Annotated in this window: 80 protein-coding genes and 3 tRNA genes (1 of these 83 running past the window's edge); 45 read left to right on the forward strand and 38 right to left on the reverse strand. The window is 70.6% G+C overall.

The window, feature by feature from the left end; genetic code table 11:
• A protein-coding gene (ileS, locus tag ACFE76_RS09055; protein WP_375431420.1) for an isoleucine--tRNA ligase crosses the window boundary here: on the forward strand, positions 1–2,153 show its 3' portion. It extends 1,084 nt beyond the left edge of the window; 2,153 of the gene's 3,237 nt are visible here — the last part of the coding sequence; the start codon falls outside the window, past its left edge; the stop codon is at positions 2,151–2,153.
• 22 nt (positions 2,154–2,175) lie between these two features.
• Here ileS and ACFE76_RS09060 read toward each other — a convergent pair whose 3' ends face one another.
• Entirely contained in the window at positions 2,176–4,656 is a 2,481-nt protein-coding gene (locus tag ACFE76_RS09060) for a response regulator (RefSeq protein WP_375431421.1), read from the reverse strand.
• A gap of 153 nt (positions 4,657–4,809) precedes the next feature.
• Complete coding sequence (locus ACFE76_RS09065) at positions 4,810–5,433, reverse strand: 5-formyltetrahydrofolate cyclo-ligase (protein WP_375431422.1); 624 nt, start codon at positions 5,431–5,433, stop codon at positions 4,810–4,812.
• Between the two features lie 131 nt (positions 5,434–5,564).
• Between ACFE76_RS09065 and ACFE76_RS09070 the strand changes: the two genes are divergently transcribed.
• The gene (locus ACFE76_RS09070) at positions 5,565–7,226 is read left to right on the forward strand and encodes a glycoside hydrolase family 13 protein (protein ID WP_375431423.1); all 1,662 of its coding nucleotides are present in this window, start codon (positions 5,565–5,567) and stop codon (positions 7,224–7,226) included.
• Here the strand turns inward: ACFE76_RS09070 and ACFE76_RS09075 are convergent.
• Positions 7,219–8,091 (reverse strand): Fpg/Nei family DNA glycosylase, encoded by an 873-nt coding sequence (locus tag ACFE76_RS09075; protein WP_375431424.1) that lies wholly within the window; start codon positions 8,089–8,091, stop codon positions 7,219–7,221. The two genes, ACFE76_RS09070 and ACFE76_RS09075, sit on opposite strands and share 8 nt — an antisense overlap.
• 188 nt (positions 8,092–8,279) lie before the next feature.
• Between ACFE76_RS09075 and glp the strand changes: the two genes are divergently transcribed.
• The 7 genes from glp to ACFE76_RS09110 all read left to right on the forward strand — a co-directional run bounded on the left by glp (position 8,280) and on the right by ACFE76_RS09110 (position 12,950).
• Positions 8,280–9,602: a gephyrin-like molybdotransferase Glp gene (gene glp, locus ACFE76_RS09080; protein WP_375431425.1), complete on the forward strand. Its 1,323-nt coding sequence runs from the start codon at positions 8,280–8,282 to the stop codon at positions 9,600–9,602.
• Positions 9,602–10,093 carry a cyclic pyranopterin monophosphate synthase MoaC gene (gene moaC / locus ACFE76_RS09085; protein ID WP_375431426.1) on the forward strand — a complete coding sequence of 164 codons (492 nt, stop codon included), beginning with the start codon at positions 9,602–9,604 and terminating at the stop codon, positions 10,091–10,093. The genes glp and moaC overlap by 1 nt, the downstream gene beginning before the upstream one ends.
• Positions 10,090–10,572 (forward strand): molybdenum cofactor biosynthesis protein B, encoded by a 483-nt coding sequence (locus tag ACFE76_RS09090; protein WP_375431427.1) that lies wholly within the window; start codon positions 10,090–10,092, stop codon positions 10,570–10,572. The genes moaC and ACFE76_RS09090 overlap by 4 nt, the downstream gene beginning before the upstream one ends.
• A gap of 166 nt (positions 10,573–10,738) precedes the next feature.
• Complete coding sequence (locus ACFE76_RS09095) at positions 10,739–11,305, forward strand: GNAT family N-acetyltransferase (RefSeq protein WP_375431497.1); 567 nt, start codon at positions 10,739–10,741, stop codon at positions 11,303–11,305.
• Between the two features lie 92 nt (positions 11,306–11,397).
• Complete coding sequence (locus ACFE76_RS09100; RefSeq protein ID WP_375431428.1) at positions 11,398–12,165, forward strand: hypothetical protein; 768 nt, start codon at positions 11,398–11,400, stop codon at positions 12,163–12,165.
• Positions 12,166–12,238: 73 nt separating this feature from the next.
• Positions 12,239–12,311, forward strand: a tRNA-Ala gene (locus ACFE76_RS09105).
• 246 nt (positions 12,312–12,557) lie between these two features.
• Positions 12,558–12,950 (forward strand): rhodanese-like domain-containing protein, encoded by a 393-nt coding sequence (locus ACFE76_RS09110; RefSeq protein WP_375431429.1) that lies wholly within the window; start codon positions 12,558–12,560, stop codon positions 12,948–12,950.
• Between the two features lie 18 nt (positions 12,951–12,968).
• Here the strand turns inward: ACFE76_RS09110 and ACFE76_RS09115 are convergent, their stop codons facing one another.
• Positions 12,969–13,685: a response regulator gene (locus ACFE76_RS09115; RefSeq protein ID WP_375431430.1), complete on the reverse strand. Its 717-nt coding sequence runs from the start codon at positions 13,683–13,685 to the stop codon at positions 12,969–12,971.
• 186 nt (positions 13,686–13,871) lie between these two features.
• Between ACFE76_RS09115 and ACFE76_RS09120 the strand changes: the two genes are divergently transcribed.
• Complete coding sequence (locus ACFE76_RS09120; protein ID WP_375431431.1) at positions 13,872–16,643, forward strand: response regulator; 2,772 nt, start codon at positions 13,872–13,874, stop codon at positions 16,641–16,643.
• Positions 16,644–16,667: 24 nt separating this feature from the next.
• On the opposite strand, the gene ACFE76_RS09125 is transcribed toward ACFE76_RS09120, so the two are convergent.
• A complete protein-coding gene (locus ACFE76_RS09125; protein WP_375431432.1) occupies positions 16,668–17,780 on the reverse strand; it encodes a ScyD/ScyE family protein in 1,113 nt (370 codons plus the stop codon).
• Positions 17,781–17,960: 180 nt separating this feature from the next.
• Between ACFE76_RS09125 and ACFE76_RS09130 the strand changes: the two genes are divergently transcribed.
• The gene (locus tag ACFE76_RS09130) at positions 17,961–18,320 is read left to right on the forward strand and encodes a hypothetical protein (protein ID WP_375431433.1); all 360 of its coding nucleotides are present in this window, start codon (positions 17,961–17,963) and stop codon (positions 18,318–18,320) included.
• A gap of 163 nt (positions 18,321–18,483) precedes the next feature.
• Here ACFE76_RS09130 and ACFE76_RS09135 read toward each other — a convergent pair whose 3' ends face one another.
• Positions 18,484–19,002, reverse strand: coding sequence for an ArsR/SmtB family transcription factor (locus ACFE76_RS09135; RefSeq protein WP_375431434.1), 519 nt, complete (start codon positions 19,000–19,002; stop codon positions 18,484–18,486).
• Between the two features lie 71 nt (positions 19,003–19,073).
• Between ACFE76_RS09135 and ACFE76_RS09140 the strand changes: the two genes are divergently transcribed.
• Entirely contained in the window at positions 19,074–19,286 is a 213-nt protein-coding gene (locus tag ACFE76_RS09140; protein ID WP_375431435.1) for a hypothetical protein, read from the forward strand.
• A gap of 39 nt (positions 19,287–19,325) precedes the next feature.
• Here the strand turns inward: ACFE76_RS09140 and ACFE76_RS09145 are convergent, their stop codons facing one another.
• From ACFE76_RS09145 to ACFE76_RS09165, 5 genes are all read right to left on the reverse strand, one after another.
• Complete coding sequence (locus ACFE76_RS09145) at positions 19,326–21,011, reverse strand: ABC transporter family substrate-binding protein (protein ID WP_375431436.1); 1,686 nt, start codon at positions 21,009–21,011, stop codon at positions 19,326–19,328.
• Between the two features lie 125 nt (positions 21,012–21,136).
• The gene (locus ACFE76_RS09150; RefSeq protein ID WP_375431437.1) at positions 21,137–23,299 is read right to left on the reverse strand and encodes a dipeptide ABC transporter ATP-binding protein; all 2,163 of its coding nucleotides are present in this window, start codon (positions 23,297–23,299) and stop codon (positions 21,137–21,139) included.
• Entirely contained in the window at positions 23,296–24,237 is a 942-nt protein-coding gene (locus tag ACFE76_RS09155) for an ABC transporter permease (protein WP_375431438.1), read from the reverse strand. The genes ACFE76_RS09150 and ACFE76_RS09155 overlap by 4 nt, the downstream gene beginning before the upstream one ends.
• Before the next feature lie 16 nt (positions 24,238–24,253).
• On the reverse strand, positions 24,254–25,237 hold the full coding sequence (locus ACFE76_RS09160; protein WP_375431439.1) for an ABC transporter permease: 984 nt from the start codon (positions 25,235–25,237) through the stop codon (positions 24,254–24,256).
• A 128-nt stretch (positions 25,238–25,365) separates the two neighbouring features.
• Entirely contained in the window at positions 25,366–26,901 is a 1,536-nt protein-coding gene (locus ACFE76_RS09165; RefSeq protein WP_375431498.1) for a dolichyl-phosphate-mannose--protein mannosyltransferase, read from the reverse strand.
• 164 nt (positions 26,902–27,065) lie between these two features.
• Here ACFE76_RS09165 and rsmI point away from each other — a divergent pair, with 164 nt between their 5' ends.
• The 3 genes from rsmI to ACFE76_RS09180 are packed head-to-tail and all read left to right on the forward strand — an operon-like array spanning position 27,066 to position 29,496.
• On the forward strand, positions 27,066–27,977 hold the full coding sequence (gene rsmI / locus ACFE76_RS09170) for a 16S rRNA (cytidine(1402)-2'-O)-methyltransferase (protein WP_375431440.1): 912 nt from the start codon (positions 27,066–27,068) through the stop codon (positions 27,975–27,977).
• Positions 27,978–28,006: 29 nt separating this feature from the next.
• Positions 28,007–28,831, forward strand: coding sequence for a TatD family hydrolase (locus tag ACFE76_RS09175; protein ID WP_375431441.1), 825 nt, complete (start codon positions 28,007–28,009; stop codon positions 28,829–28,831).
• On the forward strand, positions 28,831–29,496 hold the full coding sequence (locus ACFE76_RS09180; protein WP_375431442.1) for a nitroreductase family protein: 666 nt from the start codon (positions 28,831–28,833) through the stop codon (positions 29,494–29,496). The genes ACFE76_RS09175 and ACFE76_RS09180 overlap by 1 nt, the downstream gene beginning before the upstream one ends.
• Here ACFE76_RS09180 and ACFE76_RS09185 read toward each other — a convergent pair.
• From ACFE76_RS09185 to ACFE76_RS09210, 6 genes are all read right to left on the reverse strand, one after another.
• Entirely contained in the window at positions 29,461–30,501 is a 1,041-nt protein-coding gene (locus ACFE76_RS09185; protein WP_375431443.1) for an L-idonate 5-dehydrogenase, read from the reverse strand. The genes ACFE76_RS09180 and ACFE76_RS09185 overlap by 36 nt on opposite strands.
• A 44-nt stretch (positions 30,502–30,545) precedes the next feature.
• Positions 30,546–31,301 (reverse strand): fumarylacetoacetate hydrolase family protein, encoded by a 756-nt coding sequence (locus ACFE76_RS09190; protein WP_375431444.1) that lies wholly within the window; start codon positions 31,299–31,301, stop codon positions 30,546–30,548.
• 2 nt (positions 31,302–31,303) lie between these two features.
• Positions 31,304–32,068: an SDR family oxidoreductase gene (locus ACFE76_RS09195; protein WP_375431445.1), complete on the reverse strand. Its 765-nt coding sequence runs from the start codon at positions 32,066–32,068 to the stop codon at positions 31,304–31,306.
• Positions 32,065–33,438, reverse strand: coding sequence for an MFS transporter (locus ACFE76_RS09200; RefSeq protein ID WP_375431446.1), 1,374 nt, complete (start codon positions 33,436–33,438; stop codon positions 32,065–32,067). The genes ACFE76_RS09195 and ACFE76_RS09200 overlap by 4 nt, the downstream gene beginning before the upstream one ends.
• Positions 33,439–33,572: 134 nt before the next feature.
• Positions 33,573–34,325 carry an IclR family transcriptional regulator gene (locus tag ACFE76_RS09205; RefSeq protein ID WP_375431447.1) on the reverse strand — a complete coding sequence of 251 codons (753 nt, stop codon included), beginning with the start codon at positions 34,323–34,325 and terminating at the stop codon, positions 33,573–33,575.
• A gap of 46 nt (positions 34,326–34,371) precedes the next feature.
• A complete protein-coding gene (locus tag ACFE76_RS09210) occupies positions 34,372–35,430 on the reverse strand; it encodes a D-2-hydroxyacid dehydrogenase (protein WP_375431448.1) in 1,059 nt (352 codons plus the stop codon).
• A 131-nt stretch (positions 35,431–35,561) separates the two neighbouring features.
• Here ACFE76_RS09210 and ACFE76_RS09215 point away from each other — a divergent pair, with 131 nt between their 5' ends.
• From ACFE76_RS09215 to ACFE76_RS09230, 4 genes are all read left to right on the forward strand, one after another.
• A complete protein-coding gene (locus ACFE76_RS09215) occupies positions 35,562–36,458 on the forward strand; it encodes an NAD(P)-dependent oxidoreductase (RefSeq protein WP_375431449.1) in 897 nt (298 codons plus the stop codon).
• A gap of 136 nt (positions 36,459–36,594) precedes the next feature.
• Positions 36,595–37,701: a ubiquitin-like domain-containing protein gene (locus tag ACFE76_RS09220; protein ID WP_375431450.1), complete on the forward strand. Its 1,107-nt coding sequence runs from the start codon at positions 36,595–36,597 to the stop codon at positions 37,699–37,701.
• Between the two features lie 12 nt (positions 37,702–37,713).
• The gene (gene rsmA / locus ACFE76_RS09225) at positions 37,714–38,592 is read left to right on the forward strand and encodes a 16S rRNA (adenine(1518)-N(6)/adenine(1519)-N(6))-dimethyltransferase RsmA (RefSeq protein ID WP_375431451.1); all 879 of its coding nucleotides are present in this window, start codon (positions 37,714–37,716) and stop codon (positions 38,590–38,592) included.
• 23 nt (positions 38,593–38,615) lie between these two features.
• Positions 38,616–39,545, forward strand: coding sequence for a 4-(cytidine 5'-diphospho)-2-C-methyl-D-erythritol kinase (locus tag ACFE76_RS09230; RefSeq protein WP_375431452.1), 930 nt, complete (start codon positions 38,616–38,618; stop codon positions 39,543–39,545).
• 30 nt (positions 39,546–39,575) lie between these two features.
• Here ACFE76_RS09230 and ACFE76_RS09235 read toward each other — a convergent pair whose 3' ends face one another.
• The 3 genes from ACFE76_RS09235 to ACFE76_RS09245 form a co-directional block, all read right to left on the reverse strand.
• On the reverse strand, positions 39,576–40,100 hold the full coding sequence (locus ACFE76_RS09235; RefSeq protein WP_375431453.1) for a MarR family winged helix-turn-helix transcriptional regulator: 525 nt from the start codon (positions 40,098–40,100) through the stop codon (positions 39,576–39,578).
• 10 nt (positions 40,101–40,110) lie between these two features.
• Positions 40,111–41,364, reverse strand: coding sequence for an MFS transporter (locus ACFE76_RS09240; protein ID WP_375431454.1), 1,254 nt, complete (start codon positions 41,362–41,364; stop codon positions 40,111–40,113).
• A 96-nt stretch (positions 41,365–41,460) separates the two neighbouring features.
• Complete coding sequence (locus tag ACFE76_RS09245) at positions 41,461–42,129, reverse strand: TetR/AcrR family transcriptional regulator (RefSeq protein WP_375431455.1); 669 nt, start codon at positions 42,127–42,129, stop codon at positions 41,461–41,463.
• A gap of 93 nt (positions 42,130–42,222) precedes the next feature.
• Between ACFE76_RS09245 and ACFE76_RS09250 the strand changes: the two genes are divergently transcribed.
• From ACFE76_RS09250 to ACFE76_RS09310, 13 genes are all read left to right on the forward strand, one after another.
• Positions 42,223–42,301: transfer RNA gene (locus ACFE76_RS09250), tRNA-Gln, on the forward strand.
• A 29-nt stretch (positions 42,302–42,330) separates the two neighbouring features.
• Complete coding sequence (glmU, locus tag ACFE76_RS09255; protein WP_375431456.1) at positions 42,331–43,809, forward strand: bifunctional UDP-N-acetylglucosamine diphosphorylase/glucosamine-1-phosphate N-acetyltransferase GlmU; 1,479 nt, start codon at positions 42,331–42,333, stop codon at positions 43,807–43,809.
• Positions 43,810–43,841: 32 nt separating this feature from the next.
• Entirely contained in the window at positions 43,842–44,783 is a 942-nt protein-coding gene (locus ACFE76_RS09260; protein WP_375431457.1) for a ribose-phosphate diphosphokinase, read from the forward strand.
• A gap of 86 nt (positions 44,784–44,869) precedes the next feature.
• A complete protein-coding gene (locus ACFE76_RS09265; protein ID WP_375431458.1) occupies positions 44,870–45,499 on the forward strand; it encodes a hypothetical protein in 630 nt (209 codons plus the stop codon).
• Positions 45,474–46,319 carry a hypothetical protein gene (locus tag ACFE76_RS09270; protein ID WP_375431459.1) on the forward strand — a complete coding sequence of 282 codons (846 nt, stop codon included), beginning with the start codon at positions 45,474–45,476 and terminating at the stop codon, positions 46,317–46,319. The genes ACFE76_RS09265 and ACFE76_RS09270 overlap by 26 nt, the downstream gene beginning before the upstream one ends.
• A gap of 193 nt (positions 46,320–46,512) precedes the next feature.
• A complete protein-coding gene (locus tag ACFE76_RS09275) occupies positions 46,513–47,178 on the forward strand; it encodes a 50S ribosomal protein L25/general stress protein Ctc (protein ID WP_375431460.1) in 666 nt (221 codons plus the stop codon).
• 22 nt (positions 47,179–47,200) lie between these two features.
• Positions 47,201–47,788, forward strand: a complete 588-nt coding sequence (gene pth / locus ACFE76_RS09280; RefSeq protein WP_375431461.1) for an aminoacyl-tRNA hydrolase — start codon at positions 47,201–47,203, stop codon at positions 47,786–47,788.
• Positions 47,789–48,021: 233 nt separating this feature from the next.
• Positions 48,022–51,624, forward strand: coding sequence for a transcription-repair coupling factor (gene mfd, locus ACFE76_RS09285; protein ID WP_375431462.1), 3,603 nt, complete (start codon positions 48,022–48,024; stop codon positions 51,622–51,624).
• 62 nt (positions 51,625–51,686) lie between these two features.
• Positions 51,687–52,253 carry a hypothetical protein gene (locus ACFE76_RS09290; RefSeq protein WP_375431463.1) on the forward strand — a complete coding sequence of 189 codons (567 nt, stop codon included), beginning with the start codon at positions 51,687–51,689 and terminating at the stop codon, positions 52,251–52,253.
• A gap of 80 nt (positions 52,254–52,333) precedes the next feature.
• On the forward strand, positions 52,334–52,984 hold the full coding sequence (locus tag ACFE76_RS09295) for a MazG family protein (RefSeq protein WP_375431499.1): 651 nt from the start codon (positions 52,334–52,336) through the stop codon (positions 52,982–52,984).
• Positions 52,985–52,993: 9 nt separating this feature from the next.
• A complete protein-coding gene (locus ACFE76_RS09300; RefSeq protein ID WP_375431464.1) occupies positions 52,994–53,374 on the forward strand; it encodes a hypothetical protein in 381 nt (126 codons plus the stop codon).
• Between the two features lie 144 nt (positions 53,375–53,518).
• Positions 53,519–54,796 (forward strand): phosphopyruvate hydratase, encoded by a 1,278-nt coding sequence (gene eno / locus ACFE76_RS09305; RefSeq protein WP_375431465.1) that lies wholly within the window; start codon positions 53,519–53,521, stop codon positions 54,794–54,796.
• A gap of 133 nt (positions 54,797–54,929) precedes the next feature.
• Positions 54,930–55,427 carry a septum formation initiator family protein gene (locus ACFE76_RS09310; RefSeq protein WP_375431466.1) on the forward strand — a complete coding sequence of 166 codons (498 nt, stop codon included), beginning with the start codon at positions 54,930–54,932 and terminating at the stop codon, positions 55,425–55,427.
• A 120-nt stretch (positions 55,428–55,547) separates the two neighbouring features.
• Here the strand turns inward: ACFE76_RS09310 and ACFE76_RS09315 are convergent, their stop codons facing one another.
• Positions 55,548–56,465, reverse strand: a complete 918-nt coding sequence (locus tag ACFE76_RS09315) for a 1-phosphofructokinase family hexose kinase (RefSeq protein ID WP_375431467.1) — start codon at positions 56,463–56,465, stop codon at positions 55,548–55,550.
• A 51-nt stretch (positions 56,466–56,516) separates the two neighbouring features.
• On the opposite strand from ACFE76_RS09315, the gene ACFE76_RS09320 reads away from it, so the two are divergent.
• The 6 genes from ACFE76_RS09320 (at position 56,517) to ACFE76_RS09345 (ending at position 62,143) form a co-directional block, all read left to right on the forward strand.
• Positions 56,517–57,038 (forward strand): DUF501 domain-containing protein, encoded by a 522-nt coding sequence (locus tag ACFE76_RS09320; RefSeq protein WP_375431468.1) that lies wholly within the window; start codon positions 56,517–56,519, stop codon positions 57,036–57,038.
• Complete coding sequence (locus ACFE76_RS09325; protein ID WP_375431469.1) at positions 57,035–57,964, forward strand: exopolyphosphatase; 930 nt, start codon at positions 57,035–57,037, stop codon at positions 57,962–57,964. The genes ACFE76_RS09320 and ACFE76_RS09325 overlap by 4 nt, the downstream gene beginning before the upstream one ends.
• 4 nt (positions 57,965–57,968) lie before the next feature.
• Positions 57,969–59,666: a metallophosphoesterase gene (locus tag ACFE76_RS09330; protein WP_375431470.1), complete on the forward strand. Its 1,698-nt coding sequence runs from the start codon at positions 57,969–57,971 to the stop codon at positions 59,664–59,666.
• 23 nt (positions 59,667–59,689) lie between these two features.
• Positions 59,690–59,762 (forward strand) — tRNA-Leu (locus tag ACFE76_RS09335).
• Positions 59,763–59,832: 70 nt separating this feature from the next.
• Positions 59,833–60,693 (forward strand): Bax inhibitor-1/YccA family protein, encoded by an 861-nt coding sequence (locus tag ACFE76_RS09340; protein ID WP_375431471.1) that lies wholly within the window; start codon positions 59,833–59,835, stop codon positions 60,691–60,693.
• Positions 60,694–60,772: 79 nt separating this feature from the next.
• Positions 60,773–62,143, forward strand: coding sequence for a cystathionine beta-synthase (locus ACFE76_RS09345; RefSeq protein WP_375431472.1), 1,371 nt, complete (start codon positions 60,773–60,775; stop codon positions 62,141–62,143).
• On the opposite strand, the gene ACFE76_RS09350 is transcribed toward ACFE76_RS09345, so the two are convergent.
• Entirely contained in the window at positions 62,136–62,804 is a 669-nt protein-coding gene (locus ACFE76_RS09350) for an NUDIX hydrolase (protein WP_375431473.1), read from the reverse strand. The genes ACFE76_RS09345 and ACFE76_RS09350 overlap by 8 nt on opposite strands.
• 192 nt (positions 62,805–62,996) lie before the next feature.
• On the opposite strand from ACFE76_RS09350, the gene ACFE76_RS09355 reads away from it, so the two are divergent.
• The gene (locus ACFE76_RS09355) at positions 62,997–63,356 is read left to right on the forward strand and encodes a hypothetical protein (RefSeq protein ID WP_375431474.1); all 360 of its coding nucleotides are present in this window, start codon (positions 62,997–62,999) and stop codon (positions 63,354–63,356) included.
• A complete protein-coding gene (locus ACFE76_RS09360) occupies positions 63,353–63,784 on the forward strand; it encodes a hypothetical protein (protein WP_375431475.1) in 432 nt (143 codons plus the stop codon). Before ACFE76_RS09355 ends, ACFE76_RS09360 begins: the two co-directional genes overlap by 4 nt.
• Positions 63,785–63,799: 15 nt before the next feature.
• Here the strand turns inward: ACFE76_RS09360 and ACFE76_RS09365 are convergent, their stop codons facing one another.
• Genes ACFE76_RS09365 through ACFE76_RS09380 form a run of 4 tightly spaced genes read right to left on the reverse strand, consistent with a single transcriptional unit; the run spans position 63,800 to position 66,268 of the window.
• The gene (locus ACFE76_RS09365) at positions 63,800–64,189 is read right to left on the reverse strand and encodes a PIN domain nuclease (protein ID WP_375431476.1); all 390 of its coding nucleotides are present in this window, start codon (positions 64,187–64,189) and stop codon (positions 63,800–63,802) included.
• Positions 64,186–64,383: a type II toxin-antitoxin system VapB family antitoxin gene (locus ACFE76_RS09370; protein ID WP_375431477.1), complete on the reverse strand. Its 198-nt coding sequence runs from the start codon at positions 64,381–64,383 to the stop codon at positions 64,186–64,188. Before ACFE76_RS09370 ends, ACFE76_RS09365 begins: the two co-directional genes overlap by 4 nt.
• 58 nt (positions 64,384–64,441) lie before the next feature.
• Positions 64,442–65,980 (reverse strand): LLM class flavin-dependent oxidoreductase, encoded by a 1,539-nt coding sequence (locus ACFE76_RS09375; protein WP_375431478.1) that lies wholly within the window; start codon positions 65,978–65,980, stop codon positions 64,442–64,444.
• Between the two features lie 3 nt (positions 65,981–65,983).
• Positions 65,984–66,268 carry a GNAT family N-acetyltransferase gene (locus ACFE76_RS09380; RefSeq protein WP_375431479.1) on the reverse strand — a complete coding sequence of 95 codons (285 nt, stop codon included), beginning with the start codon at positions 66,266–66,268 and terminating at the stop codon, positions 65,984–65,986.
• On the opposite strand from ACFE76_RS09380, the gene ACFE76_RS09385 reads away from it, so the two are divergent.
• Positions 66,267–66,566, forward strand: a complete 300-nt coding sequence (locus ACFE76_RS09385; protein ID WP_375431480.1) for a neutral zinc metallopeptidase — start codon at positions 66,267–66,269, stop codon at positions 66,564–66,566. The two genes, ACFE76_RS09380 and ACFE76_RS09385, sit on opposite strands and share 2 nt — an antisense overlap.
• A gap of 3 nt (positions 66,567–66,569) precedes the next feature.
• On the opposite strand, the gene msrA is transcribed toward ACFE76_RS09385, so the two are convergent.
• Positions 66,570–67,202 (reverse strand): peptide-methionine (S)-S-oxide reductase MsrA, encoded by a 633-nt coding sequence (msrA, locus tag ACFE76_RS09390; protein ID WP_375431481.1) that lies wholly within the window; start codon positions 67,200–67,202, stop codon positions 66,570–66,572.
• 99 nt (positions 67,203–67,301) lie between these two features.
• Between msrA and ACFE76_RS09395 the strand changes: the two genes are divergently transcribed.
• Positions 67,302–68,447 (forward strand): cystathionine gamma-synthase, encoded by a 1,146-nt coding sequence (locus ACFE76_RS09395; RefSeq protein WP_375431482.1) that lies wholly within the window; start codon positions 67,302–67,304, stop codon positions 68,445–68,447.
• 16 nt (positions 68,448–68,463) lie between these two features.
• Here ACFE76_RS09395 and ACFE76_RS09400 read toward each other — a convergent pair whose 3' ends face one another.
• Both ACFE76_RS09400 and ACFE76_RS09405 read right to left on the reverse strand, forming a co-directional pair.
• On the reverse strand, positions 68,464–69,150 hold the full coding sequence (locus ACFE76_RS09400) for a uracil-DNA glycosylase (protein WP_375431483.1): 687 nt from the start codon (positions 69,148–69,150) through the stop codon (positions 68,464–68,466).
• On the reverse strand, positions 69,134–70,360 hold the full coding sequence (locus ACFE76_RS09405) for an MFS transporter (RefSeq protein WP_375431484.1): 1,227 nt from the start codon (positions 70,358–70,360) through the stop codon (positions 69,134–69,136). Before ACFE76_RS09405 ends, ACFE76_RS09400 begins: the two co-directional genes overlap by 17 nt.
• 67 nt (positions 70,361–70,427) lie before the next feature.
• Here ACFE76_RS09405 and ACFE76_RS09410 point away from each other — a divergent pair, with 67 nt between their 5' ends.
• Entirely contained in the window at positions 70,428–71,774 is a 1,347-nt protein-coding gene (locus ACFE76_RS09410; RefSeq protein ID WP_375431485.1) for an AI-2E family transporter, read from the forward strand.
• A 180-nt stretch (positions 71,775–71,954) separates the two neighbouring features.
• Here the strand turns inward: ACFE76_RS09410 and ACFE76_RS09415 are convergent, their stop codons facing one another.
• From ACFE76_RS09415 to ACFE76_RS09425, 3 genes are all read right to left on the reverse strand, one after another.
• The gene (locus ACFE76_RS09415; RefSeq protein WP_375431486.1) at positions 71,955–73,211 is read right to left on the reverse strand and encodes an Ig-like domain-containing protein; all 1,257 of its coding nucleotides are present in this window, start codon (positions 73,209–73,211) and stop codon (positions 71,955–71,957) included.
• A 140-nt stretch (positions 73,212–73,351) separates the two neighbouring features.
• Positions 73,352–75,100 carry an MDR family MFS transporter gene (locus tag ACFE76_RS09420; RefSeq protein WP_375431487.1) on the reverse strand — a complete coding sequence of 583 codons (1,749 nt, stop codon included), beginning with the start codon at positions 75,098–75,100 and terminating at the stop codon, positions 73,352–73,354.
• Complete coding sequence (locus tag ACFE76_RS09425; RefSeq protein ID WP_375431488.1) at positions 75,097–75,597, reverse strand: MarR family winged helix-turn-helix transcriptional regulator; 501 nt, start codon at positions 75,595–75,597, stop codon at positions 75,097–75,099. Before ACFE76_RS09425 ends, ACFE76_RS09420 begins: the two co-directional genes overlap by 4 nt.
• 134 nt (positions 75,598–75,731) lie before the next feature.
• Between ACFE76_RS09425 and ACFE76_RS09430 the strand changes: the two genes are divergently transcribed.
• Both ACFE76_RS09430 and ACFE76_RS09435 read left to right on the forward strand, forming a co-directional pair.
• Positions 75,732–76,529 carry an HpcH/HpaI aldolase/citrate lyase family protein gene (locus ACFE76_RS09430; RefSeq protein WP_375431489.1) on the forward strand — a complete coding sequence of 266 codons (798 nt, stop codon included), beginning with the start codon at positions 75,732–75,734 and terminating at the stop codon, positions 76,527–76,529.
• Positions 76,530–76,620: 91 nt separating this feature from the next.
• A complete protein-coding gene (locus tag ACFE76_RS09435) occupies positions 76,621–77,781 on the forward strand; it encodes an RtcB family protein (protein WP_375431490.1) in 1,161 nt (386 codons plus the stop codon).
• Between the two features lie 12 nt (positions 77,782–77,793).
• On the opposite strand, the gene ACFE76_RS09440 is transcribed toward ACFE76_RS09435, so the two are convergent.
• From ACFE76_RS09440 to ACFE76_RS09465, 6 genes are all read right to left on the reverse strand, one after another.
• Positions 77,794–78,369 (reverse strand): hypothetical protein, encoded by a 576-nt coding sequence (locus ACFE76_RS09440; RefSeq protein WP_375431491.1) that lies wholly within the window; start codon positions 78,367–78,369, stop codon positions 77,794–77,796.
• Positions 78,366–78,728 carry a hypothetical protein gene (locus ACFE76_RS09445; RefSeq protein ID WP_375431492.1) on the reverse strand — a complete coding sequence of 121 codons (363 nt, stop codon included), beginning with the start codon at positions 78,726–78,728 and terminating at the stop codon, positions 78,366–78,368. The genes ACFE76_RS09440 and ACFE76_RS09445 overlap by 4 nt, the downstream gene beginning before the upstream one ends.
• Positions 78,729–79,252: 524 nt before the next feature.
• A complete protein-coding gene (locus tag ACFE76_RS09450) occupies positions 79,253–79,750 on the reverse strand; it encodes a hypothetical protein (RefSeq protein WP_375431493.1) in 498 nt (165 codons plus the stop codon).
• Positions 79,751–79,758: 8 nt separating this feature from the next.
• The gene (locus ACFE76_RS09455; RefSeq protein ID WP_375431494.1) at positions 79,759–79,971 is read right to left on the reverse strand and encodes a hypothetical protein; all 213 of its coding nucleotides are present in this window, start codon (positions 79,969–79,971) and stop codon (positions 79,759–79,761) included.
• Positions 79,968–80,366 (reverse strand): hypothetical protein, encoded by a 399-nt coding sequence (locus ACFE76_RS09460; protein WP_375431495.1) that lies wholly within the window; start codon positions 80,364–80,366, stop codon positions 79,968–79,970. Before ACFE76_RS09460 ends, ACFE76_RS09455 begins: the two co-directional genes overlap by 4 nt.
• The gene (locus ACFE76_RS09465) at positions 80,312–80,800 is read right to left on the reverse strand and encodes a polymorphic toxin-type HINT domain-containing protein (protein WP_375431496.1); all 489 of its coding nucleotides are present in this window, start codon (positions 80,798–80,800) and stop codon (positions 80,312–80,314) included. Before ACFE76_RS09465 ends, ACFE76_RS09460 begins: the two co-directional genes overlap by 55 nt.
• Positions 80,801–81,901 lie beyond the last annotated feature (1,101 nt).

Raw genomic sequence — 81,901 nt, forward strand, 5'->3', positions numbered from 1 at the left:
TCCCGGTCGTGCCGGTCGACGCCGCGGGCAAGTTCACCACCGAGGTGCCCGACTACGCCGGGATGCAGGTCTTCGACGCCAACCCGCACATCATCGACGACCTGCGGACGGTCACGGGCGGCGGCAGCGCCGGGGCGGTCACACCGGGCACCGTGCTGCTGCGCCGCGAGACCTACGACCACCCGTACCCGCACTGCTGGCGCTGCAAGAACCCGCTGATCTACAAGGCGGTGTCCAGCTGGTTCGTCGCCGTGACCGCGATCAAGGACCGGATGGCGGAGCTCAACCGGGACATCACCTGGGTGCCCGAGCACGTGAAGGACGGCCAGTTCGGCCACTGGCTGGCCGGCGCCCGCGACTGGTCGATCAGCCGCAACCGCTTCTGGGGCAGCCCGATCCCGGTCTGGAAGTCCGACGACCCTCGCTACCCGCGCGTCGACGTCTACGGCTCGCTGGCCGAGCTGGAAACCGACTTCGGGGTGTCCGTCACAGACCTGCACCGCCCGTACGTGGACGAGCTGACCCGGCCCAACCCGGACGACCCGACGGGTGCGTCGACGATGCGGCGGATCGAGGACGTGCTCGACGTCTGGTTCGACTCGGGGTCGATGCCGTACGCGCAGGTGCACTACCCGTTCGAGAACACCGACTGGTTCGAGCACCACTTCCCGGGCGACTTCATCGTGGAGTACATCGGGCAGACCCGCGGCTGGTTCTACCTGATGCACGTGCTGGCCACCGCGCTGTTCGACCGACCGGCCTTCTCCAGCGCCATCAGCCACGGGATCGTGCTGGGCAGCGACGGACGCAAGATGAGCAAGTCGCTGCGCAACTATCCCGACGTCCGCGAGGTCTTCGACCGCGACGGGGCCGACGCGATGCGCTGGTTCTTGATGTCCAGCCCCATCCTGCGCGGCGGCAACCTGGTCGTCACCGAGCAGGGCATCCGCGAGGGCGTCCGGCAGGTGCTGATCCCGCTGTGGAACGCCTGGTACTTCTTCTCCCTCTACGCCAACGTGGCGGCCGAAGGCGCCGGTTACGAGGCTCAGACCCGCTACGACTCGCCCGACGTGCTCGACCGCTACGTGCTGGCCAAGCTGCGCCAGCTGGTGGAGAGGTTGACCGCCGAGCTCGATGCCCTCGACGTGGCGGCCGCCTGCGACGCGACCCGCGGCTTCCTCGAGGTGCTGTCGAACTGGTACATCCGGCGCTCCCGGGAGCGGTTCTGGGACGGGGAGTCGGCCGAGTCGCACGCGGCGTTCGACACCCTGGGCACGGTCTTGGAGGTGCTGTCGCGGGCGATCGCGCCGCTGCTGCCGCTGACCACCGAGGAGATCTGGCGCGGACTGACCGGTGGTCGGTCGGTACACCTGACCGACTGGCCGGACGCCGAGCTGCTGCCGGCCGACGACGCGCTGGTCGCGGCGATGGACCGGGTCCGCGAGGTCTGCTCGAGCGCGTCCGGGCTGCGCAAGGCCGAGGGGCTGCGGGTCCGGCTGCCGCTGGCCTCGCTCACGGTCGTTGCCGACGACGCGGCGACGCTGGAGCCGTTCCGCGCCCTGGTCGCCGACGAGCTGAACGTCCGGACGGTCGAGCTGACCGACGTGGCCAGCGGCTCCGCGGCCTTCGGCGTCCGCCAGACGCTGACCGTTCAGGCCCGGGCGGCTGGGCCGCGGCTGGGCAAGGCAGTCCAGACCGCGATCAAGGGCAGCAAGAGCGGCGACTGGTCGGTCGCTGAGGACGGCACGCTGACCGCCGGCGGCATCGCGCTGGTCGAGGGGGAGTACACCCTGACCACCGTGGTGGCCGAGGCCGACCCGGCCGACGCGCGCGCCGTGGCCATGCTGCCCGGCGGCGGGTTCGTCATCCTCGACACCGCGGTCACCCCCGAGCTGGCAGCCGAGGGGCTGGCCCGTGACGTCGTCCGGGCCGTCCAGCAGGCTCGGCGGTCCGCCGGGCTGGAGGTCAGCGACCGGATCCGGCTGACTCTGGGTGGCGGAGCGGAGCTCGTCGCGGCGGTGCAGGCGCACGCCGAGCTGATCTGCACCGAGACTCTGGCGGCGTCACTCGACGTGTCGGAGCAGCGGCTCGGGCCGGAGGCCGTCGAGATCGGGGATCGTCAGCGGGTGGAGGTGGCGCTCGCCCGGGCGTGACCTGAACGTCGCCCCGACCGGTTCAACGGGTCAGCGTCAGGCTGGACGGTTCGGGCTGGCGGGCGCTGATGCTCTCGACGCACTGCCGCAGGTCGGCCTGGCGGACGGGCTTGGGGAGGTGCCCGTCCATCCCGGCCTCCTGGCAGACCTCCTGGTCGTGCACCGAGGCGCTGGCCGTCATGGCGATGATCGGCGGTTGGGGCGCGGCCGTGCCCCGGGCCCGGATCCGGCGGGTCGCCTCCAGACCGTCCATCGTCGGCATCTGCACGTCCATCAGCACCAGGTCGTAGCGGGTCGACGCCACGGCAGTGAGCGCCTCCTCACCGTTCGCCACGGTGTCCACCTCGTGTCCCAGCTGGCCGAGCATGATCTGGGCCACCCGTTGGTTGACGGGGTTGTCCTCGGCGAGCAGCACCCGCAGCTGTCGCGAGGGCGGCTGCGGGACGAGCGGTGTGGTGGTCGCGGCGTCGCGCGCCGTACCAGGTTCTGGGTCCGCCAGGACCGAGCAGAGCGCGGCGGCCAGCGTCGACCGCTTGACCGGTCGGGGCAGGGTCACGCTCTCCGGCGGCCGCTCGGAGGTCCCCGTCCCGCTCAGCGGACTCATCAGCACGGCTGGCACGGGGTGGCCAACGGCCCGCCGCAGCTCGGCCACAAAGGGTGTGGCGCTGGACTCGGCGACCGCAAGATCCAGCACGAGGGCGTCGACGTGCCCGCCGCGGGCGGCCAGGGACAGGGCGGCCGCAGTCGTGGCGACTGCCGTGCTGGTGGCTCCCAGCGCCTTCAGCTGGCCGGTGAGCACCCGTCGGCTCGTCGGGTGGGCGTCCACCACGAGCACCCGGCAGCGAGCCAGCCGGGACGAGGACGCGGGGTCGGCCGACACGACGGGCAGGTCGACGGCGAACACGAAAGTGGATCCGGCGCCGGGCCTGCTCTCCACGGTGAGCTCGCCGCCCATCGCCGTGACGAGGCCGCGGCTGATCGCCAGCCCCAGCCCGCTGCCGCCGTACTCACGAGTAGTGGAGTCGTCGCCCTGGCTGAAGGACTGGAAGAGCCGGTCCAACCGCTCGACAGGGATGCCGATACCGGTGTCGCTCACGCTGACGGTGAAGCGGTACCGACCCTCGCCGGTGGGCGCTGCGGACACCGTGACGACCACCTCGCCCTCGGCGGTGAACTTGACGGCGTTGGCCAGCAGGTTGAGCACCACCTGACGGATCCGGGTCTGGTCGCCCAAGGCCATCGTCGGGCAGCCGGGGTCGATCTCGCAGTACAACCCGAGGTTCTTCGCCTCGGCGGCCGCGGCGACGAGGTCCAAGCAGTCCTCCACGGTGGCGTCCAGGGGGAACGGCCGGTGTTCCAGCCGCAGCTGGCCAGCCTCGATCTTGGAGAAGTCGAGGACGTCGTTGATGATCAGCATCAGGGTCCGGCCGCTGCTGTTCACCGTCTCCACGAAGTCGCGCTGCTGGTCGTCCAGCTGGGTGCCCTGCAACAGGTCGGTCATCCCGATCACGGCGTTCATCGGCGTCCGGATCTCGTGGCTCATGGTGGCCAGGAACGCCGACTTGGCCTTGTTGGCGGCGATGGCCTCGTCCCGGGAGGCATCAGCCGCGCGGGCGACAGCCCGCTGCTGCTCGAGGATCCGGCTCCGTTGCGCGTTCACCCGCTCCAGCAGGACGATGACGACCAGCCCCGCCAGAGTGAGAGCGAGGAGCCCGATCCGCGGGACCCAGACGTCGGAACGGCTGATCGAGGCGTAGAGGGTCGAGGTCGGGACGGCGAAGACGATGCTCCAGGGAGTGTCGGCCACCGGGGTCGTGACGACCTGCCACGGGTCGCCGGCCACGGTGGCGGTGCTGGGACCCAGGTGGAGGATGGCCTGCGCCATCGACGGGTCGATGTCGCTGAGCTGGTCGGCCGGGACGGCAGCCCGCCCACCGGAGGACACGATCGCCCCGGCGTCGTCGATGAGGTAGATGGCTTCGGGCCTGGACTGCTCGCCCTCGTTGCGCAGGTAGGACTGCAAGGGGGTCTTGCTCACCTCGTACGCGGGACTGAAGACGCGCCGCCCGGTAGGGGTGTTGTACGGCGCAGCGAAGCCCACGACCGGCACGTGCAGCGAGGGGGATATGACGACCTCGGACACCGCCGCCGTGCCCGCCAAGGCGCTCCGCAGGTGCGGGTACTGGTCAGCGAGTACCGCTCCGATCTTGTTGGCCCGGTAGGGGTGGATTGCCACCACTCGTCCGGACGAGTCGATGACGGCAGCGGTCGGGATCCCGTTCGCCCGCATCAGCAGCGAGAAGTTCGCCGGGGTGATCCGGCCCTGCAGCACGGCCTCGGCCAGCACGGTGTTGTGGCTGGTGAGGTCGTCGGCGTAGGAGGTGAGGAACTGGGCGCTGGTCTCCGCGCGAGCGCTGAAGAGTCGGTCGAGAGCGGTGCGCTGCTCGACCTCCGTCGAGTGCACGAGCGCCGCGGCGCCGACCATCAGCGCCAACCAGCTCACGATCAGGGCGGTGCGGCGGATCAGGTCCCGTCTACGGGAGGTGTGCAATGTCGGCCCTTGGTGCGGAACTTCTCCCGAGTGCCCCCTCATGATGCACGAAAATCTACCGTCGGTGAATTGGCCTGCCCCCTGGAAGCGGAACGGACCGGTCGATCACACGCGAACCGGGGCCGGTGAGAAGCAAGGAAGCAGGGCGGCCGGGGTCAGGACGGCGTCGACGGGGCGGTCCCAGGCGTGCGTCGGGATGGCGTCCAGCACCTCGTCGCGGTTCAGCAGCACCCAGACCGGAGCGCCGCGGCGCGCGTGGCCGAGCGCCCGGTCGTACCAGCCGCCACCGCGGCCGAGCCGGTCGCCGGCGCGGTTGGCCGCGAGCCCGGGGCAGAGGATCAGGTCTGCCTCGGCCAGCCCACCGCCGGGCAGCCGCTCCGTGCTCGGCTCGAGGATCCCGTGCCGGCCCTGCTGCAGCGCGTCCGGACCGGCGTACGGGGCCCAGGCCGGAGCGGTGCCGCGGCTGAGCACCGGCAGCAGCACGCGGACGTCGTGCGCGGCCAGCCAGCCCACCAACGGCAGGGTGCCCGGCTCGACCCCGGCGGAGAGGTAGGCGGCGACGGTGCCCGGCAGCTGGTCGCCGAGCGACTCGTCCACGACCCGGAGCCGCTCGAGGTCGTCGACCTCCCGCTGCTCGGGGCTCCGGCTCTCCCGGCGCAGCTGCACGGCACGCCGCAGCATCGCCTTCGCGCCGGCGATGGCCTCGTCGTCCGCGGCTGAGGTGGGCATCTGGCCATGGTAGGAGGACGGCCCCTCATTTCTTGCCTCTACCTGGCGCGACCGTCCGCTTGCCGAGGCGGGCAGGCGAGCGAGGTCGCCTGAGTAGTGGCAAGGAATGAGGGACGCCCTAGCATGACGCCGTGCCTGACGCCCCGAAGCAGCCCGATCCCGACTGGTGGCGGCAGGCGGTGGTCTACCAGATCTACCCGCGCAGCTTTGCCGACACTGACGGTGACGGGGTGGGCGACATCCCCGGCGCCGTCGCGAAGATCCCCTATCTCGCCGACCTCGGCGTCGACGCGGTGTGGCTGAGCCCCTTCTATCCCTCACCGATGGCCGACGGCGGCTACGACGTCAGCGACTACCGCGACGTCCATCCCCAGCTGGGGACGCTCGCCGACTTCGACGCCCTGGTCGCGGCCGCGCACGCGCGGGGAATGAGGGTGATCGTCGACATCGTCCCCAACCACACCTCCGACGTCCACCCCTGGTTCGTCGAGGCGCTCGCCGCGCCGCCCGGCTCGCCGGCCCGGGAGCGCTACATCTTCCGCGACGGCCGCGGCGAGGACGGGTCCGAGCCCCCGTCGGACTGGATCTCCCACTTCGGCGGGCCGGCGTGGACGCGGGTCCCTGGGCCGGACGGACAGGAGGGCCAGTGGTACTGCCACCTCTTCGCCCCACAGCAGCCCGACCTGGACTGGCGGCACCCCGAGGTCCGGGCCGACTTCATCCAGACCCTGCGTTTCTGGGCCGACCGCGGCGTGGACGGTTACCGGGTCGACGTCGCCCACGCCCTGGCCAAGGACCTGTCCGAGCCGCTGCGCAGCAAGCCCGACCTCGAGGACGACCTGCCGCTCGACGGCTCCGACCCCCTCTACGACCGCAACGAGGTGCACGCGATCTACGAGGAGTGGCGCCAGGTCTTCGACACCTACGACCCGCCGCGCAGCGCCGTCGCCGAAGCCGTCTCCCACCCCGCCCGCCGGGCCCTGTACGCGCGGCCGACCGAGCTTGGCCAGGCGTTCAACTTCTCGCTGATGAAGGCGGCCTTCGGCAAGGAGTCGTTCGGCGAGGTGATCACCTTCTGTCTGCACGAGGCGGCCAAGACGGGCTCGTCGTCGACCTGGGTGCTGTCCAACCACGACGAGGTCCGGCACACCACCCGCTACGGGCTCCCGGCCGGCCTTCGCTATGAGGCCTGGCTGATGAGCGACGGCGCCGACCCCGAGCCAGACGTGGCGCGCGGCCTGCGCCGGGCTCGCGCGGCCACGACCCTGATGCTCGCCTTGCCCGGCTCGTCCTACCTCTACCAGGGCGAGGAGCTCGGGCTGCCCGAGGTCGCCGACCTGCCGCACGACGCTCTGCAGGACCCGACCTGGACCGACAGCGGGCACACGATCAAGGGCCGCGACGGCTGCCGGGTGCCGCTGCCGTGGGCGCCCACCCCGCCGGCGTACGGGTTCGGGCCCGGCCGTCCGTGGCTGCCGCAACCCGCCACGTTCGCGGCGTTGTCGGCGGCCGTCCAGGCTGCTGAGCCCGACTCGACCCTCGAGCTCTACCGCCGCGCGCTGCAGCTGCGCCGCCGACTGCAGGGCGCCGAGCAGCTCGACTGGGTCGACGCCGGCCCTGACGTGCTGCACTTCGTCCGTCCCGGCGGTTGGCACTGCGTCACCAACTTCGGCGAGACCGCCGTCCCGTTGCCCGAAGGTCAGGTCGTGCTGAGCAGCAGCGGTACGACGCTGGCCGACGAGCTGCCGGGGGAGACGACGGTCTGGCTGACCGAGGCCACGACCCTCAGCTGAGCTCACCCGGGATCATCATTCCGGCCGGCGCGGGCTGGCAGCGCGGGCACCAGAACAGGTTCCGGCCCACCAGCACCTCGTGCCGGACGGGGGTGTCGCAGCGGCGGCACGGCTCACCCGTCCGCCGGTAGACGTAGTACGCGTCGACGCGCCGGGCGGGACCGGACACCCGGTCGCGGTCGGCGGGGTCGGTGGTGATGATCTTTCCGGCGCGGACTCCGGCCCGCATCAGCCGGACGAGGTCGTCCCACATGTCCAGCCATACCGCCGGGTCGAGGTCACGACCGGGCAGGTAGGGGTTGACGCCGTGCCGGAAGAGGATCTCGGCCCGGTAGACGTTGCCGACGCCGGCGAGCACGGTCTGGTTCATCAGCAGCGCGCCGAGCGCGACGCGGCTGCGGGACAGCTTGGCCAGGGCAAGACCGGGGTCGGCCTTCGGGCGCAGCGGGTCCGGCCCCAGAGCGGCGGTGACCAGGTCCTTCTCGGCACGGGTGATCACGTCGCAGGTGATCGGGCCGCGCAGGTCGAGCCAGTTCTGCTCGCTCGCCAGCCGCATCCGCAGCGCGCCGCGTGGCTCCGGCGCCGGCAGCAACCCGTCCGCGAACTTGCCGTAGAGGCCCAGGTGGACGTGCAGCCAGAGGCCGCTTTCTCGGGGGGCCCCGGGGGGGTTGTCCCCCCCGCTGACGGAGCCGTAGCGGTGGAAGAGGTGCTTGCCCCACGCGTCGGTGGCCTCCAGCACGTGCCCGTCGATCAGCGCCGCCCCGGCGGCGAACCGCCCCTGCGGACTGCTGACCCGGACCGGCTGGCCGCCGAACAGCTTCGCGTGTCGTCGAGCCAAGCGGTGGATCGTATGACCTTCAGGCACCCACCTACCCTAGATGGCGCTCGCGCTCGGTCGCGTCCCTGAAGCTGCCCTCTTCCTCCTCGCCCGGGACGGGAAAGCGTGTCCGCCCCGGCCTCGTCGTGCAGACGGCATCGGGACGCGCCCTTCCGACGCTCGCGCCACGACTTCGGTGGCTCTCGTCTGGGCTCGCACGACCTAGGGTGGCGGACATGCCTTTGTTCGGCCGCAAGAAGTCCGAGGACCCGAGCGCGCTCAGGTGGAGCCGTGAGCCGCTGCCCCCGACACCCGAGCCGGGCCCGGACGGGTTGCGGTCGATGGAGGACCACCGCGACTACCTGCTGAGCTGCCTGACCGAGCTGCCGCCGTTCAGTCAGCACCTTCTCGACGCGCTCGACCTCAGCATCTGCGAGGACGTCTACTCCGCCATCGACATGCCGCGCTTCGACAACTCGGCGATGGACGGGTACGCCGTCCGTGCGGTCGACGTGGCAGCCGCGTCGGCGGAGCACCCGGTCAGCCTGCCCGTGGTCGGGGAGGTCGCCGCCGGCCAGGACGCGCTGGACCGGCTCTCGCCGGGAACCGCGATCAAGATCATGACCGGCGCGCCGCTGCCGCCCGCGGCCGACGCGATCGTGCCGTACGAGAACACTGACCGGGGCGCGAGCGACGTCCGGGTCTTCGCTCCCAGCGTGGTCAGCCAGCACGTCCGCTACGTCGGTGAGGACATCCGGGCCGGCAGCCAGCTCTTCGCCGCCGGCGCTCAGCTCGGCCCCCGCGACGTCGGGCTGCTGGCCGCGATCGGCCGGGACACGGTGCTGGTCCGGCCCCGGCCGCGGGTCGCGGTCGTCTCGACCGGGTCCGAGCTGGTCGAGCCCGGCCAGGAGCTCGGCCACGCCCACCAGATCTACGACTCCAACTCCACGATGCTCGCCGCCGCAGCCAAGGCGGCCGGCGCGCAGGTCTACCGGGTCGGACTGGTCAGCGACGACCCGGAGTCGGTCCTGCAGGTGATCTCCGACCAGCTGGTGCGGGCGGACCTGATCCTCAGCACCGGTGGGGTCAGCCAGGGCGACTACGACGTGGTCAAGGCGGTGCTGCCGCAGCTCGGCGAGACCGACTTCACAGCTGTGGCGATGCAGCCCGGCAAGCCGCAGGGCTTCGGCCTGATCGGCGACGACCGGGTCCCGATGATCATGCTGCCGGGCAACCCGGTCAGCGCCTTCGTCTCCTTCGAGGCGTTCGTCCGGCCCGCCATCCGCAAGCTGATGGGCGTCACGCCGTACACCCGCCCGGTCGTCCGCTGCCGCGCCACCCACGACTTCGGGTCGGCCCCGGGGAAACGTCAGCTCGCCCGCGGCATCGTCAGCCTGGACGCCGACGGTGGACGGCTCGTCGAGCTGGCCGGAGGGCACGGCTCGCACCTGCTCGGCGACCTGGCCAGAGCCAACGCGATCATCGTGCTGGGCGAGGACGTGACCCAGGTGGCCACGGGCGACGACGTCGACGTCTGGCTGCTGGACGAGGTCTCCTGATGAGCGGCGATGCGCCGTTCCCGCACCTGACCTCGTCCGGAGAGGCGCGGATGGTCGACGTGTCGGCCAAGGAGGTCACCGCCCGCAGCGCGACCGCGGCGGGGCGGGTGCTGCTCAGCGCAGAGTGCGTCGCAGCGCTGCGGGACGGCACGGTCCCCAAGGGCGACGCGCTCGCCGTAGCGCGGATCGCCGGCATCCAGGGCGCCAAGCGGACGCCGGAGCTGATCCCGCTCTGCCACCCGCTCTCGATCAGCGGGGTGGACGTCACGGCCGAGGTGACCGACGTGGGCGTCGAGCTGACCGCCACGGTCCGGACCACTGACCGTACGGGCGTGGAGATGGAAGCCCTGACCGCGGTCAGCACCGCGGCGCTCACCGTCGTCGACATGGTCAAGGCCATCGACCGGGCCGCGGTGATCACCGACGTCCGGGTGCTGGCCAAGTCCGGCGGGCGCCGCGGTGACTGGCGGCGCGAGGAGAGCAGCTCATGACCGACTCTGCTCTGGTCATCACCGTCTCGACCCGCGCGGCTGCCGGCGTCTACGCCGACAGGTCGGGCCCGATCATCGTCGAGGAGCTGGCCCGGCTCGGCTTCGAGGTCGGCGAGCCGCTGGTCGTACCCGACGGAGATGCCGTCGGCGACGCGCTGCGGACGGCCGTCGCCACCGGTCATGCCGTGGTCGTCACCACCGGCGGCACTGGCCTCAACCCGCACGACCACACCCCCGAACAGACCCGGCGCGTGCTCGAGCGCGAGATCCCGCCGCTGGCGGCTGCGGTCGCGCGCTACGGTGTCGACCATGGTGTGCCGACGGCGGTGCTCAGCCGCGGGCTGGCCGGAGTGGCCGGTACGACGTTGATCATCAACCTGCCCGGCTCGACCGGTGGGGCGCGTGACGGCATGGCCGTCCTCGCTCCCGTGCTGCGGCACGCGGTCAGCCAGGTCCGGGGCGGCGACCACCAGCCGTGAGGGTGCCCGCAGATGGGCTCGGCAAGGAGCGGCCGTGACCCAGGGTCCGAGACCTGACGTGGACGGTCGCCTCGACGAGCCCGGTCCCGGTGGCAGCGGCCTGCAGCTGTTCGGGTCGCACCACTGGCCGGTCAGCCTGCGGTCCGGCCCGGTGCTGCTGGGGCCGATGCGGCAGCGCGACCGGACGTCATGGGAACGGGTCCGGCTCGCCAACAGCGGCTGGCTGCGGCCGTGGGAGGCCACCCTGCCGCCTGGGTCTCAGACCGGACCGACCACGTACGCGGGTCTGGTGCGTTCGCTGACCAGGCAGGCGCGGGACGGCCGGATGCTGCCGTGGCTGATCTTCTACGACCCGGTCGTCGGCCGTGGCCGCCCCGACTTCGCCGGCCAGCTGACGGTGAGCGGGATCGTGGGCGGGTCCGCGTCCTGGGGACAGATCGGCTACTGGGTGGACGAACGGCTCGCCGGCCGCGGCATCATCCCGACGGCCGTGGCGCTGGCGGTCGACTACTGCTTCGAGGTCATGCACCTGCACCGGATCGAGATCGCCATCCGGCCCGAGAACGGGGCCAGCCTGCGGGTCGTCGCCAAGCTGGGTTTCCGGCCGGAGGGTCTCCGGCCGCGCTACCTGCACATCGACGGTGAGTGGCGCGACCACCTGGTCTTCGCCCTCAACGCCGAGGAGGTGCCGGGCGGTCTGCTGCGGCGCTGGGAGAGCGTACGGCGGCGTTGACGGTAGCCCCCCGGCCACGTCGGACCCGTTGGTCGCCGACACACCCGCGCCAATGAGCAGTCCGGCCGGGACGCGCGTCTACGGTTCGGAGTGTGGGGACGACAGGGGTCATATTCGCGGCGATCGCCATCGCCTGGCTTGCCTATCTCGTGCCCCATTTCGTGCGCCGACCCGAGAACGATCTGGTCGAAGAGCCGGTGGGCCCGGCCGAGCAGTTCGCGGACTCGATGCGGATCGTCCGGCGGGGGACCGCACCCCTGCTCAACCAGGACCTGGCCGAGATCGCCGCCTACGAGGTCTCCACCCCGATGACCCGACGCGCGGCGATCGCCGACCTTCGCCGGCTGGAGCGGGTCGCGGCCGGCCGCCGTCGCCGCGTCCTGCTCGTCCTGGTGGGCGTGCTGACTGTCACCGTCGCCCCCGCCGCGACCGGCCTTGCCCCGTGGTGGCTGCTGGCCGCACCGGGCGGGCTGCTGGTCGCCTTCGTCACGCTGGCACGGTTCAGCGTCCGGGCGATGCGCCGCGACCTCGACGCGCGCTTCCGCGAGATCCGCCAGGGCGGCGACGAGTCGACCGTGCTGCTCAGCCGCCGCGAAGCCGCCCCCACAGCCACGACGACCACTTCGGCCGCCCCGCAGCCCAAGACCAGCGTCCTCTGGGACCCGGTCCCGATCACGATGCCGACCTACGTCTCGAAGCCGCTCGCCCCCCGGACCGTCCGCACCATCGACCTGTCCGGCCCGGGCATCACCGCCTCCGCCCCGACCGGCCCGGTGACCGCCGACGCGCCCGCCCGCGCCGGCGCGACGGCCCTGCAGCAGGACGCGGACGACGAGGGCCAGCAGGCCGCTTCGGCCTGACGGCACCCGCCTCGGGTTGAGGCTCAGCCCGGCTCAGGTGGTAGTGTCCTCGGGGTCGGTGAGAGCCGACGGAGGGGCTTTGGCGCAGTTGGTAGCGCGTCTCGTTCGCAATGAGAAGGTCAGGGGTTCGAATCCCCTAAGCTCCACACATCATGTCTGGTCATGGAGACTCAACGCCGGATCTGCTCTCCACCTCCGCGGCCGCGTCGACCTAGGCGCTGATCCGCTCGTCACGCGCCTTGATGAAGGCGATGGACCGACTCATGCACGAGCGGTACTCAGCTTTCCTTCACTGGTCATGCGTTCCCTGTGAAGTCGTCGAAGGCGGTCAAAGAGATGAACGGTGCCGAATTCTTGGTCGACGAGATCGTGAAGCAAGTTATGGTTGCGCCATGACTGAGCCGTCGCTGCCTGTCACCGACTCAGCGATCGACGTCCTGCTGGCGGAGGCGCGTAGCGGCCTCGACCGGGTCGAACCGCAGGACCTCGCAGCGGCGTTTTCTGCCGGCGCGCTGGTGGTCGACACCCGTCCGGTCGAGCAGCGAGACCGTGACGGCGCCCTGCCGGGTGCGCTGGTCATCGACCGAAATGTGCTGGAGTGGCGGCTCGACCCGACCAGCGCGTACCACGCCCCCGAGATGACCGACGCCCGACGCCGCGTGGTGGTCGTCTGCAACGAGGGATTCAGCTCCAGCCTTGCGGCCGCCACGCTCCGCCGGCTCGGGCTGGACGCCACCGACCTCGTCGGCGGGTTCCAGGCCTGGCGGCTCCTGGCTCAGGGCTGAGGGGCCAGAGAGAGCGGGTCAGCTCGAGCGCTGGCGCACGCGTCCCGCGGCCTGCAGCCGGCGGGCAAGCCCGAGCTTGGCAAAGATCACCGAGACGCTGGTGCGAATGGCCGTCTCGGGCAGCGACAGCTGGGCGGCGACGATGTCGTTCGTGGCCCCCTCGGCGACGAGGTCCAGGATCTGCTGCTCACGGTCGGTCAGTCCGAGAAGGTTGGCGCCGGAGCCGTACGGGCGGCCGAGCCGGTTGGCGCCACCGATGCGGTCGAGCAGCCCCCGCGCCGCGTCCGCGTCGACCACGGAGTGGCCCGCCGCGGCCCGCCGGATGCTCTCGACGATGCCCGCCCCGTGGATCTGCTTGGTGAGGTGACCGAGCGCGCCCGCCAGCAAGGTGGCGAGCTGGGCCTCCTCGTCGTCGTGGAAGGTCAGCAAGAGGCACTTGATCTCGGGGTGCCGGGACCGCACCTCCCGACAGATGTCGATGCCGTTGCCGTCGGGCAGGACGATGTCAAAGACGGCGACGTCGGGACGGGTCCGTTCGATCTCGGGGATCGCGTCCTGCGCCGCGGCGGCCTCCCCGACGACCGTCAGGTCGTCCGTCGCGGCCAACAGATCGCGCAGACCGCGACGGATCATGTCGTAGTCGTCCAGGACGAAGACGCGAACAGGGGCGGAGCTGCTCGCGGCAGGGGCGTCAGTCAGTGAGATCAGTCCTTCGGTGCGTTCCCGTGCCGGCACTTCTCCCCAAGCGAGTACTCAGTGTGCCACAAGCCGTTCGACATTCGGGCTGAGGACCGACCGTTCCGTGTACGATCCACACGTACTCGGGGCCCGACGTACACCCAAGGCGCAGATCATGTCTCTCGTCCTCAGCCCCGCCGTCCCAGGTACCGCTCCGCCTGCAGGTCGGCCGCGAGTCACCGGGTGGTCCCGGTGATCATGTGGTGGCAGCTCGAGTCGGTCGCCAACGCCGTGGTCAGCGTCGCGTACCTCTTCATCGCGTTCTTGATCGCGGTGCCGCTCTATCGGCTGCAGCAGGTGCGCTCCAACAAGCTGGGGACGGCCACCGCCCTGATCTTCTTCAGCTGCTCGGTGGGCCATGGCCTGCACGCGGTCGACCCGTTCCTGACCGGCAACGACGGCATGAACGTGATGATGATGGGCACCTGGTGGAACGCGCTCTGGCACAGCTTCACGGCCGGCGTCGCCGTCTACTACCTGACCTTGCGCAAGTTCTACGGCCGGCTGCTCAACAAGGCGCCGATGTTCGACGACCTGCAGGAGAAGCAACGGCTGGCCGACCTCGAAAAGCTCGAGGCCGAGGTGCTGGCCAGGGCCGAGGCCGAGGCCGACCGCGACTACTACGCCACGCTGATGAGCTCGATCAGCAGCAACAGCCAGTCCGTCATCTACGTGAAGGACCTCGACGGCCGCTACGTGATGGTCAACGAGGCGTTCGAGGCGACGTTCGGGGTGCAGCGGGCCGACGTCCTCGGCCAGACCGACGAGGTGCTCGACCCGCACCTGGCCCCGATCTGGCGCGCAGCCGACGTCAGGGCCCGCGACGGTCGCTACCGGCTGGAGGAGTACACCGAGCACGACGACGGCCCGCACTACTGGGACTCGGTCAAGTTCCCGGTCTCGGACGCGAACGGAGAGGTGTACGCCACCTGCGGGGTCTCGCTCGACATCACCGAGTCGAAACGGACCAACGCCGCGCTGGCGGAGGCGCGCGACGCCGCGCTGGCTGCCGCCGAGGCGAAGTCGAACTTCCTGGCCACCATGAGCCACGAGATCCGCACCCCGATGAACGCCGTGATCGGGATGACCGACCTGCTGCTCGACACCCCGCTGGACGAGCAGCAGCAGGACTTCTTGACCACGGTCCGCTCCAGCGGAGACGCGTTGCTCGCGGTGATCGACGACATCCTCGACTTTTCCAAGATCGAGTCTGGCGAGCTGCGCCTGGTGTCCGGTCCGTTCCGGCTGCGTCAGGAGATCGAGAACGCGCTCGACCTCGTGGCGGCCGCGGCCAAGGCGAAGGAGCTGGACCTGGTCTGCTACGTCGACGAGACGTGCCCCGACTCCGCAGTCGGCGACGCGTCCCGGCTGCGTCAGATCCTGATCAACCTGCTCTCCAACGCCGTCAAGTTCACCCCCACCGGCGACGTCCTGCTCACCGTCTCGGCGGTGCCGTCGGAGGACGACCGGCTGAACGTCACCATCAAGGTCAGCGACACCGGGATCGGCATCTCCGCGGACGGCATCGACAAGCTGTTCACCTCCTTCAGCCAGGTCGACACCTCCTTCACCCGCTCCTACGGGGGGACCGGTCTGGGCCTGGCCATCAGCCGGCGGCTGGCCCAGGCGATGGACGGAGACATCACGGTCGAGTCGACGCCCGAGGAGGGGTCGACCTTCACGGTCACGGTGGTACTGGGGACCGACCCGGCGACCGCCGATGCGCTGCCGATGACCGAGCCGGACGAGCTCACCGGCAAGTCGGTGCTGGTCGTCGACGACAACGCGACCAACCTGCGCATCCTCGACCTGCAGCTGACGGCCCTGCAGATGGTGGTCACGACGGCGGCCTCGCCCGCCGACGCGCTGACCGCGGTCGCTCAGGGCCAGACCTTCGACATCGCCCTGCTGGACAAGAACATGCCCAAGATGAACGGCATCGAGCTGGCGTCCGCGCTGCGCACAGTGCCGTCGTTCGCCACGACCCCGATGATCCTGCTCAGCAGTGTGGGGGACCGGCCGCTGCCTGCGGACTCCGCGTTCGCCGCGGTCATCACCAAGCCGGTCAAGGCGATGGGGTTGAAGGCGGCGCTGAGTGAGTCGCTCGACACCGGCAACGGCCCGCCGCGGCCGGACCAGCAGCGACGGCTGCCCGTCGGCCCCTCCGACCATCCGTTGCGGATCCTGCTGGCTGAGGACAACCTGGTCAACCAGCGCGTGGCGCAGCTGATGCTGCACAAGCTGGGGCACAGCGTCGACATCGTCGCGAACGGGCGCCAGGCGGTGGAGGCGGTCACCGACACCACGTACGACGTGGTGCTGATGGACATCCAGATGCCGCAGCTGGACGGCCTGGCCGCCACCCGGCAGATCCGCTCCGGCGTGCCTCTGGAGCGGCAGCCGCACATCATCGCCATGACCGCCAGCGCGCTGCTCGAGGACCAGCGCGCCTGCTCGGCCGCCGGCATGGAGAGCTACCTCACCAAGCCGGTCCGGGCCGCAGAGCTGAAGCTGATGCTGGACCGCGTAGGGGTGACGATGCGGCACCCGCCGGCGCCGGCGACCGTGGCCCCGCCGTCACGGCTGCCGGCCGTCGACCTGGACGTGCTGGAGCACCTGCGGAGCGACCTCGACGACGCCGACGGGTCGGCGGTGCGGCAGCTGATCGGCACCTACCTGGTGAGCGCCGAGACCCTGGTGCCCGACCTGACCGCCGCCATCACGGCCGGGGACACCGCGGGTGCCGCGAGCCTGGCGCACGCTCTCGCCTCCGCCACCGCGCTGGTCGGGGCCAAGCCGCTCGCGGGCCTGCTTCAGCAGACCCAGGTCGCCGCCCGGTCCAAGCCCGACGACCTGCCCAGCCTCGCGGACCGGATCACTGCCGAGTGCGCTCGGGTCCTGGACGTCCTGCGTGAGCTCAACGGCCCCGAGCCGGAGGAGGCGGGCCTGAACTGACGTCCAGGCCCGCCACCGTCGTCCTCAGCTGGTGGGGATGAAGGCCCGCGGGTCGACCGTCACCACCTGGCCCGCGTCGGGGATCTGCAAGAACGCGGCGATCGCCCAGGTCGAGGAGATCAGGGTGCCGTGCCGCCAGAGCAGGCCGCTCGGCATCGTGACCTGCGCGTAGCTGCGTCGGCCGTCCCGGCTGACCCGGACGATCTGGCCCACGTCGGCAGGGTCGAAACCGGCCGGGGGCGGGCCGTCACCCTCCGGTGCCCCCTCGAGGACCTGCGACACGTACACGTTGCGTCGGGAGTCCACGGCCACCCCGGTCGGAGCCGTGAGGCCGCTGATGGTGCGTACCCGCTTGCCGGTCCGTGGGTTGACCACGTACACCCGGCCCTGGCCGGCCACCTCGGACGTGAGCGCTGAGACGTAGAGCAGCCCGTCCGGACCGTACGCCAGACCGGTGGGCACGGAGTCGCAGCCGAACGTGCCCGGGTCGTTCTCCGGAGTGGTCGCGCACCCGCCGGTCGTGATGGTCGGCGGGACGAAGAGCGTCGACACCTTGCCCGAACGGCTGACCTTCAGCACGGCGTTGCCCCCGGCGTCGGCCACCAGCAGGAAGCCGTGCCGGCTGCGGTCCCGGAGCAGGAAGTAGGGGTTGGACAGGGCGTCGACCGGTTTCCCGTCCGGTCCGAACTGGGTCTGCCCGTCCGGGTTGTGGGCGAGCTCGTAGCCCAGCATGTCGGCGAACCTCGTCGCGGCCTGGCCGGGGCGGGCCACCATGATCGCCGGGGCGTCCTGGGCGCCCGGCCCGGAGTCCTCGGCCCCGCCGGTGGCGACGTAGATCTTGCCGCCGATCCGCACCACGCCCTGGGGGGACGCCAGTCCGGTGACGACGACGCGCGTGCCCTGGGTCCGCGGGTTGATCGACGTGATCTGTCCCGTGTCGGACTCGGCGACGTAGAGACGGCCGTGGCTGGCTGAGACCTGTCGCGGCCCGTTGAGCGTGCTCGCCAGCACCCGTGAGACACCGGGAGGGGCGCCGGCCTTCGTGCTGTGGGTGTCGGCGGCGGCCGGGGTGGACACCAGGGCCGCGGCGCAGGCGGCGGCGGCAAGCACGGGAATCGGCTTCCAACGCAGGTTCATGATTCTCCCCATGGAGTCTCGCCGCGTCCTCGGTAACGCGGTCACCTGACGCTAGCCATGTCGGGAGCGCACCGGAAGATGTGGTGAGAGAATTGCCGACGCTGGTGCCGCGGCGTGTATTCGTCCCCACGACCGGCTCCCGGAGTGGCTTTATTCGACTCTGCGTTCGATACTGAAGGCATGGCCACCGCGGACAACCTGCTCATGTCGGCGTTGCACGGAACTGCCTGGCGATCGGTAGTGCAGCGCCGGTCGATCGAGGAGACCGTGCGTGAGCTGCGCACGATCGCCGGCGGACGGGTGGACCTGATCGCCGAGACGGCCGGCATCACCGCCGGTTCCTGGCTCGCCTGGCCAGAGACCCGGGTGGGCCACGAGCTGGTCGTGGCCGGCCTGTTGGTGATGGCTGGCGAGGGGCTGGACTACGACCTGCTCGGTCACTGGGTGCAGGTCGGCTACGAGCGCGGCCTCCGCTCGCGCCGGCCCGTGCACGGTGAGCCGATCGGGCACGGGGACGGCGCGGGCGGGGCCGCGGTCTAAGGACCGAGTCCGAAGCCCAGGTGCTTGCCGCCACTTGGTTCGTGAACTAGTGTGCCCCTCAGCCAAGGCGGCTGCGGTCCCGGTTCGAAGGCGGGGGATCCACCGACTCACCTGAACCGCCCGGCTGCTCGGGGGACCTCAGCTTTCCCCTCTCACCGGGTGTTCAGCCCGCAGCGGTGCCGGCGGCCGAGAGCACCAGCAGCAGCGGGACGAGCCGTTCGGCCGGCACCTCGTGCTGACCGCGGTGCGTCGCCCGCAGCCAGCCGGCCCCGACCAGCAGGCGCAGGTGGTGATAGATCTGACCCGTCGTCCCGAGCCCCTCTGCTGCGCTCAGCTCGGCCGCCGTCCGCGCCTCGCCGCGAGCGACGAGCTGCAGGATCTGGAGCCGTGAGGGGTGGCCGAGGGCGGCGAGCGTGGCCGCCGAGGAGCCCCAGTCGGTGTCGAGCACAGCAGCCGGGTCCTGGGTGATCTGCCAGCGCACCGGCCCGCCGGCCTCCTCGCGTACCGTGCCGGCGTAGACCAGAGCCGAGTCCAGGCCTCGACGGTCCAGCTCGGTCAGCAACCACCAGGGGTCCGCGGCGGGGTGGGGCGCGACGGGCCCGTCGTCCGGAGTGAGGCGCGCGTGCTCCTCGAGCCGGCGGATCCGCGCCTCAAGCGCCACGAGGTCGTCCGGCTCGGCCATCCTTGCACCCCCTGGTCAGTATTACGCGATTACGTTATTGTTGAACAAATTCTAGCGTAGGAGGTCGTTCGATGCTCAGCCGTTTCTCGATCCGCTTTGTGATCGCCGTCTTCGGCGGCGCTGCAGTCGGCCTGCTGGTCGGCGTGGTCGCCCGCTACCTGGTCGGTGCCGACTGGAACGTGTTCGCCGCCATGCCCTGGGGCATCATGGCCGCCGCTCTCGGACTGGCGTTCTGGCAGCTCCGGGGCGAGACGAAGGGGACTGAACGGCAGAAGGGCCGGTGACTTCATCGTCACCGGCCCTTCGACTGTTCGTACGTTCGGCTACTTCTGGAAGCCGACGTTCGTCCAGACGGGACTGCTCAGGCCGAAGGCGCCGTAGTTGGCCAGCTTCGACTTCGTGGCGATCAGCTCGGGCCGCTGGTACAGCGGGACGATGCCGACGCTTTTCCAGAGCAGCTGGGCCGTCTGGTTGGCCAGCACGGTGCGCTGGGCCGGGTCGGTCTCGACCTTGATCTGAGCGGTCAGCTTGTCGACGTCCGGCAGCGAGAGCTGCTGGTAGTTGCTCTCAGAACCCGTGCCGTACAGCTGGTTGATGTTGGCGTACGGGAACTGGGTGCCGATCCAGGTGAAGGCGATCAGCTCGAACGAGTGGCCCGACAGCGTGGTGTTGAAGTCCGCGGCCGGCACATTGACGATGTCGACCTTGACCCCGATCGCGTTGAGCTGGTTCTGGGTCTGCAGCGCCTCGTTCTGCGAGGCGGGGACGCCGTCGAGGGCCGAGAACTTGACCTCGAGCTTCTTGCCGTCCTTCTCGCGGATGCCGTCGCTGCCGGCCACCCAACCCAGGGTGTCCAGGTCGGACTTGGCCTGGTCGGGGTTGTAGTCGATCCCCGTGGCCTTGCCCTCGTCCTCGTAGCCCTGCTGGTTGCTCAGGATGATGCCGTTGTTGAGCTGGCTGATCGGGAAGTCGATGCCGGCGAGGTCGGACTCACCGATGCTCGCCCGGTCCAGACCCTTGACCAGGGCCTGACGGACCTTCTCGTCCTTCAGCACGCCGGCCTTGGAGTTGAAGGTGATGTGGCGCCAGTTGGGGCCGGCCGCCTGACGCACGGTGGCGTCGGCGACACCCTTGGCCTGCTGGTACCCGTTCGGGTCGGGCCCGATGTCGAAGGCGTCGATCTCACCGTTCACGAAGGCGTTCGGCGTGGCGTCGGTCGCGACGGTGCGCCAGGTGATCTTGTCCAGCAGCGGCTTGTCGCCCCACCACTTGTCGTTGGGGATGACGTCGATCGTCTTCTGGGTGCGGTCTTCCTTGTCGACCTTGAACGGGCCCGAGAGCCAGTCGTTGTCGAGGGTCGCCCAGCCTTCGTTGAAGGTCTTGGCGTCCTTGACGCTCTCGGCCTTGAGCGGCCCGGACAGCGGCGAGGCCCAGTCGGGGAACGCGTCCTTGAAGGTGACGGTGACGTCGAACTTGTCCGACCCCGAGGTGATCGACTTGATCTGGTCGAAGCCGTCGGTCGAGGCGCACTTGAAGGTCTTCTGCTCCCCGTTGCAGGCCTTCCACGTCGCCGTCAGGTCGTCGACGTCGATCGGCGAACCGTCGCCCCAGACGGCCTTCGGGTTGAGCACGAGGTGGATCACCGTGGGCTTCTGCGTCGTCACCTCGGCGGAGGTGAGAAAGTCGGGGTTGGGGGTGTAGGCGCCCTTGGCGTCGAAGTTGAAGTAGTTCGGCAGGAACGTGTTCCTGATGCCGGTCAGCTCGTTGTTGTTGCCGTCGATCTCGAGCGGGTTCCAGTTCGTCCCCAGGTCGCTGACCGCGAGCTTCATCTCCCCGCCCTGAGCCAGGGTGGACCGGTCCTGGGCGTTGATGTCCTGTGCCGACGCCGCGATCGCGCTCGGCTGGTCGGTGGGCCCCGTGCCCGGGTCGTCGGTGCTCCCGCTGCCGCACGCTGCTAGGGCAAAGGCCCCGAGCAGCAACGGCACCGCAACGATCTTGCGTGCAATCACTGATCCTCCAAGAAGTCTGGTGGTCGACCCGGGGTCGCCAACACATAGTCACTCTAGACGAGCGCGACCGGCTGAGGTCCACGTCGCAGCGCGGTCCACTGTGCCCGGTTCGTGCAACGGTCTTGTTACCGTCCGGTCGGGGCGGGTTCCGCCGGTACGGGCGGCGGCAGCACGACAACCTCCTCGTTGTAGTGGCAGGCCGAGGTGTGGTCGGCCGTGTCTCCGGGGTGGAGGCCGATCGGGTAGAGGTCCGGGACGACGTCGACACAGCGTTCCTGCTGGGACGCCGTCAGCGTGGGGAACTTCTGGCAACGGGTGCGGAAGCGGCAGCCGCTCGGCGGGTTCGCCGGGCTCGGCAGGTCACCGGTCAGCAGGATCCGCCGCCGGTTCCGCTCCTGGTCCGGGTCCGGGATCGGGATGGCCGACAGCAACGCCTGCGTGTAGGGGTGCGTGGGGTGGCTGTAGACGCTGTTGACCTCACCGATCTCGACGATCTTGCCCAGGTACATCACGGCGACGCGGTCCGCGATGTGCCGGATCACCGCCAGGTCATGCGCCACGAACAGGTACGACAGGGCCAGCTTGGCCCGCAGCTCGTCGAGCAGGTTGATCACGCCGGCCTGGATCGACACGTCCAGGGCCGAGACCGGCTCGTCGAGCACGATCAGCTTGGGCTCCAGGGCCAGGGCCCGGGCGATCCCGATCCGCTGCCGCTGGCCACCGGAGAACTGCCCGGGGTAGCGGCTGGCGTGCGACGACTCGAGGCCGACCAGCCCGAGCAGCTCGTTGACCCGCCGCTCGATCTCGGCCTTGGGGACGCCGAAGACGCCCATCGGCTCCGCGATCAGGTCGAAGACCGGCATCCGGGGGTCGAGCGAGGCCATTGGGTCCTGGAACACGACCTGGACGTCGCGGCGCATCTGCTTGCGGTCGCGCCGGGTCAGATCCCCCGTCTCGCGACCGAGCACGACAACCCGGCCGTCGGTCGGCGGCTTGAGGTTGAGCACCTCCAGCAGCGTCGAGCTCTTGCCACACCCGGACTCGCCCACCAGGCCGAGGGTCTCGCCCTGCTTGATCTCGAGGTCGATGCCGTCGACGGCGTGCACGGTGCCGATCCGGCGCCGGTAGATGGCGCCCTTCATCAGCGGGTAGTGCCGCTTCATCCCCGACAGCTCCAGCACCGTCTCGCGCTCGGCCCGCGGCACGTTCTCGAGCGGGGAGAAGGCGGGCTTGGCCACCGGGAAGATGTCGGTGAACTGCAGCTTCTGGGCCGCGATCCGGCCGGTGTGGATGCAGGCCGCCACGTGCCCGGGCTGCTCCGTGGGGATCAGCGGCGGCTCGGCGGTCCGGCAGTCGTCGGTCGACATCGGGCAGCGCGGCTCGAACGGGCAGCCGGGTGGCAGGTTGACCACTGACGGCGGGTTGCCCTCCAGGCTCGCCAGGGCCTGCTTCTCCACCGAGTCCAGCCGCGGCACAGCGCCCAGTAGACCGATCGTGTAGGGCATCCGCGGCGTGTAGTAGATCTCGTCGACGTTGCCCTGCTCGACGGGCCGGCCGGCGTACATCACGGTGACCCGGTCGGCGATGCCGGCGACGACCCCGAGGTCGTGGGTGATCATGATCATCGCAGCGCCCGTCTCACGCTGGGCTTTCTTGAGCACCTCCAGCACCTGGGCCTGGATCGTCACGTCCAGTGCCGTGGTGGGCTCGTCGGCGATGATCACGTCGGGGTCGTTCGCGATCGACATCGCGATCATGGCGCGCTGGCGCATGCCGCCGGAGAACTCGTGCGGGAAGGCGCGCACTCGGACGTCGGGGTTGGGGATGCCGACGAGGTCGAGCAGGTCGATGGCCCGGCTGGTCGCGACGGCCCGGGAGACGTCGTGGTGGGTCTGGATCGCCTCGACGATCTGGTCGCCGATCGTGTAGACCGGGTTCAGCGACGTCATCGGCTCCTGGAAGATCATCGCGATCTGACCGCCGCGGACGGACCGCATCTTTTCGTCGTTGCGGCCCAGCAGCTCGTCGCCGTGCAGCTTGACCGAGCCGGTGATCCGGGCGGTCGCCGGGTGCAGACCCATGATCGCCAGCGAGGTCACCGACTTGCCCGAGCCGGACTCGCCGACGATGGCCATCGTCTCGCCGGCCGCGAGGTCGAAGCTGAGCCCGCGGACAGCCTTCACCGGCCCGGCCTCGCTGGGGAAGGTGACGTGCAGGTCGGTCACGCTCAGCACGGTGCCGGAGGTGGTCCGCCGGACCTTGCCCGCGGGGGTGGTCGTGGTCGTCATCGGGCGGTTCCTCCTGAGGCGGAGTTCGGGTCGAGAGCGTCGCGGAGACCGTCACCGACGGCGTTCACGCAGAGCACCAGGGCGACGACGGCCACGGCCGGGCTGGCGAACAGCCACGGGAAGCTGTTGACCTGGCGGGCGCCCTCACCGAGCAGGGTGCCGAGCGAGGTGTCGGGCGGCTGGACGCCGAAGCCGAAGAACGACAGCCCGGTCTCGGCCAGGATCGCGGAGCTGACGTTCAGGGTGGCGTCGATGATCAAGAGCGAGGAGATGTTCGGCAGGATGTGCCGGACGATCGTCTTCGGGGCCCCCAGGCCCATGAAGCGGGCCGCCTGGACGTACTCACGCTCCTTGACCGAGAGGGTGAGGCTGCGGACGACGCGTGCCGACAGCATCCAGCCGAACGCCGCCAGCAGGACCACCAGCAGCAGCCACGAGTTCGGGCCCTTGGAGGCGCCGGTGGTGAGCACCGCGATCAGCAGGAAGGACGGGACCACCAGCAGCAGGTCGATGATCCAGAGGGCGACCCGCTCGAACCAGCCGCCAAAGTAGGCGGCGAAGGAGCCGACGATGGCCGCGGTCCCGGTGGAGAGGATGGCCACCAGGAAGCCGATCAGCAGCGACTTGCGCAGTCCGCGCAGGGTGAGAGCGAGCATGTCGCGGCCGCTCTGGGTGCTGCCGAGGGGATGCCGGTCGCTCGGCGGCTTGAGGTAGGCAAAGCGGTCGACCTGGTCGTAGGACCAGTGCGAGATGTAGGGCCCGGCCAGGGCCAGGACGACGAACACCACGATCAGCACGAGCCCGGCCACGGCGCTCTTGCTGCGGAGGAAGCGGCGCAGGATGAGCTGGTTGCGGGAGAGCCGCTTGGACTCCGCCGGTCCGGCGACCGGTTCCTCCAGCGGGCTCTCGTCGGCGACTTCGAGCAGGTTCTGACCCATGACGCTCTCCTGGTCTCTAGCTCAGCCGCACACGCGGGTCGAGGATGGCGACGGCGATGTCGGACAGCACTGCACCGACGAGGACGCAGGCGCCCGAGAAGGCGACCACCGCCACGGTGCCGTTCACGTCCTGACCGGTGATGGTCGAGACGCCGTACTCACCCATCCCGTGGAAGGAGAACATGATCTCCATGAACGTGGCGCCGGTGAACAGCGTCGCGATCGAGAAGGCGAAGTAGGTGCCGGTCGGGATCAGCGAGGTGCGCAGCGCGTGCTTCATCACCGCGCGCGACCGGCGCAGGCCCTTGGACCGGGCCGTCCGGACGAAGTCCGAGCCGAGCGCGTCCAGCATCAGGTTGCGCTGGATCCGGCTGAAGAAGGCCAAGTTGATCAAGGTCAGCGCGATGGTCGGCAGCAGCAGGTGCTGGGCTCGGTCGACCAGAGCCGCACCGGGATAGCTGCCGACGTCACCGGTCTCGCCCACGAACTCGAAGAACCGCGACCCGGTCGCGTTGTTGATCTTGGTCCCCAGCACCTGCAGCGCGCTGGCGATCACGAAGGCGGGGATGGACAGGATGAACAGTGAACCGGCGGTGGAGGCGCGGTCCGACGGCTTGTACTGCCGGGTCGCGGTCCAGGCGCCGAGCAGGACCCCGATCAGGGTGCCGAGCAGCGAGCCGAGGGTGATCAACCGGATGCTGACCCCGATCCGGCGGCCGACCTCGTCGACCACGGCACCGCCCTTGGGCGCCTCGCCCCAGTTCCAGTGCAGGACGACGTCGCGCAGCCAGACGCCGTAACGCTCCAGCAGCGGCACCTGGTCGCTGAGGTTGCGGCCACGGAGGTTGGCCTCGATCGCGCCGGGGTCGAGCGGTGGGTTCACCAGCTGGTAGAGCATCCGCGGATGCAGCTGGGTGGCGGCCAGGAAATAGCTGAGCGACACCGCGATGAAGAGCAGGACGACGTAGTTGGCTACCCGTCGTGCGATGTACGCACCCACACCTGTCCCCTTTTCGTCAGGTCCTGGTCAGACCCCCGTGGTCGCACTGTAACCGTCGCCGACCCGCGTTCCCATCGGGTGCCGCAGGCGTAACGAGAGCGACACCTGCCCGCTCGGTTCGGGACTCCTCAGATCCAGCTGCGGAACCACATCCGGGAAAGCCACGACGGGTACGGCAGCAACGTGTCGGTCAGGATCGGGTACAGGTAGGCGAAGTTGGCGGCGACGAGCGCGACGAACGCGCCCCCGATGATGGCGCCCACCATCCGCCGGTCACCGGCCGTACCGTCTCCCGGCCGGGGCGGCGGGCCGAGGATGCGGCCCAGGCAGAGGCAGACCGCCATCACCGAGAACGGGATGATCGTGATCGCGTAGAAGAAGAACAGCGGCCGGGTGTCGTAGTGGAACCAGGGCAACCAGGCGCTCAGCACGCCGACCACCGGGATGCCGAAGCGCCAGTCGCGGCCGCCGACCCAGAGCAGGACGGCGGCCACCAGGGCGAAGACCGCCACCCACCACAGGGCGGGCGTGCCGATCCCGCTGATCACGCGGATGCAGTTGTCGGGGCCGATGCAGCCGTCGGTACCCGGCTTGATCCCGTTCACCGCGTCGATGCCGATCGGCCGGGCGATGATCAGCCAGCCGCCCGGATCGGCGCGGTAGGCGTGCTGGGCGGAGTTGATGAAGCTGCCGGTGTGGAAGGCGTAGATGTCGGACTGGTAGTGCAGGAGCGAGGCCAGGGGCTTGCCGAGCATCTTGACGCTGGTGGCGTCGGGGTGCTGCGCTCCCCACTGCCGGTCGTAGCCGCCGCTGGTCGCGAGCCAGCCGGCCCAGGTCGAGACGTAGACGAGCACCGAGAGCACCACCAGCGAGACGAACGCCGGCAGCCCGTCCCGCAGCAGCGCTCCGTTCGCCCGCCAGCCTGCTCCGGCGAGCCGCCGCGCGCCGATGTCCCAGGCGAGCGAGAGCAGGGCGAACGTCGCCAGGAGGTAGAGGGCGTTCCACTTGGTGCCCAGAGCGAGCCCGAAGCTCAGGCCGGCGGCGATCCGCCACGGGCGGACCAGCAGGGCCGGCCCGTACGTGCCGCCGAGGTCGGGCAGTCCGCGCGCGTCGAGATAATCGGCCAGGCGAGCCCGCATCCAGTCCCGGTCGGCGGCGAGGCAGGCCACGGCCACGACCAGGAAAAACGCCAGGAAGATGTCGAGCAGCGCGGTGCGCGACATCATGAAGGACAGCCCGTCGAAGGTGAGCAGCAGCCCGGCCGTGCCGCCGATCAGGGTCGAGCGCGAGACCCGGCGGACGAGGCGGATGGTCGCCATCACGAACAGGACCCCGAAGACCAGCGAGGCGAAGCGCCAGCCGAAGGAGTCCATCCCGAACAGCTGCTCGCCGCCGGCGATCAGCCACTTGCCGACCGGCGGGTGCACGATGAACGACGGCGTGTCGAGCAGCACGTCGGTCTTGCCCGCCGTCACCATCGCATCGGCGTTCGCGGGCCAGCTGCGCTCGTAGCCGTGCTTCAGCAGCGAGTACGCGTCCTTGGCGTAGTAGGTCTCGTCGAAGACGAGCTTGTTGGGATAGCCGAGGTTGACGACCCGGATGACGAACGCCACGGCGCCGATCAGCACCGTGACCACCCAGCTCATCACCCGGTCGGGCGGCATCGGCAGCCGGAGCCGCTCGATCGTGGTCAGGGGCGGTACGGATGCCGGCGCTACGACCAGCGCGGTCGCGCCGGCCCGTCGCGGGGACTCGAGCAGCGCCGCGAGCTCGCCTACCTGCTCGGTCACCGGGTCATCTTAGGTGGGGAGTCTGCGAGGCTGAGGTCATGAGCGGCGATGATCCTCGTTCCCTGAGCCTGTCGAAGGGGGTGGTGGTGCTGGCCGGAACCCCGATCGGCGACGCGGCCGACGCGTCCCCGCGGCTGCGGGCCGAGCTGGCTGGCGCGGACGTGATCGCCGCGGAGGACACCCGGCGGTTCCGGCGGCTGCTGGACCGGCTCGAGGTGACCACGTCAGCGCGGGTGCTGTCCTACTTCGAGGGCAACGAGGCGGCCCGGACGCCCGAGCTGCTGACGGCGCTGTCCGGCGGTGCCCGGGTGGTGCTGGTGACCGACGCCGGGATGCCCTCGGTGTCTGACCCCGGCTACCGGCTGGTCGCGGCGGCGGTCGCGGCCGGCTATGCGGTGACCGCCGTCCCCGGCCCGTCGGCCGTCCTGACCGCGCTGGCCGTCTCGGGGCTGCCGGTCGACCGTTTCTGCTTCGAGGGCTTCCTGCCGCGCAAGGCCGGCGAGCGGGCCCGGCGGCTGGCCGAGCTGGCCGCCGAGCCGCGGACGCTGGTCTTCTTCGAGGCGCCACACCGCACCGCGGAGGCGCTCGCGGCACTGGCCGAGGCGTTCGGTCCGGACCGCCGCGGAGCGGTCTGCCGCGAGCTGACGAAGACGCACGAGCAGGTCGTCCGCGGCCCGCTCGCCGACCTCGCCGCCTGGGCACAGACGGAGGTCCGCGGCGAGGTCACCCTGGTGGTTGCCGGTGCCCCCCCGGTCGCGGTCGACCTGGACGAGGCGGCTGAGCAGGTGCTCTTGTTGGTCCGTGGTGGACAGCGGCTCAAGCCGGCGGTCGCCGTGGTGGCCGCCGAAACCGGCCTGGCCAAGAACGCTCTCTACGAGCTGGCCCTGAAAAACGACCCCCAGACGGGCCCGGAAGGCCGATCGGGGCCAAAATCCGGCGTCTCGGGGTAGTTTTTCAGGGGTCTGTCAAGGTGAGTGCCGTGGATCTTCCCCCTTCACCCGAGCCGCTGCCCGGCCCCGTCGTCGACTCGCACTGCCACCTCGACTACACCGAGGAGCTCTCCGGGCTCGAGCCCGAGGAGGCGATCCGGCGTGCGGCCGCAGTCGGGGTCACCCGGATCGTGCAGATCGGCTGCGACGTCGAGAGCTCCCGCTGGGCGGTGGCTGCGGCTGAGCGGTGGCCCGGTGTCGTGGCCGGGGTCGCGCTGCACCCCAACGACGCGGCCCGGCTGGGCCCGGCGCTGCCCGAGGCCTTGGCCGCGGTCGAGGCGCTCGCGTCCCGGCCGCGGGTCCGAGCGGTGGGGGAGACCGGACTGGACTTCTACCGCACGCCGGAGGCCGACGGGCAGGCGCGGCAGCGCGAGGCCTTCGCCGCCCACATCCAGCTGGCCAAGGCGTACGACAAGACGCTGGTGATCCACGACCGGGACGCCCACGCGGCCGTGCTGGACGTGCTCGACGCCGAGGGCGTCCCGGACCGGGTCGTGATGCACTGCTTCTCCGGCGACGCCGACGTCGCCCGTGCCTGCCTCGACCGCGGTGCCTACCTCTCCTTCGCCGGCACCGTCACCTTCAAGAACAACCCGCACCTGCGCGAGGCGCTCGCCCTCACCCCGCTCGACCGGCTGCTGGTCGAGACCGACGCGCCGTACCTCACCCCGACCCCGCTGCGCGGCCGGCCGAACGCCTCGTACCTGATCCCGCACACCGCCCGGTTCCTCGCCGCCACGCTGGGACTGGAGCTCCCGGTCCTCTGCCGGGCACTGGACGTCAACGCCGAGGCCGCCTTCGGCGGGAGCTGGTAGTGGAGCTGGTCGAGGCCCTGAGTCGACGCCGGATGACCCGTCGCTACAACCCCGACCAGCCGGTGGCCGCGGAGCTGGTGGAGCGGGTCGTGGCGGCTGCGCTCCGCGCCCCCTCGGCCGGCTTCACCCAGGGCGTGTCGCTGCTGGTGCTGACCGGCGCCGACCGGGACGCTTTCTGGGCGGCCACCGCCGACGCCGGGGCCACGAACCGCTGGCTCGAGGGGATGCGGACCGCTCCCGTGCTGATCGCCTTCTGGACCAGCCGTGACGCCTACCTCGAGCGCTACGCCGAGCCGGACAAGGGCTGGGCCGACCGTGACCCTGACCGCTGGTCGGCGCCCTACTGGTACGTCGACGCCGGGATGGCGGCCATGGCCGCCCTGCTCACCGCGACCGACGTCGGCCTCGGAGCCTGCTTCTTCGGGGTCCCCCCCGGCCGGGCCGACGCCGTCCGCGCCGCCTTCGCGGTGCCGGCGGACCAGCTGAGCGTCGGCGTCATCAGCCTCGGCTATCCCGGCCCAGCCGACCGCCCGGGAGGGTCGGCCCGCCGTCGCGCTCGGCGGCCGCCGACCGAGCTGGTCCACCGCGGCCGCTGGAACCCCATCGCCATCGACACCCAGCCCGAGGGTTCAGAACCGCAACAGGACCTTGGAGGAGACCGCTGAGTCCTTGGCCGTGGCGAATGCCTGCAGCGCGTCGGCCACGTCAAACTCGTGGGTCACGATCGGGTCGACGTACAGGCTGCCGTCGGCCAGGGCAGCGATCACGTCGTCGATCTCGTCGTTGAACCGGAACGCCCCGACCAGCTCGAGCTCGCGCGTGATGGCCAAGGAGATCAAGACGGGTTGTTCCCCGCTGGGCAGCAGCCCGACCATGACCACCCGGCCGCCCCGGGTCGCTCCCCGGACGGCGCTGGCCAGACCCCGGTGGCTACCGCTCGACTCGACCACGATGTCGGCCTGAACGGCAGCGATCTCGTCGGTCTGGGTGGCGTGCAGGGTCCGGGTGGCGCCGAGCTTGCGCGCGTTCGCCAGCGGCAGGTCGTGCACGTCGACCGCGGTGATCTCGCTGGCTCCGGCTCGCTTGAGCACCGCCACGATGAGCGCGCCGATCGGGCCGGCGCCGACGACCAGGACCGACTTGTTGGTGACCTCGGCGGCCCGGGAGACGGCATGCCACGCCACTGAGGCCGGTTCGACCAGCGCAGCCTCCCGCAGCCCGAGTCCGGCGGGCAGCGGCCGCAGCATCCGGCTCGGCAGGGTGGCGTACTTGACGAAGGCTCCGTCGGTGTGGGGGAACCGCGCGGCGCTGCCCAGGTAGGTACAGCCGGGCGACAGGTTGGGCCGGTCGGCCGGATACCGGGTCGCGCCGTCGGCGGCGGGGCTGGCCGGGTGGACGGCGACAGAAGTGCCCACGCGCGGTCCGCTGCCGTCCGCGGCAGCGTGCACCACGGTGCCGACCACTTCGTGACCCAGCACCATCGGCGCCCGCAGGATCGAGTCGCCGGCCGCTCCGTGGGTCCAGTAGTGCAGGTCCGAGCCGCAGACCCCGCCGTAGGCCACGTCGATGACGGCCTGATCGGCGGCCGGTTGACGCACCGCCACCGGTTCGACGCGGAGGTCTCCCGCCGCGTACGCGACAACACCGAGCGATTCGTTGGGCAGATCCATATGTAGGTCCTTCAGTAGGTAGCCGGGCGTGCCGGGGACGTCGATCAGACGACCGGGTTGGTCAGGGTGCCGATGCCGGCGAGCGTGATCTCCACCGTGTCACCCGGGTTGACGGCGACAGACGTGCTCGGCGCGCCGGACATGATTACGTCGCCGCGGCCAAGGGGGATCCACTGGGCCACGTAGACGATGCTCTCCGCCACGGTCGACGGCAGGTTGAAGCTGCCGGACTCGGCCCTGACGACTCCGTTGATGATCACCGTCGTCGCCACGTGCTCCGGGTCGTCGAGCTCGGTCTCGATCCACGGACCGAGCGGTGTGTAGCCGTACCCGCCCTTGCCCTGGAACGTCTTCTCGTCGACAGCATTGCGGTCAGGGTTGGTCACGTCGTTGACGACCGTGTAGCCGAGCACGTAGTCGAAGGCGTTCTCCAGCGTCAGGCCCTCGGTCTCACGACTGATCACTACGGCCAGCTCACCCTCGATGTTGACGGTGCCCACCCCGCGTCGGGCGTGGATGGCCTCGCCCGGTCCGACGACGCTCCGGACCGACTTGTGCCAGGCCTGGATGGGCAGCGGGTGCTCCCGATTGCCCCGGTTGAACGGGTTCGTCTTGTTGTGAGCGATCCCCACCAGCACCTGCGGCTCGCACGGGGCGAGCAGCCGGGCCTCGGCCGCCGGAACGCTCACCCCGGTGTGGACCGGCCTCTCGGCAGAGCCGTCCTCGACCAACGCCCAGGCGTCCCCCGTCCAGACGGCGTCCTGCGGGCCGTCAGCGGTCTCGAGCCGAGCGATGCGCATCCTCAGACCACCGCCGTCATGCCGCCGTCGACGTACAGCACCTGTCCGTTGACGAAGTTCGAGGCCGGCGAGGCGAGGAACACCAGGCCCCCGACCAGGTCTTCGACCGCACCCCAGCGGCCGGCGGGCGTACGGGTGGTCACCCACCGGGTGAAGTCCTCGTCAGCCACCAGGGCCTGGGTGAGCTCGGTCGAGAAGTACCCCGGGGCCAGCGCGTTGGCCTGAATCCCCTTCGGACCAAGGTCCGCGCACAGACCTTTGGTCAACATCACGATCCCGCCCTTGGTCGCGCTGTACGGCGCAATTCCGGGCCGGGCGAGCTGGCTCTGCACCGATCCGATGTTGATGATCTTGCCGCTGCCCCGTTCGACCATGCCGCGGGACACCCGCTGGCTCACCAGGAACGCGCTGGTCAGGTTGGTGGCCACGAGGTCGTTCCAGTCCGCCAGGGTGAACTCGATGAACGGAGCCCGACGCTGGATGCCGGCGTTGTTGACCAGGATGTCGGGCGTTCCCCACTCCTGCTCGATCTCGGTGAGGCCGCGGTCCACGGCGGACTGATCGGTCACCTCGAACGTGCTGACGCGCGTCTGGCCGCCGGTCTCCTCGGCCAGGGCGCGGGCGGTGGCCGTGACCTGGCCGAGGTTGCGGCCGTGGATGGTCACCCGGGAGCCGGCCTGCAGCAAGCCCTTGGCCAGGGCCAGCCCGATGCCACGGCTGGACCCGGTCACCAGTGCGGTGGTGCCCGTCAGGTCGAAGAGGTTCACGGGGCGTCCACCAATCCTGCGCGCTTGTCGTCGAGAGCATCCTCAACCCGAGTCAGGTCGCGGGCCTTGGTCTCGGTGGCGATGAAGGTCGTGCCGAACGTGATGACCGCCAGGACGAAGGTGTAGGCCCCGAGCGGAACCCAGGATCCGTCGAACTTGGCGATCAGGACGGCTCCGAGGACGCCAGCCAGGCCACCGGCGATGACGGCGCTGAACTCACGGGAGACGGCCACGCCGAGGTAGCGGTGCTGGTTGCCGAACATCTCGGGCAGCAGGGCGCACTGAGCACCCAGCATGGTGTTGACCCCGAAGCCGATGCAGACCGCGATGACGACGATGACCAGCCAGGGCTGGCCGAGCGAGATCAGGTACCACGCGGGAAAGGCGAGCAGCACCAGGACTCCGGCGCCGAACCGGTACACCGGGACTCGGCCGACCCGGTCGGAGATATGTCCGGCCAACGGCACCGAGAGCATCCCGATGAAGGACCCGACCGCGACCGCGATCGGGCCGATCGAGCGGCTGACCCCGATGGTGCCGGTGGCGAAGGCCACCGCCAGGGAGTTGAAGAGGTACGAGCCGCCGTTTTCGGCCATCCGGAGCCCGATCCCGCGCAGGACGCTCGGCAGCGAGTGCCCGAAGATCTCTCGCAGCGGGTGCTCGGCGATCTGCTCCTGCTTTTCCAACACGATGAACGTCGGGCTCTCCCGCAGCTTCATCCGGATGAAGAGAGCGACGGCGATCAGCAGGATCGAAGCCAGGAACGGGATCCGCCACACCCAGCCCAGCAGCAGGTCCTGGGGGATGGTGCCGAGGTAGACGAACACCATGGCGGCCAGCAGCGTGCCCGCCTGGATGCCGATGAACGGGAGTGCGGCGAAGAACCCGCGCCGTCTGACCGGGGAGTACTCCGCCATCAAGACGGTCGACCCGGCCTGTTCCGCGCCAGCACCGAAGCCCTGGCACAGCCGGAGGAACACCAGCAGGATCGGCGCCCAGATGCCCACGGTCTCGTAGGTCGGCAACGCTCCCACCAGGGTGGAGGAGCCGCCCATCAGCAAGATCGTGACGATCAGGACCCACTTGCGCCCCAGCTTGTCGCCGATGGTGCCGAAGAACAGACCGCCGAGCGGCCGGGCGACGAAGCCGACGCCGAAGGTGGCAAAGCTCGCGACCAGCGCGGTGCTCGGGTCGAGGTTGCTGAAGAACAGCTTGGAGAAGATGAGGGCGGAGGCCAAGCCGTAGAGCGCGAAGTCGTAGTACTCCAAGGCGCTACCGACCGTGCTGGCCAGCGTGGCTCGGCGGAGGTTGGCGGCGTACTCCGGGTCGTCCGTCCCGAGGCCGGTCGGGGTGACAGAGGTGTCGGACACGTTGATCTCCTTTGATGCAAACGTCCCACTCCGGCGGCGACAGCTCAGGCTCTGGCTGTAGGGGCGGCGGTTGGGGTTACCCGAAACTATCAGTCCAGTGAACGGAGGTCAACAGGTTGAACAGCTTGTGAGGGCTAGCCGTCAGCCGGCCGTCGGACCAGGGGGTTGGACAGCTGGTCGACGGCCAGCATCAGCTCCTCGACGATGGAGGCGACGAACGGCTCGCTGGCCTGAGCGGCCATCAGGGATGCGCCCATCGCCAGTGACTGGTCGCCGCTCGCCCACGGCGGCAGGACGACCGCCACGCCGTAGATTCCGGGGTGGACCTCGTTGTCGTCGATCGCGTAGCCGCGGGTCCGCGCCAGCCGGATCTTGCGGAGCAGCCCGTCCAGGGTCTGCACGCTGTGGTCGGTGCGACGGGGGAAGTGCTGCGGTCCGGTGAAGCGGGCGGCGATCTCCGCGTCGGTCATCGTGGTCAGCAAGGCGTTCCCGACGGCGGCGGGGGCGGCCGGGAACCGGCTGCCGATGCTCGCCGAGAGGCGCATGGGCGCACGGCCCTCGTGCCGGGCGAGGTACAGCACGTCGGTGCCGTCCAGCATCGCGATCTGCACCACCTCGTGGCCGAGCAGCGGCGCCGAGGTGCAGTAGCTGTAGAACTCGCGGATCTGGTTGAAGCGGGCGATGAAGGCGCCGCCGAGCTCGACCGTTCGACGTCCCAGCACGTAACCGGTGGCCGTGCGCGAGATCATCCGGCCGTCCTCGAGCACCTGGCACAGGTTCGAGGTGGACGACTTCGCGGCCCCGATCCCGCGGGCGATGTCGCCCAACGGCATCGGCTCACCGTCGGCGTTCTCCAGCAGGGTAAGGATCTGCAGGGCTCGCGCCACCGCAGGAGCGGGCGTGCGCTCGCCTGGTTCGTCAGCGGCGCGAGCGTCAGTAGAAGTCAACGGTGTCGACCTTGTTGATGAGCGCGTCCCCATCGAGCAGCCGGGTCGCGTTGTCGGCGAAGAGCTCGGCGATGAGCCGGTCCTCGGCCGAGTTGAGGGCGCCGGTGTGGGGGCTGACCAGGAGGTTGGGCTCGGCCCAGAGCGGGCTGCTCGCCGGCAGCGGTTCGGTGGCGAACACGTCAAGGGCCGCGAAACCGATCCGACCGTCGCGGAGCGCGGGCAGCAGGGCGTCCTCGTCGACCACCGTGCCCCGACCGACGTTGACCAGGATCGTCCCCGGCTTGACGGCAGCGAGGACGTCCGCCCCGATCAGCTTGTCGGTCGCCGCCGTTCCGGGCAGCGTCAACACGATGGCGTCCACCTCTGGCACCGTGGACACGATGTCCTCGACCGTGATCAACCGGTCGACGTGCTCGACCGGCTTGCCGTGCCGGCTCGTGCCGATCACGGTCGCGCCGAGCCCGGCCAGCTTCTTGACCACTTCCTTCCCGATCCCGCCGAGCCCGACCACCAGCACCGTCATCTCCGAGACCTGTCGCATCTCCCAGCGGCCGGTCCAGCTGCGGTCGCGCTGTTGAGCGGTCAGCCGGCTCAGGTCCTTCGCGCCGGCGAACAGCCCGAAGACCGCGAACTCGGCCAACGGGCCGCCGTGCACACCGGCCGACGTGGTGAAGGTGATCCGGCGCAGCTGGTCCTGGCTCAGCCCGGCCGCCTTGACCTGTCCGCCTCCGCCGGCGGCCATGGTCTGCACCCAGCGGAGCCCGAGGTTGGCATCCGCCGTCCGCTTCAGCCCCGCCGGGTCGACGTCGGGGATCCCGTACAGCGCCTCCGCGGAATCCACCATGGCCTCGAACGCCTGCTGCTGGCTCGGCGTCCGCGCAAAGGAGGGATCACCGGAGAAGTCGGCGGCGTGGCGCATCGGGGGATACAGCGACTGATCACGGATCAAGTCGATGCGCGGTTCGAGCCGCTCGATCAGCTCGCAGTGGGCCTCAGCCAGCGGGGTGGCCACCACCACGCGAAGACGTCCGGAACGCTCTGCCATGGACACTGCCTCTCGTCGTCCTCGATGAACCGGACGCGATGTCCACGGTCGGCCCCTCAGTATAGAGGTATCCATCATGCTGTTAGGCGTTCACCCTGCTGAAACCGACCGGCGGCGCTAGGGTGTGGCGCATGGCAGCAGAGTCAGCCCACAACGGCGTCCCGGTGGGGGTCATTGGTCTCGGCATGATGGGTCGTCCGATGGCGGCCAACCTCATTCAGCGCGGTCGCACTGTGCACCTCACGGGGCGGGGGCGGGACCGCTACGGCGACCTCCTGGCCGCGGGCGCGGAGTGGCACGACACGCCCCGAGCGCTGGCGGGGGCGGTCAAGGTCGTGCTGCTGATGCTGCCGGACCTGCCCCAGGTCGAGGAGCTGCTCGCCGGGCCCGACGGGATCCTGGCTGCCCAACCCGCCGACCTGCTGCTGATCATCTCGTCCTCGTCGTCGCCGGCCGGAGTCGTCGAGCTCGGCGCGCGGTTGGGAGAGACCACCGCCGGTGCTGTCCGAGTCGTCGACGCACCGGTGTCCGGTGGGGTTGACGGGGCCGAGGCCGGCACGTTGTCGATCATGGTCGGCGGCGCCGAGCGCGATGTCGCGGACGCGTCGGCGGTGCTGACCGCGTGCGGCAACCCGGTCCACCTCGGTCCGCTCGGTTCGGGTCAGGTGGCCAAAGCCTGCAACCAGATGATCGTCGCGTCGACCGTCCTGGCGCTCGGCGAGGCCGCCGTCCTCGCTGACCGGAGCGGGATCGACCTGGCCGTCCTGTTCCGGCTGCTCGGCGGGGGGTACGCCGGCAGCCGCATCCTGGACACCCGCGGGGAGCGGATCGTCCAGGAGGACTACAGCCCGTCCGGGGTGGCCAAGTACATGGTCAAGGATCTCGACTTCGCTACCGCCGTGGCCGAGGCGACCCAGACGCACGCGGTCCTGCTCCCGGCGGTGCGAGCCGCGTTCGAGGAGCTGACCGCGCAGGGCCACGGCGACAGCGACATCGCCGTGACGCGTCGCTACATCAGCGAGCGCTAGCACTTCGAGGCGCTCCAAGCGCGGGATTTCCCCTCGTGTCGGATCACCGTTATGGTTTCGTGACCCTTCCGGGCTGGCTGCTCTGCTGCCCGGACGCCTCGAGGGGCCTGGCATTGCCGGCCGCGTTTGGAGTGCTGTGCGCAAGATCATCCCTGTCGTCGCTGCTGGAGCCGTGTTGGCGGTCGTCGGAACCTCCGTCGGCTACGCCACCATGGACAAGGACGTGACCGTCTCGGTCGACGGCCAGGCCCAGACGTTGCACACCCGGGCGGACACGGTCGGCGAGCTGCTGACCGACCAGGGCCTCACGGTCAGCGACCGAGACGTCGTCGCCCCGGCGGTCTCGACCAAGGTCACCGACGGCACCCGGGTGGCCGTCCAGTTCGCCCGTCAGGTCACCTTCACCGTCGACGGCCTCCCGCGGACCATCTGGACGACCGCCACCAGCCTCGACGCCGCGCTCGGTGCGCTCGGGCTCAACACCACCGGCGCCGACCTCTCCACCAGCCGCAGCACCAGCATCGGCCGGCAAGGTCTCGCGGTCGACATCGAGACCCTCAAGACCGTGACCGTCAACGCCGCCGGCAAGAAGCGGACCGTCAAGACCACCGGCACGACCGTGGCTGACGCCCTCGCCGCGGCCAAGATCACCGTGGACAGCAACGACAAGCTCAGTGTCAAGCCCACCGCCACCCTCGTCTCGGGCGCCAAGGTCACCTACACCCGGGTGGACGTGAGCACCGAGACGAAGAAGGAGAAGGTCGCCTTCGCCACCGTGCGCCAGGAGACCGCCAAGCTGGACCGCGGCAAGACCAAGGTCGACACCGAGGGCCGCTCCGGCAGCCGGACGCTGACCTACCGGGTGGTCCGTGAGAACGGCGACGTCACCAGCCGCAAGCGGGCCAGCGTCAAGGTGACCGCCAAGCCGCGGACCGAGGTCGTCCTCGTCGGCACCAAGGCCCCGGAGGTCGCCAGCTCGAGCGGCGGCACGGACAGCAACGTCTCGGGCGGGGTCTGGGACAAGATCGCGGCGTGCGAGTCCGGCGGCAACTGGAGCATCAACACCGGCAACGGCTTCTACGGCGGCCTGCAGTTCACCCTCAGCACCTGGAACGCCTTCGGCGGCAGCGGCCGGCCCGACCACGCCAGCAAGTCGGCTCAGATCGCCGTGGCCAAGAAGGTCCAGGCCTCCCAGGGCTGGGGCGCCTGGCCCGCCTGCACCTCAAAGCTGGGCCTGCGCTGATTTGATGCTGGGGTGACCCAGGGCCTGCTCGACCCCACCTCCGTCCGGGAGATCGCCGCGCGGCTCGGGCTGCGCCCGACGAAGCAGCGGGGCCAGAACTTCGTCCACGACGCCAACACGGTGCGCCGGATCGTCGCGAGCGCGAAGGTCACCACCGATGACGCGGTGCTCGAGATCGGGCCCGGCCTCGGGTCGCTGACCCTCGGGCTGCTCGAGGCGGCCGGGTCGGTGACCGCGGTGGAGATCGACGAGCTGCTGGCCGATGAGCTGCCGGCGACCGTGGCCGCGCGGCTGCCCGAGCGGGCGTCGGCGCTCACCGTGGTGACGGCCGACGCGCTGCGGATCACCGAGCTGGCCGTGCCGCCGACGGTGGTCGTGGCCAACCTGCCCTACAACGTGTCGGTGCCCGTGCTGCTGCACCTGCTCGCCACGTTCGCGAGCTGGCAGCGCGGCCTGGTGATGGTGCAGGCCGAGGTGGCCGACCGGCTCGCGGCCGGACCGGGCTCCAAGGTCTACGGCGTGCCCTCGGTCAAGATGGCCTGGTACGCCGACACGACCCGGGTCGGCACCGTCGCCCGCTCGGTCTTCTGGCCCGTCCCGAACGTCGACTCAGGTCTGGTGGCCATCCGCCGCCGACCGCTGCCGGTCACCACCACGACCCGGGAGCAGGTCTTCGCCGTCGTCGACGCGGCCTTCAGCCAGCGCCGGAAGATGCTGCGCTCGGCGCTCGCCGGCCTGGTGGGCAGCTCGGGCGCCGCGACCGACGTGCTGGTCGCCGCCGGGGTCGACCCGCAGCTCCGCGGCGAGATGCTGCAGGTCGCCGACTTCGTCCGGATCGCCGAGGCGTTCGCCCGGCACGGGGCTGGCGAGGCACCGGAGGCTGAGCGCTGAAGGCCGAGCACTAGCCTCGCTCTGTGGCCTCCCCCCTCCCCCCGACTCCCGTCGGCGTGCGAGTCCGCGTACCGGCCAAGATCAACCTCGCCCTCAAGGTCGGCCCACGTCGCGCCGACGGCTACCACCCGCTGGCCACCGTCTATCACGCTGTTGCCCTCTACGACGAGGTGCTCGCCCTCTGGGCCGAGCCGGACGAGTTCGAGGTCGCCGTCATCGGCGAGGGCGCGGGTGTGGTGCCGCTGGACGACACCAACCTCGCGGTCCGGGCCGCCCGGCTGCTGGCCCGCACCCACGGTCCGTACGACTCCCTGGGCGCCAGCCTCTCGCTCCGCAAGGCGATCCCGGTCGCCGCGGGACTCGCCGGCGGCTCGGCGGACGGCGCCGGCGCGCTGCTGGCCTGCGCCTCCCTCTGGGACCTCGACGTCTCGCCCGAAGCGCTGCGGGCGCTGGCGGCCGAGCTGGGCAGCGACGTGCCGTTCGCCCTGCTGGGCGGTACTGCCGTCGGCAGCGGCCGCGGCGAGGAGGTCGTGCCGGCCCTGGCCCGCGGCACCTACCACTGGGTGCTCGGTTTCGGCCACGGCGGGCTGTCGACGCCGGCGGTGTACCGACGCTTCGACGAGCTGACCCCGCAGCCGGTCAACCCCGAGGTGCCCGACGAGCTGATGAACGCGCTCCGCACCGGCGACCCGCGCGCCCTCGGCGCCGCGCTGGTCAACGACCTGCAGCCGGCCGCGCTCGACCTCCGACCCCAGCTGCGGCAGGTGCTCGAGGCGGGGCTGGAGTACGGGGCCGTCGGCGCCCTGATCTCGGGTTCGGGGCCGACCGCCGCCTTCCTCGCGGCCAGCGAGCCCGCCGCGATCGACCTGGCCGTCGCCCTGAGCGCCGACGGCCTCTGCCGTGAGGTCCGGCGCGCCAGCGGTCCGGTGACCGGGGCCCGGCTCGTCATCTGAGCTCGCCCCGCCTCTCCGGGAGCTCGGGGCTCAGGTGTCGCCGTAGACCACGAGCAGCCGGCGGAGCGCCGCGGCCAGCCGCTGCTGGTCGTCGGGGTCCAGGTCGGCGAGCAGCTGCCGTTCGGCGGTGAGCAGGTCGGCCAACGCCGCGTCGACGGCGGTCGCCCCGTCCGGGGTGAGCCGAACCAGGACGCCACGTTTGTCGTCGGGGTGCAGGTCGCGCTCGACCAGACCACGGGCGGCCAGCCGGTCGACCCGGTTGGTCATGGTGCCGGAGGTGACCATGGTCTCGTGCAGCAGCCGGCCGGGGGAGAGCTGGTACGGCGGACCGGCCCGGCGTAACGCGGCCAGGACGTCGAACTCCCACGTCTCGAGGCCGTGAGCGCTGAAGGCCGCAGCCCGCTGCCGGTCCAGGTGGCGGGCGAGCCGGGTGACCCGTGACAGCACCCGCATCGGGTCGACGTCGAGGTCGGGGCGTTCCCGCGCCCACGCCTCGACGAGGACGTCCACCTCGTCCCGGGCCTCCCCGGGCCGCGGACGTTTGGCAGCGGTCACCCGCGAAATGCTACGTCTGGGCGGCAGGGGCCCCGGCGTCCAGATCGGCGTCGCTCCTCGGCTGCGCTAGATCGGCGTCGCTCCGCGGAAGGGTGGCGGCCAGGGCGATGATCCCGGCGCAGAGGATCGCCGGGACGGCCATCGCGTGGTGGATGCCCAGGTGCCGGACTCCGAAGCCGATCACGGCCGGACCCATCAGAAAGGCCGCGTAGCCGAAGGTGACGACCACGGCCAGCACCCGACCGCCGCCGAGGTGCCCGGCGACGGCGTAGACCTGCGGGGCGATCATGCCCACGCCGAAACCGACCAGCGACCAGCCGACCACCAGCAGCGGCAGCGTCGAGACCAACGTCACCATCGCGTAGCCCAGGGCCGCGCAGATCCCGCCGAACCGGACGACTGCCCGCCGGCCGAAGCGCGCCACGAGGCGGTCACCGAGCAGCCGGATCACCACCATGAAGCCACTGACGGCGATCAGCCCGAGCGCGCCGGTCGTCGGGTCGACGCGGGCGACGTCGGTGACGTGCAGTGAGGACCAGTCGACGGCCGTGCCCTCGGACAAGCCGAACGCGAGCGCCATCGCGCCGAGAATCCAGGCGGCACGCGGGATCCGCGTCCGGACGCCGTCCACCCGGTGCGGCACGGTCGCCGTCTGCGGGGTGATCTTGATCAACACGACCCAGATCAGCAACGCGACGGCGGCGATGCTGATCATCAACGGGGTCACGATCGCGCCACCGGTGATCCCCAGGCCCTTGGCCATGATCAACACCGCACCGGCGCCGGCAAAGCCGCCCAGGGAGAAGTAGGCGTGGAACGAGCTCATGATCGGCCGGCGGCGTGCGGCCTCGACCTGGACGGCAACGGCGTTCATGCTGACGTCCATCGCCCCGTTGCCGAGCCCGAGCAAGATCAACCCGACCACCGCGACCCCGTACGTGGGCGCCAGGGCGATGGTGAGGGCCGCCGCGACCAAGATCGGCAGCGCGGCCAACGCCACGGTCCGGGCGCCGATCGCGTCGGCGAGCCGGCCGCCGACCTGCATCGACAAGATGCCGGCGAGCCCGGCGCAGAACAGCATGATCGCGATCGAGGTGTCGCCGATCCCGAGCTTGTCGCGCAACGACGGCAGTGCGCCACCGTTGCCGCCCAGCAGCAGGCCGTTGACCGCGAACATCGTGGTGACCGCCCCAGCGGCGAGCCGGGAGGCCAGCGGGTTGGCGTCCGCGGTGGTCGTGGGCACGGGCGGGGAGGTGGTGGTCATGGTCGGGCCTGTTCTGTTGCGCGATCTTCTGTATCGATTAAGTCCGGCCTACGCTACGTTGCTGGGCCCAGCCGGGGCAAACCGGCGGGAGGCTGCTCAGGGGGTCGACAGGGTGACCAGGGAGGGGTCGGGCTGCAGGTGGCTGAGCCCGTTCCAAGCCAGGTTGACCAGGTGCGCGGCGACCTCGGCCTTGCGCGGCGACTGCGCGTCCAGCCACCACTGGCCGGTGACCGCGACCATGCCGACGAGCATCTGCGCGTACATCGGCGCGGTCTTGGGCTGCAGGCCGCGGCGGCTGAACTCGGCCGCCAGGATGCCCTCGACCCGCGAGGCGACGTCGCTGAGGATGGTGGCGAACGAGCCGCCCGCGTTGCCGAGAGAGGAGTCGCGGGCCAGGATCCGGAAGCCGTCGCGGTGGGCCTCGATGTAGTCGAGCAGCGCCAACGTGGCCTGCTCGAGCAGCTCGCGCTGGTGGCCGGAGGTGAGCGAGGCGCGGATGCCGTCGAGCAGGGTGCGGACCTCGCGGTCGACCACCACCGCGTAGAGGCCTTCCTTGCCGCCGAAGTGCTCGTACACGACGGGCTTGCTGACCTCGGCCCGGGCCGCGATCTCCTCCACCGACGTGCCGTCGAAGCCGCGGGCGGCGAAGAGCGCGCGCGAGACCTCGATCAGCTGCTCGCGCCGGTCCGCGCCGGACATCCGCACCCGACCCGGTCGCCGGGCGCGCGTCGACTCGCGCCGGTCGGCGTTCGCAGCGTCAGCCATGACGGCCAGTCTGGGCGTTGGTCGGTCGCGGTGGAAATCGGACCGTTCGTGTGGGCATTACTCTGTATCCCGGTCGGTCGACGTACCGGTCGTTCCCCGGTTGGTCTGCCGGTAGGGCCCGCCTGACTTTGAATCAGGACTAGCGACGTAGGTTCGACTCCTACCCGGGGAGCTCCCACCCGTACCCGACGAAGGAGCGCGATGACCGGACAGCCTGACCCGCCGCCCCCGGGAGCGCTCGACGCCGAGCCTGTTGCTGCGGTGATCGTGCTCGCGGCCGGCGAGGGCACGCGGATGCGGTCGGCTCGCTCCAAGCTGTTGCACGAGCTTGGCGGGCACTCGATGCTCAGCTATGCCGTGACCGCCGCCACGATGCTGCGACCCGAGCACGTCGTGGTCGTCGTCGGCCACCGGCGCGACCAGGTGGAGGCGCACCTCGCCGAGGTCGCGTCCCACGTCACCACCGTGGTGCAGGAGGAGCAGCGGGGGACCGGCCACGCGGTCCAGGTCGCCCTCGCCGCGCTGCCTGCCCTGACCGGTGCGGTGGTCGTGACCTACGGCGACGTCCCGCTGCTGACCGGGGACACCCTGGCCGAGCTCGTCGCCGCCCACCGCGCCGAGGCGGCCGCGGTGACCGTGCTGACCGCCCAGGTGGGCGACCCGACCGGGTACGGCCGGGTCGTCCGCGACCGCAGCGGCCACGTGCAGGCGATCGTCGAGCACCGCGACGCCGATCCGAGCCAGCTCACCATCTCCGAGATCAACTCCGGCATCTACGTCTTCGAGGCCTCGGCGCTGGCCGACGGACTGGCCGGGCTGCGGCCCGACAACAGCCAGGGCGAGCTCTACCTGACCGACGTCCTGGCTGCGGCCCGGAGCGCGGGCCAGACCGTCACCGCGTACCCGATCGAGGACGTCTGGCAGGTCGAGGGCGTCAACGACCGGATCCAGCTGTCCCGGCTCAACGCCGAGCTCAACCGACGGGTGCTGGAGCGCTGGATGCGCGCAGGCGTGACCGTCGTCGACCCCGCGACCACCTGGGTGCACGCCTCCGTCGACCTCGCCGAGGACGTCACGCTCCTGCCGGGCACGAGCCTGGAGGGCGCGACCTCGGTGGCCGCCGGCGCGACGATCGGCCCGGACACCTCCCTGGTCGACGTCGAGGTGGGCCAGAACGCGGTCGTCATCCGCACCCACGGCTCGCTCAGCGTGCTGGGCCCCGACACCTCCGTCGGCCCGTACGCCTACCTGCGGCCGGGTACCCGGCTCGGGGCCGGCGGCAAGATCGGCACCTTTGTGGAGACCAAGAACGCCCGGATCGGCGCCGGAGCCAAGGCGCCCCACCTGTCCTACGTGGGCGACGCCGAGATCGCCGACGGCGCCAACATCGGCGCCGGCGTGGTCTTCGCCAACTACGACGGCGTGCACAAGGCCGTCAGCACGGTCGGCGCGTACAGCTTCGTGGGCAGCAACTCGGTGCTGACCGCACCGGTACACATCGCCGACGGCGCGTACGTGGCCGCGGGCTCCACCATCACCAGCGACGTCGCCGCCGGCGAGCTGGCGGTGGGCCGGGGGCAGCAACGCAACATCAGGGGCTGGGTGCTGCGCAAGCGGGCCGGCACGAAGACGGCTCGCGCGGCCGCCGCCGCAGCCGAGAACGATGGTGGGCCGGCGTGACCGGGCTGAAGCGGCCGAACGAGAAGCACCTGATGCTTTTTTCCGGGCGGGCCTATCCGGAGCTGGCGGCCGAGGTCGCCGAGCTGATGGGGGTCGAGATCGTCCCCACCCGGGCGCTCAACTACGCCAACTCCGAGATCTACGTCCGCTTTGAGGAGTCGGTCCGCGGCTCGGACGCGTACGTGCTGCAGAGCCACGCCGCTCCGGTCAACGAGTGGGTGATGGAGCAGCTGATCATGGTCGACGCGCTCAAGCGGGCCTCGGCCAAGCGGATCACCGTCGTCGCGCCCTTCTACCCGTACGCGCGCCAGGACAAGAAGCACCGCGGCCGGGAGCCGATCTCGGCGCGGCTGATGGCCGACCTGTTCAAGACCGCCGGGGCGAACCGGCTGATGTCGGTCGACCTGCACGCGGCCCAGATCCAGGGCTTCTTCGACGGGCCGGTCGACCACCTGTGGGCGCTGCCCGTGCTCAGCCGGTACATCTCCGACCGCTACGACACCTCAGAGATGACCGTGGTCTCCCCGGACGCCGGTCGGGTCCGCCTCGCGGACATGTGGACCGACCAGCTCGGCTGCTCGCTGGCGATCATCCACAAGCGCCGGGACCCGAACGTGGCCAACACGGTCGCGGTGCACGAGGTGGTCGGCGACGTCCGCGGCAAGGTCTGTCTGCTGGTCGACGACATGATCGACACCGCGGGCACGATCTGCCAGGCGGCCGAGGCGCTGAAGGCTCGCGGGGCCAAGGCGGTGATCGCCGCCGCCACGCACGCGGTCCTGTCCGGGCCTGCGGTGGAGCGGCTGACCGCCACCGGCTTCGAGGAGGTCATCGTGACCAACACGCTGCCGATCCCGGCCGAGCGGCGGATCCCCGGCCTGACGGTGCTCTCCATCGCCCCGCTGCTGGCCCGGGCCATCCGCGAGGTCTTCGAGGACGGGTCGGTGACCAGCCTGTTCGACGGGCAGAGCTGACGGGCTCAACGTCGCGATCTGGCTCTAGCGCGGTCGGTGCCGGGTTTGGCAGGATCAGCACCCACAACTCGAGGACGAGGTGGGCGATGCGCTGGGACTATCGGCTGGTCGAGAGCGTCTTCGTGTTCACCGGGACGCGTACCTTTCTCCACTACGACGGGGACGAGATCCCGGAGGACGCCTCACCCGAGGGCGAAGCCGAAGATCTCGCCTCAGTGCAGTCGACAGTGCTGCTGGGCCAGCGGGGTGATGCCGGCGCAGGCGCCCAGACGCTCGAGCTGTCCGACCGCCGAGACCTCGACTTTGCCCTCGGCCTGACCGACGACGAGCGGCTCACGTCACTGACGTTCAAGAGCACCGGGGTGGGTGCTCGCGTGGTGGCCGCCGGCGCCAAGCTGCTCGGCACGGTGATCGGCATCGGCGCCCGGGCAGTCGGGCCCGGTCGGAGAATCGACGGTCCACCCGCGGAGGAGACGGCGCGCGCATCAGCGAAGGAGCTGCGCGACTACGCCGAGCGAGCCTGGCAGCACCAGGAGGGGCAAGGGCTGATCAAGCGTCGGGCGGAGTGCGCCGATCTGGTCGACCGCCTGCTCGAAGCCCAGCTCGCAGTGGACGCTGACGGTCGACGCCGCCGGCGGCGACGTCGAGGCGCTGACGCGGTCCCGCCGGATCGACTACCTGCTCGCGGAGGTGCGGGCCGAGATCGGACGGATTGACGCGCGCAAGGCGGCCCAGCTGGCCAGCTGGCTCCCCACCCGTACGGAGTCGGTCACGTTCGAGCTGTCGACCGCGCACGCCTATCGAGGTGACGGCCGCCCTCCTCGTGGCGGACCTGGCGGTCGGGCCCAAGAGGTGTGGGACGCCCTCGGGCTGGCCGTCCAGATCGGGCCGCCGGACACGAGTGTCGAGGTGGGGCCCGTCGAGCTCGAGACCGTGACCTCGGACAGGGACGACGAGGAACCGCTGGTGCGCTGGCGGGTCCCGCGACGCGTCCAGGTGACGATCTGGCGGCGAGCCGACAGCGGCCCGGTGCTGGAGAGCAGCGACCAGCAGTGGGTCGTCGACGAGCACTGCGACACCCGCACGCTGCCGCTGCGGGAGCGGCTGTTCGGCAGCTCCTCGGCCAACATCACGTTCGGCCCGCTCGGGGCGCCCTCTCTGGTGACCACCGGGTCCACCAGCGCTGCGGGGGCCCTCGGGGACGCCCTCGGCGGGGTGCCGGCCGACGTGGCCGCCGGACTCGCCTCGGCCACCTCACTGACGTCAGGGGTGACCGGACTGCTGGACGCCGGGGCGGAGCGTCAGCTGGCCGGGGTGAAGCGCCGGGTCGAGCTGCAGCAGAAACGGCTCGAGCTCCTCGGCTCCGCAGCGACCGAGGACGACTACGTCAAGCTGAAGGTTCTGCAGCAGCGGGTGGAGATCGCGGATGCCGAGGGCAAGCTGCTGCCGCCGGACGAGCTGGCGGTGCTCAAGGGCGAGGTCGAGCTGCTCAAGCAGCGACGCGAGCTCGAGAAGCTCCTGCACCCGGACACGTGAGCCCAGCAAGTCCGCCGAGCGCAGCTTTCCCCGTAGCGCCAGGGTCGGCTAGGGTAGCCAGGTTGCCTCGGCGAGGGTCGCAGACCGTGATCGACGATGGGTGGGTCGGCAAGACTGACCCCGAGTCGTACGGACCGCACCCCTCCCAGGTCAGCCGAGTCCCACCCCGCAAGTTTCCTGAGGAGTTCGTTTCGTGCCCGAGGTCAAGCTCACCGCCGAAGTTCGTACCGAGTTCGGCAAGGGCGCTGCCCGCCGCATCCGCCGTGCCGACAAGGTGCCCGCCGTCCTGTACGGCCACGGCACCGACCCCATCCACATCAGCCTGCCCGGGCACGAGACGCTGCTCGCGCTGCGTACCGCGAACGCGCTGCTGTCGATCGACGTCAACGGCACCTCGCAGCTGGCGCTGCCCAAGCAGGTCCAGCGCGACCCGCTGAAGCACACCATCGAGCACGTCGACCTCGTGCTGGTCCGCAGCGGCGAGAAGGTCACCGTCGAGGTCGCCATCCTGATCCAGGGTGAAGCCGGTCCGGAGACCCTCGTCGTGGTCGACCGCAACAGCGTCTCGATCGAGGCCGAGGCCACCCACATCCCGACCGAGATCACCGTCTCGATCGAGGGGCTCGCCGCCGGCACCCAGATCCTCGCGTCCGACCTGTTGCTGCCCGAGGGCTCGACGCTCGACATCGACCCCGACGCGCTGATCGTCAACATCACCGGCGCCCAGTCCGAGGCGGCCCTGGAGGCCGAGCTCGCGGCGGCCGAGGCCGAGGCCGGCATCGAGCCGACCATCGCCGAGGGCGACGAGGTCACCGACACCGACGAGAGCGCGACGTCGGAGGACGACGAGCAGTCCTAGTCGGTCCAGCCAGGACCCGCTCGTGCTGCCCTGGTTGGTGGTCGGGCTCGGTAACCCGGGCCCGACTTACGCCGGTCACCGCCACAACGTCGGTTTCGGCGTGGTCGAGGAGCTCGCGTCCCGGACGGGCGCGCGCTTCAGCTCGGCGCGACCCATCAAGGCCGAGGTGGCCGAGAGTCGCCTCGGCCCCCCAGGCACGGCGGATGCGCCGCGGCTGCTGCTGAGCAAGTCGCGGACGTACATGAACGAGACCGGGGGACCGGTCTCGGGTCTGCTCCGCTACCACAAGATCACCGTCGACCGGCTGGTCGTGGTGCACGACGAGCTCGACATCGACCCGGGCCAGCTGCGGGTCAAGTTCGGCGGCGGCGACAACGGGCACAACGGGTTGCGCTCGATCCGCGCCTCGCTCGGCACCGGCGACTACTACCGCGTCCGGGTCGGTGTCGGCCGCCCGCCCGGCCGCCAGGACCCGGCCGACTACCTGCTCAGCAACTTCGCCGCCCGCGACCGCGAGAGCCTGGCCGTGGAGATCGTCCGGGCCGCCGACGCCGTCGAGTCCCTGGTCACCGCCGGCCTCGAGCGCACCCAGAGCGCCTTCAACTCCTGACGCCAGCTATGCGCCCTGAGCTTGGTCGTTGGCCCGAAGTTGACGCGCCCTGAGCCTGTCGAAGGCCTCGAAGAGGTTGCGCTGACCGTCAGAAAGAGCTGCCGCAACCCCTTCGGGGCCCTCGACGAGCTCGGGACGCGTTGCTGAATTCGCATCTGCGTGTCAGGGGATGGTCAGATCAGCCGCCGGCTTCAGCGGTTGGGCGGCTTTCGGGCGGCCTGTAAGTTTGACCGGTGACATTGTCGGGACTGGTTGACCTTTTCTGCACCGATCCCACCCTCGCCGCCACCCTGGACGACGCACGCGTCCGGCGGCTGACGGCCCTCGACCTGACCTCGCCGCCGTCGATGCGGCCGCTGGTGGCGGCTGCGCTGGCGGCCTCGACCGACCGCGGCGGAGCCGACCGGCCGGTGCTGGTCGTCACCTCCACCTACCGCGAGGCCGAGGACGTCACGGCCGCGCTGCAGTCGCTCGCCGGGGACGAGGCCGTCGCCTACTACCCCGCCTGGGAGACGCTGCCGCACGAGCGACTGAGCCCGCGCTCGGACACCGTCGGCCGCCGGCTCGCCGTGCTGCGCCGGCTGGCCGGCAACAGTCCCGAACCGGCGCCGCGGGTCGTCGTCGCGCCCGTCCGCAGCGTGCTGCAGCCGCAGGTGAAGGGGTTGGGCAACCTGCTGCCTGTCCGGCTCGTGGCCGGTGCGGACCACCACCTCGGCGATCTGGCGAACGCCCTGGTCAACGCTGCGTACATCCGGGTGGACCTGGTCGAGCGCCGCGGCGAGTTCGCCGTTCGCGGCGGCATCCTGGACGTCTTCCCGCCCACCGAGGAGCATCCGGTCCGGATCGACTTCTTCGGCGACACCGTCGAGGAGATCCGCTACTTCACCGTCGCCGACCAGCGTTCCAGCGAGTTCACCCTGACCGAGGTCACCGCCTCGCCGTGCCGGGAGCTGCTGCTCACCGACGCCGTCCGCGCTCGCGCCGCCGCGCTCGCCACCCAGCACCCCGAGCTCGGCGAGATGCTGGAGCGGATCGCGCAGGGGCACGCGGTGGACGGGATGGAGGCGCTGTCACCGGTGCTGGTCGACGGGATGGAGCTGCTGGTCGACCTGATGCCGCCGGAGACCCACGTCCTGGTCTGCGACCCCGAGCTCGTCCGCGGTCGGGCGATCGACCTGGTCAAGACCAGCGAGGAGTTCCTGAAGGCCTCCTGGGCGGCCGCCGCCGGGGGCGGTCAGGCGCCGGTCGACCTCGGCGCCTCCTCCTACCAACCGCTAGCCGACGTACGCGCCGCCGCCCTCGCGCGCGGGCTGGCCTGGTGGACGCTGTCGCCCTTCAGCGCCGGCCCCGGCTCAGATCCGTCGACAGGCTCGCGAAGCGTTGTCCGCACCGACGACGGCGAGGTCGTCGACCTGCGTACCACGGTCAGCGGTACGGGCGTCGAGTCCCGCACCATCGCCGGCCACGTCGCCGAGGGCCACCGCGGTGACACCGAGGCGGCGATCGCCGACATCGCACGCCGCGTCCGCGACGGCTGGCGGGTCGTCCTGGTCGCTGAGGGCAAGGGCACCAGCCACCGCTACGCCGAGGTGGCGGTCGAGCACGAGCTGGCGGTGCGCGAGCAGCCCGACCTGCAGGAGCCGCCCGCGGCGGGCTTCATCACCATCGTGACGGGCGGGCTGGTCGCCGGCTTCGTGGCCGATGAGCTCAAGCTCGCCGTCTACACCACCACCGACCTCTCGGGTGCTCGGCCGCCGGACAAGTCCGCGCGCAAGATGCCCGGCCGGCGCAAGAACCAGATCGACCCGCTCGAGCTCACCCCGGGCGATCCGGTGGTGCACGCTCAGCACGGTGTCGGCCGCTACCGGGAGATGGTGCAGCGCACCGTCCAGGACGCGACGCGGGAGTACCTGCTGATCGAGTACGCCCCGTCCAAGCGCGGCCAACCGGGTGACCGGCTCTTCGTGCCGATGGACTCACTCGACCAGGTCACCCGCTACGTCGGCGGTGAGAACCCGACCCTGGACAAGATGGGCGGTGCCGACTGGAACAAGCGCAAGGGTCGCGCGCGCAAGGCGGTGCGCGAGATCGCGGCTGAGCTGATCAAGCTGTACGCGGCCCGCCAGGCCACCCGCGGCCACGCGTTCTCACCCGACACGACCTGGCAACGTGAGCTCGAGGACGCGTTCAACTTCGTCGAGACCCCCGACCAGCTCTCGGCGATCGAGGAGGTCAAGCGCGACATGGAGCAGGTCGTGCCGATGGACCGGCTGATCTGCGGCGACGTCGGCTACGGCAAGACCGAGATCGCCGTCCGGGCCGCGTTCAAGGCCGTCCAGGACGGCTACCAGGTGGCGATCCTGGTGCCGACCACGCTGCTGGTGCAGCAGCACCACGCGACCTTCGCCGACCGGTACGCCGGCTTCCCGGTCACCGTGGCGCCGCTCAGCCGCTTCCAGAGCGAGGCCGAGACCAAGGCCACCATCGAGGGCGTCGCCGAGGGCAAGGTCGACGTCGTGGTCGGCACCCACCGGCTGCTCGGCGGGGAGGTGACGTTCAAGAACCTGGGCCTGGTGATCATCGACGAGGAGCAGCGCTTCGGCGTCGAGCACAAGGAGCAGCTCAAGCGGCTGCGTACCCACGTCGACGTGCTCGCCATGTCGGCCACGCCCATCCCCCGGACGCTCGAGATGGCGATCACCGGCATCCGCGAGATGAGCACGATCGCCACCCCGCCCGAGGAACGGCACCCGGTGCTCACCTTCGCCGGCCCGTACGACGAGGCCCAGGTCACCGCAGCAATCCGCCGCGAGCTGAGCCGCGAGGGCCAGGTGTTCTTCGTCCACAACCGGGTGCAGAGCATCGACAAGGTCGCCCGGCGGATCACCGAGCTGGTGCCCGAGGCGCGGGTCGTCACCGCGCACGGCCAGATGAGCGAGCAGCGCCTCGAGCAGGTGATGGTCGACTTCTGGGAACGCCGCGCTGACGTCCTCGTCTCCACCACGATCGTCGAGGCTGGTCTCGACATCGCCACGGCCAACACCCTGCTGATCGACCGCGCCGACCTGCTGGGCCTCTCCCAGCTGCACCAGATCCGGGGCCGGGTGGGGCGGGGCCGTGAGCGCGGCTACGCCTACTTCATGTACCCGCCGGACCGGCCGCTGACCGAGGCGGCGCACGACCGGCTCGCCACCATCGCCGCGCACACCGACCTCGGCGCCGGGATGGCGATCGCGATGAAGGACCTGGAGATCCGCGGCGCCGGCAACATGCTGGGCGGTGAGCAGTCCGGCCACATCGCCGACGTCGGCTTCGACCTCTACATCCGGCTCGTGGGCGAGGCGGTTGCGGAGTACCGCGGCGGTGACGCCGAGCCTGACCCGGAGGTCCGGATCGAGCTGCCGATCGACGCGCACCTGCCGACCGACTACGTCGAGTCCGAACGGCTGCGGCTGGAGATGTACAAGCGGCTGGCCGAGGTCCGCGCCGAAGCCGACCTCAAGGCGGTCGAGGCTGAGCTGCACGACCGCTACGGCACGCCACCGGCCGTGGTCGCGAACCTGCTCGAGGTCGCCCGCTTCCGACTGGTCGCCCGCCTTGCCGGGCTGCGCGAGATCGTCAGCCAGGGCAACCACATCCGTTTCGGTCCGGCCGACCTGGCGGACTCGAAGCGGCTGCGCCTGCAGCGGCTCTATCCGCGGTCGCTGGTCAAGGAGACGGCCAACTTCATCCTGGTGCCCCGGCCGATGAGCGCCACGGTCGGCGGACCGGCGGTCAAGGACACCGAGCTGCTCGCCTGGTGCACGAAGGTGATCAACGACGTCTTCATCAGCTGAGCAGCGGGCACGGCGCTGCCGTTAAGATCGCTCGCGACCCGCAGACGAACCGAGGATGACCGATGAAGCTCATGTCCGTACCGCGCTGGCCCTCCGGGGTCGGGCACCGTCCCGCCCGGTTGCTCGTGGCGACGGCGCTGGTCGGGCTCACCCTGACCGGCTGCTCCAAGGCTGACCCGGGCGTCGCCGCGTACGTCGGCGACGACGAGGTGACCCAGACCCAGGTCGACCAGGCGGTCAAGGGCCTCGCGTCCATCGTCGAAGCCGGCCAGACCGTCTCGGTCGAAGCGGTGGTGAACGCGCTCATCCAGGGCGAGCTGGCCGAGCAGATCGCCGCGGAGCAGAAGATCCCGCTCACCGACGCGGCCCGGACCGCCGTGCTGAAGGGGACGAACCTCGCCGACCTGGTCAACGTGGCCGACGCGCAGCCGGTGGTCTACGACGTCGCGGACCAGGCGATCGTGGCCCAGAAGCTGGGCAACGCGGCCTACCTCGACCAGGTCAAGACCCGCAGCGTCACCCTCAACCCCCGCTACGGCGTCCTCGACCCGACGCAGAAGACGATCGTCAGCGACCAGTCCGGCTCGCTGTCGGTGCCCGCCCCGAACCCGCCGGTGGCTGCGCCCTGACCTCGACCGAGGGGGGCGAGCCGGTCCCGGTCGCCGACCCCGCCGGCGCGCTGCCCGAGGTGGCCCGGCTCGTCGCGGTGATGGCCGTGCTGCGGCGGTGCTGCCCGTGGGACGCCGAGCAGACCCACCGAACGCTCGTGCAGTACCTGGTCGAGGAGGCGATGGAGACCGTAGAGGCGATCGAGTCCGGCGACTCCACCGACCTACGCGAAGAGCTCGGCGACCTGCTGCTGCAGGTCGTGTTCCACGCCGAGATCAGCGAGGTGTTCGCGCTGGAGGACGTGGCCCGCGGGGTCGCCGACAAGCTGGTCGCCCGGCACCCGCACGTCTTCACCGACGACACCGTCCCCCTCGACCTGCACGCCACCTGGGAGGCGCGCAAGGCGGTCGAGAAGGGCCGGACCTCTGCCCTGCAAGGGATCCCGGAACAGCTGTCGGCGCTGGCGCGGGGCCACAAGATCATCGCGCGAGCCCGGTCCCGGCAGGTGCCGCTGGTCTTGCCCGGCGAGCCGGTGACAGCCGAGACCGTCGGCGCCGAGGTGCTCGCCCTGGTCGCGCGCGCCCACGCGTCCGGGGTCGACCCCGACCAGGCCGTCCGGGACGCCGTCCGCGCCCTGGAGCGGCAGGTCGTGTCGGCCGAGACCGTGACGGCCGAGACCGTGACGGCCGAGACCGTGACGGCCGAGACCGTGACGTCTGAGACCGTGACGTCCGAGCCGGGCGGCCACTAGGCTGCGGTCATGTCCGAGCCCGACCGGCCGTACCGACGCACCGAGGTTCGGAGCGACGTCGAGGCTGCCCTGGCGGCGCGGCGCGAGCTCGGACCCGAGTACGACGAGCACATCGCCGGCGGGCTGGCCGACCGGGTCGAGGAGCTCGTCGCCTACCGTACGGCCGAGCTGCGGCACCGCGGCGAGCTGCCGGACGCCACCCTGGAGCTGGCCCGGACCGCCCAGCGGCAGGGCTTCGTGCTGGGCATCATCTCCCTCGGCGTCGGGGTCCCGATCACCGCGATCAGCGCCGCGAACGTCGAGCCCGGGCTGCTCGGGATCGCCGTCTCCTGGGCCGGCATCGTCGGGGTCAACCTGGCCCACAGGTTCAGCAGCCGCCGTCGGGACTGACCAGGTGTGGGCCATCGCGGCCTGACCCGCCGGGGGCGCCTCGACGCTACGGCCACTTCCCGCCGCTAGGGTGAGGCCAGCACCTGAATCAGACGTCCCGCGGTCGCTGGAGCAGTCGGGGCACCCACCGAGAGGCAGCAGTTCGTGGCGAGTATCGAGTTCGTCGGCGCCCGTGAGATCTTGGACTCACGCGGCAACCCCACGGTCGAGGTGGAGGTCATCCTCGACGACGCGTCGGAGGGTCGGGCGGCAGTTCCCTCGGGCGCCTCGACCGGTGCGTTCGAGGCGGTCGAGCTGCGGGACGGCGATGCCCGCTACGGCGGCAAGGGCGTCAGCAAGGCTGTCCTCGGGGTGATCGACCAGCTCGGGCCCGAGCTGGTCGGCTACGAGGCGAGCGAGCAGCGGCTGATCGACCAGGCGATGATCGACCTGGACGGTACCGAGAACAAGTCCAACCTGGGCGCGAACGCGATTCTCGGCGTCTCGCTGGCCGTGGCCCACGCCGCCGCGAACTCCGCCGACCTGCCGCTCTACCGCTACGTCGGCGGCCCGAACGCCCACGTGCTGCCGGTGCCGATGATGAACATCGTGAACGGTGGCTCGCACGCCGACTCCGACGTGGACATCCAGGAATTCATGATCGCGCCGATCGGCGCCAGCACCTTCCGGGACGCCGTCGAGATGGGGGCCAGCGTCTACCACTCGCTCAAGTCGGTGCTGAAGAAGCGCGGCCTGTCGACCGGCCTGGGCGACGAGGGCGGCTTCGCTCCCAACCTGCCCGCCAACGTCGCCGCGCTCGAGCTGATCTCGACCGCGGTGGAGGCCACCGGGCTCACCCTCGGCACCGACATCGCCCTCGCGCTGGACGCGGCGAGCAGCGAGTTCTTTCGCGACGGGGTCTACCACTGGGAGGGCGGCACCAAGTCGGCTGAGGAGATGACGGCGATCTACGAGCAGTGGATCACCGACTTCCCGATCGTCTCGCTCGAGGACCCGCTGGCCGAGGACGACTGGGCGGGCTGGAGCGCGCTGGTCGCCCGGATCGGCGACCGCGTCCAGGTGGTCGGTGACGACCTGTTCGTCACCAACGTGACTCGGCTGCAGCGCGGCATCACCGAGAAGGCCGCCAGCGCGCTGCTGGTCAAGGTCAACCAGATCGGCTCGCTGACCGAGACCCTCGACGCCGTTGACCTCGCCCACCGGGCCGGGTTCCGCTGCATGATGAGCCACCGTTCGGGCGAGACCGAGGACACCACGATCGCGGACCTGGCCGTCGCCACGAACTGCGGCCAGATCAAGTCCGGCGCACCGGCCAGGACCGACCGGGTGGCCAAGTACAACCAGCTGCTGCGGATCGAGGAGGACCTCGACGACGCGGCCCGCTACGCCGGCGCCGCCGCCTTCCCGAGGTTTAGTGCCTAGCTCACCCGGCCCCCGGCCCCCGGCCCGGCCTGGTGCCGGTCCGGGGCGCAGCCGCACCCGGACGCGCCCGGCCTCGCGGCCGGGGTCCTCGGCGAGCGCGTCCTCGCCCACGAGCCCGGCCAGCCCGACCGCCGTGGACGAGCCGGACCTCGAACCGGTCCGCCGGAGCGGCGGTCGTTCGAACGTCACCACCCGGGCCATCGCCTTGGTGGTGGTGCTGCTCGTGCTGGTGATCTCCTACGCCTCCAGCCTGCGGATCTACTTCTCCCAGGCGCACGAGATCTCGGCCACGCGGGTCGAGATCGCCGACCACCAACGGCAGATCTCGCAGCTGCAGGGCGAGCTGGCGCAGTGGGACAACCCCGACCACGTCCGGACCGAGGCACGGCAGCGGCTCGGCTGGGTGGTGCCGGGCGAGACCGGCTACCAGGTCGTCGGCTCCGACGGTCAGCCGTTGGGCGGCGGCGCGGCGATCCAGGGCGAGTCCGGTCCCGCCGACGCGCCGCAGGACGCCTGGTGGGCCAAGCTGTGGGGTTCGGTGGAGGCGGCCGACCAGCCTGCGCCGGTCAAGAAGAAGAAGGTCGACTCCGGCCCGATCACCGACAAGACCAAGCCGAAGGGCTCCGGCTAGCCCGACGATGACCTGGCGGCAGCGAGCCTGGTGGCGCCCCGGGTTGCTGGACTCTGGGCTCGCTCCCGGTGATCTTCGCGTCAGCGTGGTCGTCGGCCACGACCGGGGTGCGCTGATCGTTCAGTCGAGCCGGGTCTCGGCGGCGATCCGGCGGGCGAGCGCCCGGTCGAAGTGGGCCTGACCGGGCACCAGGGCGTTGGCGACGGCACAGCCCGTGCCCAGCCGGACGGCGGCCGCCAGGCTCAGGTCGTCGTCGAGGGCCGCCACCAGTCCGCCGAGAAAGGAGTCCCCGCTGCCGACCGGGAAGGCGCCGCGCAACGTCGGCGCCGCCACCCGGATGACGCCACCGTCGTCGACCGCCACGGCGCCGGCCGTACCGTCGGTCAGCACGACCGCGGCACCCGTCCGGTCCCGGATCTCCACCGCCATCAGGGCCAGGTCGTCGCCCGGGCAGCGGCCCAGCAGCTCGGCCGCCTCGGCCCGGTTGATCTTGATCAGCGCCGGACCGGCTGCCGCCGACGCGGGCAACGACTCGCCGTGCGTGTCGACGGCCACGGCCGTCCCGCACGAGCGGCCGAGCCCGATCAGCTCGGCCACGGCGTCGGCCGAACCTGACGGTCCGCGGCCCGACACCGACAGCCAGCCGGGACGCTGGCGCAGCTGCCGCCGTACGGTCTCGGCAAAGCGGGTCAGGACCCCGGCGGCCACCGCCCGCGAGTCCTCATAGATCTCGGTCAGCTCGCCGGAGTCGGCGGCGGCGACGGAGACGCAGGTGCGGGTCTCGACCCCGGACGGGACCGACACCTGCGACATTCCCTCCGCCGCGGCGAGCGCGGCGACGCGGTCCCCGGTCGACCCGCCCAGCAGGGTGACCACGACGACGTCAGCGCCCATGGCGCGCGCCGCCCGCGCCATGTTCAGCGCCTTGCCCCCGGCGACCGCGACCGGTTCCGTGGTCCGGTGCATCCGCCCCAACCGGTACGAGCCCAGCTGGTACGTCAGGTCGAGCGACGGGCTCAGCGCAGCGACCGTGATCACGCGGGAAGCCTAACGACGCCGGAGGCGCGGCGCGGCTGAGAGACTGAACTCGTGCGCGAACCCCTGACGGCCGAGGACGAGGCTGCGGTGACGGCCCAGCTGCAGCGCCCCCCACGTGGGGTCGCGGGCGTGGCGTACCGATGCCCGTGCGGCCGGCCCGCCGTGGTGGCGACCCGGCCGCGGCTGGCCGACGGCACCCCGTTCCCCACCACGTACTACCTCACCTGTCCCCGCGCCACCGCTGCGTGCTCGACGCTGGAGGCGCAGGGGGTGATGGCCCAGATGACCGGCCGGCTGGCCGAGGACGCCGAGCTCGCGACCGCGTACCGGGCGGCGCACGAGGCCTACCTGAGCGACCGGGCCGAGCTGGGCGAGGTGCCCGAGATCGACGGCGTCAGCGCCGGCGGGATGCCCGACCGGGTCAAGTGCCTTCACGTCCTCGCCGCCCACAGCCTGGCCGCCGGCCCCGGGGTCAACCCGCTGGGCGATGAGACCCTCGGCGCCGTGGGCGACTTCTGGCGGCGGCCCTGCCTCGACGCGCAGTCCCGGAAGCCGGCGGGAGAGCGCCCGTGACCCGGGTGGCGGCCGTCGACTGCGGCACCAACTCGATCCGGCTGCTGATCGCCGAGGCCGGACGCGACGGGAGCCTCGTCGAGCTCGACCGGCGGACCGAGATCGTCCGGCTCGGCCAGGGCATCGACGCGACCGGGGAGTTTCACCCGGACGCGCTGCGGCGGACGTTCGTCGCCACCGACGCGTACGCCGCCCTGATCCGCGACGCCGGCGTGACCCCGGCGCACGTGCGCTTCGTCGCCACCTCCGCCGCCCGCGACGCGCGGAACCGCGAGGTCTTCTTCGCCGGCATCGAGCAGCGGCTCGGCGTCACCCCGGAGGTGATCAGCGGCGACACCGAGGCGGCGCTGTCGTTCGCCGGGGCGCTGAGCCGGATCCGACCGGACGCCGAGCCGGTGCTGGTGGTCGACATCGGCGGCGGTTCCACCGAGCTGATCGTCGGCGACGCGGCCGGCAGCGTGATGCGGGCCGCGTCCTTGGACGTCGGCTCGGTGCGGCTCACCGAACGCTTCCTGCCGGTGGGCCCCCCGGCTCCCGCTGCGGTCGCGGCCGCCGCTGCAGCCGTCGACGCACTGCTCGACGGCAGCGGGATCGACTTCGGCTCCGTCGGCACCTGGATCGGCGTGGCCGGGACGGCGACCACCCTGGCCGGGGTCCACCTGGGCCTGGAGACCTACGACCGCACCCGGGTCCACGGCGCGGTGATCGACCTGCCAGGGTTGCACGCGTTGTTCCGGCGGCTGGCCGCGAGCACGGTCGAGGAGATCCGCGCGCTGCCCTCGATGCACCCGGGCCGTGCCGACGTCGTCACCGCCGGCACCCTGATCGCCGTCCGCATCGCCGACCGGCTGCACGTGGACGGCCTGCTGGTCAGCGAGTCCGACATCCTCGACGGCACCGCGCTCCGGCTGCTGCAGCACGTGTGACCAGATGCCCCGACGTCGAGATCCCCGGTCCCGCGACCTGCTGCTCGCCCGTCAGCGCAGCCTGCTCCTCGTGCTCGCGCGGCAGGCCGCCCGGGTCCGGTCCCGCCGGACGCTGCTGCTCGGACTGGCGCGCGCCCTCGGCGTGACCCTGCTGGCCGCCCTGCTCGCGGCCCCGTTCGCCGCGGCCTGGGGGATCGGCCACGCCGAGGTGCAGGACTACCTCGGCCCCAACCGGGTCCGCTTCGCCACCAACTTCTCCGGCGAGATCGAGGCCGACCTCGGCCCGATCGGCAACGCCTACCTGCCCAGCCCGGCGACACCGATCGGGGTGACCGCGACCGTCGGCAGCGTCGGCTCGGCGGCACAGAGCCTCGGCTCGCTGTTCTCCGAGCAGACCCTGGCGGCCTACGTCGACCTCTACGCCGACCCGCAGCTCGCGCTGCAAGGCATCATCGACCGGCTCGAGGTGGACGCGCTGGGCAAGGCGGTGCAGGCGGAAGCGCTGCTGCTGACTGCGTTCGCGCTCTGGCGGCTGCGCAGCCGGCTGCTCAGCCCGTGGGTCGCACGGCTTGCGACCCGGCGGCGCACGGCGGCGGTCTACCTCACGGTGATGGCCGTCGTCCTCGGCTCCGTGCTGAGCCCGCGAGCCCCCGACGGCAGCCGCTATCCGGTCGAGGTCGCGGCCGGCACCCCGTACGCCGACCTCACGGTCGACAGCGGCGCGCTCGCGGACCTGCTCGACCGGGGCGTCACCGGCGTCACCCTGCTCAGCGGCCGGCAGCAGCGGGCGGTCCAGACCTACGTCGACAGCGCCGTGCAGAGCCTGTCGGCGCAGGTCGAGCGGCTGCCACGGGCCGAGCCGGGGGAGACGATGCTGCTCGGCTTCAGCGATCTGCACTGCAACCAGGCGATGACCGAGCTGATCGGCCGGCTGGCGCGGGTCACCGCGCCCCGGATCCTGCTCAGCTCCGGCGACGACACGGTCAACGGCACCGCCGTGGAAAAGACGTGCATCCGGCGGGAGGCGGCGATCTATTCGGAGGTGCCGTTCGTCGGCGCGAGCGGCAACCACGACTCGAACGTCACCGAGTCCCAGATGCGAGCCGACCAGATGGTGGTGCTCAACGGCAGCACGGTCGCCGCCGCCGGCCTGCAGGTGCTCGGCGACGACGACCCCGAGCACAACATCCCGTTCTCCCAGGACCGCGACTCCGACCGGCCCGAGACCGAGGAGGAGATGGGCCGACGGCTGATCGCGGCGGCGGGCTCCCGGCCGGTCGACGTGCTGCTGGTGCACCAGCCCGCGGCGTCGGTGGTGCTGATGAGCGCACCGGACCCGCCGGCCCGGCTGATCGCCTGGGGCCACTTCCACTCCCAGGCCGGCCCGACCGTGGTCTACCACGCCGACGGCTCGTGGACCGTCGGCATGCAGGAGGGGACGGCGGGTGGGGTCAAGCAGCCGACCATCACCTCGTTCAGCACGCCGTTCTCGCCGCCGCTGATCAACGCCGACGTCTACTTCTACTTCCGCGACGACGCCACCGGGCTGATCACCGGCGTCCAGCCGGTCCACGTCACCCCGGACGCCCGGGTCGTCGTCGACGAGCGGATCCGCACCGGCGACCTCGCTCAGCTGCCGGCCGAGACCCGGCTGCGGTTGAGCGCCGGCCGGGAGACGCCCACCCCCACCCCCACCGGCTGAGCGCTAGCATCGCAGCGGCCCGGGCCCCCGTAGCCCAACGGCAGAGGCAGGCGGCTTAAACCCGCCACAGTGTGGGTTCGAGTCCCATCGGGGGCACCGACCCTTCTTAGCCGATTCATGGCGTCCAGGTCACCGGTGCGTCATGAGCGCTTCGTAAAATGGAGCTATGGCGCCGCCCCTGGCGCCCACTCAGGAGGACATCAGCATGTTGCGCAGCTCGAACCCGATCCTCTCCAAGCAGGACGCGTTCACACCCGCAGCGCCGCAGTACGGCCAGAGCCAGTTCGGCCGTTCCCCGTACCAGCAGTACCCACCGGAGGCCTACGGCCAGGCGCCCGCCCCGCAGGCGCCGCAGGCGCGGATGACCTTCGACGACGTGGTCACCAAGACCGCCGTCACGATGGGCACCCTAGCGATCGCCGCCGGTCTGGCCTGGATGCTGGTGCCGGACACGCTCTACTTCCCGGCCATGGTGCTGTCCGGTCTCGTCGGCTTCGTCGTCGTGATGGTGGTCTCGTTCCGCCGGAACGTCTCCCCGGGCCTCGTGCTGGCCTACTCCGTCATCGAGGGCGTCTTCATCGGGATGATCAGCAAGGTCTTCGAGGCCCAGTTCCCGGGCATCGTCGGTCAGGCGGTGCTGTCGACCTTCATCGCCGCCGGCGTGACGCTCGCGGCGTACAAGTTCTTCAACATCCGGGTGACGGCCAAGTTCCAGAAGGTCGTCGTCATCTCCACCATGGCGTTCGCCGCGATGATGCTGGTCAACTTCGTCTTCAGCCTCGTCAGCGGCTCGCCCGGCCTGCGTGGCGGTCTGACCGGTGAGGTCAGCCCCATCGCCTACCTGTTCTCCGCGATCGCCATCGTGCTCGCGGTGCTCAACCTGATCCTCGACTTCGACTACATCGAGAAGGGTGTCCAGATGGGCGCCCCGGCGAGCGAGTCCTGGCGGGGCGCGTTCGGTCTGACCGTCACCATGGTCTGGCTGTACATCGAGATGCTGCGGCTGCTCTCCTACATTCGCCGCTAGCTCTTCAGACCCGACAACGAGAGCCGCACCCCGTTCGGGGTGCGGCTCTCGTGCGTTCCGGCCCACGTACGCTGAGCCGGTGCAGTACGTGAACTCCCTGATCGACCTCGTGGGCAACACCCCGCTGGTCAAGCTGTCCCGGGTGGTCGGGGCGGCCAAGCCGCTGGTGCTGGCCAAGGTCGAGTACCTCAACCCTGGCGGGTCGGTGAAGGACCGGATCGCGGTCCGGATGATCGACGCGGCCGAGGCGGACGGCTCCCTGCGGCCCGGCGGCACCATCGTCGAGCCGACCAGCGGCAACACCGGCGTCGGGTTGGCGATCGTGGCGCAGAGCCGGGGCTACTCCTGCGTGTTCGTCTGCCCCGACAAGGTGAGCGAGGACAAGCGGAACGTGCTCGCCGCGTACGGGGCAAGGGTGGTGGTCTGTCCGACCGCGGTCGACCCCGAGCACCCCGACTCCTACTACTCGGTCTCCGACCGGTTGGTCCGCGAGATCGAGGGCGCCTGGAAGCCCGACCAGTACAGCAACCCCAACAACCCGCTGAGCCACTACGAGACCACGGGACCCGAGATCTGGGCGCAGACCGACGGCCGGATCACCCACTTCATCGCGGGCATGGGGACGGGCGGCACCATCAGCGGCGCCGGCCGCTACCTCAAGGAGGTCTCGGACGGCCGGGTGCAGGTGATCGGCGCCGACCCGAGCGGGTCGGTCTACTCCGGCGGCACCGGACGGCCGTACCTGGTCGAGGGCGTCGGCGAGGACTTCTGGCCGGCCAACTACGACCCCAAGGTCTGTGACCGGGTGATCGAGGTGTCCGACGGCGACTCCTTCGCCATGACCCGGCGGCTGGCACGCGAGGAAGCCCTGCTGGTCGGCGGCTCCTGCGGGATGGCCGCGGCCGCCGCGGTCCGCGTCGCCGCCGAGGTCGACGACCCGGACGCCGTCATCGTCGTGCTGCTGCCCGACTCGGGCCGTGGCTACCTGACCAAGATCTTCAACGACGACTGGCTCGCTCGCTACGGCTTCGCACCGCGGCCGGCGAACGCCGTGCGGGTCGTCGGTGACGTGCTGCGGGAGAAGTCCGGCGAGCTGCCGAGCCTGGTCCACACCCACCCGAACGAGACGATCGCCGAGGCGGTGGCCATCCTGCGCGAGTACGGGGTGTCCCAGATGCCGGTCGTCCGGGCCGAACCGCCCGTGATGGCCGCCGAGGTGGTCGGCTCGGTCAGCGAACGCGGTCTGCTGGGCGCCCTCTTCAGCCACCGCGTCGGGCCCGCCGACGCGGTGGCCTCCGCGATGGAGACCGCGCTGCCCACCCTCGGCTCCACCGAGCTCGTGGCCAGCGCCGTCGACCTGCTCGTGGACGGTGACGCGTTGCTCGTGCTCGAGGACGGTCGGCCTGTCGGCGTCCTCACCCGGCAGGACCTGCTGGCTGACGTCAGCTGAGCAGCTCGCGCAGCAGCGTCGCCCAGTTGTGGGTCCAGGGCAGCGAGGTCCAGGCGTCCAGGCCGATCCACCGGGTCGCCGAGGTGGTGCCACCCAGGTCCAGCACGCGCGGGTCGGTGGGCTCGGGACAGGTGGCCCGGTAGACCAGCCGGACGGCCTGGAAGTCCTCGATCCCGCCGCGCGGACTGCGGCCGACCCAGTGCGAGGTCTGCACGGTGACCAGGTCGCCCAGCAGCACCTGCTGGGCGGTCTCCTCGTGGATCTCGCGCAGTACCGCCTCGACCGGCTGCTCGCCGTCGTCGATGCCGCCGCCCGGCATGCCCCAGCGGCCCTGGACCGCGGTCCGGTCGGAGTACTCGGTGGCCAGCAGCCCGCGGCTGGAGGTGACGACGGCGTACGCGGCGAAGCGCTGCCGCACCTGCGGCTGCACCCCGGGCGACAGGACCAGCCCCGCGTCCTGGCCGCGAGGCCCCAGTCGCGGCCGGCGCTCGCCGTCGAGGACGCGGACCTGGAGCACCAGACGCAGCTCGCCGGCGTCGCTGCGGACGGCCTCCAGCGGCCGGACCACCGCGTAGCCCTCGTCGTGGGCGACCACCGACGGATCGGCGCCGTGGGCGAGCCGGACGTCGAAGAGCGGTGTGTCCGTAGCCGCGTCGGGCATGCCGACCACTCTCATCGCCGTCCCCCTTCCGGGTGCCTTCGGATGGTGACCCCAGTGTGGCAGGCGGGACGGGAGGTGACGCGTTCAGTGCGTCCAGCGGCGGCCCACGAGGGCAGGACTCGCCGTAGCCTGATTTACCCGGTGGGTAATCTGGGGCCTCGTGCCCCGTCGCCGCCACCACCGAGCCGCTCCGTGATCCCCGTCCTGGCCTACGTCGTGGTCGCGCTGGCGGCGGCCGGCGGCATCTGGGGGGTCGCCACCGCGGTGCTCAACAAGGCCCCGGGCAAGGCACAGCTCATCTACGCCGGGGTGGTGGAGCTCCTCACCCTCGTCCAATCCGTGGTCGCGCTCGTCGGTCTGGCCGGCGGCTTCCGGCCGGTCGAGCTGGTGACCACGATCGGCTACCTGATCGGCATCGTCGTGCTGATCCCGCTGGCCTGGTTCTGGGCCAACACCGAACGCACCCGCTGGTCCGGGGTGGTGCTCGCGGTCGCCGCGCTGTCGGTGCTCGCCATGACGTTGCGGCTGCTCTCGCTCTGGACCGAGGCATGAGCACCGCGTCGTCAGAGCCCGGCGCCGCCGGCGGGCCGCGCCGGACGACGTCGGGCCCGGGCCGGGTGCTGGTCGCCGTCTACGGCTTGTTCGCGCTCGCCGCCACCTCGCGGGCCGCGGTGCAGCTGATCACCGACTACGCCGAGGCGCCTCTGGCCTACCTGCTGTCGGCCGTCGCCGGGGTGATCTACGTCGTCGCCACCTTCACCCTGGCCCGCGGCAGCCGGACCTCGCGCCAGGTCGCCTGGGCCGCCATCACCCTCGAGCTGGTCGGGGTGCTGGCGGTGGGCACCGCCAGCGTCGTCGACCCCGCAGCCTTCCCGCGGGCGACGGTCTGGTCCACCTACGGGATCGGCTACGGCTTCGTGCCGCTGGTCCTGCCCGTCCTCGGCCTGCTCTGGCTACGGCGGACCCGCCCCCGGCCGTAGCCGACAGGCTCTCGCTCAGGCGCTCTGCAGGCTCAAGTGGGCGACGAGCGGCTCGAAGTCACGGTCGCTGAACAGCAGCTGGTGATCCTCGTCGATACAGAACGTTCCGATCACGACGTCGATCGTCTTTCGGACGGTCACGCCGCGGGACCGAAGCGTGCGGTAGTTGTCGGCGGCTCGAACCGCGCGTGCGGGTCCGACCATCGACGCCTGCGGGAAAGCGCCCAGGGCCGTCCGGGCCGCGCGATAGTCGGCTTCGTGCCGGAAGCCTTGCAAGACCTCGGTGAGGATCAGGTCGCCCACGAGGACCGGTTGAGAACCGAGCAGCGTGTCGAGGCGGCGCGTCGTCGCGCTGCCGACGCCGTTGAAGTAGTCGATCCACACGCTCGAGTCGACGACGATCACGCGCCGTCTCTTCGCATCGCCTCGAGATCGCCGTCCCAGCTGAGCCGGCCGCGGAGCTGCTTGACCTCTGACTGCCGACCCAAGCTGACCATCAGCTCCAACGCCCGCTCGACCGTCTGCTTCTTGGTGGACGATCCGCTCAACGCCTGGGCTTCCGCGAGGAGCTGGTCGTCGATGTCGATGTTGGTGCGCATGCCGGGGCCTCCAGTGTGTATCGCTCGGCAATTCTATACACACCGTGCTGTCGTCTCCCTAGACCAGGATGCCCAGCCGGGCGAGCGGCTCGACCAGCTCCCGTTCCTCGTAGGACAGGTGTGACAGCAGCGCGTCGGTCAGGGCGTCGACGGCGCGCTGCAGCTGCTCACCGGACGGGTCAGTGTTGACCACGGCCACCAGGCCGCGGTCGACCCGCTCGAGCACCTCGTGGATGATCTCGTGCTCGTAGGCGAGCCGGTCCACCACCGGGGCCAGCTGCGGGTCGGCCGCCCGGAGCCGGGGAAACAGGGCCTGGTCCTCGATGGTGTGGTGGGTGGCGACCAGCCGGCAGTAGGCGGCGCAGTAGGCGCCGAGGGTCCAGGAGTTCTGCCGCACCGTCATCTCGTTGATCGCCCCGCGGGCCGCGGCCGGGTCGATCGACCCGTCGAGCACCTGCGCCACCAGACCGCGGATCTGCTCCAGCTCGGCCCGCAGGTGGTCGTGGACGGCGACCAGCCGCGCGCCGGAGGCAAGGTCGGCGTCGCGGTAGCGGCGGTTCGCGGGTACCGGCGGTCCGGTCGGCCGCTCGTCCTCGTCCCACAGCAGCTCGGTGCTGAGCCGGACGCCGGGGTCAGGGGTGGTGACCAGGTCGAAAGGTCGGCCGCCCGCGTCGGCCGGAGCCTTGGGCGACAGCGGGACCCGGGACGCGAGGCCGCTGCGCTCGGCGGCTACCGCGCTCCGGACGGCCGGCGCCACCTCCTCGGCAAAGACGGTCAGCGAGCGCGGGTCGTCCGAGGCGAGGATGAACGTGCTGACTCCTTCCTCGACGGCGAGCTCGGTCAGCTGCTCGGCCCAGTCGGCGGCCGACCCCTGCAGGAAGCCCGACCCGGCGCCGAAGGTGCCCATCAGGTTGTAGAGCCGGCGAACGGCGCCCGGCTCGCGGCCGGCCTCGACCGCCGCCTGGTCGATCACGGCGTTCGCGGCGGCCAGCTCGGCCGGCGGCAGATAGCTGCTGGACGGCAGCCAGCCGTCCGCGACCCGGCCGGTGAGCCGGAGCATCCGCGGCTTCAGCGCACCCACCCAGAGGCCGATCCGGTGCGCTGGCGCCGGTCCGCGCTTGGCGCCGTCCACGACGTAGTGCCGGCCGCGGACGCGGGCGCCGCCGCGGGTGTCGGTGTCCCAGATCGCCCGGATCACCTGCACCGCCTCGTCGAACGCCTCGACGGCTTCACCGCCGGTCCGGTACGGACCGCCCATCGCCGCGACCGCGTCCGGGAAGCCGCCGGCGCCGAGCCCGAGCTCGACCCGGCCGCCGCTGAGCAGGTCGAGGCTGGCTGCCGCCCGGGCGAGCACGGCGGGCGGGCGTAGGGGCAGGTTCGCCACGTTCGGCGCGATGGTGACCTGTACCGTCGCGGCCGCTACATAGCTCAGCAGTGTCCAGGTGTCGAGGAAGGCGGGCTGGTACGGGTGGTCCTGGAACGTGACCAGGTCCAGTCCACGCTGCTCGCTCAGCTGGGCCAGCGCCACCACCGCCTCGGGATCGCCGCTGGCCGGGGTGAGAAAGCTGCCGAACGCGAGCTCGTGCCGGTAGTCCACCAGTCAGCCGACCGCGACGAGGTCGGCGTAGTCGGGGTGCCGGTCGATCCAGCCCGCGATGAAGGAGCAGCGGGGTACGACGGCCAGGTGGTCGGCGCGGGCTGCGTCCAAGGCCGTCCGGGCCAGGTCGCCGCCGACGCCCTGACCCTCGAACGCCTCCTCGACCACGGTGTGGGTGAAGGTGATCACCCCGTCGGCGCGGGTGTACGCGGCGATGCCCGCGAGCACGCCGTCGACCCGGGCCTCGTAGCGGGACCGCGCTGGCTCGTCGCGCACCTCAGCCGTCATGACACGCACTCTCCCAGACCAGGCAGCCGAGGGCCAGATCGACCCGCTGACCGGCGAGCTCGGGGCCAAGGGCGGGGACGCGGCCGAGGCGTACGTGTTGGCCCACGAGCTCGGCGACCACATCCAGAACCTCAGCGGCACGATGGCCAAGGTGCAGGGCGGCTCGATGCAGGTCCAGGTCTCACCCGAGACCTGGACCCACGGGTCGGCGGCCAACCGGCAGAAGTGGCTGACCACCGGCTTCCGCACCGGCGACCCGAAGGCCTGTGACACCTTCGCCGCCGACGCGGTCAGCTGACCGCTAGTTGCAGGTGACGCCCGTGGCGTGCACGGGGCAGTAGCCGAACGGGTTCTTGTCGAGGTACTGCTGGTGGTAGTCCTCCGCGTAGAAGAACTCCGGCACCGGCTTGATCTCGGTGGTGATCTGGCCGAAGCCCGACCGGGTGAACGCCACCTGGAAGTCGTCCCGGACCCGCTGGGCGATCGCCAGCTGCTCCTCAGAGGTGGTGTAGATCGCCGAGCGGTACTGGGTCCCGACGTCGTTGCCCTGCCGCATGCCCTGGGTCGGGTTGTGGTTCTCGAAGAACACCTTCAGCAGCGCTTCGTAGCTGGTCTTGGCCGGGTCATAGCTGACCTTGACGATCTCGGTGTGGCCGGTACGAGCGCTACACACCTCCTCGTACGTCGGGTTGGGGGTGTAGCCGCCCGCGTAACCCGCCGCGGTGTTCGTCACGCCGGGGGTGTTCCAGTAGAGCTTCTCCGCACCCCAGAAGCAGCCGAGGGCGAGGTAGGCGACCTCGGAGCCAACCGGCACCTGCTGTACCGGGATGCCGAAGACGTCGTGGAAGGTCGGGTTCACCAGGACGGCGCGGTCGCGGCCGCGGAGAGCCTGCGCGGGCTCGATCAACGTGGTCTTCATCTTCGAGAACAACATGAGTTCAGTCTGCCTCTCTGCGCAACCGCTGGATGCGATCTCGCACCTCCACAACAGCCGCGCCACCGATGCTTGTTCCGGGTTCCGTAGGCTCGACCCATGACCGACCCCGGCTTCTCCACCCGCGCCATCCACGCCGGCCAAAAACCCGACCCCGGCAACGGCTCGGTCGCTCCGGCCATCTGGGCCACCTCCACGTACGCCCAGGACGGCGTCGGCGGACTGCGGTCGGGCTATGAGTACTCACGCTCGGCCAATCCCACCCGGACGGCGCTGGAGGAGTGCCTGGCCGCGCTCGAAGGCGGCGCCCACGGCTTCGCCTTCGCTAGCGGCCTCGCGGCCGAGGACACGCTGCTGCGGACGATCGGCGCCCCGGGCGCGCACGTGGTGATCCCCGACGACGCATACGGCGGCACGTACCGGCTGTTCGCGCGGGTGCACGAGCCGTGGGGGCTGCGCTACAGCCCGACCCCGCTGGGTGACCTGGACGCGGTGGCCGCGGCGATCCGGCCCGGTGAGACCACCGCGGTCTGGGTGGAGACGCCGACCAACCCGCTGCTGGGGGTCGCCGACATTGCCGCGGTCGCCGAGCTCGCCCATGCCGCCGGCGCGCTGCTGATCGTCGACAACACGTTCGCCTCGCCCTACCTCCAGCAGCCGCTCGTCCTGGGCGCCGACGTGGTCGTGCACTCGACCACCAAGTACTGCGGCGGCCACTCCGACGTGGTCGGCGGCGCTCTGGTGACCGACGACGACGCCCTGGCCGAGCGGCTGCGCTATTTCCAGAACGCCATCGGGGGCGTGGCCGGACCGTTCGACGCGTGGTTGGTGCTGCGGGGACTGAGGACGCTCGCGGTCCGGATGGAGCGGCACTGCGACAACGCCGAACGGGTGGCCGCCTACCTGGTGGACCACCCGAAGGTCGCTCAGGTCTACTACCCCGGCCTGGACGACCACCCCGGCCACACGGTGGCCAAGGCGCAGATGCGCCGCTTTGGCGGCATGGTCAGCTTCCGGGTCGCAGCCGGTGAGCAGGCGGCCGTCGACCTGTGCGGCCGGACGGAGGTCTTCACCCTCGGTGAGTCCCTCGGCGGCGTGGAGTCCCTGATCGAGCACCCCGGCCGGATGACCCACGCCTCGGTCGCCGGCACCGCCCTCGAGGTCCCCGCCGACCTGATCCGGCTCAGCGTGGGCATCGAGGACGTCGACGACCTGATCGCCGACCTCGACCGCGCCCTCTCGTGAACGTCGGGGAGTGGGCTCAGGGCAGCCGCCAGTCGATCGGTGGCGCACCCTGGTCGGCGAGCAGGGCGTTGACCCGGCTGAAGGGGCGGGAGCCGAAAAAGCCGTAGCGGGCCGACAGCGGTGAAGGGTGCGCGCTCTCGACGGACGGCACCGTGCCGAGCCGCGGAGCCAGAGTCTGGGCGTCGCGCCCCCACAAGACCGCCACCAACGGGCCACCGCGCTGCACCAGCGCCTCGATCGCCCGGTCGGTCACCCGTTCCCAGCCGCGGCGGCGGTGCGACGCCGAGCGTCCAGGCTCCACGGTCAGCACCCGGTTGAGCAGCAGCACACCCTGGTCGAACCAGGGTGTGAGGTCGCCGTGCGCCGCCGGGGCGATCCCGAGGTCGTCTTGCAGCTCGGCGTAGATGTTGACCAGCGAACGAGGGACCGGTCGGACGTCGCGGGCGACCGCGAACGAGAGCCCGACGGGGTGGCCCGGGGTGGGGTAGGGGTCCTGGCCGACGATCAGCACCCGGACCTCAGCCAGCGGCCGGCTGAAGGCCCGCAGCACGCGCGTACCCTCAGGCAGGAAGCCCCGGCCCGCCGCCGTCTCGGCGTCCAGGAACGCCTCCATCCGCGCCAGGTCCGGCGCCACGGGGGCCAGCGCCTGGGCCCAGTCGGGCGCCAGTCCGGCGGTCAGCGGCTGGTCAGCGGAGGTCGGCACTGGCCACCTCCGCGGTGCCGGCCACCGTAGGGGGCATCCGCGCCGACGTGGCGGCGGCGCCCAGCAGCAGGACGGCGCCGACCGCGAACGCGGCCGGGTAGGAGAAGGTGTCCGCGAGCCAGCCGGCGACCAGGGGGCCCACGATCGCGCCGACGTCGGAGCACATCGAGAACACGGCCACCGCGGTGCCGCCGCGTCCGCCCGCCGCGTCACCGACCGAGGCGGCCGGCGCCGTACCGAGGAAGGCGGCGGCGACGCCGTACAGGCAGAGGGCCGCGATCAGCAGCCAGATCGTCGGCGCGAACGGTACGGCCAGGATCGCCAGCCCCGCGATCGTGCCGCCGGCGATCATCGCGGGCCGTCGTCCGACCGTGTCGACGAAGCGTCCCACCGGCCCGACGGCCAGGGTCTGGGCAACGGCGGCGCAGGCGAACGCGATCCCGGTCCAGGACGGGGGTCGGTCGAGCACCTCGACCACGAGCACCGGGATCAGGGTGCTTCGGACGCCGAACGACGTCCAGCCCTGGGCGAGGTTGGTCACGCACGCCGCCTGGTAGCGCTTGTCGCCTAGCACCTGCCGGAACGGCACCACGGGGACGGCGGTGGTGTCGAGCCGTTCGCTCCGCGTCCGCAGCAGGACCAGGCCGACGGCCCCGGCGACGGCGAGGGTGCCGGCGTAGAAGAAGAACGGGGCCGTGAGCGAGATCGCGGCGAGCAGGCCGCCGATGGCTGGGCCGGCCATGCCGCCGAGCAGGAAGCCGGCCTGGGAGAAGCCGGCGGCCCGGCCGCGAAGCCCGGTCTCGACCGACGTGAGCAACAAGGTGGTGGCCGAGACGGTGAACATCGCCGAGCCGACGCCGCCGACGCCGCGGAGGACGAGCAGCTGCCCGTAGCTCTGCGAGACGCCGGCGACGCCGCTGGACAGGGCCACCACGAAGATGCCGGTCGCCATCACGGTCCGCTCGCCGAAGGTGTCGATCAGCCGGCCGCAGAACGGGCTGGTCAGCAGTCGCATCGCGGCGAACGCCGACACCACTGCCCCGACGGCGAAGTTGTCGACCCCGAACGCCCGGGCAAAGACCGGCAGCACGGGCACCAGGACCCCGAATCCGACCGCGACGCAGAAGGCGATCAGGCCGAGCACGTAGACCTCGCGTGGCAGCCCGGACGAGCCGAGGAGTCGTTCCCGGACCGACCACCGCCCACGCACCGGCCAAGTGTGCCAGTCCAGTCGGTTAGCGTTGACACGTTCGGAACCATGAGCGAGGAGGCAGGGCGTGGGACTTCCCAGCAAGGTCTGGACCAGCGTGAGCGGCGCCCGCGAAGCGTTGAACCGACGGGCCGAGCTGGTGGCGGCTGGGACCAACGGGACCGAACCGCCGCCCCCCGCGCCAGCGATCACCACCACCGAGGACATCGACCAGTCCGTACCTTCTGGCCTGCGGCTGGCGGCTTCCTGGTCGTGGCGGCTCATCCTGGTGGCGGTGCTGGTCTACGGGCTGGCCCGGGTGGCCGGCTACCTGTCGGAGGTGATGATTCCGGTCGCCATCGCGATCCTGCTGGCCGCCATGCTGTCGCCGGTGGCGAACAAGCTGCGTGCCTGGGGTCTGCACCGGGGCGCGGCGACGGCGGTCACCCTGCTCGGCGGGATCGTGCTGATCGCTGGCGCGCTGACCCTCATCACCACCCAGATCGTCTCCCAGGCCGCCGAGCTCTCCACCAACGTCACGGCCGGCTTCAACAACCTGGTCACCACGCTGCAGAACAGCCGGCTGCCGATCAGCGCGTCCTACTTCGACCCCGAAGCGTGGGGCAAGCGGATCCAGACCTTCCTCACCGAGAGCCGCAGCACGATCGCCACCTACGCGGCCGAGGTGGGCGCTCAGCTGGGGCACTTCGTGGCCGGCCTAGCCATCGCGATCTTCTCGCTGTTCTACTTCCTCTACGACGGCCGCGGCATCTTCACCGCCGTCCTCCGGTTCTTTCCACCCGAATCACGGGCCCGGGTCGACCACGCCGCCAGCAACGGCTGGCGGGCGCTCTCGGGCTACGTCCGAGCCACCATCTTGGTGGCGCTCTCGGACGCGGTCGGCGTGCTGATCGGCGCGCTCATCATCGGGGTGCCGGTCGCCCCCGCCCTGGCGGCGCTGGTCTTCATCGGCGCCTTCGTTCCCCTGGTCGGCGCGTTCGTGTCCGGCTTCGTAGCCGTGCTCGTCGCCTTGGTCGCGCTCGGCTGGTTCCAGGCGCTGTTGATGCTCGGGGTGATCATCCTCGTCATGCAGGTCGAGGGCCACCTGCTGCAGCCGTTCCTGCTGGGCCGCGCCGTCAAGCTGCACCCGCTCGCGGTCCTGCTCGCCATCGCCTCGGGCATCGTGATCGCGGGGATCATCGGCGCGCTGCTGGCGGTGCCGCTGCTCGCCTTCACCAAGTCGTTCGTGGAGTACCTGCGCGGCCACAAGATCCCGCGCAACGACGCCACCCGGCAACCGATCACGGCCGACCCGTCGTCCGGCGCCCTGGTCCCGGACCGGGAGCCGGCGGAAGCGACGCCGATGGGCAACCTCGACGAGACCCCCGAGGCGCTTGACGCGGTCGCGCCGCAGGAGTCGACCCGCGGCCAGTAGTCCGTCGCCCCTCATTCTTGGGCGTGGCGGCGCCCAGGCACGCACCTCGCGGCGTTCTCCTCGTCGTGCTACGACCCGGTAGCCCTTGCTCGTCGGCCTTGCGATGCACGCACCTGGAGGCCGCCAAACCACAAGGCTTAGGGGCGACACCACGCTCCTAGCCGCAGCGGGTCGGGCCGGTCAGAGCGCGGAGCCCTTCTTGTACTGGGAGTAGGAGATGTTCCAGTCGGCGTAGCCGTTGCCCTGCTCGAGACCCTTGCTCGTCCCCGTGGTGACGACGGGGTCGCCGATCAGGGAGTTCTCGTACAGCCAGCCCGCATTGTCCACGCTCATCCCGACGCAGCCGTGGCTGGCGTTGCGGACGCCGAGGTTGGCCAGGCTCCACGGCGCGGCGTGCAGGAACTCACCAGAGTTGGTGACCCGCAGGGCGTACTTCGCGGTGAGCGAGTACTTCTCCTTCGCACCGATCATCTCGTTGGTCATGACCTTGTTGTACTCCTTGGCCATGATCAGCTTGGTGCCGCTGCGCGTGGCCCAGCCTGGCTTGCCGCCGGTCACGGCGATCGTCCGGACGAGCTTGTCGTCGCGGTAGACCTTGGCGTAGTCGGTGTTCAGGTTGACCCGGGTGATCATCTCCCGGCCGACGGTGAACGAGGTGGCGGCCGAGTCCTGGCCGTAGATGCCGTTACCGGCGTTCACCCCGTTCAGGTCGGCGTCCAGGGTCACCTTGGTGCCGGGCTTCCAGTAGGTCTTGGGCCGGAAGTGCACCTCGCGGTCCGAGAGCCAGTTCCAGCTGCCCTTCTGGGCGGGGCTGGAGGTGACGTGCAGGTTCTTCTCGAACGCGGCCCGGTCGCTCACCGGCACGTCGAAGTTCACGATCAGCGGCATCCCGACGCCGACCTTGCTATCGGGCAGTGGGTAGACGCTGGCGAAGGTCTGCTGCGCCAAACTCAGCTTGGCGGTCTTGAAGGTCGCAGTCGTCGTCTGCTTCTGCTTGGTCTTGTTCACCCCGGTCATCGCGAGGGTGTAGGTCGCCGAGGGCTCGAGCCGGTCGTCCGCGGTCCAGGTGAGGCGGTCCTTGCTCAGCGAACCCTTGACGGAGCCGTCGACCTTGGCACCCTTGCCGTCCACGCCCTTGTACGTCAGCTTGACCTTGGTCACCGTGCCGGCGCTGGCCTTGACCGCGACCCGGGTGTCGACCTTCACTTTGGTGGCGTCGTCGTCGACGTTCGCCTTCAGCACCACGGGGTCGGGGGTGGGCGGGGTCGACGGGGACGGGGACTGGCTCGAGGTGCTCGTCGTCGGTGCACCACTCGAGTCGGGCGTCGTCTCGCTGCCGGGCTGGCTGCCGAGCGCGCTGCAGCTGCTCAGCACGGTGGCCAGCACGACGCTGCCGGCGATGCCGGACAGCGAGGCCAGTCGGTGGCTGCGGGTCATGGGGGTCCTCCGAGGTCGATCTACGGTGCCACCAGGGTGCCATCCCCTGCTGACAAATCTGGAATCTACGGCGCGGCGGATGCCACTCGGCCCGTCCCGCAGCTGCGGGACGGGCCGAGACGGTGTTGGTCTGACCGGGCTCAGTGGCCGACGGCGACCAGCTGGTTGTCCTCGACCGAGTCGTCGGCGGTCTCACCCGTCGCGGCGGCCGGAGCAGCCTGCCGACCGGCGAGCGGCTTCTCCCGCATGGTCAGTGCGATGACGAACGCCACCGCCATGAAGGGCACCGCGATCAGGAACACGTCGTCCATCGACTGGGTGAAGGCGGTCAGCACCCAGGTCTTGACGGGCTCGGGCAGACCGCGGATGGCAGTCACGTCGTTGATGGAGGCCGACGCGGAGCCGAGCTGCGCCTGGGCCGAGGCCGGTACGACCTCGGCAAGGTGGTGCGGCAGCCTGGTGTTGAGGATGGCGCCGAAGAGCGCGACGCCGATGGCGCCACCCATCGAGCGGAAGAAGGTCACTGAGGCGGTGGCCGTCCCCATGTGCTTGCGGTCGACGCTGTTCTGCACCGCGGTCACCACGACCTGCATGGTGAGGCCGAGGCCTGCGCCGAAGAGGAACATCAGGCCGGCGATCACCCAGTAGGAGGTGTCGACCTGCAGCCGGGAGAGGCCGAAGAGGGCGAGCCCTACGAGGATGGAGCCGCTGATCGGCATCCACTTGTAGCGACCGGTGCGCGACATGATCTGACCGCCGCTGATGGAGGTCGAGAAGATGCCGACGACGAGCGGCAGCATCGCGAGGCCGGAGCCGGTCGCGGTGTAGCCCTTGACCGCCTGCAGGTAGATCGGCAGGTAGATGAGGCCGCCGAACATGCCGATGCCCATGATCATCGCGAACACGATGTTGCTGGTGAAGGTCCAGTGGGTGAAGAGGCCGAGCGGGATGATCGGCTCGCTGGCCTTGCTCTCCACCAGGATGAAGAGGGCGACGAGGACCGCGACGGCGACGAGCAGCCCGAGGCCGGTGGTCGAGCCCCAGCCGAGGTCGGCGCTGGTGGAGGGGCCTGCCCAGCTGAGGTAGAGGATCAGGCTGGTGACCGCGCCGACGATCGTGGCCGCACCGAGATAGTCGACCGACGCCTCACGCTTGACGTGCGGCAGCTTCAGGTAGATCGAGGTGACGAACAGCGCGCCGAGGCCGATGGGCAGGTTGATGAAGAAGATCCACTCCCAGCCCAGGTGGTCGGTGAACAAGCCACCGAGCAGCGGACCCGCGACCGACGAGACACCGAAGACGGCGCCGAACAGGCCCTGGTACTTGCCGCGCTCGCGCGGCGGGACGACGTCACCGATGACGGCGAGGGCCAGCGACATCAGGCCACCACCACCGAGACCCTGGACCGCCCGACCGGCGATCATCACGTCGATACCGGAGAGGTTCAGCCAGTCGGCGATCGGGGAAGCAAACCCACAGATGACCGAACCGGCGAGGAAGACCACGATCGCGGCCTGGAAGATCGGCCGACGGCCGACCAGGTCGGAGATCTTGCCCCAGAGCGGGGTGGCGGCCGTCGAGGTGAGCAGGTAGGCCGTGACGACCCAGGACAGCTTGTCCAGACCGCCCAGCTCGGAGGTGATCTTCGGTAGGGCCACACCGACGATGCTCTGGTCGAGGGCGGCGAGGAACATGCCGGCCATCAGCCCGACCATGACGCCGAGGATCTGGCGATGGCTGAGGTAGCCACCGGTGGACGCCGTGTGGGCGACCGGGGAGTCGGAAGCGCTGGCGGCCGGTGCGGCGGCGGTCACCGCGTCCCGGGTGGCGTGACGAGGAACGACGGTGTCGTCCTCGATCAGCGCACGACGGGGTACGTGCTTGGTCATGCTTGCTCCAGATCTGAGTTGAGGTTCTCGACGTCGTTCACGAAACGGCCGAGGAGGTGGTCGAGCTGAGCGACGTCAGCGGTGTCCCAGGTGCCGATCCCGCGGCTGAGCAGGGTACGGCGGCGGTGGAAAGCGTCCTGCAGGGTCTGCCGCCCCGCGGGGGTGAGGCCGATCCGGTGGGCTCGGCCGTCGCCGGGGTCGGGGGTGCGTTCGACGAGGCCGGCCCGGTCCAGCTGGGTGACGTGGCGGGAGACCGTCGAGGTGTCGAGGTTGCTGCATCCCGCGAGCTCGGTCACCCGCATGGGACCGTCGGCGGCCAACGACTTGAGCAGCCAGAAGGTTCCCGGTTCGAGCTGGTCGCCCTCGACCCGCTGACGCATCAACCGGCCCACGGCCATCAGGGCCAGCAGCACCGAGTCCACGACCGCCGGCGCCTCGGCGGAGTGGTCGGGGGTGGGCTGCTCGGCAGGCTGCCGGTCCGAGAGCGTTGTTTGCATGCCGCAAGCATATGATTGGTTGTATGGCGCACGCAACATGATCGGCGAGACCTCCGTCACAGCAGCGGACCTGGCGGTGCGAGGCTGACCCAGAGCCCGAACGGTGTTCGGGCGCGAGGGCCGAGGAGGTCGACATGGGTGCAGCAGCGGACTTCGCCGCGCGGGTGCGCAACCGGGAGCAGGTGCTCGGATACTGGGTGGTACTAAACGCCCCGCCCGCCACCGAGCGGATCGCCGGCGCGGGTTATGACTATGTGGTGCTCGACGCACAGCACGGCCTGCTCGGCTACACCGGGCTGCTGCACGGCCTGCTCGCCGTCGACGCCGCCGCCGCGACAGCCACCGCGCCGCACCGGCCGGTCGGCATCGTCCGGGTCGAGTCGGGGGAGCCCGCCACGATCGGCCACGCCCTGGACGCCGGTGCGGGCGGGGTCATCGTCCCGCTGGTGAGCTCCCCGGCCGAGGCCGCCGCGGTGGTGGCTGCGACCCGCTACCCGCCGGCCGGCGTGCGCTCGTTCGGGCCGATGCGCTCGGGGCTGCGGATCGGACCCGAGCCGGCGACCAGCAACGACTCGGTCGTCGTGCTGGCCATGATCGAGACCGCGGCCGGACTGGCCGAGGTCGACGCCATCGCGGCGACGCCGGGGCTCGACGGCCTCTACATCGGACCCAACGACCTGCGCCTGGCCCTGGGCGCACCCACCCCGGACGACCCGGCGTACGACGACGCCCTCGCCGAGGCGCTGGCGGCCGTGCGCGGCGCATGTGACGCCGCCGGGATCGCCGCCGGAATCTTCACCCCCTCCGGCGAGGTCGCCGCCCAGCGTCTCCGGGAGGGGTTCACCTTCGTCACCGTGGCCCTGGACCTGGTGCACCTGGAGCAGACGGTCCGGGCTCACCTCGACGTCGCCCGCGGAGCCCTCGGGCCGTAAACCTGGGTGCGGTGAAGCTGATCGTGGTGCACGCTGGTCGGCGGCCCTCGTCCGAGCGGCCGTAGAACCGTGTGAGGCAAGAGGTATCACCGTGGAGAAGATCAACTCGCGTCTGCTCAGCTGGGCATCGATCCTGGACGACAAGACCCGGTCCCAGGCCGAGCTGGCCTCCACCATGCCCTTCGTCTTCCCGCACCTCGCGCTGATGCCGGACGCCCACCTGGGCCTTGGTGCGACCGTCGGGTCCGTCATCCCGACCCTGCGGGCGTTGATGCCCGCCGCGGTCGGCGTCGACATCGGCTGCGGCATGATCGCGGTGCGGAGCCAGTTCGTGGCCTCCGACCTCGGGGAGCGGCCGCTGGCGGAGCTGCGGCACTCGATCGAGCGGTCGGTCCCGCTGTCGGCCGGACAGCAGAACCGCAGCCTGACCGAGACCGCTGCCGTCCGGGTGGCGGAGCTGGAAGCCGTGCCGGACGTCGACCCCGACGCCCGGATGGGTCGCTGGCGCGAGCAGCTGGGCACCCTCGGGTCGGGCAACCACTTCATCGAGGTGAGCCTGGACGAGCAGGACCGGGTCTGGCTGTTCCTGCACTCGGGATCGCGGGGCGTCGGCAACAAGATGGCCCAGCACCACATCAAGGTCGCGACCAGGCTGATGGAGCGGTACTGGATCGACCTGCCCGACTCCGACCTGGCCTATCTGGTGGAGGGGACCGAGGAGTTCACCGCCTACCTGCACGACCTGCGGTGGGCTCAGCGCTACGCCCTGCTCAACCGGGAGGAGATGATGGACCGCGTCGTCGACTGCCTCGGCCACTTCGTCGGGACGCCGGTGCAGGAGGCGGAGCGGATCAACTGCCACCACAACTTCACCGTCCCCGAGCGGCACTTCGGCCGGACGGTGTGGGTGTCGCGGAAGGGTGCCATCGAGGCGCGGGAGGGCCAGCCGGGCCTCATCCCGGGCTCGATGGGGACGGCCTCGTACGTGGTGGAGGGCCGCGGCAACCCGGTCGCCCTCAACTCGGCTCCGCACGGGGCGGGGCGGATGTTCTCGAGGTCGAAGGCCCGCCAGACCTTCACGCAGGAGCAGCTGCGGACGGCGATGGTGGGAATCGAGTACCGCGACTCGGCGGCATTCCTGGACGAGATCCCGGCCGCGTACAAGGACATCGACCAGGTGATGCTCGACGCCGCCGACCTGGTCACGGTCCGGCACACGCTGCGGCAGATCGTGAACGTCAAGGGCGACTGAAGTGGGCGAGCGTCAGGCGGCAGGTTCGCCTGGCGCTCGCTGCTCGAGGAGAACGACTACGGCTTTTCGTGACGCTCCCGGTTGTCTGGCGCCTACACGAGGCTCAGGCGAAGTCTTCGCCGACCTCGGCGATGTCGGGGTCGGCTGAGAGGGAAGCCGCGCGAACCAGATCGGCGAGGGGTTCGGAAGCCCGGCTGTGCGAAGCAGCTCGGCAGCTCGACGATAGGCCTCGTCGTCGCTGCTGACGTCACCCACCACGGTGGCGCTCAGTCGCTCCAGGAACTCCGAGCGTTCGGCCGGTGGTAGCCGGAGGATCAACCGCCGGCACTCCTCGAGCAGGGAGTGCGACACCAGGAGCAACGGCTGCAGCGCGAGGAGCACCGCTGAGGTCAGCTGCGGGTGAGCGCTGGTCAGAACGCTCAGCGCCGCGCGCCGCGACGAGAAGTCCGCCAGCGCCCAGCTGAGGGTGGCTGGCAGTTCGTCCTGGGGGAGAGCCATGACGGCCTCGGTGAGGCGACGCTCGGCCGCGACGACGGCCAGCCAGCCCTCTGACGGCTGCGCTGCAGAAGCCATGTGATCGCTGGTCAAAGCTGGTCGTCGAACTCGATCAAGTCGTCCACGGCCGATCGGAACCATCCGTAGAAGGTGAGGTAGACCTCTCCCTGCTCGTAGCCGAGCACCTCGAAGTCATCGACGACCGACACTTGAGCCAGCCCCAGGTCCAAGTCCCAGCAGGCGATGTCGTCCCGGTCGGTCCGATGGGCGAAAGGCACCAGTCTCCGGGTGGGATACCTCGCCTGGAGGCCGCGATGCCGGTCGAGCAGGCTCTCTCCCTGCAGAATCAGCCACGGTTCCAGGTCGACCAGGTTCAGCTGCACGACCCGGAGGAACTCCGCCGGGTAGACGAAGTCGTCCGGCAATTCGCTTGCCGACAGCAGCTCTGACATGTCTCATCCTCGTCTTTCATGCGTCCGACGTCGATGGGTTGCGAAGATATGCTCGGACTGGGCGTGAAGCGCTGCTCGGAATTGCTCTTCCACCTAGCCTATACCGTGCATCTTCGGGATCGCGTCTGACGGTAGAAGCGGGATCAGGAAAAGCCGTCGGAAAAAGCTTGGTGACGGAACCTACATCCGTTGGGCACGCAGCATCCCGCCACGGCGCGTCGGCATCAAGCCATGCCGCGCGAAAGCGCTGCACACTTTGTAGGAGGGCCGTCTTGATAGCCCCACTCCACACCGCAGCGTGGACAATGTTCAAAAAGTGGCGTCAGGCCGTCTAGACCCCATGGCGGATCGCCGGCTTCGAAACCGCACACTCGGCAGGACAGGTCAACGGTGCTGGGCATGAAATCATTCATAATCGTTGGATTACCGTTATCCCTGCCAGTCGGTCGACCATTCCGTAACCTCTCCACTCTCCCCTCCCACCGCGGCACGTCGACGGAGCTGATGGGGGTGTGGAGGGTTGCTCAGCGGAAAGAGGCACCGACAACGTCAATCTCACTCGTCCAGCTCGCGAGCCCTCTCCGGATCTCCGCCGGCGTCGAGCTGGTGAAGTCGGGCGGAGGTTTATCGCCGCCTAGGATGTTACCGACGTAAAACTCGCCAGCAAGCCCGACGATCTGTAGATCTGCGTCCGGTGTGAGGCCTGCGGTGATCGCCAGTCCCGCGGGATGAGGACTCGGAATCCAGCTCATCACGGCGTGCCAGGTGCTTCCTCGTCTCGGCGATGCGTGCCACCGGAACTCCGACACGTTCTTCACGACCACCACAGCAGTGTTCCCGTTCCGGAGCTGGAGCGCTCCGCGACAGTCGAACAGAAGCCGTGCGTCACCGGTTGTGGGGTCGAGGCTCGCCGAGAGCAGCGCAGCCTCGAGCAACGTGCCGGTCTCCGTCAGCGCGTCCATCTCCACCGGCAGTGCGCAGTCGAACCTCGATGGCTCGATGAGCAGATCGAAGATGCTCATGGGTTCCCTTAGGAAAACCCGTCGGGAAGGAGGGACAGAGGGATCCTCAGGGTGTCGACCTCGAAGTTGGGCGAGCCCTTGAAGAGCAGGGAGAACACCACCTCGGCGCCCTCGACGCTGTACGCGTGGGTGAAGACGCTGATGTGGTCGCCGTCACGCAGCGGTATCTCCCAGTGCTCGGCGGGCATGGCGAGCTCCGAAGCCTCTTCGACGTGGTTCACGACACTCCTAAGTAGGTCTTACCCTTGGCGATCGCGCGCTGCGCGTGCGGATCTCGCAGTACCTCCCTCTGCAGCGACTCGGGCATCTCCCTGAACGCCTCGGTATCGAAGTCGTAGAGAAATTTCTCGGCGTCTCGCTGGTAGTGCAGCTGACCCGGCCGAACACCTGGTGCCGGGTTCTCGACGTCGATCCGGTATCCGAGACCTGGCTTCGTCAAGGTTTTGCTCATGACTTGCGTTCCTTTGGCGCCCAGCATATCGGGATCCACATTGCACATGTTGTGGACGAGCACCCAGTGGTCGCCGGTTTGCACGTGGTAGCTGTGCAGGTCGGCGACGTTCAGGTTGTGGACGGTGGCGGTCTGGCCGGTCGCGGTGACCGCGACGAGCTCCACGCGGGCCCGTGGTTGTCCACGAGCTTGTCGCCGGGCTGCAGGTCGCGGACGGGGGTCCAGCCGCGGCCGTCGACCCAGAACGGGTGCTCGGCGGTGGAGGTGACGGTGCCGGTCGAGGTCTGCACCTCGTAGGTGTCGACGTCGGCGTGGACGTAGGTGTCCACCACCCGCTTGGCGACGGTCTCGCCGGTGTCGGGGTCGGCGGCGAGGACCTCGTCGCCGACGGTGATGTCCTCGATCGGCTTCGACGTGCCGTCAGCCAGCAGCACCTGAGTGCCGGCGACGAAGCAGGCCGACCCGGACACCTTGGTCAGCACGCCACCAGTCGCACCTCCGGTCGCGCCGCCCATCGCCGCGCCCCCCAGCGTCGCCTTGGCGAACCCGCCCGCGGTCAGCGGCTGTCCGGACGTGGCGTAGCCGAGTCCACCCGACACCCCGCCGCCCGCGTGGCTCAGGACGCTGATCTGGTTCCCGTCACGCAGCTGTATCCGCCACTGTTCGGCCGGCAGGGCGAGCTCCGAAGCTTCCTCGAGTGATTCACGGTTGGCCTTTTACCCGAGCGGGTCGGACTATCCCTCGCAAACCTCCCCCGAGACCAAGACCGTTCCATTGGGGATGCACCATCCCGCCATGGAGCGCCAGCGTCGGGCCATGCCGCTCGAAGTGCTACACACTGACAGGCGTGGCGTCTTGGTAACCCCACTCCCACCCAGCGGGGACAATGCTCGAAGAGTGGCGTCAGGCCGTCCTGACCCCAGGGCGGATTGCCGGCTTGAAAACCGCACACACGGCAGAACAGGTCAACGGTTCTGGGCATGAAAGTCATTCATGTTCTTTGGATTGGCAAGGTATCTGACCAGCCGGTCGACCTACCGTGACCTCTCGTCCGCAGCGGAGCTCAGTCGTCGATGGTGGCGAGCTCACTCGCAAACCGACGAAGATCTGCCATTACCTCGTCGGAAGCGGATGCCCATGGTCGGTCCGGATCTAGGGGGCATCCGAACCATCCGGGCTCGGTCAACCAGGCGAGAACTCCTCCCGACATGCATCCTGGATCCAAGAGCGCAGGGGGATCGCAGAAGGGAACGCCCTCCGCGCCAACCCAGGCAACGCAGGCGCCGCTCCGTATGAGAGACGCGAGCGTGGAGCGCACAGCTTCCCGGAAGGCGCCGCTTGCCGGCCACGCCAATATCGGGAGGTCCCACCCTCTTACCTGCCAGCCGTTTCCATACAACCGTAACGGTCGAGCAGTCAGAGCGTGGGGCCAAGAGTCGCTCGGAAAAACGAGGGCGTCAGTACTTTCGAGTGGTGACAGTCCGTAAAACGTCAGTCCGGGTAGATCTCCGCCGCCTGGCACAAAGACGGTCAACTGCTCCCGCGCCGGAATTGCATCCACTATAACCCCCACTTGGTCAACTGATTCAGAGTTGGCTTGAAGGCTGTGGCGAGCTCTCCTTGGTTTGGACCGTCCTTGTAAACGGGCTCTTGGTAGTTGAGCGTGGTGAGTCGGTGATGCAAGGGCTCGTGGCCCTGCG

The sequence above is a fragment of the uncultured Friedmanniella sp. genome (assembly GCF_964244005.1).
GTDB lineage: Bacteria > Actinomycetota > Actinomycetes > Propionibacteriales > Propionibacteriaceae > Microlunatus.

Bases quoted from the DNA above. Each gene is read 5' to 3' on its own strand.
- ACFE76_RS09065 (WP_375431422.1), bottom strand. From the start codon at position 5,433: ATGCCCACCTCAGCCGCGGACGACGAGGCCATCGCCGGCGCGAAGGCG.
- glp (WP_375431425.1), top strand. From the start codon at position 8,280: ATGCCTTTGTTCGGCCGCAAGAAGTCCGAGGACCCGAGCGCGCTCAGG.
- moaC (WP_375431426.1), top strand. From the start codon at position 9,602: ATGAGCGGCGATGCGCCGTTCCCGCACCTGACCTCGTCCGGAGAGGCG.
- ACFE76_RS09090 (WP_375431427.1), top strand. From the start codon at position 10,090: ATGACCGACTCTGCTCTGGTCATCACCGTCTCGACCCGCGCGGCTGCC.
- ACFE76_RS09095 (WP_375431497.1), top strand. From the start codon at position 10,739: ATGCGGCAGCGCGACCGGACGTCATGGGAACGGGTCCGGCTCGCCAAC.
- ACFE76_RS09110 (WP_375431429.1), top strand. From the start codon at position 12,558: ATGACTGAGCCGTCGCTGCCTGTCACCGACTCAGCGATCGACGTCCTG.
- ACFE76_RS09125 (WP_375431432.1), bottom strand. From the start codon at position 17,780: ATGAACCTGCGTTGGAAGCCGATTCCCGTGCTTGCCGCCGCCGCCTGC.
- ACFE76_RS09130 (WP_375431433.1), top strand. From the start codon at position 17,961: ATGGCCACCGCGGACAACCTGCTCATGTCGGCGTTGCACGGAACTGCC.
- ACFE76_RS09135 (WP_375431434.1), bottom strand. From the start codon at position 19,002: ATGGCCGAGCCGGACGACCTCGTGGCGCTTGAGGCGCGGATCCGCCGG.
- ACFE76_RS09140 (WP_375431435.1), top strand. From the start codon at position 19,074: ATGCTCAGCCGTTTCTCGATCCGCTTTGTGATCGCCGTCTTCGGCGGC.
- ACFE76_RS09150 (WP_375431437.1), bottom strand. From the start codon at position 23,299: ATGACGACCACGACCACCCCCGCGGGCAAGGTCCGGCGGACCACCTCC.
- ACFE76_RS09155 (WP_375431438.1), bottom strand. From the start codon at position 24,237: ATGGGTCAGAACCTGCTCGAAGTCGCCGACGAGAGCCCGCTGGAGGAA.
- ACFE76_RS09165 (WP_375431498.1), bottom strand. From the start codon at position 26,901: ATGCCGCCCGACCGGGTGATGAGCTGGGTGGTCACGGTGCTGATCGGC.
- rsmI (WP_375431440.1), top strand. From the start codon at position 27,066: ATGAGCGGCGATGATCCTCGTTCCCTGAGCCTGTCGAAGGGGGTGGTG.
- ACFE76_RS09185 (WP_375431443.1), bottom strand. From the start codon at position 30,501: ATGGATCTGCCCAACGAATCGCTCGGTGTTGTCGCGTACGCGGCGGGA.
- ACFE76_RS09190 (WP_375431444.1), bottom strand. From the start codon at position 31,301: ATGCGCATCGCTCGGCTCGAGACCGCTGACGGCCCGCAGGACGCCGTC.
- ACFE76_RS09210 (WP_375431448.1), bottom strand. From the start codon at position 35,430: ATGGCAGAGCGTTCCGGACGTCTTCGCGTGGTGGTGGCCACCCCGCTG.
- ACFE76_RS09215 (WP_375431449.1), top strand. From the start codon at position 35,562: ATGGCAGCAGAGTCAGCCCACAACGGCGTCCCGGTGGGGGTCATTGGT.
- ACFE76_RS09240 (WP_375431454.1), bottom strand. From the start codon at position 41,364: ATGACCACCACCTCCCCGCCCGTGCCCACGACCACCGCGGACGCCAAC.
- ACFE76_RS09245 (WP_375431455.1), bottom strand. From the start codon at position 42,129: ATGGCTGACGCTGCGAACGCCGACCGGCGCGAGTCGACGCGCGCCCGG.
- glmU (WP_375431456.1), top strand. From the start codon at position 42,331: ATGACCGGACAGCCTGACCCGCCGCCCCCGGGAGCGCTCGACGCCGAG.
- ACFE76_RS09260 (WP_375431457.1), top strand. From the start codon at position 43,842: ATGCTTTTTTCCGGGCGGGCCTATCCGGAGCTGGCGGCCGAGGTCGCC.
- ACFE76_RS09265 (WP_375431458.1), top strand. From the start codon at position 44,870: ATGCGCTGGGACTATCGGCTGGTCGAGAGCGTCTTCGTGTTCACCGGG.
- ACFE76_RS09290 (WP_375431463.1), top strand. From the start codon at position 51,687: ATGAAGCTCATGTCCGTACCGCGCTGGCCCTCCGGGGTCGGGCACCGT.
- ACFE76_RS09295 (WP_375431499.1), top strand. From the start codon at position 52,334: ATGGCCGTGCTGCGGCGGTGCTGCCCGTGGGACGCCGAGCAGACCCAC.
- ACFE76_RS09300 (WP_375431464.1), top strand. From the start codon at position 52,994: ATGTCCGAGCCCGACCGGCCGTACCGACGCACCGAGGTTCGGAGCGAC.
- ACFE76_RS09330 (WP_375431470.1), top strand. From the start codon at position 57,969: ATGCCCCGACGTCGAGATCCCCGGTCCCGCGACCTGCTGCTCGCCCGT.
- ACFE76_RS09340 (WP_375431471.1), top strand. From the start codon at position 59,833: ATGGCGCCGCCCCTGGCGCCCACTCAGGAGGACATCAGCATGTTGCGC.
- ACFE76_RS09350 (WP_375431473.1), bottom strand. From the start codon at position 62,804: ATGCCCGACGCGGCTACGGACACACCGCTCTTCGACGTCCGGCTCGCC.
- ACFE76_RS09360 (WP_375431475.1), top strand. From the start codon at position 63,353: ATGAGCACCGCGTCGTCAGAGCCCGGCGCCGCCGGCGGGCCGCGCCGG.
- ACFE76_RS09370 (WP_375431477.1), bottom strand. From the start codon at position 64,383: ATGCGCACCAACATCGACATCGACGACCAGCTCCTCGCGGAAGCCCAG.
- ACFE76_RS09385 (WP_375431480.1), top strand. From the start codon at position 66,267: ATGACACGCACTCTCCCAGACCAGGCAGCCGAGGGCCAGATCGACCCG.
- ACFE76_RS09380 (WP_375431479.1), bottom strand. From the start codon at position 66,268: ATGACGGCTGAGGTGCGCGACGAGCCAGCGCGGTCCCGCTACGAGGCC.
- msrA (WP_375431481.1), bottom strand. From the start codon at position 67,202: ATGTTGTTCTCGAAGATGAAGACCACGTTGATCGAGCCCGCGCAGGCT.
- ACFE76_RS09395 (WP_375431482.1), top strand. From the start codon at position 67,302: ATGACCGACCCCGGCTTCTCCACCCGCGCCATCCACGCCGGCCAAAAA.
- ACFE76_RS09415 (WP_375431486.1), bottom strand. From the start codon at position 73,211: ATGACCCGCAGCCACCGACTGGCCTCGCTGTCCGGCATCGCCGGCAGC.
- ACFE76_RS09420 (WP_375431487.1), bottom strand. From the start codon at position 75,100: ATGACCAAGCACGTACCCCGTCGTGCGCTGATCGAGGACGACACCGTC.
- ACFE76_RS09425 (WP_375431488.1), bottom strand. From the start codon at position 75,597: ATGCAAACAACGCTCTCGGACCGGCAGCCTGCCGAGCAGCCCACCCCC.
- ACFE76_RS09430 (WP_375431489.1), top strand. From the start codon at position 75,732: ATGGGTGCAGCAGCGGACTTCGCCGCGCGGGTGCGCAACCGGGAGCAG.
- ACFE76_RS09445 (WP_375431492.1), bottom strand. From the start codon at position 78,728: ATGTCAGAGCTGCTGTCGGCAAGCGAATTGCCGGACGACTTCGTCTAC.
- ACFE76_RS09450 (WP_375431493.1), bottom strand. From the start codon at position 79,750: ATGAGCATCTTCGATCTGCTCATCGAGCCATCGAGGTTCGACTGCGCA.